Source organism: Tessaracoccus caeni, from assembly GCF_029211185.1.
GTDB lineage: Bacteria > Actinomycetota > Actinomycetes > Propionibacteriales > Propionibacteriaceae > Arachnia > Arachnia caeni.
In genome coordinates this window covers 97414-210752 of the sequence record NZ_JARGDO010000001.1, presented here as the reverse complement: position 1 = coordinate 210752, position 113339 = coordinate 97414, and the positions used below count along the sequence as shown (strand labels likewise).

Genomic DNA, 113339 nt, shown 5'->3' with positions numbered 1-113339 from the left:
CCGAGGCAGCCGCGCGGTTGGTGGACGCCGCCAGTGCGCCGGTCGTCGAGGGCACGGAACGGTTGGATCTGCTCTCGGAGCGCGAGGCCGAAGTGGCGGATCTGGTGGCCGAAGGCCTGACCAACGCGGAGATCGCGGGCAGGCTGTTCCTCTCCTTGCCGACGGTGAAGACCCATCTCGCCCGGATCTTCGAGAAGCTGGCCGTCACCAACAGGGTGCAAGTGGCCCTATTGGTGCACGCCGCCCGACGCTGAGCGGCGGGGGATCGTCAGGGGAGGGTGAGGATATCTGCCCCGGTGGCGGTGACGACGAGGGAGTGCTCGAACTGGGCGCAGCGCGACTTGTCCAGCGTGACGACCGTCCAGTCGTCGTCCCACAGCTCGTTGTCCTGCCGGCCCAAGGTGAGCATGGGCTCAATCGTGAAGGTCATGCCCTCCTCGATCACCGTGGTCAGCCGGGGTTCGTCGTAGTGCAGCACCACCAGGCCCGAATGGAACTGGGTGTGCACGCCGTGGCCGGTGTAGTCGCGCACCACGCCGTAGCCGAAGCGCTTGGCGTAGGACTCGATGACGCGCCCGATCACAGAGAACGGACGGCCGGGCCGGACGGCCTTGATGGCTCGATTCAGCGCCTCCAGGGTGCGCTCGGTGAGCAGCTTCGACTCCTCGTCGACGTCGCCGCAGTAGAACGTGGCGCAGTTGTCGCCGTGCACGCCGTCCTTGAAGGCGGTGCAGTCGATCTTGACCAGGTCGCCGTCCTCCAGCGGACGGAGATCGGGGATGCCGTGGCAGATCACCTCGTTGACGGAGGTGCAGATCGACTTGGGGAAGCCCCGGTAGCCGAGCGCCGACGGGTAGGCGCCGTGATCGAGCATGTATTCGTGGGCGATAGCGTCCAGCGCGTCGGTGGTGACACCGGGAGCGATCGCCTTCGCGGCCTCGTGCATGGCCTGGGACGCGATGCGTCCGGCGATCCGCATCCGCTCGATCACGTCCTGGCTCTGCACGTGCGAGCCGCGATACGGCGTGGGGCCGGGCTTGCCGACGTACTCCGGGCGCGCGATGGAGCGCGGCACCTGCCGCATGGGGGTGATCGGATACGGGGTCACAACACTCACGGGGAGCCAGTCTAGTGGCCTGGGGTGGGTTGTTCGCGGAGCACCTACTCGACGCGCAGGCTCTCCAACGCGGCGGCCACCTCGTCCTGGTTGTCCGTCAGGTCGATCGTCGCGCAGGACACGAACACCGACAGCTGGTCCTTCTCACCCAGTTCCAGCACCACGATGTCGACGGTGTCGCCCTGGATCTCCTTGGGCTGATTGTCGACATAGACGTTGGCCCGGAGTCGCCATCCCTCGTGCCCATCCACCACGTAGGCGCTCGACTCCAGCACGTCGCGGTACCGGTAGCCCTGGAACATCGTCGACGACGCCATGCAGCTCATGAACTGCTCGGCGGCGGTTCGCGGCTCGGTGAAGCCGTCCTCGGCATGGACGTAACCGACGTCGATGTTGCTGATCCAGCCATCGGTGATCGGGCGAATGACCGAGTTCTGGTCGGTCATCCAGGGGACCGTGGTGGGGGTGTGCTGCCAGGCGGCGCCGGTGGGGGCCAGGAAGGACAGTCCTCCGCCCCGCACTCGTCCGTCCTGATCGACCTGCGAGCGCGAGTCGTAGTGGATCAGGGGGCAGGCGATGTTCTGCCCGTGATCGCCGATGCTGGGCGTGTCGCTGGGCTGAGGGCTGGGTGACAGCTCATCCCACTGGCTGCCCGACGGCCGCGCGGAGGACTCCGGGGCGAGATCGATGACGCTCAGACCGCCTGTGCCGTACAGCAGGCCGACGACGAGCAGCGTCACGGCCGCCATCGCTGCGGCGAACCACACCCACTGCCGGCGCGGCTTCTGAGACTCGGGGGCCGTCGGCTGCGCCCATCGTTGCCCGTCCCAGTAGCGGGGGCGGGAGGGGTCTTGCGGGTCGGGGTACCAACCGGGCTGGGCCATCAGCTCACCTTCTCCACGGAGTCGAGGGCATCGGCCACCAGCTCCTTGCGTTTCTCGTCGTCGATGGGGGCCTGCGAGTGGAACAGGACCAGGTTGTCGCCGTGGCGGAAGACGGCGACGACCACCTCGTCGCCGATCACCGCCTCGCCGGGCACGTTCCAGAAGTTCACCCGCAGCAGCCATCCCTCCACGCCGTCGCGGGTGGTGATCCGGCGATCCTCCAGCGGTTCCTGATGGTCGAGGGTGGAGTAATAGTAGGAGGTCGACATGCACTCGACCAGCTGTGCGGCGGCGGCAGCGGGATCGTGCGAGAACACCTCGGTGTCCAGGGTGCCGATCGCGGTGATGGCGACCCAGCCCGCGGTCACCCGATCCGACTGGCCGGAACGGTCAGAGGTGAAGTCGATCGTCCATCCGCCGCCGTCGCTCCACCACGGCACGGCCTTGAAGCGCAGGCCGCCCGACTGGTACCACCCGTCGACGGGGCCTAGCTCGCCCTCCTCGATGAGCGGGCATTCCACCGGGCGTCCGCCGTCGTCCCGCTTCTCCGGGTCGGTAGGGGTTTCACTGGTTCGCAGCTCGTTCCATTGGGATCCGCTGGGCCTGGCGACGTTGGGATCCTCGATGAAGCCGAAGGGGGTGGAGCCTCGCCAGGGCTGCCACACGATCAGCACGATCACCAGGACGATCCCGATGAGCCCGACGATGAACCCCAGCGGACGTGTGGACGCGCGCGGCTTCTTCTGCACGGGGTCCAGCCAGCGCCGACCGTCCCAGTATCTGGGCTCGCCGGATCCCGCGGGGTCGGGATACCAGCCAGGTTGAGCCATGAGGTCCGATGATAGTCGCGCGCGATCCGCCCGAGGGATGAGATTTCGTCATGCAGCTGTAACAAATCCGGGGCAGAATGTCCGGCATGGATAGGCAACTGGAGTTCGTCCTGCGCTCAATGGAAGAGCGAGACGTCCGATTCGTCAGGCTCTGGTTCACCGACGTGCTGGGCGCGCTCAAGTCTGTGGCCATCACCCCCACCGAGGTCGAAGGGGCGCTCTCCGAGGGCGTCGGGTTCGACGGCTCGGCGATCGAGGGGTTCGCCCGGGCGTACGAGTCCGACATGGTGGCGCACCCCGATCCGTCGACCTTCCAGATCCTGCCGTGGCGCACCGGGCCGGGGTGGAGCACCGCGAGGATGCTCTGCGACATCAAGCTGCCCGACGGCAGCCCGAGCTTCGCCGATCCGCGCTTCGTGTTGAAGCGCGCGCTCGACAAGGCGGCTGCTGCGGGATTCACCTACTACATCCACCCCGAGATCGAGTTCTTCCTGCTGAGCCATCTCGATCCGCCCACCCCGCTCGACCAGGGCGGCTATTTCGACCACACCACGCTCGGCAACGGCACCGACTTCCGTCGCGACGCGATCACGATGCTGGAGCAGATGGGCATCTCCGTCGAGTTCAGCCATCACGAGGCTGCTCCGGGCCAGCACGAGATCGACCTGCGCTACGCCGACGCGCTCACGATGGCCGACAACGTGATGGCCTTCCGCGTGGTCATCCGCGAGGTGGCCATCTCCCAGGGCATCCACGCCACCTTCATGCCGAAGCCCTTCGGTGGGATGCCGGGCTCCGGCATGCACACCCACATGTCGCTGTTCGAGGGCGACGCCAATGCCTTCTACGACGCGTCCGACGAGTACAACCTCTCGCCGCTCGCGCGCCACTTCGTCGCCGGGCTGCTGCGGCACGCGCCCGAGATCACGGCCGTGACCAACCAGTGGGTGAACTCCTACAAGCGGCTCGCCGACGGTCACGAGGCGCCCAGCTACGCCTGCTGGGGTCGTGCCAACCGTTCCGCGCTGATCCGGGTGCCCCAGTTCACGCCGGGCAAGGGCTCCTCGGCCCGCATCGAGTACCGCGCCGTCGACTCGGGCGTGAACCCCTACCTGGCCTACGCCGTGATGCTGAACGCCGGCTTCAAGGGCATCGAGGGCGAGTACGAGCTGCCCCCGGAGACGGAGGACGAGGTGTTCCGGCTCAGCGAGCGCGAGCGTCGGGCGCTGGGCATCCAGGCCTTGCCGCGCAACCTGGAGGAGGCGCTGCAGCTCATGGAGGGCAGCGAGCTCGTCGCCGAGACCCTCGGCGAGCACGTCTACGAGTACTTCCTGCGCAACAAGCGCGAGGAGTTCGAGGACTACCGTCGCCAGGTCACGCCGTGGGAGCTGCAGCGTCACATCAACGTGATGTAAGAGGTTCCGCAGGTAGGTGGCACCTCTAGTCCCCTCCCGATCAGCTGATCAGGGGAAAGGCCGCCGCCGCTTCGTCCGCGTGCACGCCGGAGGCCCGACGCGGCCTGCTCGCCCAGTTTTCCTTGCCGACGACGAGATCCAGGAACTCCTGCGGCTCGAACTCGACCACATTGGGCGGCGTGCCCCGCGTGTGCTTCGGGCCCGTTCCGAAGCCGATCTGCACCGCCGCGAACGGTGGCACCCTCAGCTCGATCGTCGCGCCCGGGTGACGCTGCCTCAGCAGCGCGCAGGCGGCCCGGCACGCCGCGGCCAGGAGCGTGCGGTCCAGCGGAGACGAGGCTTGACGCGCCGCGCGAAGCAGGATATTGGTGAGATCGGGCTTCGCTTTGGCGAGCTCCCTGTCCAGTTCTGCGGTGGCCTCCGCGTCGAGGAGCGGACGCAGCGCGCCGAGCAGGGCGGGGGAGGGCTTGACCATGGCCAGATTCTCCCATGCCTCGCGCGCGCCGGGCCGCCTCCGGCACTACTGTGGAGCCGTGACCAGGATCTCCTCGCCCACGGGCGAATTCGCGCGCCGGGGCTTCCAATCGCCCTCGACCGCGGCTCGCACCTGGGAGCGCTGGGGGACGTGGCTCGGCCACACGCCCGACGTCGATCTGGCCCTGTTCGAGCACGCGGCGGATCGGGATCAGGCCCTGGACGCCTTGGAGCGGATCGCCCAGAACGCTCCGACGGAGTACGCGGAGCTGGCTGCCGACCGGGCCTGGCTGACCCGGGTGATTCGGGTTCTCGGCGCATCGTCGGGCCTCACTCAGACGCTCACGCGTCATCCCGAACTCGTGTGGCTGCTGCAGCAGCCTCCAGGCCCGAGGGACCGAGAGGGGTGGCAGCGGTTCTTCGCCGGCTTCGTCGAGGTGGACGACGACGGCGTCGCGCGCGGCGATTCCAACCAGTTGCGCATCGCCAACCGCGCCGCCCTGATCGAGATCGCGGCGCGCGATCTGGAGGCTGCGGACCCTTATGCGGTCGTCGACCAGCTGTCGCAGGAACTGGCGTTCGTCGCTGAGATGGTTCTGGAACTCTCGCTCGCCTTCGCCCGAGCCGAGGTGGCGGGCTGGGAAAAGGCGCGGCTCGCGGTGCTGTCGATGGGCAAGACTGGCGCCCGTGAGCTGAACTATCTCTCCGACGTCGACGTGATCTACGTCTGCGAGCCCGCCGAGGGGGTCGACCCGACGGCCGCCCAGGAGGTGGGCGCTCGGCTGGCCGCTGCGCAGGCTCGGATCTGCTCGGCCTTCACTCCGGAGGGATCGATCTTCGCCGTCGACGCGGCCCTGCGTCCAGAAGGCAAGGCGGGATCCCTGGTGCGCACGCTGTCGTCGTACCTGGCCTATTACAAGAAGTGGGCGAAGAACTGGGAGTTCCAGGCCCTGCTCAAGGCGCGCCCGGTGGCCGGCGACCTCGCTCTCGGCCACCAGTTCGTCGAAGCCGTCGCCCCGATGGTGTGGGCGGTGGGCGAGCACGCGGGCTTCCTGTCGGAGGTGCGCGCGATGCGCGAGCGCGTCGTCTCGCTGATCCCCGCCAAGGAGGCCAAACGCGAGATCAAGCTCGGCGCGGGCGGCCTGCGCGACACCGAGTTCTCCGTGCAACTGCTGCAGCTCACGCATGGACGCGCTGACGAGCGGCTGCGGCTGCGCGGCACCTTCGAGGCGCTGCGCGCTCTGGTGGACTGCGGCTACATCGGGCGCGCCGACGGTGCGGAGATGGAGCAGGCCTATCGCTTCCAGCGCGTCCTCGAACACCGCGTCCAACTACGGCGGCTGCGGCGCACGCACCTGCTGCCCGACGATGTCGTCGGCCTGCGCGACGTGGGCCGGACGATGGGGATCGCTCCGGAGGATCTGCAGAAGAAGTGGCGCTCGTCGGCCCTCTTGGTGGAACGCCTCCAACGCCGGATCTTTTTCTCCCCGTTGCTGGATGCGGTGTCGAGCGTCCCCACGGACTCGCTGCGACTGTCGCCCGAGGCGGCCAAGGACCGGATGCGCGCGCTCGGCTTCGAAGATCCGCGGGCGGCGCTCGGCCACATCGAGGCCCTCACCCGGGGCACCAGCCGCGCGGTGGAGATCCAGCGCCAGCTGATGCCCGCCATGCTGGGCTGGTTCGCGCAAGGCACCAACCCCGACTACGGACTGCTCAGCTTCCGGCAGCTGTCCGAGGCGCTGGGGTCCACGTCGTGGTATCTCCGAGCGCTGCGGGACGAGGGCTTCATGGCCCAGCGGCTCGCCCAGATCTGCTCGTCCAGCCGGTTCGTCGTCAACCTCTTGCGCCGGGCGCCGGAGAACGTGCGGCTGCTGTCAGGCAGCGACGGCTTGCGCGTGCGCACCGTCGAAGAGCTGACGACGTCGATGACCTCGGCGGCGCAGCGCAAGAGCGAGGTGGAGCAGGCGATCGAGTCGATTCGCGCCCTGCGCCGCTCTGAGCTGTGCCGGATCGCGCTGAGCGACGTGCTGGGCGACGTCGACATCGACACCGTCGGCGTTGCGTTGAGCGACCTCACGTCGGCATCGATCGACGCCGCCCTGGACGTCGCCCGTCGCGAGGTGGATGCGCCCGAGGTGGGTGTCATCGCCCTGGGCCGCTGGGGCGGATCGGAGCTCAGCTACTCCTCCGACGCCGACTGCATGTTCGTGGTGCCGGACGGCACCGACGCGGACGGGCGCACCGCCGCCACCGAGCTGGTCCGCCGGGCCAGCCAGCTGCTCGGGCGCCCGGGCCCGGATCTCGGCGTCGAGATCGACACCGATCTTCGTCCGGAGGGCAAGGGCGGGCCGCAGGTTCGCACGGTCTCGTCCTACGCCAACTATTACGAGAAGTGGGCGGCCACCTGGGAGTACCAGATGCTGCTCAGGGCACGGCCCGGCGCCGGAGCCCAGGATCTCGCTGCGCAGGTGCTGAGTCAGGCGGATCGCTACCGCTACCCCGCGGGGGGACTGGAGAAGGAACGGGTCATTGAGATCAGGCGACTGAAGTCGCGGATGGAGAAGGAGCGCATCCCGCGCAACGTCGATCCGAACCGCCACCTCAAGCTCGGTCCCGGCGGGCTGTCCGACATCGAGTGGAGCGTGCAGCTTCTCCAGCTGAAGCATGGGCATGAGTTTCCCGGCCTGCGGGCCACCTCGACCCTGGCGGCCCTGGCCGCCGCAGTGGAGGCGGGGCTGGTCACGTCGGAGGAGGCCGAGGTCTTCGCCGGAGCCTGGCGGCACGTGTCCCGTCTGCGCAACGCGATCATGCTGGTGCGCGGAAGGGCCAGCGACGTGCTCCCCAGCAACCACCAGGATCTCGCCTCCATCGGCCAGCTCATGGGCTACGACGCCTACCACGCGTCCAACCTGCTGGACGACACCATGCGCCACACCCGCCGCGCCGCCGCTGTGGTCGATCGGGTCTTCTGGGAAGACTGAGGTGGTTCCGGCGTCGTGTCAGTTGGCGGCGCTGCTAAGGTGATCACATACGTGTTCCGGGGTCGGTGAAAGTCCGAACCGGCGGTGATAGCCCGCGACCCTCGAGGCCAGAGCAAGCTCAGGCCGACAGGTTGACTCGGTGGAATTCCGAGGCCGACAGTCAGAGTCTGGATGGGAGGAACGTGTTCGCTCGGGTGTACCCGCGCGGATAGGCACGTGGGTGTCGTCCGTCGCTGAACGCTCGTTGTGGTCGCTCCCCGGAACCTGAGCAGGACGGGGTGAGATGGCCAACATCACACGATCGCTGGCCCGGGCAGGGCTGTGGTCGGCCTACCCTGCGCGCACCCGCCCGTTGTCGGTGGTGGGCAGGATCGCGCCGGCGGTGGTGGCGTTCGTGGCTCTGCTGGCGCTGTGGTGGTGGACGACGGCGACCGGCCGGATCGATCCCTTCCTCCTGCCCAACCCCCTCGACGTGATCCTGCGGATGGGCGACCAGCTGGCTGATGGCGTCGCGTGGCGGTATCTGTCCCCGACTCTGGTGGCGGCCCTGCTGGGGTCGGGCATCGCGGTGGTGATCGCCATTCCGCTGGCCTTCGTCGTGGCGCATTCGCGCGTGCTGGGGGCGGTGCTGGAACCCTTCATCGCGGTGTCTCAGACCGTCCCGCTGGTGGCGATCGCGCCGCTGCTGGTGCTCTGGATCGGATATGGCACGCTTCCCATCGCGGTGCTGTGCGCCATCGTCGCCTTCTTCCCGATGGTTACCACCGCCTTGGTGGGACTTCGTTCCCTCGACATGCGCGTCGTCGAGTCGGCTCTGCTCGACGGGGCCGGCGCGTGGCAGCGCGTCTGGTATCTGGAAGCTCCCATGGCGGCGCCCGCCCTGTTGGCCGGCATCCGCGGGGGAGTGGTGCTGTCCATGACCGGCGCGGTGGTCGGCGAGTTCGTGATGGGCGGCTCCGGGCTAGGCACCCTGCTCACCCTGTCACGCGACGCCACCGACACGACGGGCATGTTCGCCGTCGTCGCCTGGATCAGCGCCTCGGCGCTCGCGCTCTACGGACTCATCTACGCGGCCGAACGAGCCGCGGTCGCCTCACTGCAAGGAGAAGACACATGACCATCTCACGACGAGGCCTGCTCGGCGGTGCCCTGGCCGGGGTGGGTGCGGGAGTGCTCAGCGCATGCGCGCCCACCCCGTCGAGCACCCCGACGCCCGGTGCCAGCCTCAGCTCCAGTGCTGCTGCCCGGACCTCCTTGACCATCGGGATGACCTACATTCCCAATATCCAGTTCAGCCCGCTCTACGTGGCCCGGGATCAGGGCATCTTCGCCGACCACGGCCTCGACGTCACGTTGCGTCATCACGGCCAGCAGGAGGATGCCTTCGGAGCCGTCACGGCCGGGCAAGAGGACGTCGTCCTTGCGTCCTCCGACGAGGCCGTCGTCGCTGCCGCCAATGGCTCCTCGCTCGCCACCTTCGCCACCTGCTACCAGCGTTTTCCCGCCGAGGTGATGACGACGCTGCCGCTGCCCGAGCAGCCGCTGGACGTGTTGAAGGGCATCAAGCTGGGCATTCCCGGGCACTTCGGGTCGAACTACTACGCGGCGCTCTGTGCGCTGCATCTCTCCGGTCTCACGGAGCAGGAGGTGACCCTGACCGATGTCGGCTACACGCAGGTGACCGCGCTCACCACCGGCAACGTCGAGGCGATCGTCGGGTACCGCAACAACGAGTTGGTTCAGTTCCAGGCTCAGGGCATCGAGGTGTCGACGGTGCCCGTCTCCGATCCGGCGGCCCCCTCGCTGGTGGGCCCGGGCCTGGTCACCGTGCGCGACCGTCTCTCCGTTGACGTGCTGCGTGCCGTGCGTGACGCGGTGCTGGCCGCGGAGATCGCCATCGCGGAGAACCCGGCCCTGGCGATGGAGGCCACCGAGAAGGAGGTGCCGACGCTCAGCGAGCCCGAGCAGCGCGCTGCGGCTGAGGCGGTTCTCGCGGAGACCATCGAGCTGTGGAAGGGCGATCAGGACACGCCTCACGCCGAGATCGACGAGGCCGCCTTCGAGCGGATGGGCCAGCTGCTCACCGACGTCGGCATCATCGACGCGCCCCCGTCCAACACCCTGCTTTCCCTCTGACCTTTCCCTCTGAGCAAAACCCCTTTCCGCTCGCGGATCGTGGCATAGGGTGGAAGAGGTAAGCGACCGTGCTGTGGCGCGGTCCGAGACGTGAGGAGAAGACGATGGCGAAGAAGAGCACCTACACCGTTCCCGGTCTGAGCGAGGAGGCGGGCCAGAAGGCCGTCGAGATCCTCCAGGGGCGGCTCAACGAGTACAACGACCTCCAGCTGACCCTCAAGCACGTGCACTGGAACGTGGTCGGGCCCAACTTCATCAGCGTGCACGAGATGATCGACCCTCAGGTGGACCTGGTCCGGCTCTACGCGGACGCCGCGGCCGAGCGGATCGCGGCGCTGGGCGGCTCGCCGAGGGGCACCGTCGGTGGCATCGCGGAAGATCGGGCGCTGCCCGAGTACCCGCTGGGCCGCAACACCGCGCTGGAACACCTGAAGGCCTTGGACGGCATCTACGACGTGGTGATCACCGACAATCGCGAGGCGATCACCGCGCTCGAGGAACTCGACGTGGTGACCCAGGACATGGTGATCGGTCAGACCGCGGAGCTGGAGAAGTTCCAGTGGTTCGTGCGTGCGCATCTGGAGAACGCCGGCGGTCAGCTGCCGCAGTGATCCTGTAGATGTGATCGTGTAGACGAGACGACGACGGGGAGGCGCCAACCAGGTGCCTCCCCGTCGTCGTTCGGTGTCTACGCGCCAGCCTTGGCCTCGAAGAGCAAGGCGCCCTCGGCCGTGGCGAGGGTGAGTTTGGCGCCGTCGATCGTGTAGGACGATGCGGTCTCCAGAGCGCCCATGAACTCGCCCTCCTGGAGCATCTCCTCCTCCGACTCGCACGCCATCTCGGTGGCGACGAGCGGCCCGACCTCCACCTGGTCGCCGGTGATGCTGACCTCGCCCGCGATCGAGTTGCAGGCCCTGGCCGTGAGGGATCCGCTCTCGATCACGAGAGTGACCTCCTTCATCCCGACCACGGGCTTGATGGCGTCGCCCTGCGCGATTCCGGTCAGCACCCACGTGGTGGACTCGAGCGTCGCACCCGCCGGCGCGGGTTCGGAGGGCTGCGTGGGCTCCGTCGTCTGAGTGGCGCTCTGAGTCGGCGCCGGTGAGGACGGGGAATCCGTCGAGGTGGGGGCTGCGCCGGGGTTCGGCGCGCAGGTTCCCAACAACAGCAAGGAGGTCACCGCGAGGGTTCCGATCAAACGCATGTCGTGCTCTTTCCGTCGGCGATCGTCTGTTGCCAGTCTATGAGGCGCTTACGCGCCGTCCCCGCGCACCGCGACCAGGGTGCGTCCATGAGCGCGGCCGGCCAGCCGCGCGGCGGCCGCCGAGATCGCGTCTGCGAAGGCGACGGTGGTGGTGAGGGCCTCCAGCTTCGCCACATCGACGGTGTCCGCCAGCAGGCGCCAGGCCTTCTCTCGGCTCTCCAGCGGAGCCCAGACCGAGTCGACGCCCGCCAGGGTGACGCCGCGCAGGATGAAGGGCATGACGGTGGCGGGCAGGTCGGCCGAGCCGGCGAGGCCGCACGCCGCCACCACGCCGCCGGGCTTGGTCTGGGCGATGGCGTTGGCGAGCACCGTTCCGCCGACGCTGTCGACGACGCCCGCCCAGGTGGCCTTCTGGAGCGGTCGACCTGGTTCCGTCAACGCATCGTGAGCGACGAGCTGCGAGGCACCGAGGCCGGTGAGCAACGGACCGTGCTCCTCGATCCGCCCGGTGGAGGCGTGCACCTCGAAGCCGAGGGTGGCGAGAATCATGGTGGCGACGGTGCCCACGCCACCGCTGGCGCCGGTGACCAGCACCGGGCCGTCGGCGGGGGTGATGCCCGCGTCGGTGAGCTTCCGCACGCAGAGGGCTGCGGTGTACCCGGCGGTGCCGATGGCCGCAGCCTGAGCCAGCGAGAACGGGGTGGGGGAGACGGCGAGGGCGCCGTCGATCTTGGCGAGCGTGGTGAGCCCGCCGTGCCGGGTCTCCGACAGGCCCGCGCCGGTCAGCACGAGGGGATCTCCGGGCTGCCACCGAGGACTCGTCGACTCGCGGACGATGCCGGCCAGATCGATGCCGCCGATCAGCGGGGTGGTGCGAACCACCCCCGGACGCCCGGTGAGGGCGAGACCATCCTTGTAGTTGAGGCTGGAGTAGTGCACCTCGACGGTGACGTCGCCGTCGCCGAGAAAATCCTCGTCCACCTGCTCCACGGCGGCCGACCGGACGGGCCGCCCCTTCGCATCTTGTCCCGTCTCCCGAATCACGATCGCCTCAATCACCGTTCCATCCTATGACGGCGACGATCGGGCCCCTCGGCGACCCCGCCTAGCGACTACTGTCCGAGAAAGAGCGCTCGGTCGGTATCAGAGGGGGGTCCAGCGACTCTTAGTGGAGGAACGACCAGGGAGGATCCACCATGACCGAACACCCCGCACCCGTCAACCCCACGCCTTGGATTCCGCCGGAGATCGCCGCGGCATGGGATGTTGCCGTCACGCAGGGCGACAATCCTGTCGCCTACCTTGCGCGCTCGCTGCTGATCACCGGCACACGCGAGGAGGTGCAGGAGAGGGCCGCGCGCATCCAGGAGCTGGCGAAAACGCTCAATATCGAGATCGTGGTCAAGGAGATCGGCCTGTCGGCGTCGCGGGAGGTCGCCGACATAAGGAAGCAGTGGCCGGAACTGGAGCGGGCGCCCTGGCAGCTCGAACTGCACGGAGACGGCACCTCCGACGCGCACGACCTGCTCACGCTGCTGCGTAACGTGGGCGAGGACAAAGGGGTTTCGCTCGATCACCTCATGACCTGCGCGCCCTACTACGCCGGCATGCCCTACTACGCGGGGATGCCGTACTACGCCGGCATGCCCTACTACGCGGGAATGCCGCAGGCCACCCTCAGCTATGCGATGCCTGGCTCCGGGGGACGATCGCCGGTGGCGGTGGTGCTGCCGGATCCCCGGAAGGAGCCCGAGAAGGGGCTGCGGCGGCCGGTGGTCGTCGTGCCCGACACCGGTCTGGAGAAGCACGACTGGTTCCCGGAGCCACGGCCTGGAGCGACGGAGAGGACCGACACGGCAGAGGTCTACGTCGACGGGCATCTGCTCGGGATGAACGGCACCGTGCCGGGGTCGCAGGTCCCGCCGGTCTGGCGCAACCCCCTCGATGGCTCGGTTCGGCCCTTTGCCGGCCACGGCACGTTCATCGCGGGGATCATTCGGCAGATCTGCCCGGAGGCCATCGTGTGGGGAATCCCGGTGATGCAGGACAACGGGATGGTCCCGGAGACCTGCCTCCTGGCGACGCTCGATGCGCTGAGAGTGCGTCAGGCCAAGGCTTTGGCCGACGGCAGCCCGGACGACGTGTTCGACGTGCTCAGCCTGTCGCTCGGCTACTACCACGAGAAGCCGGAGGACCTTCAGGCCGACGCGGCGCTGTGGGAGGTGCTCGAACACCTCGGTCGCCTCGGCGTGCTGGTGGTGGTGTCGGCTGGCAACAACTCCACGACGGCCCGCACCTATCCGGCGGCCTTCGCCGAGATCCAGCGGGAGTCGTCGCGCCTCCCGCTGGCGTCGGTCGGGGCGCTCAACCCCAATGGCACCGTCGCGTACTTCAGCAACGGCGGCGACTGGGTCAGCTGCTATCGCAGCGGTGCCGCGCTGGTCAGCACGATGCCGATGGTGCCCCTCAATCATGGTCAGCCACAGGTGGCGTTGGAACATGAGGGCCGGCCCCGGGCGACGATCGACCCGGACGACTTCACCGGTGGGTTCGCGGTATGGAGCGGGACGTCTTTCGCGGGGCCGGTGCTGGCCGGGGAGTTGGCCTCCCAGCTGCTGAAGCCGGTCGGCACCGACCTCGACGCCCTGCTGGAGCGAGGCTGGGCAGCGGTGGGGGAGAAGCTGCGGTGGGCACGGCCATGAACGCCACGAGCTTGGTGGAGGAGGCGGCCCAGCGGTTCGTCGAGTATCGGCGGACGTCGCGCATCGACGCCCTCGTTCGGCTGCTCAATCCCACCCTGTGGCACCTCGCCCGGTCGTGCGGACTGAGTCGCTCCGATGCCGAGGACGCGGTGCAGACGGCCTGGCTCCGCCTCGTCGACAACGCTGACAGCGTTCGAGAACCCAGAACCGTGTTGGCCTGGCTGGGGACGACGGTGCGCCGAGAGGCGTGGCGTCTCTCCAAACAACAGGCGCGCTCGCTTCCCGTGGACGAGTTGCCGGAACCCCCGGAAGCCGCGCCCGATCCTGCCACGGTGGCGTCCTTGTCGGAGACCAAACAAGCGCTGCTGCGACACTTCTTGGAGTTGTCTCCGCGGTGCCAGTCCATCTTGCGGGTGGTCAGCCGCGGCGGGCGCCCCGACTACGCCGCCCTCTCGGAGGCGCTCGGCATTCCCGTCGGCTCGATCGGCCCCACCAGGGGCCGCTGTCTGGCGAAGCTGCGTTCCTCCCTCATCGACGATCCCACCTGGAGCCGAGCATGACGAACGATGAACCACTGGATGCCTTCGACCTGGAGCTGTTGGAGTCCATCGCAGAACTGCTCGACGAGATCGACCCGCTGCCCGCGGGGTTGGACGAGGACGTGCTGGTCAGGCTCGCCGTCGCGGGCTTGGACGCCGAGCTGGCGACGCTGCAGCAAGAGTCCGAGGTGTTGCTGCGGGGTTCCACTCCCGTCGAGTCGATCACGTTCAGCAGCTCCACCCTTCAGCTGATGATCCAGGTCTCGCCCCAGGAAGACGGCCTTCGCATCGACGGGTGGGTCACCGGCGGCGGCATCTCGGTGGAACTGCACGCCGGCGGTACGTCCTATCCCGTCGTGTCCGACGCGCATGGCCGGCTGGTGTGGCTCGGCGTGCCGAGCGGTCCCCTGCGGTTCGTGCTTCTTCCCGCCGATCCAGATGCCAAGCCCGTGGTCACGCCGGTGATCGAGTTGTGAACGACGTGCTCGGGCAGGCACGGCGCACCTATCAGGAGGCGCGCGTGGCCATCGCGCAGTACCGGCTGGCTGAGGCCCGCGGGCTGCTTGAGGCCGCGCGTGCTCTGCTCGACGAGGTGGCCGTGGAGGAGGCCTTCGAGCTGCGGATTCGCATCATGGTGAGTGAAGCCTGGCTGCTCTGCGACGCGGTCGGGCTGCCCGCCGCGCTCGTCCAGTTGGACGACGCGATCGCTCAAGCGTCGACGAGAGGCCGCGACGATCTCTGCGCGGTGGCGCACACGCAGGCCGGGGTGCTGCGCGCCCGAGCAGGGGAGAGCGTGCCAGCGCTACGCGAGCTGGCTGCCGCCGTCGAGCTGGGCACGGGGTTGCCTCTCGACGATCGGGTGCGCGTGTTGCTGAACAAAGGCACCATCGCGTCGCAGGCCGGTTTGCTCGACGAGGCCGCAGCCGATCTCAGGGCAGCCGCGGACCTCGCTTCGCAGTTGCCCGACTACGCGTTCATGGCGCTGCACAACCTCGGCTACGTCGAGTACCTCCGCGGTGATCTCCCCACCGCGCTGACGATCATGGGCGAAGCCGACCTGATGGACTCCGGGGTGGATCGGGCCGTTGCCGGGCTGGACCGAGCGAGGGTGGTGATGGAGGCCGGGCTGATCGACGATGCCGCCGAGCTCCTCGACGTTGTCGTGCAGCAATTGGAGGAAGGCGGACTCGCGGCCGAGGCCGCCGACGCCAGGCTCGACCTGGCGCGCTGCGCCCTGCTCCGAGGTGACCACGCCTTGGCCAGCGCGCTTGCCATCAGCGTCGCCGAGGCGGCCCGCGAGCGCGGAGAGGCCGACAAGGCGATGGCGGCGGATGTCGTGTGGCTGGAAGCGGCGGTGCTGGGTCCGCGCGTTCCTGCAGACGCGCCCGGCGTCGCCCGAGCCCTTGCCGCCCGCGCCACGGCGGCAGGGCGTCGATGGACGGCAGCTCGGGCCGCCGCGCTCGGTGGCATCGCGTCGGCGGTGCTGGGCGATGGCGGCTCGGTGGAGGCCGGATCCTGGCGCCTTCTCAAGACCTCGCCATACCTGGCCATCCGGATACTCGGGCTGCTCGCGGATCTCGCCACCACCGAGAGCCGTGCGACGCGAGCGCGCCTGGCGCGACAGGCGGCCGCGGACCTGGCCGGAGCCCAGAGCGGGGTGGCGAGCCTCGACCTGCGCACGGCGGCGGCGGTGCACGTCGTGCCGATCATCGAGGCCGACCTGAGAAGGGTAGTGGAACAGGGTCGTGCATGGCAGGCGCTGCTCGCGACCGAACGCTGGCGGTGGGCGGAGCACGCGCTGCCATCGGTCGGGCGACCTGCCGATCCGGGGGTGGCGGAGCTGTGGTCGCAGTTGCGGCAGCTGCACGACGAGTATCGCACCGCCCCGGCGGGACGCGAGAGCGAGCTCAGGCGCTCGGCCCGCCTGGTCGAGGAGCAGCTTCGCGCACAAGGATGGCGGCTGCCAGGCAGCGGTGTGCGGGTGCGCCCGCAACGGCTGCGTCGCGCGGAACTGGAGTCGTGCTCGGCCCTCAGCTACTTCTGGGTGGATGACCGCTTGCACGTGGTGACCCTCGCGCCCGGGCGCTCCGCCCGGTTGGTGCGCATGGCACATCGAGACGAAATGAAGGAGTTGCTGGCCCGCGGGATAGCCGATGCCCAGGCGCTATCTCGGCTGCCGCACGGGCCGCTCGCCGCCAGCGTCGTGTCCTCATGGACGGAGTCGTGGGCCCAGCTGGATGCGGTGCTGCTGCCAGAGGATCTGCCTCCCGGTGATCTGGTGATCGTTCCGAGCGGTGCGCTGGCGCGATTGCCGTGGGCGATGCTGCCCCGGCTGCGGGGGCGCGCCGTCAGGGTGGCCCGTTCATTGTCGGCCTCGGTACGGGGTGAGACGGTGCTTCGCGAGCCGCCGAGGATCGCGGTCGCGTCCGGTCCGGGGCTGCCGATGGCGGGCCCGGAGTGCGCCGCCGTCGTGGCGCGGTGGCGGGTCGCCGAGCTGATCAAGGGCGAGACCGAGCCGGTCAAACAGGCGCTGGCAAGCCACGACGTGGTTCATCTCGTCGCGCATGGGCGGCACCGGGCGGATAGCCCGTTGTTCTCGTCGTTGCGGCTTCACGACGGGGAGCTCTTCGCTCACGAGCTGGAGTCGGTGCCGGTCAGGGCATCGCTGGTGGTGCTGTCGGCGTGCGGTGTGGGCCGCGCTCGGGTGCGTCCCGGCGAGGAGGCGCTCGGGCTCACGGCCAGTCTGTTGGCGCTCGGCGTTCGGGCGGTGGTCGCGCCGCTGACCGACGTGCCGGACGAAGCGTCGTTCCGGGCGATGGCGGAGTTCCATGTTCGCTTGGCTGCTGGAGAAGACGGCCCGGCCGCGCTTGCTGCGGCCACCGCCGGCGACCCGGCGACCCACAGCTTCACCTGGTTCGGGTCGTCATGGCGGGCCAGTCCCGCGTGAGCAGGTGCTGTGGGGAATTGTTCTACGTGCGCAACAGCAGCAGGGCGCTGAGGTAGACGGCATATCCCAGCACGAAGGCGATCCCCTCGCCGCGGGAGACGCGTCGTCCCGAGAGGAACACCGGGATGCAGACCAGCGACACGCCCACCATCACCGGCAGGTCGATGCGGATCAGTTCACCGGTCACTTCGAGCGGTGCAACGAGAGAGGTCGCGCCCAGAATGAAGGCCAGGTTGTAGACGCTGGACCCCAGCAGGTTGCCGATCGCCACGTCGCGTTCGCCTCGGAGGGTGCTGATCAGGGTGGTGACGAGTTCCGGCATGGAGGTGCCGATGGCCACGATCGTCAGTCCGATGATCGCTTCCGAGACGCCCAGGGCGCGGGCCGCGTCGACGGCGCCGTCCACCAGCCAGTCGGCGCCGAGGATGACCACCACCATGCCGCCGATCAGCATGAGCGCGTCAACGAACGGGTTGCCCACGGGAGGCAGCTCGTCCTCGTCGGGAGGTGGTTCGCGTCGGCCGAGCCTGACCACCTGGATGGAGAACACCACGGCCAGCGTGAGCAGGACGGTGCCGTCGAGCCGCGACAGCTCGCCGTCGAGTGCAAGCACCGCCAGGAGGACGGCGGCCACCGTCATCATCGGCAGCTCGAACCGGATGGTGTTGCGCTTGATGGCGATCGGCGCGATGGCGGCGCTGAGGCCCAGGATCAGCAACAGGTTGACCACGTTGGTGCCCGCGATGTTTCCGACCGCCAGCGGTCCGGCGCCCATGCGCGCCGCGTCCACCCCGACGGCCAGCTCCGGAAGGCTGGTGCCGATCGACACGATGGTGAGGCCGACGACGATCGGAGGAATGCCGAGTCTGAGGGCGAGCGCTGCCGCGCCACGAACAAGGAGTTCGGCACCGACGACCAGCGCTACCAGGCCGCCTACGATCAGCGCAGCGGTCATGACAGCATTTTAGGGGCTGGCTCCGGAGGCCGTCCGGTTCCAGTGAGAACAGAGCGGTGGCCCCAACCCAGGAGGGTCGGGGCCACCGTTTCGGCCGCGTCAGCGATCAGATCGCGTAGTACAGCTCGAACTCGTAGGGGTGCGGGCGCATCGAGATGGCCTGGATCTCGGCGCGCTTGAGGTCGATCCACGTCTCGATCAGGTCGGGGGTGAACACGTCACCGGCGAGCAGGAACTCGTGGTCTTCCTCGAGGGCGTCGAGGACCGCGCCGAGCGAACCGGGAACGGTCGGCACGCTCGCGTGCTCCTCCGGGGGCAGCTCGTAGAGATCCTTGTCGACCGGGGCGAGCGGCTCGATGCGGTTCTGGATGCCGTCGATGCCGGCCAGCAGCATGGCGGCGAAGGCCAGGTACGGGTTGCCCGACGGGTCGGGGCAGCGGAACTCGATGCGCTTGGCCTTCGGGTTGGAACCGGTGATCGGGATGCGGATGCATGCCGAGCGGTTGCGCTGCGAGTAGACCAGGTTGACCGGGGCCTCGAAGCCGGGCACCAGGCGGTGGTACGAGTTCACCGACGGGTTGGTGAAGGCCAGCAGGGCGGGGGCGTGCTTGAGCAGGCCGCCGATGTAGTAGCGGGCCATGTCGGACAGGCCGGCGTAGCCGTTCTCGTCGTAGAACAGCGGCACGCCCTCGTTCCAGATCGACTGATGGCAGTGCATGCCGGAGCCGTTGTCGCCGAAGATCGGCTTGGGCATGAAGGTCGCCGTCTTGCCGGCCTCCCATGCGGTGTTCTTGACGAGGTACTTGAACTTCATCACGTCGTCGGCGGCCTTGAGCAGCGTGTCGAAGCGCCAGTTGATCTCGGCCTGGCCCGCGGTGCCCACCTCGTGGTGCGCGCGCTCGACTTCGAGGCCGGCGTTCTCCATGTGGCGCACGATGTCGTCGCGCAGATCGCCGAAGTGGTCGACAGGGGCGACGGGGAAGTAACCGCCCTTGTACTTCACCTTGTAGCCGCGGTTGCCGCCGTCCTCGACGCGGCCCGTGTTCCAGGCGCCGGCCTCGGAGTCGATGTGGTAATACGACGCGTTCGAGCTGGTGTCGAAGCGGATGTCGTCGAACACGTAGAACTCGGCCTCGGGGGCGAAGTAGGCGGTGTCGCCGATGCCGGTGGAGGCGAGGTAGGCCTGGGCCTTCTTGGCGATGTTGCGCGGATCGCGGGAGTAGGCCTCCTTGGTCAGCGGATCGTGCACGAAGAAGTTCACGTTCAGGGTCTTCGACTTGCGGAACGGATCCAGGTACGCGGTGGTCGGGTCGGGCAGCAGGCTCATGTCCGACTCGTGGATCTTCTGGAAGCCGGTGATCGACGAGCCGTCGAAGTTCAGGCCCTCCTCGAACACCTCGGGCCCGAAGGCCGATGCAGGAACGGTGAAGTGCTGCATCACACCGGGCAGATCGCAGAAGCGCACGTCGACGGTCTCGACGCCCTCCTCCTTGATGTAGGCCAGCAGATCGTCTGCGCCCTTGAACATAGTCGGTTTCCTCCCGTTAACGGACTTGATGAGTGTGACGCTACAGCCCCGTAGTTGCTGAGTCGTTGCATGATCATTTCAGCCACGTAACGCAGAGCATGCAAGTGGAAGACGGAATATGACGGAGGCCACCCCCTAGGGGGCGGCCTCCGTTGCCTATCGGGCTGGCGATCAGCGTGCGTCGTAGCTGAAGGTCGGCACCTCGTTGTAGGTGTCGACGTCGAGCACGCCCTCGCGCTTCGAGACGATGGCAGGCACCAGGGCCTGGCCGGTCACGTTGAGCGCGGTACGGCCCATGTCGACGATGGGCTCCACCGCGAGCAGCAGTCCGACGCCCTCCAGCGGGAGACCCAGGGTGGACAGCGTCAGGGTGAGCATCACGGTCGCGCCGGTGGTGCCGGCGGTGGCTGCGGAGCCGATGACGGCCACGAAGGCGATCAGCAGGTAGTGCGTGATGCCCAGCTCGATGCCGTAGAACTGCGCGATGAAGATCGAGGCGATGGCCGGGAAGATCGCGGCGCAGCCGTCCATCTTGGTGGTGGCGCCCAGCGGCACGGCGAAGGACGCGTACTCACGCGGCACGCCCAGGTTGCGCTCGGTGACCTGCTCGGTGACGGGCATCACGCCCATCGACGAGCGGGTCACGAAGCCCAGCGAGGTGACGGGCCACACGTTGCGGTAGAACTGCGCGACGCCCAGGCCGTGGAGCTTCAGGATCGCCGGATAGACGAAGACGAACACGATGGCCATGGCGATGTAGAGCGCGAGCACGAAGGCGCCGAGCGAGGCCAAGGAGCTCCAGCCGTAGGTCACCACGGCGCGCCCGATCAGCGCGGCGGTGCCGATGGGGGCCAGGCGGATGATCCACCACAGCACCTTCTGCACCACGACGAGCGCGGACTCGGTGAGGGAGACCAGCGGCTGGGCCTTCTCGCCCACCTTGAGCGCGGCGATGCCGAAGGCGATGGAGATCAGCAGGATCTGGAGGATCGAGAAGTTCGGGTACGCGGTGAAGCCGTCGTCGACGTTGCCGCTGAGGCGCACGCCGAGGCCGAAGATGTTCGACGGCACCAGGCCGAGCAAGAAGGCGCTCCACTCTCCGACGCGGCCCGGCTGCTCAGCGGCATCGCCGGTGACGCCGGCGGTCAGCCAGGGCTTGGTGACCAGGCCGACGACGATGCCGACGATCACCGACGCGAGGGCGGTGATGGCGAACCAGACCAGCGTCTGGATGGCCAGGCGTGCGGCGTTGGCCACCTTGCCCAGGCGGGCCACCGACGAGATCACGGCGGTCACCACCAACGGGATGACCAGGACGGTGAGCAGGGAGACGTAGGCGCTGCCCAGGTGGGTGAGGAGGCTGGTGAGCCAGTTGGGATCCTTGCCGTCGACGCCGTTGCCGAGCCACACGGCGACGAGGCCGAGGAGGAGGCCGGCGATCAGGCCGACGACGATCTGGAATCCGAGACGGGTGTAGAGGGGTTGCGGCTTCGCGGGAGCTTCCGCGCGCGCAGGCGTAGTGGTCTTAGCCATTTCAGGGCGCTTTCTGGTGGGGGGAGTTCGAGAGGGATGTGGAGGCAAGGGTGCGCTCAGCGCGGACACGCGCAGCTGGTGCGTCGACCCAAGTCGACGATGCGCCTCTCGAACAGCTGTGCCATGGGTTTACCGAACCACGTGAAACGAAGATGTAACAAACCCGTTCGCCGATGGCTGATCCGGGAATAGCCCGGTGCCTCGAGCCCCGTGAGGGCTGGTCAACGACGGTTGACGACGACGGTGCCGAGCAGCAGGTCGTTCAGGCCGCGTCGTTCCGCGCCGACGACCACCGCCGGTATCACCACGCACTTGAGCGCGGTGCGCACGACCGGACGCCACCAGCCCAGCGGCTGACCGTCCAGGCGGGCGACGCCGACGCGTGCGATCAGCTGTCCGAATGAGCTGCCGGTGAAGGCGGTGAGAAGGCTGGCCTCGACGAAGTAGACGCCGAGGATGGCGAAGGAGTACCAGCCAGAACCGGTCAGCGCCTGCGTGCCGAAGATCAATGTCGCGACGACCATGCTGGCGGCCCAGTCGCCGATCATGGCGCCGACCCGCGGCCACCACCCGGCCAACGAACCGCGCCCGTCTTTGGGCAGGCCGATGGACGATCCGGGGTAGGTGCGCGAAGCCACGCCCGGCAGCCTACCAGCGGCCTCGAAGGGTGCCGCCGATCGTCAGCACCACATGGTCTTGGGTTTGGCCGGCGCAGTGCCCTCGTAATTGCGGCACACCGTGATGCCCTTCTTGTTCAGGCCCTTCTTCATCTTCTTGATCGCGTCGCCACTGAACCCGTTCCACTGCATGTGCATGAGGACGGTGTCCTTCTTCTTCGCGTTCTTGACCACGTAGTTGACCACCTCGGACTTGGACTTACCCCGCCAGTCGTTGGTGTCGACGGTCCACGTCCAGATCTTCATGCCGACCGCCTTGTAGGCGGACTTCACGGTGTTGTTGTACGCACCGTAGGGCGGGCGACCGTAGGTGGTCTCCACGCCCGGGGATCTGAGCTGTTTCTTGACCTCGCTTTTGCTGAGCTTGGTGAGGTCGGGGTGTGAGACCGAGTGATTGAACACGTGATGGCCGTGCTTGCGCGCGTACTTTGCGTCGAAGAGTCCGGATTTGATGCAGTCTCCGGTGGGGAAGAGGGCCAGGCCGACGTTCGCCTTCTCGGCGGCCACGACCGTCTTCTTGAATGCCTTGAGCGATTTGGGGCAATCGTCGAAGGTGAGGATCACCCGGTTGGTCTCGTTGGGGCCGCGCGAGATGCTGTAGGTGGATTTCTTCTTCGCCATCGGTTGAGCTGCGACGACGCCGGCTTGTGGCGCGGTTGCCGGCGAAGCATCGGCGACGACCGGCTGGAGCGTGGCCAGCAGGCTGATGCAGGCCACCGCCGCGATATGACGTGCCAGCGTGGTGCGGCGAAAGTCGATCATGTGCGTTCCTTGCACTCGGGCCGGGCGCTGTTGCTCCGGCATCCTCAAAAACGAGCCTAACAAAGCCGTCTGACAGTTCGAGCCTGAGCTGCCTCCCGCGCGGAGCAGCGTCGGGGCCACTACCCTTTGCCACTATGGCGCATCTCCTTGGGGCCGAAGGCCTCCACCTCGAGTATCCGACCCGCGTGGTGTTCGAATCCCTCACGCTCGGCATCAATGAGGGCGACCGGATCGGCATCGTGGGTCGTAACGGCGACGGCAAGTCGAGCCTGATGGGCCTGCTCAGCGGCCGGGTCGAGCCGCAGGGGGGACGCGTGACCAGCCGCAGCGGGGTGCGTTTCGGGTATCTGTCGCAGACCGACGACCTTAAGGACGACGAGACGGTGGGTCATGCCATCGTCGGCGATCGACCCGAGCACGAGTGGGCCGGCGACCCAGCCGTTCGTGACGTCATCAACGGCCTGGTGTCCGACGTCGATTGGAACGCGCGGGTCGGCGAGCTGAGCGGTGGCCAGCGTCGCCGGGTCGCCTTAGCCGCGCTGTTGGTAGGGGAGTGGGACATCGTCGCGCTCGACGAACCCACCAACCACCTGGATATCGAGGCCATCGCCTGGCTGGCAAAACACGTGAACTCGCGCTGGGCGAAGAACGCCGGCGGGCTGCTGGTGATCACGCACGATCGGTGGTTCCTCGACGAGGTGTGCACCGCCACCTGGGAGGTGCATGACGGCATCGTCGAGCCCTTCGAGGGCGGCTATGCGGCCTACGTGCTGCAGCGTGTCGAGCGCGACCGGATCGCGGCCGCCACCGAAGCCAAGCGGCAGAACCTGATGCGCAAGGAGTTGGCCTGGCTGCGTCGAGGCGCCCCGGCTCGGACCAGCAAGCCCCGGTTTCGTATCGACGCGGCCAACGCGCTGATCGCCGACGTGCCGCCGGTGCGCGACGCCATCGAGTTGAAGCGGCTGGCCGTCGCGCGGCTGGGCAAGGATGTCGTCGACCTGGAGCGTGCGGGCCTCTCCTATGGCGACAAGGAGGTGCTGCGCGACGTCACCTGGCGGATCGCGCCGGCGGAGCGCACCGGCATCCTTGGCCCGAATGGCAGCGGGAAGTCGACGCTGCTCGGCCTCATCTCCGGCGCGCTGCAGCCCACGTTCGGGAGGGTGAAGCACGGCAAGACGGTGCGCTTCGGCATGCTCGATCAGCAGTTCTCGCAGCTGGCCGAGATCGGCGGCGACCGCGTCCGCGAGGTGCTGGCCCGCACCCAGACCACCTTCCACATCGACGGCAAGGACATGACGCCGGCTCAGCTGCTGGAGCGGCTCGGCTTCGCTCGCGAGCACCTGTCGGCTCGCGTCGACGACCTTTCCGGCGGTCAAAAAAGACGGCTGCAACTCCTGCTTCTGTTGCTCAGCGAACCTAACGTGATTGCTCTCGATGAGCCTACGAACGACGTGGACGCCGACATGTTGGCCGCGATGGAGGACGTGTTCGACTCGTGGCCGGGGACGCTGCTGGTGGTCTCGCACGACCGGTACTTGCTGGAGCGGGTGACCGATCAGCAATACGCGATTCTGGATGGTGGTCTGCGTCATCTGCCGGGCGGGATCGACGAGTACCTGGAACTGAGCGCCGGGCGTTCGGCTAGGTCGGCGTCGTCGCCGTTGGCTGCGGAGGGCAAGCAGGCGGCGAAGTCGTCGTCGGTGGGCGGCGCGGAGGAGCGGGCGCTGCGCAAGGAGTTGGCGGCTATCGAGCGTCGGATCGACAAGCAGGCGAAGCTGATCGAGAAGATCCAGGAAAAGATCGCGGCCCACGATCAGAGCGACTACGTCGGTCTGGGCACGCTCACTGCAGAACTCCAGAATGCCGAGTCGGAGAACGAGGCCTTGGAGGAGAGCTGGCTGGAGCTGTCCGAGCAACTCGACTGATGTGAGTTGTGCCTCCGTGTCGCGCGGTGCTCGCCGTCGCGTTGTGATGATTGCCGCTTAGCCGTTCGGGACGCCGCCGGCGAGAATCGCCTCTGCGTCGTCGAGGGCGAGGGTCGAGTTCCTCATCTGCCGACCGCAACGTGAATTATGGGAGAAATACGCAGTAATTCACGCTCGGTACCCTCTGGGTGAGGCGTGGGAGGATGGTCGGAGCACTTGGGCGCGAGGTACTGACCTCAAGGACAACCGCGTCGGAGAAGGTAGCTTGGTAACGCCTGGCAACTGACGTCTAGGCAAAGCGCGGGATCGGAGGTGAGAGAGCCATGACGTCTCGGGAGACCATGGTGCTGCATCGTTTCTCGGTCAAGCCGCGCCACCTCGACGCCTACCTCGAGATCCTGCCGCGAGTCGTCGCGCTGCGTCGCGAGCATGGATTCACGAGCCACCGGCTGTTCCTTGAGACTCATGCCGAACCCAAGCTGACCTGGCTGTACTCGCATCCCGATCCTGAAGCGGGGGAGTCGGCGCTGGCGGCAGACCCAAGAACGGCCGGCCTCACGGCCGAAGCAGCGCCCCATGTCTTCCGCAATGCGTTGGTTCGTCCGGTTGGCGTGGAGCGGCTGACCGAGGCCACAGCCGAGTCGGTTCGCGGGCGGATCGCGATCACGCGCCGCTACTCGATCGTCGGGAGGTGGGACGAGTTCCTGGAGATCTGGCGGCGGATCGTCGAGGTCCGCGAGGCCTATGGTTTTCACTGCCTGTTTGCGGTGCGCGACGAGCCCAAGGACATGTTCACCTGGGCGTTCGACTTTGCTGGAACCTTCGACGAGTTCCCGGCAGCCCAGCGTGACTATTACCGCGACCCTGCCCGCGTCGCCCTCCGAGGGGTCTTCGACTACATGGCCGACTACGCAGTCACCCCGGCCGAGCAGCTCCGCGCGGATGGCCAGCGATGGCACGTGCGAACGGGATCTCGATGATGGGATCACACATCGCAGGCGCAGATCCGGTTGTACTCGACCACTCGTTCCCCGTCCGTGGCCCAGGCCTCGGCCTCCTCGCGGGTGGCGAAGGAGCGCGGAGCAAGCCGGCCGTTGGCCATCAGCACACCGATCTCGATATCGTCGCGCGGGTCAGACCAAGCGATCAGGCCCGTCGCCTTGTCGTCGTCGCGTTCCAGCGTCGTCGTCATTCGGCACCTCCGTGGTGACTTGGCTCCTCTCCCAGTCAACCACGACGCCGGGGCGACTATTCCACCGCCGCGCTAGCCGGTTCTTGAGTCGATGTATCACGCGTGAGACGCGTTGAGGGTTAGCGAGGCTGAATCCGTTCAGTGACTCCGTCATCTCGCGTTAGCGGGGTTGTGGGCGTCAGCATGCTGACATTGACAACCCCGCTGATGCCTGAACCGCTCGGGCGCTGACGGATTCAGCCTCGATAACCGACGAGGCTGGCAGGCCATCTGCTCACAGGCTGTAGGCGTGGTGGAGCAGCCAGATGGGGTGGACGACGTTGGCTCCGGTGGCGGTTCGTAGCTGCCAGCGGCAGGTCTCGGTGTCGCAGGCGGCAATCTCGGGGTTGACCCGCTGGATGAAATCGAAGACGGGCTTGCCGACGGCCTGCGCGATCTCGTACTTCTCCTTCTTCAAGCCGTAGGTGCCGGCGATGCCGCAGCAAGGCTGCTCCGACTCGACGACGGTGACCCCCGGCACCAGCTCCATCAGGTTGATGGCCGGCATCCCCATGCCGGTGCTCTTCAGCTGACAAGGCGCGTGGTAGGGGATCGTGGCCTCATAAGCCTGGACTCGATCGGGCAGCTCGCCCCGGTCGTCGAGCTCCAGGATGAACTCGCAGATGTCCCACGTGCGATAGGTGACGTCCTGCAGGGCCTCGTCGTTCATGCCCAGGATCTCGTGCGCCTCGTGCTTCAGCTGGCCGCCGCACGAACCGGACGCCGTCACGATGGGGGCATCCCGGTTGACGCTGCGCAGGTCTGTGGTGAGCTTCGAAACGTACTTCCTCGCGTCGTCGTACAGGCCGTTCGACTGCAGCGCCAGGCCGCAGCAGCCGTGCCTCGGGTTCAGCACCTCGTAGCCCAGGAACTCGAGCAGCTGGACGGAGCGGATGGAGGTTTCCACCTCGAAGTACTCGCCGGCGCAGCCGTGGAAGAAGATCACCTGGCCGCGCGGCCCGGAGTTGGGGTGCGGGGTATGCCGCTTGAACCAGGCGTCGAAGGTCTGCGGCTGGGCGATGGGCATAGGGGCGTGGCGCGCGATGCCGATCACCTTCTCCACCAGCACCCGGATCCACGCTTGGCGCAGCGCCCAGTTGGCGATCGGAGCGAAGGGGGTCATCACCATGCCCATCAGCGTCGTGCGCGAGATCAGGCGATCGCGCAGCGGGATGCCCTTCTGCTGCTTCATCGCCGTGCGGGCGTGGTGGTTGATCTCGGCCACCTTCACGCCCTGCGGGCACACCGTCGTGCAGGTGCCGCACGAGGAGCAGTAGTCGATCGACTCGTCGACGGAGATCTCGGAGCCCCGGAAACGCTCAGCCTGCGGACCGACGAACTTAGGCCCAGGGAACAGCGGCGTCACGCGCGCCACCGGGCACTGCGTCTCGCAGATCGTGCACTTCACGCAGGCGTCGAGGGAGGCGCGCAGCGTCAGGTGCTCCAGGTCGATGATCTCGGCGCCGCCGCACGGCGGGGTGTCAACTCGAACGCTCATGTGCTGCTCCCAACGGTCGAAGCGGATGTGTGTGCGCCGACGATGCTGTCGGCGGCGCGCAGGGCGGTCAGCAGGGCGATGCCGTCGCCCGACTTCTCGCGCCACCGGATCGATCCGCCGATGACGCCGCCGGCGGCGCGCAGGTTGGAGTAGACGACGTCGCCGGTGTCATCCACCGGACGCATCTCGCCGTCCACCCTGACGCCCACCTTGAAAACGGGCTGCTCGCCCCAGTAGTCGCCGTGCACCAGCTCAGCGACGACGCCGTGCAGCGGAAGGCCGACCAGCGTCTCGGAGACGGCGCCATAGGAGTCCATGGCCAGGCCGCCCGACTCGAAGCCGCCGGTCGCCAGCACGAACTGCCGCGCCTCGATCGTCCGGGGACGACCCGCGCTGGCCACCGTCACCGACGCGATCCGGCCGCCCTCGGCCTCGAATCCGGTGACGTGTGCGCCGAGAATAAGCCGAGCCCGCGACGCGACGACGCCGGTCTCGCCCGGCACCGAACGGATCGCGTCGATGCCCCGCATGCCCGACTTCACCAGTCGCGTCAGGCGCTCGTTCAGCCGCATGCCCGGCACCGACGGCGGCTGGAGCGGCACCTCGAACACCTCGTGGCCAAGACGCGCGGCGACGTCCCTCCACGCGTCGTGATCGGCCAGGCCGAGCACCGCCGGGAAGCCGACCACCTCGTCCTCCCGGAGGAGCGGCGCCACCAGGCGGCACAGCTCGGCGCGCTTGGCGGGATCGTCGAGCGCGCGGGCGAACTGGAGCCCCGAGGAGTCCACCTCGCCGTCGCGCACCATCACGTCGACGTGCACCGCGCGCGCCCGGATGGGCGAGCCGTCGGGGTTGGCCTGCCGGCGGAGGTTCTCGGCCACCAGGTCGGGGTAGAAGTCCTTGAGCCGGTCGAGGCCAACCAGCACGATGCTCTTGCCGCGCGGTTGCCCAGCCACCATGGACGGCTGGGGGAGCGCGGTCGGACGAAGCGCCCCGACGGCGGTGGGCAGGCGGTAGTTCGACCTCCCGTCGCCGACCAACAGATCCTCGCCCACCACCCGGCGGATCCAGGCGGTGGCCTGGTCGACGTCGTCGGCCGAGAACGGCGCATACGGGTGCGACTCGTCGTCGATCCCGTCGATCGCCGCGCGCGGATCCTCCACATATTCGGGCGCATAGCCCAGATAGTCGACGGTTCCCTGACCCAGCTGCAGGCCGCCCAGGCCCTTGCTGACCAGCGTCACCGACATGCCTTGTTCCAGCAGGCGGGCCGCTGCGACGAGGCCCGCGAGTCCGGCTCCGATCACCACTGCGTCGCGCATCAGACGACCTGCCTTTCCGGCTCGGGAAGATGCTCGAGGTCGAGCGTGCCTTCGAAGATCCAGCTGTCCAGCGCGGTCTGGCGCACCTGCTCGCCGTGCAGGATCGGCCAGATCCCGATCCAGCGGTTCTTGAGGAAGCCCCGCAGCAGTTCCGACGCGTGTTCGGCGTCGATGTCGTCGCGCTGATGGGCGATGCCCGTGGCGCGCGACGCGCAGAACCCGCCCTGACAAGGCCCCATACCCAGGCGCACCTGGCGGCGCAGGTCGTCGAGGTTGAACTCGGTGAGGTCGTTCATCGCCTCGATCAGTTTCTTGCGCGTGACCAACTCGCATTCGCAGATGATCTGCTGACCCGACGGCGCCTTGGTGCCGGTCTCCACCTGCTCCAGGCGCCGGTTGAGGGCGTAGAGCTTGCGGTCTTCGGAGCCGGGCACCGGCTCGTCGGCGGTGCGGCATTCGCGCTTCTCGCCGAGCTGATCGCACATCACGTCGACGATGCGCTCGGCCATCAGGCGGTAGGTGGTGAGCTTGCCGCCCGCGATGGTCAGCAGGCCCTTGAGCCCGTCGCGGTGCTCGTGGTCGATGATCGACATGCCGCGCGCCATGTGCCGGGTGTCCTCGGCGGAGACGCGCGAGTCTTTCACCAGCGGCCGCGCGCCGGCCCACGCGTGGATCGCGCGAGCCTTGCGGAAGCCGGGGATCATCTCCTCGCCCGCGTCGAGCATCTGCTGCACCTGATCGCGCGGGATGGGCAGGTCGTCGGCGTGCCCGGCCTTGTGGTCGGTGGTTCCGATGATGCAGACGGGGTGCGCCGGCACCAGGATGTCGCCGTCGGCCGGGTAGATGCAGCGGTTGAGCACCGACTGGGTGAGGCGGTGGTTCATCGCGATCATGATGCCCGCGCCGGGCACCACCTCGACGTCGTGACAGCCGGCCATGGCGGCGATCTGTCCGCCCCAGGGTCCGGCACAGTTCAGCACGAAGTGGCAGCCGATCCGGACGGTCTCGCCGCTGCGACGATCGAGGCAGGTGACGGCGGTGGCCTGGCCGGCCTGGTGTTCGATCTTGGTCACCGAGTGGTAGGTGAGGATGGTGCCGCCGTACTGCTCGGCGCTTCGCACCGCGCCCCACACCAGCTTCCAGCCGTCGATCGTGCCGTCCTCGACGGCGAAGGCGCGCTTGCTGCCGCGATTCAGCAACGGCTCGCGACGGAATGCCTCCTTGAGGCTGATCTCCTCGATGGGCACCTTCGCCTTCACGCACGCTGCGGCGTACCCGTCGGCGAAGTCCTCCGCGTCCACCGCGGTGGTGACGAAGAGACCTCCGGTGTCCTCGATGGCGTCGGCCTGGATGCGCTTGAGGATCACGTTCTCCTCGGCGCACTCGGTCGCCGACTCCGGGTCTGAGACGACGTAGCGTCCGCCGGAGTGCAGCAGGCCGTGGAAGCGTCCCGTCGTGCCCTGTCCCAAGTCGGCGCGCTCGACGAGCACCGCCTTGAATCCGCGCATAGCAGCGTCGCGGACGACGCCCACGCCGGTGGACCCTCCGCCGATCACAACCACGTCTGCGTCAATGGTCTTCACAGTGCCCTCCATTGGGGTGTTGACCCGTTTCGTTAATACTGGTTTACCAGTTCACGCACGTTCGGGCAGGCTCCTGAGAAAAGGTGCAAGGCCCGCTTGTGGAGGCTGGAATACGCCCGATTCTCCGGTTTCCCTCCCCTCTTTCTCGATGCGTTCTTCGTTGTTGCGGACGCGGCCGGAATAAATTCCGCACGTGGTGGTATTCGTATTTCTAACCGTTGGTTTTGGTGATAGATATATGAGTTAAATGGTCACCTGTGTCATCGTCGGTCAGGGTGAGTCATGCGAGTAGCTCAGGGGTGGGTTCGTCGTCTGCCTGTGCTCGTGATCTGCTTGTCACGAAACGTCCGCTCCGTGGCGTAGAGGAGGCGACGGAAGGTTTGCATGGCGCACCGTGACGAGTTCGAAAGCTGGGCGCTCAGCGCCACCGGCCCTCTCTTTCGGCATGCCGTCGTGCTGATCGCCGATCGCCAACTGGCGGAAGACCTCGTGCAGGAGACACTGACGAAGATGTATGTCCACTGGTCGCATATCGACGAGACCGCCCAACCGACGGCCTACGCCAAACAGACGCTGTATCGGCTGTTCGTGTCGAAGCGCCGGCTCAAGAGCTCTGGTGAGCTGGTCACCGATGCCTTTCCCCAGCTTGTCGCGCCCGATCTCGATGTGGAGAGCTCGATCGATCTCGTGCGAGCCATGCGTCGGCTCAAGCCGGCCGAACGCGCTGTCGTCGTCGCCCGCTACAGCGAGGGGCTTCCGGCGTCCGAGGTCGCCCAGCTCCTCGACCGCTCCGAGGTCTGGGTCCGCAAGACCGCCTCGCGCGCGTTGGCAAAGCTGCGCAACAGCTCGCACCTGGCCCGACCGGTCTGAGGAGTCACCATGAAACACCCGTCCATCCCCGACCTGAATCCACAGGAGACCTCCGATGTCGTGCGCCGCGCGATGCGTGCGGGTCGGCGAAGGCTGGCCGTCCGGTATGTCGTTTCCGGCGTGGCCGCGGTCGTTCTCATCGCCGGCGTCGGTGCGGGCGTGCTGTCGCTCGCCGACCTGGATCGACGCGCGAGCCAGCCCGCCGGGACACCGTCGATCAGCCGTGTCGCGACCCCACCCGCTAGTCCGGCTGCATCGGAGTTTCGCGGGCCGGACGACGTAGACCCCGCGGTCGCGGAAGCAATCCAAGGGGTCACGCAGCGGTATTTTCCCGAGGCCACTCTCGTGCCTCCGATCCTGGATGACGAGAGTGTCCTGGAGAAGAAGCTGCCTTACGAGGGCGGCGGTCATTTCTACCGCCTCCCGTTCTACGTCGAAGATGGCGATGAGATGTCCAACGGCTTCCTCGAGGTGCGGTTCGATCCTGATGGACTCCCGCCGCGGGACGACGGGTACCGACGGATCGCCGCCGATCCCGACATCTGGTTCAAGACCGTCATCGATCGGCAGACGATTGGCGACGAGGAACTGCGCGAAGTCATATGGGTACGCCATGAGTCCGGTGACGTCAGGCTCATCCTCACCAACGTCCATTGGGTCCCCAAGGACGATCATGCGCCGGACGAATGGGGGCTGCCTCGAACAGAGGAGGAGATCGTCCGGATTCTGTCATCGGACGACTGGGATCCGCTGCTTGAAGCCATCGCCCGTCAGTAGGTGGCGTGTCACGCCGGGGCGCGTCGACGCGTATAAGCGGGTGACCGAGTCTCGATAAGGAAGCACCATATGCCTCACCTCGCCCATCGCCGTTTCGTCCGAAATCTTGCCCTCGTCGCGCTGCTCGGGAGTCTCTTCGTGGGCTGCTCTGGTGAGGGCGACCGCGACGAGGATGCTCGCCCCCTCGCGGACTACATCCGGGTGATGTGGGGTGCGGATGAGTCGCGGCTCGAGGTGGAGAAGGCGGATCACGTCGAGCGGGAGCAGCTGATCGCCGAGTGCATGGCCGGTCTTGGGTTCGAGTACGCCCCTCGGCCGTGGCACGAGGACGACTACGCGGCGCCTCCCCTGACCTTCGAGGAGTTGGGCGGGGGAGCGACGCGGGACACGATGGATTACGCGCAGCAATACGGCTACGGCATCGTCGAATCACCGACGATGGTTGACGAGTCCACAACCAGCGGAACCGAGTGGGTGGATCCGAACGCTGAGTACGTCGGCTCGCTGGGCGAGTTGGAGCTAGCGGCCTACTACAAGGCGCTGCTCGGCCATGGTGACGACGCCTCCGACGACCAAGATACGCACTGGAGCGAGACGCGTGGCTGCGATGGCAAGGCGTCTTTTGAGGTGTCGAAAGACGAGCCGTACGCCGACCCGGACTTCGTCGAGCTGATCGATCAGGCCGACGCGATCTACGCGAGGCCTGAGCGCACCGATGAGGTTGTCGCGTTGGGCGGCGAGTGGGCGGCCTGCATGCGAGAGAAGGGCTTTACCTTCGCCGGCCGAGAAGAAGCCCGTGAGTACATTCAAGAGCTCGCGGCTGAGGAACTTCACGGTCATGCCCCGGGGCAGGCGGATGGCGGAAACGCGGTAGAAGTCGTTCCTGGCGAACCCCAGGAGCCCGGAGAGGCGGTGAGGGATGCCTTCCGGGAGAAGGAAGTCACTCAGGCGGTGGCGGATGTGTCTTGCGCGGAACAGGTCGACTATCGCACCAAGCTGCAAGCGATTCACCTGGCGCAACAAAGCGCTTTCGTCGTCGAGCATGTCGACCAGCTCGAAGCCTTGGTTGCCGCCTACGACCGCTAGCGACGCCCGTCCGCGTCAGAGGTGAGCGTCGTGGATCCAGGGTTTGCCGAGTGAGAGCAGGGTTCGGTCGGCGGTGAGGAAGTCCAGACGTTCCGTCTCTGCTTGCGCTATCAAGAAACGGTCGAAGGGGTCGTGTCGCGCGAGGTCTGGCTCGTGGAGCAAAGCTCGTGCGTGCGCAGCGGTGAACGGCAGTTCTTTGAGGCCCGCGTCGTCGAAGATGCGAGGGAAGGCCTTTTCGCCGGGGAGGGGGAGGCGCCTGAGCAGGTGTTTGATCGCGATCTCTGAGACCGATATCGCTGAGTAGAAGACCCGGCTGGAGGAGGCGATTTGACGACGTGACTCCGGGCCGAGCTGGGGGTCGTCCAGATAGAGCCAGAGCAGGGCGTTGGTGTCGAGCAGGATCACGCGTCGGCCCCGTAGAACATCTCCTGGATCTCGGCGTCGACGCCGTCGAAGATCTCGGTGTCGAGAACGAACTCTCCCTTGCCGGCGCCGAACACGATGTCCGCCCCGGCGACATGGGGCACCAGGTCGACGGCGGGCTTGCCGGCACGCGCGATGGTGATGCGTTCGCCTGCCAGCGCCCGCTCCACCAAAGCGGAGAGAGTGCTCTTGGCCTCGTGCATGTTCACCGTCGTCATAGACTTAGTCTAAGTTAGCTAATCTGCTCGGCCAAGAGGGCGTGGTCACTGAGGCAGGCCATCTCACCTCGGGGTCTTGATCTCCTGGGTGGTGCCGTCGGTGAGGGTCACCGTGTAGCTCCACCCGCCACCGACGGCGGGGTTGCTTCCGCGTGCCGGCCCGGCGGGCCACCAGGCCGAATACTGTCCGTTGTTGACGGAGGCTTCGACGTCCGTGCCGGCCGGCGAGTGCACTGTCACCGCGCTGACCTCGTCGCCCACATACCCGGCGACCCATCCGTACCAGTCGTCGATCGTGCCGATACCGATCCTATTAGGCACATCGAAGGAACCGCTCATGGCGTGTGTCTCGACGAGCCCATCCTGCTCGGGTGCGGGGGGCTCCGCTGCGTCAGGGTTGTAGCCACCCATCATCTGGTGCTCGTCGGGCTCGATGTCGGTCTGCATCAGGCAGGAGGCCTCCGCGCCGCCACCGGCCAGGAAGACGGTGACCCAGTCGCCCCGCTGCTCGGCAAGGACGGGCTTCATCTCCGGGACGGCAGATGTGTCCCAGTCAGCCTCAAGGTTGGCGGGTATCTCGTGATCTGTGTGCCTCCGAAGGCAGTCGGCCCCAGCCTCCTCCGCAGCAGCGCCGGTGAGCAGGGTCGGGATCGGCGTCCACGACGCGAACGCGGGGGTTCCGCCGAGGCCGTACGGCACGAGCGCGGCGACCGCCACCAAGATCCCGGCCGCGAGCGCGAGCCGTCGATACGGCCAAGCGGTTCGTGCGGGGGTCGTGTCGGGGACGGGCGTCGCCATGATCCGGGCGCGCTCGGTGGCCGCGTGGTGCATCTCGGCGTCGGTCAGCGGGGCTGGCGGGGCGGAATCGAGGGAGCGCAGGGCATTGGCGGTGCGGGCGAAGCGGGAGCGTCTGGTCATCGGGGGCTCCTTTGGGTCGTGAGGTCGTCGGTGCTGGTGGAGATGATGTGCTGCCGCAGGGCCTTCCTGGCCCGTGACAGTCTGAGGCGGAAGGCGACGGGGGTGATGCCCAGCACGCGCGCGGCCTCGGGGGCAGTGAGCCCGTCGAGCACGGAGAGCGCGATCGCCTCCTGGTGTGCCGCGCTCAGCAGAGGCCACGCCGCCGCGACATCGAGCCTGTCGGCCACGGCGTCTGGTGACTCAACGCCGGCTGCGGTGACATGGGCCACTTCGGCGAGGCGCACCGCGATGGCATCCTGCTTCTCCTCCCGCCGGCGCGTGTTCTGGAGGGTCTTGTAGGCCACGCCGAAGAGCCAGGCGCGTGCTGCCGACGGGTCCATGGGTACGTCGTCCAGTCGACGCCACGCGACGAGCATCGCGTCGCTGACGATGTCCTCGGCGCGGGCTGGGTGGACTCGTCGTCGCACGAAGTGCAGCAGGTCCGGGTAGGTGGCGTCGTAGAGCGCCGTGAAGCGCTCCTCCCGTGACATCGCCGCGTTGATGAGGTGCATATCTCCTACTTGTCGAGAATCGCGCGAGTGTGTCGCACCGCTCACTCAGAAGCATGTCAGGGGTCTTCTCGTTCGCGGCAATCGGGCGGCCCACGGGCCAAGCGGGCGACACCATTGACGATGACTGAACGATCGTTTAGTGTAATGAACATGCGTTTAGACCTCACCGCAGCAGCCCGCATCAGGGATGCGGCCATCGACGTATTCGGCCGGCGCGGCTTCGACGCCGCGTCGGTGCGCGAGATCGCCCAGGAAGCCGGTGTCTCGCCGGCCCTGGTGATCCACCACTACGGCTCGAAAGACAAGCTGCGCGAGCACTGCGACGACTACCTGATGAGCGAGGGACTGCGGATCAAGACCGACGTCGACCTCGACGACCAGTCCCAGCTCTCCGATATGATCCGAAGCTTCCCGCCGGATCATCCTTGGCTGGTCTATGTGTCTCGGATCATCCTCGACGGTGGTCCGGCCGGCGTGGTGCTCTGGGATCGGTTCGTGAGCGAGGCCGCTCGCGCGATGGAGCGGCCCGCTGCTCAGATCCGGATGAAGGACGGTGTGGATCCCGCAGCAGCCAATGCCGTGGCCACCGCCGTCGGCCTGATTCCGCTGGTGTTCCAGTCGCACCTGGCGCGCTCGCTCGGAGCGGAGCGACTCGACGGTGACGCCTACCAACGCCTGATGACAACCCTCATTGAGCTCCTCATGTCCGGGCTCTACGAGGCCAATCCGAAGGGAGAAGCGCCATGACCGCAGCCATCGCGACCCACCGGCTCCGGAAGGAGTTCGGCAAGATCCGCGCCCTCGACGACCTCGACGTGGAGATCCCGCGAGGATCGATCTTCGGTCTCATCGGGCACAACGGAGCCGGCAAAACGACATTGATGCGGATCCTGCTCGACATCGCGCGCCCCACCTCCGGCAGCGCCACCGTGCTCGGCGAGGATCCCAGAGACGGCGGAGCGGCCCTGCGCAGCCGGATCGGGTTCCTCCCCGGCGAACTTCGGCTCGACCCTAAGGTGAACGGCCGCGACCACCTGGCCTTCTGGGCCTCGCTCGGCGCGCACCCCAGCGCGGCACGCGCGGAGGCCAAGCGTCTGGCTGAGGAACTCGACGTGCGCCTCGGCGACGCCAGCCGCAAGCTCTCGAAGGGCAACAAGCAGAAGCTCGGCATCATCCAGGCATTCATGCACCGTCCTGAACTGGTGATCCTCGACGAGCCCACGTCGGGCCTCGACCCGCTGGTGCAGCAGCAGGTGCTACGTCTCGTCAGCGCCGCCCGCGACGGGGGTGCCACGGTGTTCCTGTCGTCGCACGTGATGAGTGAGATTGAACAGGTCGCCGATACCGCCGCGGTGCTCAACAAAGGGCGCCTCGTGACGGTGGCGCCGATGAGCGAGTTGCGGGCCTCGGCCACGCGGCATGTGCGGGCGCTCGTCCGGGGGACGATCGACGAGGTCGCGGCCGTCGTCGCTCAGCATGGGCTGGGTCTCGACGTCGTGCAAGGCGACGGCGAAGTGGCGATCACCGGTCTCCTCGACGGCAAGCCGAAGGAACTCGTCACCGCGCTCTCGAAGCTCGACGTGGTGAGCCTGGTGGTGGCCGAACCCGACCTGGAAGAGCGGGTTCTCGACATGTATGAGGTGAACTGATGCCCATCTTCGTCTCCGAACTGCGCCACGGCTGGAAGGCCCTGCTCGGCTGGATCGTCGGGATTGTTGCCGTCTGTATCGTCTACCTGCCGTTTTTCGAGTCCATCGGGGCCTCGCCCGAGATGGAGGCGATGCTCGAGTCGCTGCCGAAGGCGCTGGTCGTCGGCATGGGATTCGACACCATGTTCACCGGCGCCGGCTACGTGCATTCGTCGGTGCTGGAGCTGACGGCCCTGATCCTCGTGGTGATCGCCGGCGTCGGATGGGGCGCCCGGGCGATCGCCGGCGACGAGGAGGGGGGCATGCTGGAGCTCACTCTCGCTCACGGCATCAGCCGGACCCGCGTCTATGTGGAGCGGGCGCTCGCCATCGTCGCGCGATTCCTCGTCCTCGGGCTCGCGCTGTGGGCCATTCTGATGGGCTCGTCGGAGCCCTTCTCGCTCGACCTGAACCCCGTCGACACCGCGGCCGGCGTGGTCTCGTTCACCGTGCTCGCGATCGCGCTCGCCGTCATCGCGCTCGCGGTAGGCGCCGCGACGGGGCGCAAGAGCGCCGCGATCGGAGCCGGGGCCGGCATCGCCGTCGCCGCCTATGTGATGAACGTGATCGGCCGCCAGTCCGAGGACTGGGCGTGGCTATCGGAGGTCTCGCCCTTCGGCTGGGCCTTTGCCGAGATCCCCATCATGAACGGATGGGACTGGCCCGGTGTGGCGCTCCTGCTGGGTCTGGCGGTCGTCGCCTTCGTGGCGGGCCTGCTCACCATCCAGCGCAGGGACATCCTGGGTTAGTCCCACCCGCCCAGACGACGGCGGGACGGATGGTTCGGCGAGGAGTTCGACGCGGATCTGCTGAACCCATGGCATACGGCCCGCGCGGTCCGGCCCCGCGTCGGGACCGGACGAGTAAGCGACGAGCGCAGCGACGACCAGCACTGGCGCGGCCAGTATCGCGAAACAGCGGATGCGCGATGTGTCGGTCATGGGAACTCCTTTGCCTCTTATACGCCGCTGACGCCAGGCCGGTTGCACTCGTGCCGAAACTCGTCGCTGGACTCAGTCGGCGGAGGGATCCGCGATCGTCGCGAGGAACAGCGGCCAGCCGGTGCGGGTGTCGATGACGCGGAACACGAAGGGCCGGTCGACGATGAACTCCGTCGGACTCTCCATGGGTGCCGAGCCCGCTTCCACGGCCATCTCGGTGAGAGCCGCGCCGACCGTGCCCTCCGCCGTCACCTGGAGCCGAACCTGCTGGATCCACTGCGCGGCGTACCCCAGATCAATGATGCCGTCGAGGTGCTCGAGATCGATGCCGGGCAGCCCCGCCAATAGATCGACCTTGGAGGTGAGGTCGAAGCTGGGCAGCTGCACGATGGTCTCCGGGTGGTCCGCGGGGGTGCGCGCCAGCTCTCGGGTGGCCGCATCGAGATCCTCGACGGTGAGCGACTCCGGGGCCACGCCCTCCTTGGGGAGGATCACGTCGGCCGCGAGGACATCGTCGTAGGGGAGTCGAATGGCCGACCAGTTCTCGCCCGAGACCACGGGGATCCAGAACGTGTCGGCGAGGCCCTCGACGTCCTTCGTGCCGTCGGTGCCATGGAAGGGCATGGTGATCTCGCCGTCGAACGGATCAGCCCAGGCTGCGGCGAACAGCAGAGCATCCTGCAGCACCAGAACGGTGTCGCCGGTGATATCGATGCCGGACTTCTCGATCAACCCGGCAGTGTGCGTGCGCGCCCAGGCGTCGAGATCGGCCTTGGCTCCGGCGCGTTCCGCCTGTGTGGCGGATGCGTCGTAGTAGGTCTTGATCCGATCCAGGAAGTCCTGCTTGATCTCCTCATCCAGGACGAGCGCGCGACTTGCCTGATGCACGACGGGTGTCTCCGGTGGCTTCTTGGCATCCACCTTCTTCGGCAGTGAGTCGTAGTCAAGCAGCGATTGACGCAGGGCGCCGAACGCGCGGGACCGGTCGTCCCCGCTCAGGCCCAGCGCCTCGGCAATGCTCTGTTCGGACGAGCCCACCGCACCTTCGCCGGCCATGACCAGGCTCATCGCCAGCGAACTGGGGGAGACCACGCGGTTGGGTTCGTCGAGATTGCCGATCAGCTCCCAAGCGAGCCTTTGACTGGCCGCGGCTGCCTCTGCGGTGTTCGGAGTGGTCGAGAAGGGGAGGTCGAGGACGGCGCCGGCACCGCTGACCTCCTGTCCCGGAGTGGCTGAGCAGGCAGCGAGGGCCAAGGTGGCCAAGAGGCCGGCTGTCAGCAGTGAGCGACGGTTGGGGCACGGGGGATTGTTCATGGTCAAACTCCTTCGCCCCAACGACGCTGCCGGTGCCGTGAAAGGTTGCTCGCCGGTCTCTTCTTTCAGCGCGCCCGGGCGAACTCCGTCACGTCGACCCCTGACTTGAATGAGCGGCTCCAGAGGCGGCGGAACGACTCCGGCGCGTAGGGGGCGTCCGAGAACAGCGGCTTGCCGCTGCCCAAGAGGATGGGGTTGCGCTTGAGGATGAGTCTGTCGATCTCATCGACGAGCACTCCGGCGAGCTGGGCGCCCCCGCACAGCCAGATGTCGGCGCCGTCCTCCTGCTTGAGCGATCGCACCGTCGCCACCGGGTCGGCGTCCGTGAACTCGATGTTCGGTGACGCGGCGCGGCCCGCATGTGCGCGAGTGAAGACGATCTCTCGGAGGTGGGCATAGGGGCGTTCGATGCCGGCGTCGAGGGCGGGAAGGTAGGTGTTCCAGCCCATCACGACGGTGTCGAAGCGCTCGCGGGTCGGTGTCGCTCCGACGAGGCCCGCGAGGTGGGTCGGAATGGTGTCCGCGAACTCCTCGAAGAGGAAGCTCATGTGGTCGCCTTCGACGGGGAAGGCGGAGGCGTCGCCGTCGGGAGCGCAGATGTAGCCGTCCAAGCTCACCGCGACGAAGTAGACGAGTGCGCGCATGATCGCTCCTCTTCGATGATCTTAATCACTACTGCTGTCGTGATTAGCTCAATCTACTACTTTTGTTGTGGTTGAGCTAGGGTTTGGTGGTGGCAAAGAACGACGAACGACGCCGAGCGCTGGCCGATGCGGGGATCCGGGTGCTGGCGCGGGAGGGCGCTCGCGGTCTCACCCATCGCGCGATCGACCGGGAGGCCGGGGTCCCTCTCGGGACGGCGTCGAACTACTTCCGGTCGCGTTCGGCGCTGGTCGAAGGGCTCATCTCCCGCGTCTGGGAGGTGATCTCCCCAACCGAGCGCGACCTCGCGGAGCGCGCCGGACGGGTGCCGGACCGCGCGCTCTTCGCCGACTACGTTCGAGACATCGTGAGCAGGCTCACACAGCACCGAGACGCGACCATCGCGCTCTTCGAGCTGCGGCTCGAGTCCGGCCGGCGTCCCGAGCTCGAGGCGATCATGGGGGCCTGGCTGAGGGCGGGCTTCGACGCCGACATCGCGTTCAATCAGTCAGTCGGGCTGCCAGGGGGTCGTCGCGAGATCGCGCTCTTCCACTACGCGATCGACGGACTCCTGCTCGACAGGCTCACCGCATCCATCGATCCGGAGACGTCGACCGACGACATCGTCGACGACCTCGTCCTGGCGATCATGCCCGAGAAGTAGTGGCGCCGCGGCGGCTCGTGAACCGGGCTGCTCCCCGTCTTGCACCGGATTTATATATGGCTAGAGGCCCCGCAGTGTACGTATTGCACACTGCGGGGCCTCTAGCCAGCTATCTTTTCGATCCTTTAAGAGATCAGCGGCCGCGCATCGCGTTGCGGGCGCCCTTCGATGAGATGGGGCCCTTCGGGATGGGTGCCTTGGGGCGCATCGCGTCGAGGGCACGCAGGCGGTTGGCCGTCTCGCTGATCTTCGCGGAGTCGATCTGCTGGGGCAGCTTCTCGATGTGCTTGGTCAGCTGATCGAGCGGCACCTGGCCGGCTCCCTTGCCCATCTGAATGATGGTGACGGAGACGCCGTAGGCGACCTGCTCATGCTTGCGCTTCTCGCTGGCCAGCAGCGGCTTGAGCCGCCCGGGCTCGCCTTCGCCGATCAGCACGATGCCGGCCGGGCCGAGGGCGCGGTGCACGACGTCGAGGCTCTTCGTCACGGTGATCACCGGCGTGGACGTCCACTTCTTGCTGTTCAGCATGTTCAGGGCCACCTCGGCCGAGCCGGCCTGACCGTCGTAGCGGGTGAAGGTGGCCTTGCGCACGCGGCGGGTGAGAACCAGGAGGGCGACCAACATGCCCGCCGAGATGCCCAGCACGACCCACAGCACAAGGCTGATCCAGTTGATGCCCTGATCGGTGCGCGCCAGGAAGACGCCCAACACGGTGAGCACGACGATCGGCCCGAAGAAGCTGAGCGCCATGAGCCACGGCACCTGCTTGTCGACCTCTGCGGTGACCCGATAGGCCTCCCGGATCTGCTTGATCCGTCCCCAGTCTGCGGGGTCGGTGGAGTTCTTCTTGCGAAGCTTCTCCGCCTTCATCTCGGCCTTCTGCTTCGCCGCTAGGGCCTTGGCCTTCTCGCTTGCCATTGGTTGCTTCTCCGTGTGGTGGTGGTTTTCTCAGGCCGTCTTGCGCCGGGCATCCATTGCCGTGCGGTACAACCGTCCGGCGCGGTAGGACGACCTGACGAGCGGGCCTGAGAGTACGCCCGAGTATCCAATCTCGCGCGCCTCCTCCGCAAGCTCGTCGAACTCTTGGGGGGTGACCCAGCGCTCGATGGGGTGCAGCGTCGCGTTGGGTCGCAGGTACTGGGTGATGGTGATCAGCTCGGTGCCCGCGTCGTAGAGATCCTGCAGGGCCTCGGAGATCTCCTCGCGGGTCTCGCCCATGCCGAGGATCAGGTTGGACTTGGTGACCAGCCCCCGCTCGCGCGACATGGTCAGCACCTCCAGCGAGCGCTGGTAGCGGAAGCCGGGACGGATCCGCTTGAAGATCCGGGGCACCGTCTCGACGTTGTGCGCGAACACCTCGGGCTTGGCGTCGAACAGCTGGCCGAGCAGTTCTTCCTTGCCGCTGAAGTCGGGGGCGAGCATCTCGACGCCGACGCCCGGGTTCACCGAGTGGATCTGACGGATGGTCTCGGCGTAGAGCCAGGCGCCTTCGTCGGGCAGATCGTCGCGGCAGACGCCGGTGATGGTGGCGTAGCGCAGGCCCATCTTCTTGACGGACGCGGCGACGCGCAGCGGCTCGGCGGGATCGTAGCCTTCGGGCTTGGCCGACTCGATCTGGCAGAAGTCGCAGCGCCGGGTGCACTTGTCGCCGCCGATCAGGAAGGTGGACTCGCGGTCTTCCCAGCATTCGAAGATGTTGGGGCAGCCGGCCTCCTGGCACACGGTGTGCAGATCCTGCTGTTTCACGATCTTCTGCAGATCCGTGTAGTTGGGGCCCATGTGGGCGGTCGTTTTGATCCAGCCGGGCTTACGTTCGATCGGCGTCTCAGCGTTTTTTGCTTCGATGCGCAGGAGCCTGCGTCCATCTGGTTTCACGGCGGTCACCGGACCAGCCTACCTCCCTGACGGGGCCCTCTCACTCCCATGCCAAGTGGCGGCGCAAGATCGGTTCCAGATCGTGTGCCACGCCCTCCACCGTCCAGGTGCCGGGCAGCTCTTCGACGATCGACGTGACGTCCGCGTCGGAGATGCCGCACGGCACGATGTTGCCGAACCGTTCGGCGCTGGAGAGCACATTCAGCGCGAAGCCGTGCATCGTGGTGCGCTGGGAGACCCGAACCCCGATGGCGCAGATCTTGCGTTCGAGCCGAGAACTGGTGGCGGGCAGCCAGACCCCGGTGCGTCCCTCCACGCGACCGCCGGCGATGCCGTAGCCGGCGAGCAGCTCGATGATCGCGGCCTCGAGCTTGCGCACATAGTCGACGACGCCCACCCCATCGGGGAGCCTGACGATCGGATAGCCGACGAGCTGACCCGGGCCGTGATAGGTGATCTCGCCACCGCGGTCGACGGCGATGGTCGGGGTGCCGTCCTTGGGATAGTCGGTGGGCTTGGTGCGACGGCCGGCCGTGTAGACGGGGCTGTGCTCGACGTAGATCACGTGTCCATGACGCGCGCCCGACGACACCTCGGCGTGCACCTCGCGCTGGTAGTCCCAGGTCTCCTGGTAGTCGGAGAACTGGCCCGGGATGCCGCGGTACTCGAAGCTCAACACGTGACCAGAATAGGGCGAAGGCCCCGGGAAAGTCCCGGGGCCCTCGTCGTCGTGTTGATGCGATCGCGGATCAGAGTCCGAGCTCGCCGGCGAAGTCGGCAGCCTCAAGGCGAGCCTTGATGGCGGCAAGGAAACGACCGGCGACGGCACCGTCGATGAGACGGTGATCGTAGGTGAGCGACAGGTACATCATGTGACGAACCGCGATCACCTCGTCGCCATCCGCATCGGTCAGCACCACGGGCCGCTTCACCAGCGCGCCGGTGCCGAGGATGGCCACCTGAGGCTGGTTGATGATCGGGGTGTCGAACAGCGTGCCCGCCGACCCGTAGTTGGTGATGGTGAAGGTGCCGCCGGTGAGCTCGTCGGGCCCGACCTGTCCCGCGCGGGTGCGGGCGGCCAGATCGCCGATCTTCTTGGCGATACCGGCGATGTTGAGGTCGCCGGCGTTCTTGATCACGGGCACCATGAGGCCCTTCGGCGTGTCGACCGCCAGGCTGATGTGCTCGCCGTCGTGGTAGGTGACCGTGCCCGCTTCGATGTCCATCGTCGCGTTGATGACCGGGTGAGCCTTGAGCGCCTCGACCACGGCGACGGTGATGAACGGCAGGTAGCTGAGCGAGGCACCCTCGCGCTTCTTGAAGTCGTCCTTCGCCTTGGCGCGCAGGCGGCTGATGCCGGTGATGTCCACCTCGGTGGTGGCGGTGAGCTGGGCGGCGGTCTGCAGCGACTCGTTCATGCGCAGGGCGATGGTCTTGCGCATGCGGCTGAGCTTCTCGGTCTTGCCACGCACATCTGCGGCCGGGGCGGCAGCAGGAGCGGCCTTGGCGGCGGGAGCAGCAGGTGCAGCAGCGGGGGCGGCCGGCGCGGGGGCCGGAGCCTTCTTCGCCTCGGCGGCGTCCAGCACGTCCTGCTTGCGGATGCGACCGCCGACGCCGGTGCCCGTGATCTCGCCCAGCGCGACGCCATGCTCGCGGGCGAGCTTGCGCACGAGCGGCGTCACGTAGGCGCCATCCGGGGAGGCCTCGGCCACGCGACGCGCAACCTCAGCCTGCACCTGCGGCGAATGCGCGGGAGCCGGGGGAGTGGGAGCGGAGGCGGGAGACGGCGCAGAAGGTGCCGAGGGGGCAGACGGAGCCGAAGGCGCCGAAGGCGCTGACGCAGCCGGTGCGGGTGCAGGGGCAGCGGACGGTTCGCCCACGATGGCGAGCACGGCGCCGACCGCGGCGACGTCGTCCTCCTGGAAGCGGATCTCCAGCAGCACGCCGGCGGCGGGGCTGGGGATCTCGGTGTCGACCTTGTCGGTGGACACCTCGAGCAGCGGCTCGTCGAGCTCGACGGCCTCGCCCACTTCCTTCAGCCAACGAGAGACGGTGCCCTCGGTGACCGACTCGCCCAGAGCGGGCAGGATCACCTCGGTGCCTGCGGCCGGCGCAGCGGCGGGAGCCGACGCTGCGGGGGCCGGAGCGGGCTCAGGGGCCGCAGCCGGGGTGGGGGTAGGTGCAGGGGCGGCTTGCGGGGCCGGCGCTGCAGGAGCGGCGGCGGGTGCCTCGGCGGCATCACCCACGACGGCGAGCACAGCACCGACGGCGGCGACGTCATCCTCCTGGAAACGGATCTCCAGAAGAACGCCCGCGACGGGGCTGGGGATCTCGGTATCGACCTTGTCGGTGGATACCTCCAGAAGCGGCTCGTCGACCTCGACGGTGTCGCCGACCTCCTTCAACCAACGAGAGATGGTGCCTTCGGTGACGGATTCGCCGAGTGCCGGCAGAACGACTTCGGTTGACATGGTGAAACTGGCTCCTTCGTTTGACCTGTTGCGGACAGCCTATAACCCGATCAGGCGTGTATGTGTAGACCGCGCCCACCCAATGCCATGGCGGCTTCGCCGAGGGCTTCGCTGAGCGTCGGATGGGGATGAATGATCTCGGTGAGATCGTCGGGGGTCGCCTGCCACCCCACTAGCAAAGCACCTTCGGCGATCAGTTCGGCCACATGATCGCCAACGACATGCACGCCGATGATTTCTCCGCCGGGTCGGCGCAGCATCGTGACCATGCCTGTCTCGCGGTCGCCGGGGGCGTGACCGATGAGGGCTTTGCCGTTGCCGGCGAGGGGGAATGAGACCGCCTCGACGGCACCGCTCGCTTCCGCTTGGGCCCGAGTGAGGCCGACGGAGGCAAGCTGGGGACTGGAGTAGACCACGCGGGCGATGTTGTGGTCCTTGGGGAGGCTCGGGCGTCCCGGCCAGACGCCGGTGGATGCCGCGATGTGTTCTGCGAGGAAGACGCCGTGCGCGTAGCCGCGATGCGCGAGCTGGGGGCCCGCCACCACGTCGCCCGCGGCGAAGACGCCGGGCACGCTGGTGCGGAGGTGCTCGTCGACGACGATGTGGCCGCCATTGATCTCGACGCTCGCCTCGGCGAGACCCAGATCGTCCAGCCTCGGGCGGCGCCCCACGGCCACCAGCAGCACGTCGGCCTGGAGTTCGTCGTCGCCGAGCCGGACCCGCACGCCCGTATCGTCGGCGGTCGCTCCGGCGATGGGAGTGCCCAGCTTGATGTCGACGCCGCGCTTGGCGAGCGCCCTGGTCAAGACGGCGCTGTGCGCGGGCTCCTCTGCGGGAAGCAGGCGTTCCTCGGCCTCGACCAGGGTCACCCGGACACCGAGATCCGTCCATGCCGAGGCGAACTCGACGCCGATCACGCCACCACCCAGCACGATTGCGCTCTCGGGCAGCTGATCCAAGCGGAGGGCGTGCTCGGAGGTGATGATCCGCGAGCCGTCGACGGACAGCCCCAAGGTGCTCGGCGCGGCCCCGGTGGCCAGCACGACGGCCTTCGCACGCAGCACCTTGGCGCCCAGCTCGATGCCCGGGCCTCGTTCGTCGACCACGAGGTGACCGCGTTCCGCGATGGTGTGCACTCCACGGGACGCGAGCAGGCCCTTGAGTCCCCGATGCAGCGACGAGACCACGCCGTCGGCATAGGTGCGCAGCCGGGTGGCGTCGACCTCGCCGACCTCGGCGCCGATGCCGAACCCGGACGCCGACGCGACGGTGCGGCGCACCTCGGCCGCCTGCAGCCATGCCTTCGTCGGGATGCATCCCCGATGCAGGCAGGTGCCGCCGACCTCCGCCTCGTCCACGAGCGCTACCGATAGTCCGAGCTGTGCGGCGCGCAGGGCACACGCATAGCCGGCGGAGCCGGCTCCGAGAACCGCCACGTCGTAGGTCTCACTCATAACGCGCAGTCTTGCACGATTCGCGGCCCGCATTGACCGGCTGCGATCCCGTGGACGGCGCACCGAGGGCATAATTGCCACCGTGGGTTGGTTCGGTCGACGTAAAGCAGAGGCGCAGGAGACGCGCGCCGCGAACGAGGCCGCCCAGCGCCACCTGGGAGAATTCGTCCGCACCCGACGAGGCGTCGAGGCCTGGATCGAGCAGCCCACCAGCTTCAATCCGCCCTCGATCCTGCTGGTCGCGGCCGACGGCGAGACCACCCGTCGCGGCCTCAGCTCTGCGCAGGAAGGCTACGGTTTTGCGCGGAAGCACAACATCCCCTGCTACGACGCCGGCGTGGTGCCCTACCCCCAGCGCATGCGCGACTACGGCGCGAAAAAGAAGAGGCTGGGGTAGGGCGCTCGACGGGCTGCGACGTCAGCGCGCCAGCTGGTTCGCCAGCGAGATCAGCGTGCGCACCGCGACGCCCGTGCCGCCCTTCGGGGTGTAACCATGCGGCTCGCCTTCGTTCTCGGCGGGGCCGGCGATGTCGAGGTGAGCCCAGTCGATGCCCTTCTGTACAAAGCGCTGCAGGAACGCGCCTGCGACGAGCGCGCCGCCCCAGCGGGCCTTGCCGCCTGAGCGCATGTCCGCGATCGGCGACTTCAGCTGGCTGCGGATCTCGTCGGTGATCGGAAGCTGCCAGAACTCCTCGCCGGCGGCCTCGGCGGCGTCCAGCAAGCGGTCCGCGGTGGCGTCGTCGGAGGCCATCAGGCCGGACACTCGGGTTCCCAGCGCCACCATGCAGGCGCCGGTGAGGGTCGCCACGTCGACGATCAGGTCAGGGTGATCCTGGCTGGCGCGAGCGATGGCGTCGGCCATCACCAGGCGGCCCTCGGCGTCGGTGTTGTAGTTCTCGACGGTCTGGCCGTCGAACATCGTCATCACGTCGCTGGAGCGGTAGGAGCTGCCGGAGGGCAGATTCTCCGCCATCGCGGCGTACGCGGTGACCTTGATCCGCAGCCCCAGCTCGGCAATCGCCTTTGTTGCGGCGATCACCACGGCCGCGCCCGACATGTCGTACTTCATGCCCGCCATCTGACCGGCCGGTTTGATGTCAAGGCCGCCCGAGTCGAAGGTGATGCCCTTGCCCACCAGGGCGAGGTGGAAGTTCGCGCCGCGCGGGGCATAGCTCAGGCGAACGAGACGGGGCTTTCGGGTCGAGCCGCCGCCGACAGCCAGGATGCCGCCGTAGCCGCCCTTCTCCAGCGCCTTCTCGTCGAGGATCTCGACGGCGATCTTCTCACCCTTGACGTGCGCGCGTGCTTTCTCCGCGAAGGTCTCGGGGTAGAGCAGGTTGGGCGGCGTGTTGCCCCAGTCGCGGGCCTGGCAGACGGCCAGCGACGTCACCTGCGCGGTCTCGGCCGCGGCTCGCAGCTCCGAGGTCTCCTTCGCGACGACCAACGTCACGGCGCTTACCGGAACAGGGACGTCGGTGCCGGTGAGCTTGGGCTGACGGTACGCGCCGAGCAGCGCGCCCTCGCCCGCCGCCTGAACCAACTCGGGATCCGCCAGCTCCAGCGACACCGCGACGGTCCGCGCCGTCGCGCCTTCCTGGCTCGCCACCCAGCGCACAGCGACGCCCGTCGCGCGGCGCAGACGCTCGGGGGTGACGTCCGCATCGCCCAGGCCGACGAGCACCGCCCGCAGCGCCCCGGCGGCGGGAAGCGCGCACACCGACTCCTCGTCGGGCTTCGCCCCAGCAGCCTTCGCCAGCCCGGCGACATCCTGGGAGAAATGCTGCCGATAGGCCTCGTCGAGCTCGGGCAGCGTCCCCACGAGCACGGGGATCTCGTTGGCGGTGGCCATGCCCAGCACGACGACGTCGGTGCGCTTGGGGAGGCCTTTACTGATGGTCAAGGAAGCGGTCACCGGGCCAGCGTACTAGCGGACAGACGCGCCGTGGGGCCCGGCGTCGGGTAGCTTGGGCGCGTGCTGAAGAAGGTCGGCCTCTGGGGCTTCGTCGTGATTTCGCTCGCCATCACCGTGTGGGGAGTGGTGTCGTTCGTGTCGCCTGGCGCGACATGCCGGGGGGTCGTGATGGGCCCCGGCGACGAGTGTGGCTACATGAGCCGAACCAGCACGGTCACCGACAAGGTCCAGACCTACGAGGAGCGGATCGCCGCGGCGCGCAACTCCGCTCCGGTCATCGTCGTGACGGGCCTCGTCGCCGCGGGCTTCGGTGCGGTGCTGATCCGCAAGGACGTGAAGCAGACGCAGGCGGCCTGAGGGCTCAGGCGTCGAGCGACATCGGCCCGTAGACCAGGCGCGTCTCCTCGTGCAGGCTCACCTCGGCGACGCCGCCGTCGAGCAGGTCGGAGTAGAACAAGCCCAGCCATTCCTCGGCAGCCCGCTGAGAGTCGAAGGACGGAAGCAGCCCGGCCGACTCGAGTTCGCCGCGCGAGTACGCGCCGGACTCGGGTTCCCACCGGTAGCTCATCAGAACGCGTCTCCTCGCTTGATCCGCGCCGCGGGACGACGGAAGCGACGGATCATCAGCGCCCGGTTGAACATGTACATCAGCAGGCCCTTGGTGGGCGTGCCGGGATGGCGCTCTTGCAGCACCTTCTTGAAGCTGCGCCACATGAAGCCGATGTTGACGAAGGTGAGCAGCAGGAGCAGCCACAGGCCGAGCGCGATGTAGTTCGACAGCGCCGGCGACCACATCATGGTGGCCATCGAGATCGACATCATCAGGATCATCGCGGGCATCATGAACTCGGCGATCGTCCAGCGAGCATCGACGAAGTCGCGCAGCAGCGCCCGGTGGGGCGCGCGCTCGGCCCGGTCCATGGCCTGCATGCGGGCGTCGTACCTGGCCTCGCGATCGGCCTTGCGCTGCTGCTTCGGCGTCAGGGTGGGGTGCAGTCGCTCCATCCGAGCGGCCTCGGCCTCCCGACGGGTGGGCGTGGCGCCCTCCTTCTTGCGAGGCCCGCGGCTGACGACGATCTTGTCCGAACCGGCGGACGTGGGCGCAGCCTGGGCCTTGGAGGGCTCCTGCGAGGCCTTGTCCTTGGGCGTCGGGTTGGCGCTCTTGTCACCCGACTGCTTGGTGGTGCGCTCGTAGGGGCGGAACAATCCCACGGTCTCTCGTCCTTCATCGATTGCGGCGTAGGGGCCTATCTTAACCGCAACCCTGAGGAATCCCTGAGCAGGAGGGGCCTGGAGGCATAGCCGACGGTTGGTGGAGGGCGGTACGGTTGGGGATGCAAAACCACGTCGTGGAAGGACAAGCCTGTGGCTGGCATTTTTGAACGCATCGCACTCGTCTTCAAGTCGAAGGCCAACAAGGCCCTGGACAAGGTCGAGGATCCCCGCGAAACGCTGGACTACTCCTACGAGCGTCAGCTGCAGCTGCTGCAGAACGTGCGCCGTGGTGTGGCCGACGTCGCCACCAGCCGGAAGCGGATCGAGTTGCAGGCCAACAAGCTGAACTCCGAGGTGGAGCGCCTGACGCTCGCCGCTCAGCGCGCGCTGGAGTCGGGTCGCGAGGATCTGGCCCGCGAGGCGCTGACGCGCAAGTCCGGCATCCAGACCCAGCTCGCCGATCTTCAGGCGCAGCATGCCCAGCTGCAGGCTGAGGAGGAGAAGCTGGTGCGTGCCAGCGCTCGTCTGCAGGCCAAGGTCGACGCGTTCCGCACCCGCAAGGAGACCATCAAGGCCACCTACTCGGCCGCCGAGGCGCAGACCCGGATCAACGAGGCTTTCACCGGCATGTCCGAGGAGATGAGCGACATCGGCCTGGCCATCCAGCGCGCCGAGGACAAGACGATGCAGCTGCAGGCCCGCGCCTCTGCCGTGGACGAGCTGATCGCCAGCGGCGCCCTGGAGGATGCCACGGGCATCGGCGGCGACGACATCACCCGCCAGCTCGACGCGCTTGCCGCCGACTCCAGCGTCGAGAACGAGCTGGCCGCCATGAAGGCCCAGCTCACCGGCGGACCTGCCGCGCGTCCCGAGATCGAGGCCGCGCCCGAAGCGGCCGCCGCCGAGCAGGGTGAGGGGCGGCCCGCATGATCGTGCGCATCATGGGCTACGGCCAGTGGGTGATCGAACCCGAGGATCTCCGCGCTCTCAACGATCTCGACGAGCAGCTGGAGGGCGCCGCGGCGCGCAACGACCAGCAAGGCGTCACTGCCGCGCTCCAGGGCTTGTTCGACGCCATCCAGGAACTCGGCACGCAGGTGCCCGACGACGTGATCGTCGAATCGGATCTCGTGCTGCCCGACCTCGACTCCACCGTCGATGAGGTGCGCCTGGTGCTGGAGTCGGTCTCCGAGTACTTCGGGATCATTCCCGACGTGCATCCGCGCCAGTCTTGAAGGTTGTCGTCTCCTGCGACGCTATCGCGGGCTTGAGCGCCCGCGAGGCGTCCGAGGTGGTCGCGTCGGCGTTCCACCAGGCCGGCGCCCAGGTAGCGGTCGCGGTGCTGGGCGTCGGGGGAGAGTCCTTGGTCGACGCGCTGGCTCCGGTTCGCGACGTGGAGGTGATCGTCCCGGAGTCGGTGTCCACGCTCGGATCGAGGTTGTCCGGTCTTCCCGCCGGGCGCTACGTCGTCGATCTGACGGGCCTGGACGTCGAGGATCTCGGCCGCGAGTTGTTGGCGGCCTTCGACCCAGACCCGAGCGTCGCACTGAAGAAGGCGCGGAGCGCCACCGCGTCTCTCGAGCTGATGGCGGTGGTCGCGGACGACGAGGCCGCCCGTCCCCTCACCGGCTTGTCCGGGTTGGCCTCCACCGCGGGACGCGCCGCAGGCATGGACATCCGCCAGGTGCTGGAGGCCGACGCGCGCGCCGAGGCCTGGCTGACGCAACTCGGCCTCGAGGACGGCCCTGGCTGCGGTGCGGCTGGCGGCCTGGGGCTGCTGCTGATCGCGCTCGGTGCCAAGGTCGTCGACGGAATCACCGTGACCGCAGGCCTGTTGGGTCTCACCGCCACCATGCGCCAAGCCGATCTCGTGGTGACCGGTGCCCACCTCCTCGACTTCCATGCCGTCGGCGGACCGATCGTGAAACGCGTGGCGGCGATGGGGGAGGAAGCGCTGCGGCCGGTGGTCGCCGTCGTGGGCCGGAACTTCGTCTCCGCACGCGAGCTGAGGCTGGCCGGCATCGAGTCTGCCTCGGGTCTCGTGCCGGCGGGCGCCGCCGACGAACCCACGAAGGCCGATCTCGTGCGCGTGGCCGCACAGCTCGCCGCCACCTGGACGTGGTGAGCTTCTGGAGAACAGGAACGGCCTTCGGTTGGCGTTCCGGACACAAGGCGTAGAATGGGCGGCGCCTGTCACACATACAAGTTCTTTGGGAGTAAAGCGTGACCGATACCCAGATCGACGCCGCTGGCGTCACCCTGACCGATTTCGCCGTGCAGAAGGTCCGCAGCCTGCTGGATGCCGAGGGTCGCGACGACCTGCTGCTCCGCATCGCCGTGCAGCCGGGTGGCTGCTCCGGTCTGCGCTACCAGCTGTACTTCGACGACCGCCAGCTCGACGGCGACATCGCGAGCGACTACGACGGCGTCGTCGTCGTCACCGACAGGATGAGCGCGCCCTACCTGGGCGGGGCCTCCATCGACTTCGTCGACACCATCGAGAAGCAGGGCTTCACGATCGACAACCCCAACGCCGGCGGCTCTTGTGCGTGTGGAGATTCCTTCCACTGAGCCTTCTGAAGGGCTGAAAGCCTCTCCTGGGCCAAGCGGCCCGTGATTTTACGCCACCCTCGCTGATTCACGTCAGCCGGGGTGGCGTAAATGCGTTAGGGTACCTGGAGAACAGGTATGGCGTTCCGGGGCCTGCCCCACGCCAGGACGATGACGACAGAAGGGCAACTGTGGTGAGTGATCATCGAGTGCCGGCCACACGGCGCCGATCCCTTGCGATCGCGGGTGCATCCGCGCTGACCCTGCTGGGCCTCGCCGGGTGCTCCGGTCAAGGGGCCCGCTTCGGTCTTCCGGAGGCTGCTTCTGAGCAGGCCCCTCATGTGGGCAATCTCTGGGTTGGGGCCTGGATCGCCTCGCTGGTGATCGGCCTCCTGGTGTGGGGTCTCATCGGCTGGTCGGTGTTCCGCTACCGCAGCAAGGACGGCGACAACACGGCCCCCCGGCAGACCAAGTACCACCTGCCGCTGGAGCTGCTCTACACCCTGGTGCCCTTCCTGATCATCGGCGTGATGTTCTTCTACACGATGAAGGCCGCCGACGGGATGCTCGACCAGAGCGAAGAGCCCGACCTGCAGGTGAACGTGATCGGTCAGAAGTGGTCGTGGACGTTCAACTACATGGAGCAGGACAACCCCGCGGTCGGCGCGGTGGTGCACGAACGCGGCACCATGGAGCAGTTGCCCGATCTGTACCTCCCCATCAACAAGAGGGTCCGGTTCAACCTCGAGTCGGTGGACGTGATCCACTCCTTCTGGATCCCCGAGTTCTACACCAAGCTCGACGTCATTCCCGGCGTCACCAACTCCTTCGACGTCACCCCCAACAAGCTGGGTGACTACACCGGTAAGTGCGCGGAACTCTGCGGCACCTACCACTCGGCCATGCTCTTCCACCTGCACGTGGTGACGGAGGAGGAGTACGAGGCCAAGCTCAAGGAAATGGTCGCGGAGGGCGCAACCGGTGAGTATGTGCCACCCAAGGACTACTCCCAGGTCATCCCCGCGGCAATCAACGAGGAGCACGAATGATGCTGAACCCCGGCTCCACTGAGACCCCCGTCGTGCCCCACACCTTCGGGGCCCGCGCCATGAAGTACCTGACGACAACCGACCACAAGACGCTCGGCAACATGTACTTCTTCACGGCGCTGATCTTCTTCGGTATCGGCGGCGTGCTCGCACTGGGCATCCGCGCCGAGCTCGCCAGCCCCGGCATGCAGCTGATGAACTACGAGACGTTCAACCAGTTCTTCACCATGCACGGCACGATCATGCTGCTGATGTTCGCGACGCCGATGTTCGCCGGCTTCGCCAACGCGCTGGTACCGCTGCAGATCGGTGCTCCTGACGTCGCGTTCCCGCGCGTCAACGCGTTCTCCTACTGGGTCTACCTGTTCGGCTCGGTCATGGCCTGCAGCGGCTTCCTCAGCCCCGACGGCGCCGCCAGCTTCGGCTGGTTCGCCTACGCCCCGCTGTCGACGTCGCTGCACTCCCCGGGCTTCGGTCACGATCTGTGGATCATGGGCCTGTACCTGCTCGGCCTCTCGTCGATCCTCGGTGCGGTGAACTTCGTCGCCACCATCATCTGCATGCGCGCTCCTGGTATGACGATGTTCCGGATGCCGATCTTCACCTGGAACATCCTGGTCACCTCGATGATGATCCTCATCGTGTTCCCGGTGCTGGCTGCCGGTCTGCTGGTGCTGGAGTCCGACCGCATCCTCGGCTCGCACATCCTCGACGCCGCCAGCGGTGGTCCCATCCTGTGGCAGCACCTGTTCTGGTTCTTCGGCCACCCCGAGGTGTACGTGATCGCGCTGCCGTTCTTCGGCATCATCACCGAGGTGCTGTCGGCATTCTCGAAGAAGCCGGTGTTCGGCTACTACGGCCTGGTGTTCGCGACGCTGTCCATCGGCGCACTGTCGGTGTCGGTGTGGGCGCACCACATGTTCGTCACCGGCCAGGTGAACCTTCCGTTCTTCTCCTTCATGACCTTCATGATCGCCGTCCCGACGGGCGTGAAGTTCTTCAACTGGATCGGCACCATCTGGCGCGGCTCGCTCACCATGAACACGTCGATGACGTTCGCCATCGGCTTCCTGGTGACCTTCCTCTTCGGCGGTCTCACCGGCGTCATCCTGGCCAGCCCGCCGCTCGACTTCCAGGTGTCCGACACCTACTTCGTCGTCGCCCACTTCCACTACGTGCTGTTCGGCACAGTGGTGTTCGCGATGTTCGCCGGCTTCTACTACTGGTGGCCCAAGTTCACCGGCAAGATGCTGAACGAGCGCTGGGGCAAGGTGCACTTCTGGACGCTGTTCCTCGGCTTCCACCTCACCTTCCTCGTGCAGCACTGGCTGGGCGTCGAGGGCATGCAGCGACGGATCGCCGACTACGGCGCCTGGGAGGGCTTCACCTTCCTCAACCAGGTGTCCACCTTCGGCGCGTTCATGCTGGGCATCTCGATGCTGCCCTTCGCCTGGAACGTGTGGATCACCCGCAAGTCGCCCAAGGTCGAGGTCAACGATCCGTGGGGCTGGGGCCGCTCGCTCGAGTGGGCCACCTCTTGCCCGCCGCCTCGGCACAACTTCGACTCGCTGCCGCGCATCCGTTCGATCAGCCCGGCGCTAGACGCCGTCCGGCCCGAGCTGGCCGGTGAGCCCGAGGATCACGACAACGATCCCGGTGAGCTGCTCGATCGCACCCCGAAGGCCTCTGTGGAAGGAGCCGCCAAGTGAACACCGAGAAGTGGATCTTCTGGTTCATCGCGATCTTCTTCGCGATCGTCACCCCCGCCTACTGGTTCATCTCCGGCGAGATCGTCGGCACCGTCGTGCTGGCCTTCACCTTCGTCCTCGGTGCCATGATCGCGGGCTACCTGACGATCACCGCTCGCACCTTCGATCCTCGTCCCGAGGATCGTGAGGACGGCGAGATCGTCGAAGGAGCCGGCGACTACGGCTTCTTCGCCCCGTCGTCGATCTGGCCCTTCTGGTGCGCTGTCACCGTGGCCGTGATCGCCCTCGGCCCGGCCCTCCACCAGGCCTGGATCTCCTTGCTCGGCATGGGTATCGGCGTCTGGGCGCTCAGCGGGTGGCTGTTCCAGTTCTACCGCGGCGACTACAAGCACTGAGTCTCTGAACCGACGAGAGGGCCGCTCCTTGTTGGAGCGGCCCTTTCGCATTCCCCGCTCTTCGAGGTGCGGAGCGCAGCGGAGCCTCGAGGGTAGCTGGCTGTCACCCGAAGAGCAGGATGGGGGGAGGAACGCTCTTCGAGGAGAGCTGGCTGGTACCCGAAGGGCAGGATTGGGGGAGGAACGCTCTTCGAGGTGCGGAGCGCAGCGGAGCCTCGAGGAGAGCGAGCGCAGGGTCGGGCAGGAGCCCTGCCTCACGCGAGGATTGTTATCGAACTGTTATCCGAATAAGACTCTATCGGGGCTTGTCAGGGGCCAGAACTGTCAGACCCGGCCCGTAGTGTTTGGGGTATGAACAGCACCAAGTCTCGTTCCGCGAGTACAGCCGCCCGGCGGCTGGAGGTCGCGGACGAGGCGCGTCGTCGGGCGGAAGCCGATGTGGTGGTGGCGTTGTGTGATCTGGCGGAGTCCTATTGTCTGGATGAAGCAGAACTCCACGAGATCCTGGTCGATGACGATGTACGGGTCGCCGGCGAGGGTACCCCGTTGGTGTCGCAGTACGTGTCGCTGGAGATCGGTGCTCTGCTGGGCTGCACGCCGCGGGCGGCGGCGATGAAACTCGCTGATGCGTTGAATGTGAAGTATCGGCATCCGCAGCTCTTCGACGCCACCCTCACCCTTCAACTCGACGCGGCCCGGGCACTCTTTGCGGCGCGGCGGTGCGCGGATCTGCATCCAATGACTGCTGAACATGTGACGACGTTGTGGCTCGCCTCTCAGGGGAAGCTGGGCTGGAAGGCTGCGTTCAATCTGCTGGATAAGTTGATCATCCAGGCCGACAGGCAGCTCGCGGAGGAGCAGGAACGGCGGGCTCGTGGGGAGCGTGGAGTGTGGTTGTGGGGCCTCCATGAGGGTGTGATGAATCTGACCGGGAAACTCGACGTGCTGGATGCTCGTTATCTGGATACCCGGCTGGGCGAGATCGCCGCTCTGATCGAAGGCCAGTATCCAGAGCTGACGGTGGCGCAGCGTCGGGCGAAAGCGGTGGGGATCCTGGCGAACCCCGCCTACGCCACCATGTTGTTGCAGCATGCACAACCGATGCTGCCCGAGGTCGAACAGGTCGACCACGGCACAGCGCAGAGCATCTGCCACCGGCAGGACACCATCTCGGGGGTCCAGCTGCCGCAGGTTGTGGCCCTAGCCGGGACCGCAGCGGAGGACCTCTGCCCGTCCGAGCAGCTCGTCAAGGATCCGCACCGGGCTGTGACGCAAGGCTTGTGCCGTTCTGCGGGGACGATGCGCGATCCGGACGCGGTTGTGGTGCCGGTAAGCAGGTTGTATCCGTCGGAGCAGATCGTTGAGGATCCGCGCCGGGTCACCGGGTGGACGGCGGATGCCGGCTGGTTCCCGGACCCGGCCGATGCGTCGCGGTTCGACCCGCACCACTACGCGTCGCATCACTGCGGAACCATCACCACCCCGCCCACGAACCTACGACCCGCACTCGGGATCGCGGTGCATATCCACTCCGACGCGCTCGGGAACCTGGATGGTGTGGCGCGGATCGAGAAAGCCGGCCACATCACCACCGCGCTGCTGGCCGAGTTGCTGGGTGAAGGGCTCGGTACCAAGATCACGATCCAGCCGGTGATCGATCTGCCCAGGCTGGAGCCGGAAGACCAGTACGTGCCGAGCGTGCGGATGCGGCGGGCGGTGACGTTGGCGTTCCCCACCGACATGTTCCCCTACTCGGGTTGGCCGTCCGGGAAGCTGGATCTGGATCACACCATCCCTTATCGGGCCGGTGTCAGGGGGCAGACGGGGATCGGGAACCTTGCCCCGCTGAATCGTCGTGCGCATCGCGCGAAAACCGCCGGCTACTGGGTTCTCGATCAGGTCGGCCCTGGGGAGTTGGAGTGGCGAAGCCCGCTCGGCTACCGGTACCGCGTCACGACCCAAGGCACCACCAGGCGCCGACCACGAACGGAGCGAGCACACACCAACGACCCGCCAAGGGATGCTCGGGCAGGTTGAGCGGCTGTCACACTTTTGTCGCGCCGTCCGACGTCTCTGATGAAAACCCGCCATGCGAGCTACCTCGAAGAGGTGCAGCGGTTATGCTCTTTTGAGGTGCTAGCGCCAGTGAGCCTGTACAGAACGCTCCGCTTTCTGCCCCGCGCTGAGGCTTTGGGGCGTGTTCCTCGACCGGTGCCTCCGCACCTCAGAGAGCGTAGCTGTCACGCTCTCGGTCTTGACTCTTCGCAACCGAATCTCGGCCTGGCTCGCTTCAGTAGGTATGGGCGCCGTGAAAGTTCACGAAGGGGTGAAGGACATGGGTAGGGGACTACGACGTGCGGTGATGGTGCTGGCGACGATGCTGGCTGGGCTGCTGGTCATGGGGGCCGGGGTTCTTCCTGCCCAGGCAGCTCGGCTGCCGAAGACCATTGGCGTCAAAGAAGTGGTGGCCAGCAGCGTCGAGGTGTATCCGTCGGCGACGGCGAAGAAGTCGTCGGGCAAGGTCAGTAAGGGAGCGGCGCTGCGGTACACGGGCGTGGTGTCCAAGGGACGTCTCGAAGTGGTGCGCTCCGACAAGGTGATCTGGGTAGAGAACACCAGCAGCAAGATCGCTAGCCTGCCGCTGGCCAAGACGACGGTGGAGGTTGCCGAGAAGATCACGTTGTTCCGCTCGTCCACCTCCAGCACGGTCTTCGACACTGTGAAGAAGGGGGCCAAGCTGAAGCACACCGGCACCGTCAGCGCCGGGCGATTGCAGATCGTGTACGGCGGACGAGTGGTCTGGGGCGACGTCGACCACACGTCTTTCGCCGGGGCGAAGCCGTCGAAGAAGTCGTACGTGTCGAGGGTCAAGGTGGGCACGTCGGTGGAGGGGCTCGACTTTTATGCCTATCAGGTCGGTGACCCGCGTGCGTCGACGTCGGCGGTGGTGATCGGGCAGATCCATGGCGATGAGAAGGCCGGCGTGAAGACCGCTCGGGCGCTGATCGACGACCCGCGCACCGTCAAGGGCATCTCGCTCTGGGTGATCCTCACCGTCAACCCCGACGGCAACGGGGCGAACACGCGAGTGAACGCACGCGGCGTCGATCTCAACCGGAACTGGCCTACCGCGTGGGAGAAGAGCAAGAAGGGGCGCAAGTGGAGCGGGCCCAAGGCGGCGTCGGAGCCCGAGACGCGGGCGCTGAGGGCCTTCCTGACCAAGACCAAGCCCGACAAGGTGGTGGGGCTGCATCAACCGCTGAATGGAGTCGACACCGGTGAGCGGAAGGTCGGGAGGCTGCAGAAGGCGCTGGTGACGCACCTCGGGCTGCCCGCCAAGGAGTTCTCCTGCTACGGCGGCTGCCACGGCACCATGACGCAGTGGTACAACAAAAACTACAAGGGAGCGGCGATCACCGTCGAGTACCCCGCGAAGGTGTCCACGAAGTACGCGACGAAGACGGCCAGGGACGGTTTGGTCCGCGCGCTGGGTGGGCGGTATTGAGCGAACTCACGCTCTTTGAGGTGCGACGAAGGAGCCTCGAAAAGAGCCCGCGTTAGGCAAAGAAGCGGCCCAGCCACGGGTGCTGTGGCTGGGCCGCCCTGTCGTGTCGCGCTGGCTCTTTTCGAGGCTTCGGCCCCAGGGCTCGTCCGGGTGCTGAGGAGCGAGGTACGAGCGTCTCGAAGTGCGCCCCTGGGGCCTTCGCACCTCAAAGAGCGTCATTCTGCTTTCGCGAAGGCCTCCTTGTAGCGCATCACGCTGTTGGTCTGGAGGAGGCCGCGACGGTAGATCTTGGAGCCGGCCCAGATGGCCACCGCCATGAATGCGACGGAGACGGCCAGCGATGCCAGGGCATGCACCCAAGTGGCCTCGCCCTGGAGCAGGCGGCCGGGCATCACGACGGCGGAGGCGATCGGTACGTAGCTCATCACCTGGGCGGTGGTGCCGCTGGCGAACATGCCGACCATGTAGACCATCATCAGGACCATCGTGAGTGGAGTCGTGGTCTGGCTGAGATCCTGCACTCGGGTGGCCATCGAGCCGGCGGCCGCCCATAGGCAGGCCAGTGACGCGAAGCCGATCAGGAAGAACACCACGAACCAGCTGACGACGGGGGCCATGATGGCGATCATCGAGCTGTACTCGCTGAAGGACATGCCCACCAGCGCGGTCGCCACGATCAGCACCACCTGCCCGAGCGCCATGATCGAGTTGCCGACCACCTTTCCAGTGAGCAGATGCCGGATCGGCACGGCGGCGGCGAGGATCTCGACGATGCGCGACTCCTTCTCCGTCACCACCGACTGCGCGATCTGCATGCCGTAGGTGATCGCCACCATCATGAACAAGATGGCGAAGGCGAAGGTGGCGATCATGACCGCGCCGGCCTCGTTCTCGTCGCCGCCCACTGGCACGAAAGCCAGCACGGTGTCGGTCAGGATCGCGGAGGCATCGACTCCTTGGGCCTCGGCATTGCGCTCGATCTGGAAGCTGCGCACGGCGTCGTTGAGCATGGGAGCCCTGGTGGGATTCTTGACCGCGAGCTGCCAGCCCTCTCCTGCCACGAACCTGAGGCCGGCGTCGGCGTCGCCGCTGACCACCGTGGCGGTCAGCTCCTCCGACGACACCCGCAGCGCCTCGGCCGGAACCCCGCTCTGGTTGGCGAGGGCGACGACAGCGGCACCGTCGTCGCTGTCCACGGCGACGATGCTGCTGCTGTCGCCGCTGTTCAGCCAGGCGCTGGCCAGGAAGGCGACGATCACGATGCCGATCGTGCTGAGGGTGCCGATCCAGAACGCCTTGTCGGTGATCTGGGCCATGATCTCGCGCTTGGCGACGATCAGCCACGGGCGGCGTGCGGGATGCGGGGCGGTCTGGGTGGTACTCATCGGGTCACCTCTCGATAGAAGTCGCTGAGGGGCCGCACGATCGGCCCGAAGGAGTGGACGGGGCCGCGTGCCATGGCCTCGGCCAGGATGCGCTGAGTTGCCTCGTCGTCGGCGAACTCCACCTGCGCGCGCGGACCATCGACGTCGATCACGGTGACGCCGGCCTCGCCGCGCAGCCAGCCGAGGTCGCCGGCGGTGACCAGGCTGTGCCGGATCGGCCCGGAACTGCGCAGTTCTTCGACGCTGCCCGCCGCCAGCACCTGACCCTTGCGCAGGATCACGATCTGGTGGCAGAGCCGCTCCACCAGCTCCAGCTGATGGGACGAGAACAGCACTGGCACGCCGCGGCGGGTGAACTCGGTGAGCAGGGCGAACATCTCCTCGACGGCGTCGGGATCCAGGCCGCTGAAGGGCTCGTCCAGGATCAGCGCCTTCGGGCTCGCGATGACCGCACCGGCGATCTGCACGCGCTGCTGGTTGCCCAGCGAGAGTTTCTCCAGCTTGTCGCGGGTGCGGTCGCCAAGGTTGAAGCGCTCGAGCAGGGCCTGGGCGGCCTCACGCGCCTCCTTGGGTGCCATGCCGTGCAGCTCGCCCAGGTAGGCGAGCTGGGGGAGGATGGGCTGCTTCGGGTAGAGGCCCCGTTCCTCGGGCATGTAGCCGAACTCGGCGCGGTCGCGGGCGGTGACGGGAGACCCGTTCCAGTGCACCTCGCCCGCTGTGGGCGCGAGAACCCCCATCACGATGCGCATGGTGGTGGTCTTGCCGGCGCCGTTGCCTCCGACGAATCCCGTGAACTGTCCGTCGGGGACGGTGAAGCTCACATCATCGAGTGCCGTCAGCTGCCCGAATCTGCGGGTGACATGGGATATCTCTAGCATGCCTCCAGAGTGCCGGGTGGAGGCTGGTCGGCGCATCGGCCGACCGAGCGAAGTTGTCCGACGGGTTTCTCCGTCGAAAGGATGAGGCTCTGTGTGGAAAATAGTCTCTGCCGAAGGTGGCGGTCGCTCTTTTCGAGGCTCGTTCCTCGCACCTCAAAGAGCGTGATGCTCGTAGGCGAAGATCACGGCCTGGACGCGGTCGCGGACGCCGAGTTTGGTGAGGCACGACGAGACGTGGGTTTTCACGGTCGCCTCGCTCACGACCAGCTCCTCGGCGATCTCGGCATTGCTCAAGCCCTTGGCCATGGCGGTCAACACGTCGCGCTCGCGGGCCGTCAGGTGGTCCAGCGCGGGGTGGGGAGTGGTCTCGCGACGGCCATGCACGGCCTGGGCGATCACCCGGCGGGTGACCTCGGGAGCCAGCAGGGCACCGCCGTCGGCGACGGTGCGGATGGCCTCCAGCAGCCGCTCGGGCTCGCAGTTCTTGAGCAGGAAGCCGGCCGCGCCGGCCTCGAGCGCCTCGAAGAGGTAGTCGTCGCGATCGAAGGTGGTGAGCACGATCACCTGCGATCTGCCCCCGGCGCGGATCTCGCGCGTCGCGGTGAGCCCATCGACGCGAGGCATCTGGATGTCCATCAGGATGACGTCCGGCGCGGTGCGAGCCGCGAGCGCGATGGCCTCGTGCCCGTCGGACGCCTCGCCGACCAGCTCGATGTCGTCCTCGACGCTGAGCATGAGCGCGAACGCCTTGCGGATCAGGGCCTGGTCATCGACCAGGGCGACGCGGATCATGCTGATGCCTTTCGAAGGAAGGAGGCGCGGACCCGGTAGCCCCGGGTGGCTCGCGGGCCGACGTCCAGCTGGCCGCCGAGCGCGGAGATGCGCTCCCGCATGCCCACGTGGCCCAGCCCGGAGCCGGTGGTGCCGGGCACCGGCATGCCGTTGTCGGTCACCTCGAGCTCGACGGTGTCCTCACTGATGCGAAGCACCACGCGGGCCTCGTCGGCGGTGGAATGGCGACGCACGTTGGTGAGCGCCTCCTGGGCGATGCGCAGCAGGCTGCTGGCCTGCGTCGGCGTCAAGGAGCCGAGCGAGGCAGGATCCCCGACGAGGTCGTAGCGCACCTGCAGGCCGGAACCGTCAGCCTCGGCGCACAGCTGTTCGAGACTGCCCAGCGAGGCGTTCTCGCCGTCGGGTCCGACATCGCGTAGCGACCCCAGCAGGCCGCGCAGCTCCTGCACGGCGCCCCGGGACAGCTCCTCCACCTCCTGCATCGCCTCGGAGGCCAGTTCCGGACGGCTGGCCATCGCGCGTCGTGCCGCAGCGGTCTGCACACCGATCAGGGAAATGTGATGGGCGACGGAGTCGTGCAGGTCGCGCGCGATGCGCAGCCGCTCGGCCAGCACCGCCTGGTGCGCGAGTTGCTCGCCCTGCAGGCGCACCATCTCGCGCGAGCGGCGCAACTCGTCCTCGGATTTCGCCTGCTGCCAGGACTGACGTCCCAGGAACAAGGCCGCGCCGAAGTAGGCCGTGTTGAGCGTCACGGTGGCGAAGTAGTACCAACCGCCGGGAATCTCACCCAGCACCGTGCGCGTGTAGGCGTCGGAGACGAGCAGCCAGACCGCCATCGAGGCCAGCACGGCGACCGTCGCCAGCATCAGGGTGTCGCGGCGGCGGGCATAGGCCATGGCTGTGTAGATGCCGAAGAAGTACAGCACCTGCATGCCGGCGATGCTCGCCACCAGCGGAACCAGTACACCGATCAGAATGAAGTGGGCGCCGCTCCCGAGCAGGAGCACCGTGATGGGGAAGCGTCGCCGCAGCGCGATGAGGGCGCCTCCGGTGAAGATGGCGAGAAGGCCGGGGCCTAGCGGGGCGTACTCGATGGCCTCGGGGATCTGCTGGAGCTGGAGAAGGGTGGCCACCGAGACCACCATCAGCACGACGGCGATCAGGATGTCGGCCGGCCACGGGTTCTTCGGTGCGGGCCGCACGTAGTCGTCGTCCAGCCCGAAGAACCCACGGAAGGCCGCGCCGATATTCATGCAGGTTCACCAGCTCCGGTCGAGCGGGCGTCCTTCCTCATAGCCGGAACCCGACTGCACGCCGACGACGGCGCGCTGCGAGAACTCGGGCAGGCTGCGGGCGCCGGCATAGGTGCACGACGACCGCACGCCAGAGGTGATCCAGTCGAGCAGATCTTCGACGCCGGGGCGACGCGGATCTAGATACATCCGCGACTGGGAGATGCCTTCCTCGAACAGCGCGGCGCGCGCCCGCGAGTAAGCGGACTGCTCGCGGGTGCGCTGCTGCACCGCGCGGGCCGACGCCATGCCGAAGGACTCCTTGTAGGTCCGGCCCTGGTGGTCGACGAGCTGGTCGCCGGTGGATTCGTGGGTGCCCGCGAACCAGGAGCCGATCATCACGGAGCCGGCCCCGGCGGCGAGCGCGAGGGCGACGTCGCGGGGATGGCGGACGCCGCCGTCGGCCCACACGGCCTTGCCGTGCTCGCGCGCTGCGGCCGAGCATTCGAGCACCGCGGAGAACTGCGGGCGGCCGACGCCCGTCTGCATCCGGGTGGTGCACATGGCGCCGGGCCCGACGCCCACCTTGAGGATGTCGGCTCCGGCCTCGATCAGGTCGTGGCAGCCCTCGGCGGTGACGACGTTGCCGGCGACGATCAGGATCCGACGGCCGGTCTCGGTCTCAAAGGCATCCCGAACCTGCCGAGCCGTGGCCAGAGCACCGATCATCTTCTCCTGATGGCCGTGCGCGGTGTCCATCACCAGCACGTCGGCCTCGGCATCGAGCGCGGCGCGCACCTTGCTGGCCACGTCGCCGTTGATGCCCACCGCGACGCCGGTGCGCAGGCGGCCAAGGTGGTCGAGCGCGGGCGCGTAGATGGTGGAGCGCAGCGCGCCCTTCAGCGTCATCAGGCCGACGAGCCGGCCCTCGTCGTCGGTGGCGATGGCCACCTTCTGGTGCTGGGCGCTCAGCGTGTCGAAGACGTCGTTGGGGGTGGCGGTGGGGGAGACGGTGCTCACGTCGGTGGACATCACGTCCTTCGCCTGAGCGAAGCGGTCGCTGTCTGCGGCGTCGGCCGGAGTGACGAGGCCCACCACCTTGAACTGATCGTCGACCACCACGGCCACTCCGTGCGAACGCTTGGCGATCAGGCTCAGGGTCTCGCCCACCGTGGTGGTGGGGGAGACGGTGACGGCGGTGTCGAAGACGGTGGGAGCGGCCTTCACCTTGGCGATCGACTTGGCCACCACGTCGGCGGGGATATCCTGCGGGAAGATCGCGAGGCCGCCGCGGCGGGCCATCGTCTCCGCCATCCGGCGACCGGAGACGGCCGTCATGTTGGCCGCCACCAGCGGGGTGGGGGTGGCCAGGCCATCGGTCGACGTGAGGTCGACGTCGAGTCGCGACGTGATCGCGGAGCGACTGGGCGCCATGAAGACGTCGCTATAGGTCAGGTCGTAGGCAGGTTCGCCATTGAGAAAACGCACGGGCCATAGCTTAACGGCTCAGACCTGGAAACCCACACGTCTGCTGCTCGGCGCCTTTCGAGGCTCGCTTCGCTCGCGCCTCAAGGAGCGTGGGGTCGAAAAAGGGCCCAGCCATGATGACTGGGCCCTTTGTCAGGTGTGAATCAGTGCAGTTCGGCTCGGTGCTTGCCGTCCTCGACCGCGTGATCGTCGTGGCCGTGGCTGAGCGCGTCCTCGATCTCGGTGGTCGACGGCTTCGGAATGTCCTTGCCGAGGTACCACTGAGACAGCCGTGCGCGCAGCTTCGAGACCTTCTTGCCGGAGGCGAAACCGTCCTCGTCGAGGCCCGAACTGGCTTCCAGCGGCGTGTACTGCGGATGCTGGGTGAGGGTGAAAGCCTCGTCCTCGCTGATGGGAGCGTGGTTCTCGTAGTACCCGCCCTCGGGCGTGCGCATCATGGAGCCGGTGCCCGAGCCATGCAGCACGCGCTCGCGGTCGGCCCGCTGCAGCGACAGGCAGATCCGCTTGGTGAGGATGAAGGCGATCACCGGGGCCACGAAGATGGCGACCCGCATGAAGATGGTGATCGCGTTCAGGCTGAGGTGGAACCACACCGCGATGATGTCGTTGGCGCCCGCCAGCCAGAACATCGCGTAGCAGGTCATGCCCGCGACGCCGAAAGCGGTTCGGGTGGGCACGTTGCGCGGGCGGTCGAGGATGTGATGCTCACGATCATCGCCGGTCAGCCAGCTCTCGATGAACGGATAAAGCGCGAGTCCGACGAACAGCAGACCCATCAGTCCCACGCCGGGCAGGAAGATGTTCCAGGACCAGGTGGTTCCGCCCAAATGGGACTCCCAGCCGGGCATGATGCGCACCGCGCCCTCGACCCAGCCCATGTACCAGTCGGGCTGTGAACCGGCGGTGACCTTGGCCGGATCGTAGGGGCCATACAGCCAGATCGGGTTGATCTGGAACAGGCCGCCGAACAGCACCAGAACGCCGAAGACGATGAAGAAGAAGCCGCCGGCCTTGGCCGCGTAGACCGGGAAGACGGGGTAGCCGACCACGTTGTTGTCGGTGCGACCCGGGCCCGGGTACTGCGAGTGCTTGTGGTAGACCACCAGCGCCAAGTGCGCGGAGACCAGACCGAGCAGGAGACCGGGGATCAGCAGGATGTGCACCATGTAGAGGCGCGGGATCACGAGGGTGCCGGGGAACTCGCCGCCGAAGACGAAGAACTCCGCCCAGGTGCCGATGATCGGGATCGACCGGATGAGGCCGTCGACGAAGCGCAGGCCGGTGCCGGAGAGAAGATCGTCGGGCAGCGAGTAGCCCGCGAAGCCGGCGATCAGCGACATCGACATGAGGCCGATGCCGATCAGCCAGTTGACCTCGCGCGGCTTGCGGAAGGCGCCGGTGAAGAACACGCGCAGCGCGTGCACGAAGGCGGCCGCCACGAACAGCAGGGCCGCCCAGTGGTGGATCTGGCGCACCAGCAGGCCGCCGCGGATGTCGAAGGAGATGGCCAGCGTCGACGCGAACGCCTCAGACACGGGCAGGCCCTTCATCAGCTGGTACGAGCCGGCGTACTCGACCTCGGCCATCGACGGCTTGAACCAGATGGTGAGGAACACACCCGTGATCAGCAGCACGATGAAGGAGTAGAGGGCGATCTCACCCAGCAGGAACGACCAGTGGTCGGGGAAGACCTTGCGCAGGCCGGCCTTGCCGAGCTTGCCCAAACCGATGCGCTCATCGGCCCAGGTGGCGAGGCCGCCGACGGGAGAACTCTTCTTGGGCTCGGCAGGACGGTTCTCGTGAAGGACCGGCGCGTCAGGAGCCGTCGTGGTGGGCTTGGCCATCACTCGTCACCTTCCTGGAAGTCGTTGCGCGAGTCGCGCTCGGGATAGCTGGGGCCCACCGGCACCGTGAAGTCGGACTGGGCCACAAGGTAGCCCTCGTCGTCGACGGTGATCGGCAGCTGAGGCAGCGCGCGGGCGGCAGGCCCGAAGACCACGTTGCCGGAGTTGCCCAGATCGAAGGTCGATTGGTGGCACGGGCACAGCAGGTGGTGGGTTTGACGCTCCCACAGCGAGATGGGGCAGCCGACGTGGGTGCAGATCTTGGAGTAGGCCAGGATGCCGCTCACGTGCCAGTCCTTGCGCGACTCGGGAATCCGGATGGACTCTGGGTCCATCCGCACCACGATGATGGCCGACTTCGCGCTCTCGCGATGATGATCGGCGCCGTGCAGGTCGTGCAGGTTCTCCGGCTGGGCGTTGACCAGCTGGCCGATCTCAATGTGGGAGGCCTTGATCGGGTTCCAGGTGCCGTCCTGCACGAGGCGGATGTTCTCGGCCCAGATGGTGCGCTCGATGGTGCGGCGACGGGTCTCCTTGGTGGGCCAGGGGCCCATGTCGGCCAGCATCACCACGGCCGGAACCAGCGAGATCCCGACCGCGCCGCCCAGTGCTCCGAGGATCAGGGGGCGACGACGCACGCCGGACTGCTCGATGCCGTCCTCCAGCTTCTGGAGAGCGATGGCGCGGGTCTCGTCGTCGGAGCCTGCGCTGTGTCGCTCCTCGACGCTCTCGTCGTCGCCCATGATCACTCGGGCCCACTGCACGCAGGCCAGGCCGATCAGCAGTACGGCGAGGCCGCCGGTGAGGCCGAGCGTCACGGTGTGCGCGTTGGCGTAGATCAGCTGGGCGCCGCTGATGGTGATGTTGATGTTCGCGTCGCGCGGGATGGCGAAGTAGCACACCACGAAGGTGATCGCGAGCAGCGGAACCACGCCGAACATGGCGAGGATCGTGCGATAGGCGCGGTTTCCGGCGCCTTCGTCGACATCGGTGAAGCGCTCGACGTGCTCCTCCAGTCCGGGGTTGGCCAGCGGCTGCCCCAGCTCCGGATCCTTCACGGGGAGGTTGTGATTGCTCATCGGGCGCGTGCCCCCTTCTTCGCGATCCAGGTTGCGATCAAGGAAAGACCGCCGATGCCGAGAACGAACACCCAGAAACCTTCCGAGACCGGGCCGGCGTCACCCATGCCCAGGCCGCCGTGACGCGGCTGCTCATGGGCCTCCTGCAGGTAGCCGATGATCTCGCGCACGGACTGATCGGTCATCACGTCCTTGGAGAAGGTGGGCATCTGCTGAGGGCCGGAGCGCATCGCCTCGTAGATGTGGATGGGCTCGGTATCCGCCAGCGACGGGGCGTACTTGCCGTTGGGCATGGCGCCGCTGCCGCCGATGATGCCGTGGCAGGCCGAGCAGTTCGCGCGGAACAGCGCACCGCCACGGGCGATCTCTTCTTCGGTCAGGCCCTCCGGGGAGTACTGGCTCTCCTCAGGAATGGCCGGGCCGGGGCCGAAACCGGCGACGTAGGCGGCCACCGCCTCGATCTGCTCAGCGTTGTACTTGACGGGGCCGGCGGGGATCTGCGCCTCGGGACGGTTGGCCGGCATGCGGCCGGTGCCCATCTGGAAGTGAACGGAGGCCGCGCCGACGCCGATCAGCGACACGCCCTTCGAGGTGCCCTCGCCGCCAAGGCCATGGCAGCTGGAGCAGGTGGTGTCGAAGATGGCCTTGCCCTCCTCGACCTGCTGGGTCATGTCGGTCTCCGCGGAACTGGTCTGCGGGCTGAGGCCTGCGTAGGCCAATCCCATGACCAGCAGGGCGAGCACGAGCAGCAGTGGTCGTGCTGCGGCGTGCCTGCGACGCTTGGTGAGATTCTTCACGATTGATCTCCAGGTCTCGGGGCTATCGAAGGAAGTACAGGACGCCGAACAACACGATCCACACGAAGTCGACGAAGTGCCAGTAGTACGACACGACGTGCGCGCTGACCGTCTGCTCGTGGGTGTGGGTGCGGGTCATGTAGGAGCGGGCGATCACGAACCAGAAGGCGATCACGCCACCGAGCACGTGGAGGCCGTGGAAGCCGGTGGCGAGGAAGAACGCCGACCAGTACACGTTGGTGCTGATGGTGAAGCCCTCGTGGAACAGGTTGAAGTACTCCCACACCTGGCCGGCGAGGAAGATCGAACCCAGGAAGGCGGTGATGATGAACGACTGGCGCACGCCCCACTTCAAGGGGTTCAGCCACGGGCCGTTCGGACGGTCGGCCTCCGCGGCGTTGGCGCCGATCTGGCAGGTGACCGACGAGAACACCAGAATCGCGGTGTTGATCGCGGCGAACTTCACGTCGAGGTGCGCGGTGCTGGCATCCCAGAGCGTGGGTTGCCCGGGCGCCGCCGCCTGGGACGTGATGTCTCGGATCATGAAATAGGCCGAGAAGAGGGCGGCGAAGAACATCAGCTCGCTCGCCAGCCAGACGATGACGCCCACAGACAGGGTGTCGGGTCGTCCCTTCGGCTTGTTCAGTCGGGGCCGGGCTACGGGGTGCAGGGCTCCGGAGGGGAGCTGCTGCGCGCCGTCCTTTGTCTCTTCGCTGGTGACCACGCAGTCATTATTGCGGCAAAACGCTGCGAGGTCACGCCAACTCACAGGATTAAGTGGCACCCCCCTCCGATCTCTTGGAAGGCAGTGGGATAATGCAGCACATGCTCGCGGCCCCGTTGCCCCAGTTTCTTCCCCTTCACGCCAAGCCCGACGACGCCCTCGCGCCGTTGGAGGGATGGCGTTATCTGACTGCCTGGGACTTCCAATGGTTCCCGGTTCTGATGCTGCTCCTCGTCGCTGGACTCTACCTCTACGGCGTGCATCGATTGCACCGTCGCGGAGACAGCTGGCCGATGCACCGGACCGTTTTGTTCCTGCTGGGGCTCGGTGTGCTCGCGGTGGCGATGTTCAGTTCGATCGGTGCCTACGACACGGTGCTGTTCTGGATCCACATGGTCCAGCACATGTTGTTCTCCATGATCGCGCCGCCGTTCCTGGTCTATGGAGCTCCCATGACCCTGGCGCTGCGCACCCTCGCGCCCAAACCCCGACAGCTGCTGCTGGGACTGCTGCACTCGCGATTCGCCAAAGTGCTGCTGTTCCCGCCGTTGACGACGGCCTTCATGGTCGGCACGCCGTTCGCGCTCTACTTCACCGGCTGGTACGAGCTCACGCTGCGCAGCGACGTCCACCACGATCTGCTGCACTTCTGGATGATCACCATGGGGTGCCTGTTCTTCTTCCCGCTGCTCGGCGTCGACCCCGTCCCGATCAAGATGCCCTACCCGATCCGCATCCTGCTGTTCCTCCTCACCATGCCCTTCCATGCGTTCCTCGGGGTGATCATCATGGGATCGAAGAACCTGATCGCCGAGGACTGGTACCTCTCGTTCGATCGCGCCTGGGGGCCGAGCCCGCTGCGCGACCAGAACCTCGCCGGCGGTCTCATGTGGGCCACCGGCGACCTCACGATGCTCGCGGCGATGGTGCTGATCTTCATCCAATGGATCAAGGACTCGAACCGCGAGGCGAAACGGATCGACCGCGCACTGGACAGGGAGGAGGCCGAAGAAGCCAAGCGCGCCGCCGCTCGCTACGATGGCCCAGGACAGGACTCCCATCCGGAGGAAGGAATCCAAGATGAGTGAAGCCGGTGCGCCGCTGAAGGTGCTGCTCTACTCCGACGATCGCACGGTGCGCGAGCAGGTGCGGCTGACGCTGGGGAGGAAGGTCGCCGCCGATCTGGCCGAGATCGAGATCTTCGAGGTGGCGACCGTGCCGGCGCTGCTGAAGGCGCTCGACTCGGACGAGAACTACAGCCTCCTGATCCTCGACGGCGAGGCCCGCCCCGCCGGCGGCTTCGGCGTGGCCTACCAGGTCAAGGACGAGGTGGCGAACTGCCCGCCCGTGCTGCTGCTCGTGGTGCGTCAGGTCGACTCCTGGCTGGCCACGTGGTCGCGCGCCGACGCCGTCGCCCCCTACCCGCTCGATCCCTTCCAGCTGCCGGAGCAGGCCGCCAACCTGCTGCGCGACCGTTTGGCGCAGGTGGGCTGATGTCGCCGCATTCGTGGCCGGAGATCCTGACGGGTCTGGTGCGCAGCGAGGGCCTGGAGGTCGAAGCAGCCACCTGGGCGCTCAACGAGATCTTCAACGGACGGGCATCCGACGTGCAGGTGGCCGCCCTCCTGACGGCGCTGCGCGCCAAGGGGGAGACCGAGGACGAGATCGTCGGCCTCGCGGACGCGATGCTGAGCAACGCCCTGCCGATCAGCCTGGACCGTGAGGCGGTCGATATCGTCGGCACCGGTGGCGATCGGGCGAACACCGTCAACGTCTCGACGATGGCCGCGATCGTGGCCGCCGCCGCCGGAGCGAAGGTGGTCAAGCACGGCTCGCGGGCCGCGTCGTCGATGTCGGGCACCGCCGACACTCTCGAGGCCCTCGGCGTCAACGTGATGGCCCAGCCTGCGTCGCAGCAGAGAATCCTCGACGAGGTGGGCATCGTCTTCCTCTTCGCGCAGATGTACCACCCGGCCATGAAGAACGTGGGCGGGGTGCGCAAGGCGCTGGGCATCCAGACCACCTTCAACTTCCTCGGCCCGCTCGCCAACCCCGCCCGGCCGCTGGCCATGGCGCTGGGCGTGGCCAACGACGACGTCGCGCCCGTGATCGCGCGGGTGCTCGCTGGGCGCGGCTCGCGCGGCCTGGTGTTCCGCGGGTTCGACGGTTTGGACGAGCTGACCACCACGTCGTCGTCGGACGTGTGGCTGGTCTCGGACGGTCGCGTGCACCGCACGTCGGTCGATCCGCAGCGGCTCGGCATGAAGCCCGCAGCGCCAGCCGACCTGCAGGGTGGCGATCCCGCGCACAACGCTCAGGTCGTGCTCGACCTGGTGGCCGGCAAGCGCGACGCCGTGCGCGACATCACCGTGCTGAACGCGTCGGCGGCCCTGCTGGCCTACCGCGGTGTGAGCCATGTGGTTCCGCTGGAGGACCAGCTGGCCGACCTGCTCGACGAAGTGGGCGAGGCGATCGACTCCGGAGCCGCGGCTGCGACTCTGGACCGCTGGGTGGAGCTCACCAACCGCTGAGCGGCAGCGCGATGATCGGTCCCAACCACAGCCAGGGTCCGTACGGGAAGTAGGAGGGGCCGCCCCGGCGTCGCCGGATGGCGCTCCACACCACGCCTGCGACCGCTCCGAGCAGGGTGCCGACGAACAACGCCAGCACCCACCCCTGCACGACCAGGAGCGGGTTCGCATCGCTGGCGGCCGCCACAGCGCCCACCGGAGCGGCGAGCCGCACGTCGCCGAACCCGAACGATCGGCTGAACCGCCAGATCAGCCAGAACAGGCCGGCGAAGGCCGCGCCGCCCAGCACCGCGGCCACGGCTCCGCTTGGGGAGAGCAGTGCGGTCAGGATCAACCCGACGAGCATCGCGCCCTGCATGACCCCACTCAGCCTTTTCGGCAGGTAGGTGGTGCGCAGGTCGACGTAGACCAGCGGCGCGCCGAACGCGAGATAGGGCACCCACAGCGGCCAGAAGGCGACGGGCACCACCCACAGCGTCAAGGCGACGGCGAAGGTGAACGCGCCGATCCCCACGACCGCACCGCGGGTGGCGAGCGACGCGTAGTTAGGCGCCGGCTCATCCTGCTCGTCAGAGGCCTCCGGCGGCGCGATGCGAGGGACGAAGAATCCGAGCGTGGCGGACGCCACCACCGCGACCAGCATCGCCGCCACCGGCACCACGATCGATGCGGAGGGGAGGACGGTCGGCCACATGCGGCGAGGCTAGCCGTCGACCGGGGCATGAGGCCAGCCTCGGAGCCCGAGCCTGGGGAAAACCAGGTAAAACAGGCCGTGCCGCCCCGACGTCATCGGGGCGGCACGGTGTGTGTAAGGGGAAACTCAGCGCTGGGCCTTGGTGAAGCCCGCGGCCTCGGCTGCTTCCTCTGAGTTGAACCAGACCTCTGCGTTGGTGCGCTCATAGCCACCGGAGCCGGGCAGGTGATATTTCTTGGAACGCTCGTTGCCCTTGATCGTGAAGCCCTCGGGCGGCTCGGTGCCAAGGTAGGCGCCTTCTCCGTAGGTCTGCCCCTGCTCGGGCGCGCCCTCGGCCAGCATCTCGCTGATCGCCTCCTCCTCGTCGGGGGACGCGGCATGAGCCGGCTGCGGCTCCTGCTCGGGCTCCTCCGACGCGCTTTCGGTGGCGACCTTCGCAGCGGTGGCGAAGGTGTCATTGTTGTTGACGTACGCGCGGGACGGCTCGTGGGCGGTCCACCCGTCGTCCTTGGGGGCGAGGAAGTGCCGCACAGCCGCCAATGCACCGGCGACCAGGGCGCCGACGGCTAGAACCTTGCCGAAGGCCTTGAGCTTGGACTTCTTCTTGGGCTTGGCAACCTCGATGCCCGCGGCGGCAAGGGGGGCAGCCACGACGGGATGCTCCGCTGCAGCGTGCAGGGCGTCCTGCAGCTTGGGCAGGATCTCGTCGGAGACCTTTTCCCTCGCGGCCTCGACGACAGGGGTCACCTTGTCGAGAGCGCTCTTGATATGCGGCTCGGCAGCGTCGAGCTGGCGTGAGGCGAAGTCCGCGCTGCGGACCTTTGCCTCCTTGAGCAGAGGCGCGGCCTGCTCGGTTGCCTGCTGCAGTAGTTCTTGGGCGTGGTCCAAGCCGTCCTTGGCCAGTTCCAGGCCCTCCTTGAGGGCGTGCTGCCCGTACTCGGCGGCGGCAGACGCGGAGTCGGCGGCGGCCTTCCGTAGCTCTTGTGACGTCTTCACAAGTTCCTCCCAGTGTTTTTGTAGGGCTCGTGCTCGAGCAAGCTCAACGCTACCTAATAAAGACGTTCAGACAAGCGCATATCGATGAACCCGCGGATTGGCACTAGAGTGCTCCGAGTACCTCAACCCTCGGGGCCGTGCCCCGGATGAGAAAGGATGCTTGTGAGCACCGCCACGCTGCACACCACCTCCGGTGACATCGTCATCGAGCTGTTCGAGAACCACGCCCCCAAGACGGTGGCGAACTTCGTGGGCCTCGCCCAGGGCACGAAGGAATACCTGGACGCGGAGACCGGCGAGAAGAGCACCGAGCCGTTCTACGACGGACTGGGCTTCCACCGCGTGATCGACGGCTTCATGATCCAGGGCGGTTGCCCGCGCGGCGACGGCCGTGGCGGCCCCGGCTACACCTTCGCCGACGAGTTCCACCCCGAGCTGCAGTTCAACCGTCCCTACCTGCTGGCGATGGCCAACGCCGGGCCCGGCACCAATGGCTCGCAGTTCTTCATCACCGTCACCCAGACGCCGCACCTCAACCGTCGTCACACCATCTTCGGCGAGGTCACCGACGAGGCCTCGAAGGCCGTGGTGGACGCCATCGCGACCACCCGCACCGACCGCTACGACCGCCCGCTGGAGCCGGTGGTCATCACCTCGGTCACCGTCGCCTGATCGCCCAGTAGCTCCCGGGCAAGGTCTTCGGGTCGGAGTCCTGCTCCGACCGGCCAACTCCAATCGCCGTCTGTCTCCAGCAACCGGATTCCCGGAAGCTCGAGCCAGGCGGCGATTTTTCCGCATTCCTCGACGCTGCCCGCGGGGAGCCCGGCCGGCGGCTGGGGCACGGTCTCTGCCGTCGCGATGGCGTCGGCGGCCGCGTCGAGCACCCGTGACGACGGCGCGGTGGTGGCGGCGGCGAGCTTCCCGAAGCGGATCACATGGATGTCCCAGCCGGCCGCGCCCGGGGCCGCGGCCACCAGCTGCGGGCAGCGGGCGATCGAACGGAACCGGTGATAGCGCAGACTGGTGCGGTAATACGACTGAATGCGCGCGGCGATCTCACCGGCCTCCTCGTAGCGCTGCTGGGCGACCAGCTTGGCCAGCCGTTCCGCGGAGCCCCGCAGCACGGGACGCACGTCCTGGTCCCACGCGTCGCGCAGTCGCGCCACCACCTGCGGATAGTCCCGGGCGGCGTCGCCGAGCTGACACGGTGCGGAGCAGCGCCCCAACTCCGCGAGCGCGCAGGCCGGAGAGGCGGTGCGGGCGGAGAGACGCCCCGTGCATTGTCGTAGCGCGAACGCGTCGTACAGGGTGGCGGCGGCTTCACGGGCGGCTCCGGCGCCGCGGAACGGGCCGAACACCGTCGCATCCCCCTTGACCTGCCGGACGATGGACAGCCGCGGGAACGGCTCGTCGGTGAGCTTGAGCCAGGAGAGTCCCCGCTGGTTCTTGGACTTGCGGTTGTACCTCGGAGCCCAAGCCGCGATCATCCGGAGTTCTCGCACGTCGGCCTCCAATTCGGTGGCGCATTCGACGTAGCGCACGCCGGTGGCCACCCGGACCATCTCGTGGATGCGAGGGCGGGTCTCGGCGGCCGTGAAGTAGGAGCGCACCCTGCGTCGGAGGCACTTCGACTTGCCGACGTAGAGCACCTCCGTCTTGGGTTTGTGGGGGTCGGCCGACTCGTGGACGAAGTAGTAGACGCCGGCCTTCTCGGGCAGCCCGGTGGCCCAGGTGCGTTTTGCTCTTCGGTCGGGCGACACCTTGGCCGTGAACTCCGTCAGATCCTCCAGCGTGGATACGCCGAGGTTGCCCACCCGTTCCAGCAGACCGTGCAGCACGTCGACGGTGGCCCGGGCGTCGCTGAGCGCGCGGTGATTGGGCACGGTGGTGGCCTGGAAGTGGGCAGCGAGAGTGGCGAGCTTGCAGTTGCGCACCTCGTCGCGCAGCAGAGCGCAACGAGCCAGCGCCACCGTGTCGACCACCTGGGGCCGTGGCCAGGCAAGCCCGACCTCTGCGAAGGCTCGCGTGAGGAAGCCGACGTCGAAGCGCGCGTTGTGCGCCACCAGCACGCAGCCGGCGGCGAAGGTCGCGAACGAGGGGAGCACCTGCTCGATGCGCGGGGCGCCCGCCACCATCTGATTGGTGATGCCCGTCATCACCTGGATCATCGCGGGGATGGGGGAATCGGGCCGCACCAGTGTTTGGAACTCGCCGAGAATCTCCCCGCCCTGCACCTTGACCGCGCCGATCTCGGTGATGGACGATTCGGTGCTGGAACCGGTGGTCTCCAGGTCGACCACGACGAAGCGGACCTCATGCAGGGGAGTGCCGAGGTCGTCGAAGCTGGGTTGAAGTCCCGCCGAATGAGCAGTCATAGCAGGCACCCTAGGCAGATCCACCGACAGTTCTTCGGCGCACCCCTTTCGCCGGGCCCGTCGGGCCTCATAGCTTGCCTTCCAGACACCCGGGTACGCGAGAGCCTATAGGAGCTTCCGTCGCGACCCCTCCACTCAGAGACGAGGAGACACCATGAACGTCAGCGCCGTAGCGAGGACCAAAGATACCCAGGACGTGTTCTGGGTGGGAGCCGACGGGTCAATGTATACCTCGAACTGGACGAGGGGGTGGCCCTGGAGCGGGAGGAAGTTGCTCGGTGGCAAGTTCGTGCCCGGCACCGTCGTCTGTGCGATGAGCCGCCGACCGGACCATCTGGTTCTGTTCGCGATCGACAAGGACGGTATCGTCCGCAACGGCTGGTGGACCCAAGCCGGCGGCTGGGAAGGCACCGGTGTCAGCTTCGGGATGGTCGGAAAGGGCTTCGCGCCGGGGACACCCATGGCGGGAGTCTGCCGGACATCCGATCACATGGACCTTTTCGCCACCGGTGCGGACGGCCGCGTCTACACCGCGACCTGGGGTGGCGGCAAGGGGTGGTCCAGTCATGAAGCGGACTTCGCCTTGCGACCGATCAGTCAGGCCTTCGTTCCGAACAGCCCGGTGACGACGGTCTCCCGCGGGCCCCAGAATCTCGATCTGTTCATCGTCGGGCCCGATGGGCGGGTCTACACCTCGTGGTGGTCGGAGGGTAAGGACTGGGCGGGGATCAACGCGAGCTGGCCGTCCCTCGGCGGCAAGTTCGCGCCCGGAACCCCCATCACCGCGATCAGCCGGGATCTGGGCAGCGTCGACCTGTTCGCCACCGGCGAGGACGGCAAGGTCTACACCAACCAGTGGACCGTCACCCAGGACTGGTACAGCCGGAGGAACGGCAACCAGTGGCTGGAGATCGGCGGCTCATTCGCGCCGAAGGCGAAGGTCGCCGTCGTCGCGCGCACCCCCGACAAGCTCGACATCCTCGTGGCCGATTCCGCGGGATGCGTCTACCAGAACTGGTGGGCCAAGGACGTGGGCTGGTACAGCATCAACGAGGGCGCGGGAAGCTGGATTCCCGTCGGAGGCGTGTTCGCTCCGAACGCGCCGCTCGCGGCGACCGCTCGAGGCTACGAGCACAAGGACGTGTTCTATCCCGACAAGGACGGCCGGATCTACACCGCGTGGTGGATGCCCGATCATGGGTGGAGCAGCAGGGGCCACGGCACCTGGACCGACATCACCAGCGGCCCGGGCGCGCCGCCCCTCGAAGTGACTCCGCCGCCGCCGGCGCCTCCGGCTCCGCCGGCCCCGCCGAAGGTTCCGGCCCCGCCGAAGAAGAAGGCGAGGATCGTCGCCACCACCCTCACCGTCGACCAGGCTCAGGAGCGCAGTCTCTTCAGCAACGGCGACGAGCCCTACGTGATCATGCTGGGGTTCCGGTCGCGGTGGGGGACGCCGGGCAGCACGCGGGTGTTCTGGCCGGGAGTCCTGCAGGATCTTGGCCACCTCAAGTCCGGCAGGAGCGCGAATATCCCGGCATCGATCGGCGCCTTGACCTTCGACGGTGTCGAGACGATGAGCGCCGCCCATATCGCGGCCGGCATGAATCCCGAGGTGTTCGGCGCCTTCGCCATGGTGATGGAGAGCGACAACTCGTCCTGGGGCAATGTCCGTTCCCGGATCGACCAGGCGGCGAAGGACCTCTCCAAGCGGCTGGTCGAGGTGGTGGAGAAGAAGCAGGTGGTCGCAGACCGCGCGGCACCGGCCGCCAAGCTCACGGCCAACGTCTACTCCACGCTCGGCAAGGCGATCGACGACATCCAGGCGGGCTTCAACGGTTCGGTCTGGAACAAGATGACCAGCTGGCTCTCGGGCTTCGGCGACCCGGATGACTGCATCGGCTCCTACACCGTGATCCTGGTGGGCGTGGACCAGCAGCTGGGCAAGTCGATGGGCAATGACTACACCAAGAGGTGGACCAGCTACTACTCGCCGCGCAGGCAAACCGTCGACGTGGTCGGCGACGGGGCGCGCTACCGGCTGGGGCTCACCGTCGAGTAACTCATCGGCTCGACGCGACGATGCGCCCGGTGCTGCGGTCCCCAACCGCCGTGCCGGGCGCATCGCCGTCCACGGAAGGAAGGCGGGAGTTTTGCACAGCTTTGCGATCCGTGTTGAGTCGACGCTGAACTTTGTTTAGGATCGTCTCAGATTTTCTATCAGCACAGGAGTGCCTTCGTGAGTCGAATCCGCACAGTGATCGCCAGCCTTACCGCCGGCGTCATGGTCGCAACCCTTTCCGTATCGGCGGCACAAGCTGATCCCGACAAGGTGCGCGAGGCGAAGGCCAAGCTGGACGAGATCTCGCAGCAGGTGTCCGCGATCGATCAGGAGATCATCGAGGCGTCCGCGCGGGTCGACGAGGCCGAGGCCAAGCTGAAGGTGCTCACCAAGGATCTGCTGGAGCAGGAGGAGCTGGTCTCCGAGCTGTCCACCCAGTTGGGTGAGGTGGCGATCGTGCAGCTTCAGACCGGCGGGTTCGATCTCACGGCGCAGTTGTTCTCCAGCTCCGACGAGTCGGATTTCCTGAGCTCGCTGGCCACCATTCACAGCGAGACCGAGCGCTCCAACGCCGGGCTTCAGGAGTTGCAGGTCGGCCAGGCCAAGCTCACCTCGTTGCGCAACGAGGCCGAGGCCACCGAAGAGCAGCTGGTCAAGGACCGCGACGCCAAGGTCGCCCTCGCCGACGACTACCGCGACAAGGAAGCCGAGGCGAAGGAGGTCTACGACCGGCTCAACGCCGAGGAGCAGGAGCGCCTCGCTCGTCTTGAGGAAGAGCGTCTCGCCCGCCTCGAGGAGGAGCGCCTGGCCGCAGCCTCCCGCGAAGGCGACCGCTCCAACGACGGCACCGAGTCGGCCGCCGACTCCACTCCTGCCGCGCGCAGCGGCAGCACCAGCGACCGCGCCGCCGAGGCCGTCGAGATCGCGCTCGCCCAGGTGGGCAAGAGCTACGTGTGGGGCACCGCAGGCCCCAGCACCTTCGACTGCTCCGGCCTGATGGCCTACGCCTACGGCGAGGTGGGCGTCAGCCTCACTCGCTCGTCGCGGGCCCAGTCCACCACCGGCACCGCGGTCTCCAAGAGCGAACTGCGCCCCGGCGACCTGGTGTTCTACTACAGCCCGGTGAGCCACGTCGGCATGTACATCGGCGACGGCAAGATCGTGCACGCCGCCAACCCGCGTCGCGGCATCGTCACCGCCGAGCTCGACTCGATGCCCTACAGCGGAGCGCGTCGCGTCGCGTAGTAACCCCAAAGCTGAAACGGCCCGGTTCTCCCCCCAAGAGCCGGGCCGTTTCCTTATCCACTGCACGACTCGCCGCGGATAGAATGCGGTGACCTCAGAACAGGAGTGTGTCCACGGTGTCGACCGCTTATCAGATCTTCAAGTACACGATCTTCCGTCCCTTGGTGAAGTTCGGCTTCAAGGCCCGGGTTGAGGGTCTGGAGAACGTGCCGCGGGACGGCGGCGTGATCCTCGCCAGCAACCACATCGCGGCGATGGACTCCATCGTGGTGCCCGCGATGGTGTCGAGGCCCATGACGTTCCCCGCCAAAGCCGAGCTCTTCAGCGGCAACAACGTGGGCACCAAGATCGTCGCCTGGTTCTTGAAGGTGATCAAGATGGTGCCGATGGATCGCAGTGGCGGACGCGCCAGCGCGGATGCGCTGCAGTCGATCTCCGACGTGCTCGCGGAGGGTCGCGTCGTCGGGATCTACCCCGAGGGCACCCGTTCGCCCGATGGTCGGCTGTACAAGGGAAAGACGGGGATCGCCCGGATCGCGCTCATCAACGGCGTGCCGATCCTCCCGGTGGGGATCGTCGGCACCGAGCGGGTCAACGGCCCGTTCGGCATTCCGTGGGTGCGGCGCCCTGTCGTCGCGATCGGTCAGCCCCTGAGCTTCCCGCAGTACCACGGGCAGACCAACACAAAGGTGCTGCGCTACGTCACCGAGGAGGTGATGGCGAGCATTCAACGGCTCACCGGGCAGACCTATGTGGACGTCTATGCCACCCGGGTCAAGCACGGCGACCTGAAGGACGGCGGCTCCGACGCCTTCATCCGCCCCCGGCCCGGAGATGGTCAGGCGCCAGAGCCCAAGTGAGCAGGGGCGGCGGGCATGATGGGCCCTATGTCTGAGACAAAGAGCGACGGGGGTCGCACACGGGTGATGATCGTCGACGATCATCCCTTGTGGCTCGAGGCCCTCAGCGCCGAACTCACGTCGGGAGGTTTCGAGGTGGTCGCCGTCGCGAAGACGGGCACCGAGTGTCTGCAGCGTGCCAGGGCGAGCCGCCCCGACATGCTGGTGACCAATCTCACGATGCCGGAGCCGAGCGGCCAGGCGTGTATCGAGACGCTGCACGCCGAGTTCCCGGAGATGGGCATCCTCGTCGTGTCCGGCTCGTCCGACCGTGAACACGTGCTCAGTGCCCTGCGAGCGGGCGCCCTGGGCTACGTGCTCAAGACCGCTACCGGGCCCGAACTCATCCAGGCCGCTCGTCTGGTGGCCAACGGCAGCGCGATGCTGTCCCAAGAGCTCTCAGGCTGGGTGATGGGCGAGTTCCGGCGGCTCGTCAACGAGACGGACGAAGAAGAGGCGGCGCCCACGCTGACCGGTCGTGAGGTCGAGGTGCTGCAGCAGGTGGCCAGGGGCAAGGCCTACCGCGACATCGCCGCCGACCTGTTCATCTCGCATCGCACGGTGCAGAACCACGTCCACAACGTGCTGCGCAAGCTGGGGCTCACCAATCGGGTCGAGCTGACCCTGTACGCCATCGAGCAGGGCCTGCTCCGCCCCGACGAGGTCTTCTAGTCACCAGCCCCTCCGAGGGTGCGGTACCCTTTCGCTCATGTCCTCCATCATCTCCAGGGAAGATCTGCGCGCATTTCCCCAGGTACAGCAGCCCAGCTACCCCAACCCCGAGGTGCTCGACAGGGTCGTGGCGGAGCTGGAGAAGCGACCGCCGCTGGTGTTCGCCGGCGAGTGCGACGACCTGCGGGCCAAGATGGCCGAGGTCGCCGAAGGACGAGCCTTCCTGCTGCAGGGCGGCGACTGCGCCGAGTCCTTCGAGACGGGAACGGCTCAAGACATCAAGGGCAAGCTGATGGTGCAGCTGTCGATGGCCGTCGTGCTGACCTACGCCGCTCAGGTGCCGGTGGTGAAGGTCGGCCGGATCGCCGGCCAGTACGCCAAGCCGCGCTCTGCGGACACCGAGACGCGCGACGGCGTGACGCTGCCCAGCTACCGCGGCGACGCCGTCAACGGCTTCGAGTTCACCGAAGAGGCGCGGGTGCATGATCCGCGGCACCTGCTGCGCGTCTACAACTACTCCGCCGCCACGCTGAACCTGGTGCGGGCGTTCACCCAGGGCGGCTTTGCCGATCTGCGGGGCGTGCACAGCTGGAACGCCGACTTCGTGCGCGACTCGAAGGTCGAGGCCGAGTACGAGGAGCTCGCGGCCGAGATCGACCGCGCGCTGGCCTTCATGGTGGCCTGCGGCGTGCAGGACGACGCGCTCAGCACCGTCGACTTCTACGCCAGCCACGAGGCGCTGCTGCTGGAGTACGAGCGCGCCCTCACCCGCATCGACTCGCGCTCGAAGCTTCCCTACGACTGCTCCGGCCACATGCTGTGGATCGGCGAGCGCACCCGCCAGCTCGACGGGGCCCACCTGGAGCTGCTGAGCCGCGTCCAGAACCCCGTCGGCCTCAAGCTCGGCCCCACCACCACTCCTGAGGAAGCGCTGGCCTACGCCGACAAGCTCGACCCCGACCGCATTCCCGGCAAGCTGACCTTCATCACGCGGATGGGCGCGGGCCGGATTCGCGAGGCGCTGCCCCCGCTGATCGAAGGCTTCGAGGCGTCGGGCCGCAAGGTGGCCTGGGTGTGCGATCCCATGCACGGCAACACCTTCGAGACCGCGCACGGCTACAAGACCCGCTCCTTCGAGGACGTGGTGGACGAGGTCAACGGCTTCTTCGACGTGCACGCCCAGCTCGGCACCTGGCCGGGTGGCCTGCACGTCGAGCTGACCGGCGACGACGTCACCGAGTGCGTCGGCGGCGCCCACCAGCTGAGCGAGAACGACCTGGCCAGCCGCTACGAGACGGTCTGCGACCCGCGCCTCAACCGCGACCAGTCGCTGGAGATGGCCTTCACCGTCGCCACGCGGCTCAAGGAGAACCGTGGCCGCCGGATCAATCCGGTGCAGAACTTCGAACCCCGAGAGCTGTGATGATCGACCTGCGTAGCGACACCGTCACCCGTCCGTCGGCCGGGATGCTGGCCGCGATGACCGCGGCTCCCGTGGGAGACGACGTGTACGCCGAGGATCCTTCGGTGATTGCGCTGGAGGAGCAGGTCGCCGACCTCTTCGGACGGGAGGCGGCCCTGTTCTGTGTGACCGGATCGATGGCCAACCTGCTGGGCGTCTGGCTGCACACGCGACCGGGCACCGAGGTGCTCTGCGACGTCCGCGCCCACATTGCCCGGGCGGAGATGGGGGCGCACGGGGCGCTGCACGGCGTCACCATGCGCACCTGGACCACGGAACGCGGCAAGCTGGTCGCCGACGAGGCGCTGGCGCTGGCGGCCGTCGGCTGCGGCCCGTTCCTGGTGGAGACCTCGTGCATCGAGGTGGAGGACACCCACAACTTCGGCGGCGGCACGGTGCAGGACTTCGAGCAGGTTCGCCGGCTCACCGCCGGTGCCCGCGAGCTGGGTATCAAGACCCATCTCGACGGCGCCCGCCTGGCCAACGCGATCGCGGTGACCGGCCGCTCGTTCGCCGATCACGGCGCGCTGTTCGACTCCGTCAGCCTGTGCCTCTCGAAGGGCCTCGGCGCCCCCATGGGCAGCGTTCTGATCGGAGATGCGGACGACATCGCCCGAGCCCGGATCCAGCGCAAGCGCCTGGGCGGAGGATGGCGGCAAGCCGGCCTGATGGCGGCCGCCGCCGGCTACGCCTTGGAGCACAACCTCGCGCGCGTCGGCGAAGATCACGTGGCGGCTCGAGCCTTCGCGGCCGCGCTGGCCGAGCGTCGGCCGGACGCGGTGGATCTGGGCAGCGTCGAGACCAACGTGGTGCTGATCGACTGCCAGAACGCTCCCGCAGCGGCGGCAGCGGCACGAGAGAACGGCGTCGCACTGAGCGTCATCGGACCCAAGCAACTGCGCGTGGTCACCCACCTGGACGTGACCGAGGAGCAGTGCCGCCAGGCGGGGACGATCCTCGGCGGGCTGCTGGGTTAGCGCCGGGGTCGTTGTGTCGCTCTAGGTGGTGACCAGGACGACCACGGCGTTGGCGGGGATCTTCCCGTCGGCGTTCGGCTCGACCTCGGTGTCGCCCACCTTGTACTTGGCGTCGACGACGTAGGTGGGGCCGGGAAGCTGAAGCGTGCCGCGGGTGGTTTCGGTTTCGAATCCGAGCGCCTTGACCTCCTTCTCGACGTCCGCCACGGGCAGCGGCAGCGAGCCCAGCACGGTGGGCACGTCGACCATCTCGGGGCCGAGCGAGCGCACCAGAGCGATCTGGTCGCCCTTCTTGCCCGTGCCCGAGGACGGCGTCTGGGAGATCACCATGCCCTTCTCCACGCTGCCGGAGTGCTCCTCCTTCATCGTGGTGGTGAAGCCGGCCTTCTCCAGATCCTTGACGGCCTGATCGGCGCTGCGTCCGACGAAGCTCTCGATCTCGATGGGCTTGGGGCCCTTGGAGACGGTGAGGCCCACCGGGGTGTCCCGCTTGAGCTTGGTGCCGGGTTGCTCCGCGGCGGCGAGCACCTCGCCGATGGGCTTGGTCTCGGACCATTTCTCCGTCACCTCGCCGAGGGCGAGGGTGTTGTCGCGCAGCTTCGTGGTGGCCTCGTCGAGGGTCAGCCCGACCACTTCCGGCATGTCGAAGCGCTCGGGGCCGAGAGAGATGATGACCGTCACCTGCTCGCCGCGCAGCACGCGTTCGCCCGCGGCGGGGTCGGTGCTGATCACGAGACCTTTCTCCACCGTCTCCGAATACTCGGAGGCGGTGGTGATGCCGAGGGCGTTGGCCTCCGCGGCGGTGCTGGCTTCGGCCTCGCTCACCTTGGCCAGATCGGGGACGGTGGTGAACCGTCCTGCCGTCCACCACCAGGAACCGACCGACACCAGCGCCGTCAGCAGCAGCACCAGCACGAGCAGCACGATGCCGCGGCGTCGACGGTGGGTGGGGTCGGCGGACAGCTTCACGTTGCCGAAGACCGGGGTGCTGTGACTGCGCGGGTAGCCCTGTCGCGGCGACGGCGGCGTGGCGGGTGCTGGCGGTTCGTCGTCGTAGGAGGAGTCGTCGGGTGCCGCGTCGGGCTCCAGGGAGCGGAAGGACAGCGGGGAGGGCATCGGCGACGAGGCGGAGTGGCTGGATACCGGCGACGGGTAGACCGGGGAGGCCGACGGCGCACCGGAGGGCCGGGGCCGTCCAGCGGGCTTGGGCATGATCGGCATGGTGTGGTTGGAGTCGGCGGGGTCGGGACGGAGTTCGGCCGCGAGCTCGGGGTTGTCGACGTCACCGCTCTTCGCCAGTTCGGCCCGGCAGCGTCGCACCAGCTGGAGCAGCTCGCGCCCGTCGGCGACCCGGTTCTCGGGATCGCGGCTGGTGGCGGCCTGCACCAGGGCGTCGAGATAGTCGGGGATGCGCCACGCGGTGGTCTTCAGCCGCTGCGACGGGCGCTCGATGTCGACGGTGACGTGCTGGAACGCGATCTGATAGTTGGTCTCGCCCTGATGCGGCTTCTCGCCGGTGAGGAGCTCGAACAGCACGACGCCGGCGGAGTAGACGTCGCTGCGTGCGTCTGGCCGGGCGTGGGTGACGAGTTCCGGCGGCAGGTAGCTGGCGGTGCCCACCAGCACGCCGGTAGACGTCACCTGGGGGGAGTCGACCCGGCGCGCGAGCCCGAAGTCGGCCACCTTCACCTGGCCGCGGGTGGAGACCAGCACGTTCTCGGGCTTGATGTCGCGGTGGATCACGCCTTCCTCGTGCGCAGAGGCCAGGGCGGAGGCGATCGCCTCCATGATCCCCAGCGCGGCGTCGGGCGCGAACGGGGCGTCGCGGCTGATCATGCGACGCAGCGTCTCTCCGTCGACGTACTCCATCACGATGTAGGGCTGGCCGAAGGAGGCGCCCTGATCGAAGACCGCCACCACGTTGGGGTGGGAGAGCACGGCCGCGGCCCGGGCCTCGCGGTCGAATTTCGCCGTGAACTCGTCGTCCTCGCCCAGGTCGCTGCGCATCACCTTCAAGGCGACGATGCGCGAGAGCCGGCGGTCTCGGGCGCGATAGACGGTGGCCATGCCACCCCGGTCCAGTTTCGCGATGATCTCGTAGCGGTCGTCCAGCACTTGGCCGACCAAGGGGTCGTATGTGCTGGTCACAGATCACTCTCCGTCAGGATCGGCGGGATGGGGAAGGATGTTCGCTCGATTTTGCCACGCGTGGCTATGCCTGGGCGTCGCGGCGCACCGGTGAGTCTACCCTCCACAGTACGGGGCGCTCGCGGCGAATCCGCGCGCCCACCCACCAGACGAGCTCTGCGCAGCAGGCCCCGACGACGCCCGCGACGAGCCCGATGAAGGCCACCTCGGGGTGATCGGTGTCGATCTGAAGGATGCGCTGGGTGGCGGGCAGCAGGAACATCAGGGCGTAGAAGCCGTAGGCGAAGGCGACCAGCCCGACGCGCCACCACTGGTAGGGCCGTGCCACCAGCGACAGCACCCAGGTGGCGGTGGTGATCAGCGCGATCATGGCCGCGGTGGAGGCGCCCACCTGGGTGGCGTCGGCGGCGGCACCGAAGCCGCGCACGCTCAGGTAGGCGGTCAAGGTGGCCGTCGCGACGATGAGGCCCCAGGGGATGGCCATGGCGAGGGTGCGCTTGACGAAGCCGGGTCGCGCGCGCTCGTGGTTGGGGGCCAGGGAGAGCAGGAAGGCCGGGATGCCGATGGTGAACCACCCGATGACGGTCATCTGAAGGGGTAGGAACGGGCTCTGCAGGCCCAGCAGGCCGATCACCAGGGCCAGCGTCACCGAGTAGATGGTCTTGGTGAGGAAGAGCTTGGCGACGCGCTCGATGTTGCCGATCACGCGCCGGCCTTCGGCGAAGACGTGGGGCAGCGTCGCGAACCGGTCGTCGAGCAGCACGATCTGGGCCACGGAGCGGGTGGCGGGGGAGCCGGAGCCCATGGCGACTCCCAGGTCAGCGTCTTTGAGTGCCAGCACGTCGTTGACGCCGTCGCCGGTCATCGCGACGGAGTGGCCGTGCTCCTTCAGCGCGTCGACCATCAGGCGCTTCTGCTCCGGGGTGACGCGCCCGAACACGTCGTGCTTCTCCACGAGCGCGCTGAACCCCTCGCCGGGATCGGGCATGGTGCGGGCGTCCATCGCGTACTCGCTGTGCATGCCGAGGGTGCGGGTCACGGCGCGCACCGAGGCCGCGTTGTCGCCCGAGATGACCTTGACGCCGACGCCTTGGGCGCGGAAGAAGTCGAGGGTGTCGGCGGCGTCGGGGCGCACGTGCTGGTCGAGCACCAGCAGCGCCGCCGGGGTGATCCTTCCTGGCGCCGACGCCGAGTCGACGGGGGCGTTGGACTTGGCCAGCAGCAGCACGCGGCGTCCGGTGGAGCCGATCTGCTCCGCACGCTCCGCGACGGCCTTGCCCACCAGCACGTCGGGCGCGCCGAGCACCCACGAACCGTGTTCCCGGAACGTCGCTCCGGACCACTTCTTGGCGGAGGTGAACGGCGCGCGTGCCTGAAGCTCCCAGCGGTTTCCGGCGGCGGGAACCAGCTCGGCGATCGCCTGCATCGAGGCGTTCGGGGCCGGCTCGGCGGCTACCAACTGGGACAGCACGCGCAGGCACTGCTCCGGCGGCAGGCCCAGCGGGATCACCTCGCCGAGCTGCATCGAGTTCTCCGTGAGGGTGCCCGTCTTGTCGGCGCACACCACGTCGACACGGGCCAGGCCCTCGATCGCGGGGAGCTCCTGCACCAGACAGTTGCGGCGCCCCAGACGGATGACGCCGACGGCGAAGGCCATCGACGTGAGCAGCACCAGGCCCTCGGGCAGCATCGGCACCAGCGCCGCGACCATGCGCAGCACCATCTCCTGCCAGCTGGAGCCTTCCTGGGTGAACTGCACGGCGATGGTCAGCAGGCCCACCGGGACGAGCAGGTAGGTGACGAAGCGCAGGATCTGGTCGATGCCCTTGCGCAGCTCGGAGCTGACCAGCGTGAACTTGCTGGCCTGAGCGGTGATCTGGGCCGCGTAGGCCTCAGCGCCGACCCGTTCGGCCCGATAGATACCGGTGCCTGAGACGATGAAGGTGCCCGAGAGCACCTCGTCGCCCTCCTTCTTGGCGATCGGATCGGCCTCGCCGGTCAGCATCGACTCGTCCACCTCGAGGTAGTCGGCCTGCACGATGGAGCCGTCTACCACCACCTGGTCGCCGGGGTGCACGACGATCAGGTCGTCGAGCACCACCCCGTCGCGTTCGATGCTCTGGGTGCGTCCATCGCGCAGCACCGTCGGGTGGGCGTCGCCCACGACCGCCAGGTTGTCGAGGGTGCGCTTGGCTCGCAGCTCCTGGATGATGCCGATGGCGGAGTTGAAGACGATCAGCAGCCCGAAGGCGCCCTGCAGGAGCTGGCCGGTGGTGAGCACCATGCAGAACAGGATGAACAGGATCAGGTTGATCCGGGTGAAGACGTTGTCGCGGACGATCTGACCGGTGGTGCGTCCGGTGCGGCTGGGCAGCGCGTTGACGTGTCCTGCGGCGATCCGCTGCGCGACCTCGTCGGAGGTGAGGCCGCGGGGCGGATCAGCTGGCACGCCGGACACTCAGTTCGGCCAATCGCGAAAGCGCCGTGCGTCCCTCGGGGGTGATCTCCGCACCGTCGAGGATCTCGAGCGCGCGGCTCAGGCCGTCGTCGATCATGGTTTCGACGTCGTGCCGCGCGCCGGTGTCCTCGATGACGGTGACCGCGTCGGCGAGCAGTTCGTCGGCCGCGTCCTGGCTGCCCAGCACGGCGGAGAGCACCCCTGCCTGGGCCTGGGTCGCGCGGCTGAGCGCGGTGAGGGCGAGCACGGTGCGCTTGCCCTCGCGGAGGTCGCCCGCCCAGGGCTTGCCGGTGCGGGCCGGGTCTCCGAAGACGCCGAGCAGATCGTCGCGCAACTGGAACGCGCGTCCGGTGAGCGAGCCGAATTCGCCCAGCGTCTCGACCAGATCCTCGGGCGCGGCGCCCAGTGCGGCGCCGATCTGGATGGGGCGACGCACGCTGTAGCGGGCCGACTTGTATTCCAGGACGCGTCGCGCCACGTCGAGTTCGGCGTCGATGCCGGTGGCGCCGGCGAGTCCGTACTGGGTGGCGACGTCGAGGTACTGTCCCGCCGTGACCTCCGTCCGGGTTGCGGCCAGCAGCGGCAGGGCCCGATCGAGGTGGGGCGCGCCGCAGGAGTCGGCCATCTCGATGCTCCACATCAGCAGCAGGTCGCCGAGCAGGATCGCGGAGGAGACGCCGAACTCCTGCCCGGAGCCCCGTCCGCCGTTGTCGCGGTGCAGATTCTCGAACTGGCGATGCGCTGCGGGCAGGCCGCGTCGCGTGTCGGCGGCGTCGATCAGATCGTCGTGCACCAAGGCCGAGACGTGCAGCAGGTCGAGGGAGGAGGCCAGCTGGACCAACGACAACTCATCGGAAGGCGTACCGGCGACGGCCACATAGGCCCAATAGCAGAACGCCGGCCTGAGTCGTTTGCCACCGCTCGTGAAGCCGCGTGCGACGTCGAGCATCGCCTCCGAGCCGATCTGTTCCAGCGCGGGACGCTGGGCGTCGAGGAAGGCGTCGATGGATTCCCCGACGGCGCCGAGGAAGGCGTCGTTCAGCGGTGTCGAAGGGGCGAAGTCTCGCGGCATGGACCAAGGTTAGCCACTTATCCAGGTCCTAGGCGTCGTGACGGACGTTGAAACCCACCTCGCCGGTCGGAACGAGATTGGTGAGGGTGACGTTGGTCACTCGTGCGCTCGGTGGGCCCTTGAACGTCCACTCGATGACCTCGTCGACGGCCTCGGGTGGTCCCTCCAGTTCGGCCTCGACCGAGCCGTCATAGCGGTTGCGCACCCAGCCGCTGAGGCCTGCGCGATCGGCGACGATCCACAGGGAGTACCGGTACCCCACGCCTTGCACCCAGCCCGTGATGACGGCTCGCACTCTCTTCATCCCACCATCTTGTCAGGCGAGGGGATCGGGTGGGAGGGCCGCGCGGAGTAGACTCTCTTCGTTCCGTTTCGTTTAGGAGTACTTGTCTCATGCCAGCTTTGAGGTCTCGCACATCGACCCACGGTCGCAACATGGCCGGAGCTCGCGCGCTGTGGCGCGCCACCGGAATGGGCTCGGAGGATTTCGGCAAGCCGATCGTGGCCGTGGCGAACTCCTTCACCCAGTTCGTGCCGGGCCACGTGCATCTGCGCAACATGGGTGCGCTGGTGAGCGAGTCGATCGCCGAGGCCGGCGGTGTGGGGCGCGAGTTCAACACGATCGCCGTCGACGATGGCATCGCCATGGGTCATGGCGGCATGCTGTACTCGCTGCCCAGCCGCGAGCTGATCGCCGACTCCGTCGAGTACATGGTCAACGCGCACTGCGCCGACGCGCTGGTGTGCATCTCCAACTGTGACAAGATCACCCCCGGCATGTTCCTGGCCGCACTGCGCCTGAATATCCCGACGGTGTTCGTCTCCGGCGGCCCGATGGAGGCCGGTAAGGCCGTCGTCAAGGAGGGCGGCACCGTCGTCACCTCCCTCGACCTCGTCGACGCCATGACCTCCGCCGTGGATCCCAACGTCACCGACGATGAGCTGCAGCGCATCGAGGAGAGCGCCTGCCCCACGTGTGGCTCCTGCTCTGGCATGTTCACCGCCAACTCGATGAACTGCCTGCTGGAGGCCATCGGCCTTGCGCTGCCCGGCAACGGCTCGACGCTGGCCACCGCCTCGGCGCGCAAGGAGTTGTTCCAGCGGGCCGGCAAGCTCGTCGTCGAGCTGGCGCGCCGCTACTACGACCAGGACGATGAGACGGTGCTGCCGCTGTCGATCGCTACCAAGGAGGCGTTCACCAACGCCATGACCCTGGACGTGGCGATGGGCGGCTCCACCAACACCGTGCTGCACCTGCTGGCCGCTGCTCAGGAGGCCGGCGTCGACTTCGACCAGGACGACATCGACGCGATCAGCCGCGTCACCCCGTGCCTGGCCAAGGTGGCGCCCAACTCCAACCGCTACTACATGGAGGACGTGCACCGTGCCGGCGGCATCCCCGCGATCCTCGGCGAACTGCATCGCGGAGGCAAGCTGCAGACCGCCGTGCACGCCGTGCATTCGCCCGACCTCGACGCCTGGCTGGGGGACTGGGACATCCGAGGCGGTAGCGCATCCGAGTACGCCGTCGAGCTGTTCCACGCCGCCCCGGGCGGCGTGCGCACCACGGAGGCGTTCTCGTCGACCAACCGCTGGGACACCCTGGACACCGACTCCGACGGCGGCTGCATCCGCTCCACCGATCACCCCTACACGGCCGACGGCGGCCTGGCCGTGCTGAAGGGCAACCTCGCTCCTGATGGCGCCATCGTCAAGACCGCCGGTGTGCCCGAGCACCAGTGGGAGTTCACCGGCACGGCCGTGGTCACGGAGTCGCAGGAGGACGCCGTGACGGCCATCCTCAGCAAGCGGGTGAAGGAAGGCGACATCGTCATCGTCCGCTACGAGGGCCCCAAGGGTGGTCCGGGTATGCAGGAGATGCTGTACCCCACGTCGTACTTGAAGGGCCTGGGCCTCGGCCCTAAGTGCGCCCTGATCACCGACGGCCGGTTCTCCGGCGGCTCGTCCGGCCTGTCGATCGGCCACGTCTCCCCGGAGGCGGCATCGGGTGGCACGATCGGGTTGGTGGAAGACGGCGACTCGATCACCATCTCCATCCCGAACCGCTCGATCACCCTGAACGTCGACGACGCCACCCTGGCCGAGCGCCGTCGGGCAGCAGATGCTCGGGGCTGGAAGCCGGTGAACCGCGACCGCAAGGTGTCCACCGCGCTGCGCATCTACGGCTCGATGGCCCAGTCCGCCGACAAGGGCGCCGCCCGCAAGTTCGACTGAGCCGCCGCAACCGGTTCTAGTCGGCGAGACCCATGCGAACCGCGGTGACGGCAAGTGCCACCCGGTTGCGAGCACCGAGTTTCTCGGAGAGCTTGGAGAGGTGGTACTTCACCGTGGAGGCACTCAAACACACCTTGGGTGCGATCTGCTCATTGGTCAGTCCTTGACTCACGAGTCGTAGCAACTCAGACTCCGTGGCCGATAGCTGCTCCTTCGGTTCCTGAACGGGCAGCGTCTTACTGAAGCATGGGGATAACACGGCTAGGCCGGAGTGCGTCGTCACGATGGCATCTGCAAGCGCTCCGACGGACGCCTCCTTGTACACGACACCGGACGCGCCGGCGCGCAGCATCGCGGACACCGATTGCTGATCTGCCAGGGAGGTATATGCCAAGACCCTTGTCTCGGGGAGCCGCTTGCGTGCCTGTGTAGTGAGCTCGATTCCGCTCATGTGTGGCATTGAGATGTCCACAACCATCACGTCGGGAGGGTTGTCGGTGGCGGCGGCGAGCGCTTCGGGGCCACTCGAGAACGTTCCGCGAATGTGGAGATCGTTGCGTGGTTCGAGCAGCATCGCCGCCATAGTCCGAACCAGGAGGTCATCGTCAACGATCATGACGGTGATGGGAGGCCTTACGCCGGGATGCTGATCCTGGTGGTCCACTGCGATCCTTTCACTCCGACGCTGAGTTCTCCGCCGACCAAGCTGAGTCGCTCCTGCAACCCATCCAGTCCCATGCCCCGCGCAGAGGCAGGAGCAGCAGACTTCTTGAGTCCGTTGATGAACACGCCATCGATGCCGTCCTGGTCAACGCTGAACACTATGGCACATGGCCGAGCGGGATCGGCATGACGCTCGATGTTTGCGCAGGCTTCGCCGACGGCTGAGCGGAGAACCGGTAGGAGGGCGGTGGGTATCCGTGACAGGTCTCCGTCGAAGCTGCTGGCGACGGTGAACCCTTGTTCGGTCAAGGCTCGCTCCGCTTCGTCGATGATCCCCTTCGCATCGGTGGTAGTAGGAAGGCCAGGAGCGGTGGTACCCGGTTCCCGGAGAAGCGACATCATCCATCGCAGTTGGCCCGATGCGCGCTGGATGCCAGCCAGGATGGGCTCAAGATTTGCTGTTGGGTGGCCCTGCTGAATGGCTTGCGCTCGAAGAGAGGCCCTGCTGAGTTCGCGCGCGACGGTGTCGTGCAGTTCCCTGGCGAGCTCGACGCGTTGCTGCTGGAGAGCCGCAGCACGGGCTTTCTCCTGTGCTTGTCGGTAGGCCGTGAAGAAGTCGCCGATGACCCACATAAAGGCAAACATGCCGCCCCAAAGCATCAAGCCCACGAGGATACGCCCCGGGGAGCTCCCCTGGAGTTCCCGTACGACCACCGCGCTGAGAATCGCGCCGTAGAGGACGGTCATCCAGAGTCGCTTTCGTCGTTCGCCACGCAGGCCGGCTCCAAGCACGGGAATTAAGGCCGCATACTCCGCGACCGTGAGCCAGCCCGGCGGAAGTAACACAAGGAGAAGGAGAGTGCTCGCCAGGACGATGCCCCCTCCGGTAGGCCATCGCACTATGCAGGCGGCTGCGGTGTAGGCAACCAGGTCGAGCGCAACTGAGGCAATCTCGCCGTGCGAGAGGTTCAGCAGGGTTGCAAGTGCGGCGCCGGTGACTGCTAATAGCACATCGAGTCGCCCTGAGAGCTGACGCCGTATCTGGCTGTCCGCTGTATCCACTCCTCGGGCCTCCTCCTCGTACCTGACTGCCCGTATGGACAGTTCTTCATCTGCAGCGCTGCCCGGTCGGGTAGACGACGGGGCACCTCCTCGCGCAGCCTCTGACTCTCCTGAAAGATTACGCCTCATGAAAGTGATCGCAACGCTGTGGATGGTGCTGGGGCTGCTGGGTGGTCAAGGTGTCGTTAGCGCGTCTATGTCGGATCCTGCGCCACCACCACCTAGCATATGCCGCTATTTCCCCACCTGGCCAGGATGTCAATAAGGACTCATGTTGTGCTAGTAACGTGACAGGGCCGCTGGTAACTCGGAGGTCGACCAACTAACCCACGAATAACTCCCTAGTGAGCGGTCCTCGAAGCTGTTTGTTGCGAAGTGGTTCCTTGGGTTGGGATGTGGGATCTCCAGGAGTATCGCCCTTGTGGGTGATGCTGTCGCCCTTGGGGCATTCTCAGCTGCCACGAACCGTGTGTTGTCCCTGGCCGGTAGGTTGTTGTCAATTTTAGAAGCAGGTCGAAGAGGTTTCGGTCGAAACTCAGGAAAGGGGAAAGATGTACATCAACAAGATGCTCCGAAGGTTGTGTGCGACTGTAGCAGCCGGTGCTGTTGTTTTCGCAACTGCGCTGCCTGCAAATGCCGACTCTTGGAGTCGAACTGTGGACTGCGGGGTCGGAAAGACGGCGAATATGAGCACGACGACGACGTCAGGAAAGACTGTCGAGCACTACTACAACGGTGTTTTCCGTGGGGCGAAGTCGTCTGGTGGTACTTATGCGACGAGCAAGTCCAATCAGTCCGGAGATGTGAATGCGTTGGCCTGGACTGCGGGTTCGTTCTCTGCGCATACTGCGGGCTGCTACTGCCCGCCTGGAAAGGTCTGTGGATCCTGACTTCGGGCGGTTCTTCTGCTTGCCGCAGGGCTTCGCCTCTGTGTAGTGATGTCGGCTCTGTCCTTGTGAGTGGTCTATGGACGACTGTTTGCCCCGCGACGCCTGGTGGGCGTCGCGGGGCAAACGTCGTGTTCGTATTGAAGGTCTCTGATGCTTGCGGGTGGTCCTGTGAAAGTGCGTGCTGAAATGGGTTGTGGTGATGAGGTTCGCTCGGGCTCGCTGCAGTTCGTCATTCCTGGGACAGGGAATCTGCGTTCTTGGGATGATCGTCTTGTGATTCGTGGTGGCAGGTTTCTCGTTGGCGTGTTGGCGTGCGCGTTGGTCGGCTGTGCGCCTGCCGGGGATACGCCGAGTGTCGCGCCGACGGAGTCGGGTTCGGCCGGTGCCTCGCAGCGTTCAGGATTGCCGAAGAGCTGGGATGAGGCGATGGCGGGTGCGTCGTTCGACGATCTCGTCGAGCGGGCGCGCCGTGATGAGCGTGAGCAGGCCGAGAAGAAGGTGGAGGCGGGGCTGCTGGCGTCGGATCGTGAACTCGATGTGCCGATGGTGCGGGTGGTCTCGTCTAGCGAGTGGGCTCAGGCGATCGTCGGCTGTCTGGCGGAGGCGGGTTTCTCGGCCGAGGGATTTGCCGACGGCTCGCTGAATGTGGACGATGTGCCGCCGGAGCAGGGAGAGGCGTTGAATTACGCGGCCTACCGGTGCAACATGCAGTACCCGATCAACCCGTACCAGCAGATGGCGCTGCCGGAGGAGTCGGCGCAGCTGTTGTATCAGCATTGGGTCGAGGTGAGCATGCCGTGCCTGGAGCAGCAGGGGGTGCAGGTGACGGGGCCGCCGAGCGAGCAGACCTGGCTCGACGCGTGGGCGTTGGGGTCGGAGTCGGCGTGGAGTCCGTATACCTCCGTGGACGCGAGTCCCGACGCCGCGTACCGGGACGGCGTGTATCAGGCGTGCCCGCGCGAGCCTGAGGGCCTCTACCCGAGCGTTCCGCAGTGATGGCCGCCGTGGAGAAGCCGATGGGGAGCGAACGACGTCGCGGGATCGGCATCGTGGTGACGGTGCTGTTGGTGGTGATCGCCGGCGGACTCGGGTGGTGGGCCGGCGGGGTGGCGTTGGCGCCGTCGTCGACGGATGCACCGACGGCTGCGGGGCCGGTGTGGGCCACGTCGAGCGAGGGTTCGGTGGGGCGTTCGTTGCAGTACTCGGTGACCCTGCGTCAGCCGGTGGTGCCGGTGGCGTTCAATGGCTTGTCCGGGGTGGTGACGCAGACTGGGGCCGGTGAGGTCGACCTGGGCGATGTGCTGTACCGGGTAGGAGAGGTGCCGGTGCGGGCGGTGGAGGCGAAGACGCCGTTGTGGCGCGACCTGAAGCGTGATGTGCGCGGCGACGACGTGAAAGCGCTGCAGGAACTGCTCGTGGAGCTGGGACACCTCTCTGGTAAGAGTGACGGAATATTCGACGCTCGCACGGAGGCGGCCGTGAAGGCGTGGCAGAAGGCTGAGCGGCGCGCGCAGTCCGGCGTGGTGGTGCTGGGGGAGCTGGTGGGGCTGCCGAAGCTGCCGGTGACGGTCAGCTTGGGTGAAGAGATCGCGTCGGGCCGGGTGCTGACCGGTGGCGAAGAGGCGGTGCGCGCCCCCACTGGTGCCCGCGAGTTCGTGCTGGCGCTCACCCAGGACCAGGCCCGTCAGGTGCCGTCGGAGGCGACGGTCAAGGTCTCCTTCGAGGAGCATGCGTGGGAGGCAGTGATCCTCGGGTCGCGCTCGGATGAGTCGGGACAGATGGTCTTCGATCTCGCCAGTGCCGAGGGCGGCGAGGTATGCGGCGACGACTGTGGTGCGTTGCCTTTGGACGAGCAGGTGACGCTGCGCTCCGAGGTGATCGTCATACCCGAGGTGACGGGCGTCGTGGTGCCGGTGGCGGCGGTGCGGACCACGCCGTCGGGCCAGGCGATGGTGACGACCGAGATGGGGGAGGTGCCTGTGACTGTGCTCGGGTCCGGGCAGGGGATCGCGGTGATCGAGGGCCTGGAGGCCGGTGTTCGGGTGCAGGTCGGCGTGCAAGACGCGTCGTCGGCTGAGAGCCCGGGCGCGGAGGCCTCGCCCGGTGCGTCCGAGGAAGGGGGGTGATCGTCGATGCTGGCGGTCCAGGATCTGTCGTTTGCTTATCGCAAGGGCGCGGAGGAGTTGTTCGGCGGGCTGGAGTACGCGTTTCGTCCGGGGGCGATGACCGCGATCACTGGGCCGTCGGGGCGGGGAAAGTCGACGCTGTTGTACGTGCTGGGGTTGATGCTCACCCCGACGGCGGGGCAGGTGCTGCTCGGCGGTGAGCCGGTGAGCGCGCTGCCCGATTGGCAGCGGAGCCGGTTGCGGGCCACCCGGATCGGGTTCGTATTTCAGGACGCGGCGCTGGATCCGTCGAGGACGATCCTCGATTCGGTGCGTGAGCCCGCGCTGTACGCCGGCGGTACCCCGGCGCAGATTGAGGGCCGCGCCCGTGAGTTGATGGATCAGATGGGGGTGGCGGCGCGCGCCGATCATCGGCCGGGCGAGATCTCCGGTGGGCAGGCGCAGCGCGTGGCGGTGTGTCGTGCGTTGATCACCGATCCGGCGGTGGTGCTGGCCGACGAGCCCACCGGCAACCTCGACCGTGCGAACGCGGAGGAGGTGCTTGGCGCGCTGTCGGAGGCGACGGGCGGATCGCGGACGGTGGTGATCGCCACGCATGATCCGTTCGTGATCGAGCACGCCGATGAGGTGCTGGCGCTGTGAGACCGCTCGTCCTGCTGCGCGAGGCGGCCGCTACCGCGTGGGCCAGTAAAGTTCCGTCGGCTCTGGTGAGCCTGCTGGTTGCGGTGATGGTGGCCACCACGCTCGCGACGGTGGGGCGCAGCGCGGCAGCGGAAGAACAGCTCAACGCCCGCATGGACCAGGCCGGCTCGCGGCTGCTGGTGGTGCGCGACGCGCAAGGCAAGGCGTTGATCGGTCCCAGCATCGTGGAACAGGCCTCCGGCCTGTCGGTGGCTGAACGCGTGATCGGCACGCTGGCCGCGATCGATCTGGTCAATGGCGTGGTCGGCAGCGGTGGCGCTCGGGTGCCGGCGTGGGGAATCGTCGGCGACTTCGCCGATGCGGTCACGCTCACCGCCGGTCGCTGGCCGAACCCGGGAGAGGCCCTCGTATCGACGACGGCGCAGCAGCAACTCGGGATGATCGAACCCTACGGGTGGGTCACCGAGCCCACATCCAACGGCGGCGAGTACGCCGTCGTTGGCGCTTTCCAGGCCAGGGAACCCTTCGGTGACTACGACGCCGGCGTGCTCTACCACCCCGGTGCGGTTGATACCGACACGTTGTCGGTGATCACGCGGAGTCCGCATCAGGCGGCGGCCGCCCAGGCTCTGGTGCTCGCGCTGATCGCGCCCAGCCGGATCGAGGACGTCCAGCTCACCTCGCCCATCGGCGTCGCGGAGCTGCGCAACCAAGTGGTCGGTGACCTTGCCGGCTACAACCGCACCCTGCTGATCGGCGTGCTCAGCGCGGGCGGGCTGCTCACCGCGATCGTAGTGCTCGCTGATGTCCTGGTGCGCCGCAAGGATCTCGGCCGACGCCGTGCCCTGGGCGCGAACCGGGCGACGATCGTCGCGCTGGTCACCGCACGGACAACCGGCCCAGCACTGCTCGGCGCCGCACTCGGGGTGGCGGCCGGCCTGGTGCTCACCACACGTCTTAACGCGGTCCCGCCGGCCGGTTTCGTCGTCGCTATCGCGGTGCTCGCGCTGCTTGCCGCGATCGCCAGCACCATCCCACCCGCGCTCTACGCCGCCACCCGAGACCCTGTCACTGTGCTCCGCACCCCGTAGTGATAGGTGGGCCGGACCGCAGCTGTAACACCGGCCTGATACGTTCGACTCGTGGAGGACTGGCACGACTTCGATTTCGACGAGACCAACCGACTGGCCTGGCGGGAGTTCAGCGCGCGCCTCGACGAGGTGCTCTCCGTCATGGACGACACCTCCGACCTGACGATCTCCGTCACCGGAAAGCCGGATCTCGGGGTGCGGTTCTCCTACCGCGACGGCAAGGTGCTCGCGACGCTGCTGGAAGGCGGTCTCACCGCGGCCTGGAACGTGCTGGGCTGGCGGTCGCCAGACGACGACTGCGCGTTGTTCCACGCCACGGTCGATCAGGACAACACCACCGAGCTGGCCTCAATGGCCACGCGCACCCTCGCCGGGCCGATGGGCGTGCTGCATCCCGTGTTCCTGGAGCCTGATCAGTTGGCCGAGGTGCTGCGCGGCAACGCCGACTGGGCGACCCCCGAGGAGGAGCGCACCGTCATCGGCGTGATGCCCGAGACCCAGGCGGAGTTGGACCGCTTGGTCGACGCCGAGCTCGCCGACATCATGGGCTATCCGGCGCTGAGGGACGCGCAGGGCGACGTGGCGATCCGAGTCGGCTCAACCGTCGTCTTCCTGCGCTCCACGCCCGATTGCCAGGAGCTCGTTGTCTTCTCGCCCTTGGTGCATGATGTCTCCGGCCGCTCGAGGGCCTGTGAAGTGCTGAACGACCTCAACGTCGAGTCGCGTTATGGCCGGTTCGCGCTGCACCGCGACCGGGTCTTCGTGCAGTTGTCCGTGCCGGCCAACCCCTTCGTCCCGGCCCATCTGCGGCACGCACTCCGCGTGATCGCCCACATCGCCGACGGCATCGACGACGAACTGGCCGGTCGCCTCGGCGGCCGCACGACCTTCACCGCCGAGTAACACCACACGCTCTTCTAGCCCGGTCGAGCCACCCCATGAAAGATCGAGGTTAGGGCGACGCTCCGGTTTCCTCCCGACGCCGGTGCCCGTGGATCTCTTGGCGTTCATCTGGATGCCGATAAGTCCACGCCTGTGGCACCTTGTCTTAGTGGGCAGGATTGCGGCGATCCGGTTGCCCGAACAGACAGGTTTGCGTTGTTGGCATTGACGCGCATGACGCTATTGGTCTTCAGTTTGGTTTTGAGGCGCCGAGTCGCGCCTGTGAAGTACGGTAGAAAGGATCGTTTATGCATGCATCGAAGCGGATCGCGGTATCGTTCATTGGTGGGGCGATTCTCGTCGGAACCGGCATCGCTTATGCCGCGTCTGGTGACTTTGTTCGGGGCCCCGGGAGTGTGGTGTTCTACTACAGTCATTCATCGGGGAATGCCGACGGAAACAAGGTGACGGGAAAGTCCAAAATACGGCAGTGCCTTGATGCGCCTGGATCCAAGGCGAAGGTTCAGTTTGTCTCGGAAATCCGGCGTCACCGGGCAATTCTTGCTGATCCGGTGCTGCAGACAACGTCTGCCTACTATTCGGATGCCAAGAAGACCACGTCATACGTGACGACTGACTCCAGCTTGAAATACTACCCCAACGTGACGTGGAACTACACCTCCGCGAGTGGGCCTGATGCGAACGGTTACGGCGAGTTCTGCTAGCGTGACGCAATGATCCTTTCATCCGGGGTGAGACATAGCTACAAGCAGGTTCTTGCCCTTGGGGACATATCGTTGTCGTTGGAGTCGGATCGGGTTGCGCTGTTGGGGCCCAATGGTGCGGGCAAATCGACGTTCCTGAAGCTGATCACCACGATCCTGCCGTTGCAAAGCGGTCATCTGGAGGTCGACGGGATCAGCCTGAATGACGCCCGGGGGCGCAGTGCGGCGCGGGGCCGGTTCGGGTATGTGCCGCAACGGATGGATCTCCCTGGGGCGTACACCGTCGAGGAGTTCCTGGCCTACGCGGGGTGGATGCATCGATGCTCGGACTTGGAGCCGGCGGTGACGCGGGCGTTGGAGATGGTGGACCTTGCGGATCGCCGGTCCTCCCGAATCAAGACGCTCTCGGGTGGCATGCGTCAGCGCGTGTGCATCGCCCAGGCTCTGGTGCATGCCCCGAGTGTGGTGGTGGTCGATGAGCCCACCGTGGGTCTGGATCCGCAGCAGCGTTCGCGGCTCAGAACCTATCTGGCAGAGCTGGATTGCCAGTTGTTGTTGGCGACGCACATGGTCGACGATGTTGCAGGCCTGGCGGAGGAGGTCGTAGTGCTCGATCACGGCCGCGTCGCGTTCCATGGTCCGATCGCCGAACTGTGCGACGGCGGGCCGGTGACGGCGGAGAGCGTCGAGCGCGGCTATTTGCGTTACGTGGATCCGAGCGAGGATGCATGAGTAGCCCATCCGTCCGCGAGCGAGGCCGGTTGTTGCTGCTGGAGGCTGCGACCGGCCCGCTGCTCGCCGGCGGTGCTATCGGTCTCGTGATTGCGATAGCAGTGTCGGGGATGACGAAGCTCGATGGCACCTCGTGGCCCGACCGGACGACGCTGGCACCCCTGGTATGCCTCTTCACCGCCCCGCTTCTCGCCGGAGCGGTGTGCCTGCAGGTGAGCGGCCGCTCGTCGGGCCTCGGCGACGTGGCTCGCTCCAGTGCCTCGGGCCGCTACTTTCCGGCGCGGACGGGGTGGGCCGCCGGCTCGCTCTGGGCGGTGGTAATCGCTGTGGCCCAGATCCTGTCGTCCACCCTGGTGAGGCTTCCGCTGGGGGAGCCGTTCACGCTTCGAATGCTGCTTCCCTGGGTCTTGTGCGCGCTTCTTCTGTTGGCGGCTGCCGCAATCGGAGCGGTGATCGGCGCACATGTGGAGGGCTTTGGCTGGTCCGCCGTCATCGCGCTGGGCATCTTCTCCTGGCTGTACGGGACGGTGATGCTGGACGGGACGTGGTGGTGGTCACTGCTGGCTCCGCTCGATGCCAGCACCTACTTCGCGCCGTACAAGCATCCGGGCTTAGGGCCGTTGCTGCTCCATAGTTGGGCGTGTGTCGCGGTGCTCGCCGGCGTTGGTGCCACTCTGGCGAGGCGAACACGGTGGAAGGCACCTTTGGTCGCGTCTAGCGCCCTCGCCCTCGCCGTCGCCATCGGAGCTGGGGCCTATTTCGGGCCGTCGCGGATCGAGAACCTACCCCTGACGGAGCCACCGGTCTGTGAACAACGGGATCAGACGACGCTCTGCGTGTGGCCGATGATGGGCGACGCGCTGGAGCCGCAACTTCGGGTGCTCGCGCGGGCCCGCTCGTTGGCGGCCGAGTACTGGGCGGCTCCAGCGGTCTTCGCCCAGGATGGCTTGCCCGAGTCTGTCGAAGGGCGACGGATCTATGTCTTGGACGTGGCGGACCCGGAGATCCTCGCCGACGAGGCGATGTTCGCGGTGCTTCCTCAGTGTGACGCCACGCGTGAGGGCGAGCAGGCCTCGGCGGACATCGCCGCCTGGTTCAGCGCTCGGGTGACGGGCCAGTGGTGGCCGGACAGCGTCGAAGCGATGGTGATGGATCTGCCCGAGTCGGAGCAGGCCGAGTGGGTCGAAGAGACGTTGCGTGCAGGCGGATGCCGATGAGCGCTGACTTGCCGGCTGACTCCCCACAGAGAAGCCTTCGGCGACGGCTGGCTCACCTCCCGTGGACCCGAGCGGGCGCCGTGCGAGTACTCGTTCCCGTGGTGGCTGTGCTCGCACTCGTTCAGGCGAGGCTGCCCGCGACGATGATCGCCCCGCAGCTGCGGGCGTTGGAAGCCACCGATGGCCCGGTGGCGCTACTGTTTGGCACCGTTGTCGGGATCGCGGCGGCGTTCTGCGTTGTCGAACCGTCCGACGCGGTCTGGCGGATGGCCGTGCCCACTCGCCGTTTAGCCGGCCAACTGAGGGTCGTGATGCTGGTGGGTCTGTATCTCGGAATCATCGCCGTCGAAGCCCCTGGACAGGTCGCCGCCAGCACGGTGGTTGTTCTCACCGCGACCAGCGAGGCACTGCTCTCCACCGTTGTCGTCGGCTATCGGATGGCGTGGGTGGTTCCCGGGCTCCACGCGGCGCTGTCCGGACTGCTCGGTGCCCGGCTCTTCGGCGATCTTGCCTGGTGGGCATGGCCGGCACGGCCGGACCCGTCAGTCGGCAGCGTGGTGCTCGGCGTTGTGGCCTTGCTTGCGGGCCTCGTGGTGGTTCGGCTCCGCGGAACGGCCGGCTCACTGCCTCGACTCGGCTAGAGCACAAGGGGCTGGCTGTTCCGTTCTCGGGCTCGAGCCCCCTGGTCTCGCGGAACTAGTCATGTCTCAACGAGGGGCGGTGGGAACCAGACGGAAAGGCAAAGTAACAATCTGGCTGCGGCGCGGCGCGCTATCCGCACACGTGACGGCCGGGGGCGACTACGCTGGAGGCATGACCAACCACGACGCGGTGACCTACTTCGAGGTGCTGGACTCGGACGAGTGCCTGAACCTTCTGATGTCGGCAGAACTCGGCCGGATCGCCTGGCAAGGCGAGTTCGGATTGTCCGTCGTGCCGGTGAACTTCCGGTACGTCGACGGGCAGATCGTCTTCCACACCAAACCGGGCACGACCCTGTCGAGACTGACCGATCCTGCCGAGGTCGCCTTCCTCGTCGACGACATCGACGCGGAGGAAGCCTTGGGATGGTCGGTTCTGGTTCGCGGGCTCACCGGACCCGCACCAGAAGGCAGCCAACCCGCATCCTGGCTCGTGGATGGCCGCACCGCAGGCATCGCCATCGATCCCCGTACCATCGATGGGCGAGTCGTCTCTGGCGTACGTCGCTGAAGGGAGAACGCAGATGAACGAGTCCAACAGGCCACTGATCGTCACCGGTGTCGACGGCAGCGAGGACGGCCTTCGCGCCGTCCGCTTCGCCGCTCGTGCCGCGAAGATGGTCGACGGCGAATGTCTCTTCGTCAACGCGGTCGATGACACCTTGATGGCCGGCGCCTGGGGCGTCGTCTACGACCCCGAGGTGCTGCAGGAGGCCGGAGTCACGGCCAACGAACAGGCCAAGATGGAGGCCATCAACGAGGGGCTTCCGGAAGACCGGATCCGCACAGAGGTGGTCATGGGCACGCCTGGCGGCGTGATGTCGAGGCTCAGCGAGATGGCCGACCTGGTGGTGGTCGGCCGACGCGCCGTCTCCGGGCTGGAGCGGATGTTCGTCGGCTCCACCAGCGTCTCGGTGGCGGCCAACGCATCGTGTCCCGTCGTCGTGATCTCGGCGGCAGCTCACCCGCCCCGCGTGGGCGGGCGTGGCCTCGTCGGCGTCGGCGTGAACACCAACCCGGGCTCGAAGTCGACGCTTGAGGCCGGCTTCCGCCAGGCTCAGCTGCTCGGCGCCAAGCTGGAGATCGTGCATGTGCTGCAGCCGCCCGTCGGCCTGTTCTCCAGCAAGCTCACGCCGGCCCAGCTCGAGGATCAACTGTCCTTCACCCGGGGAGGCATCGAGGCGATCACGGCGCCGCTGCGGGAGAAGTATCCGGACGTCGAGAGCGTGATCGACGTGGTGGCCGACAGCCCCATCAACGAGCTGGTCTCGCGCAGCGCCAACTACGATCTGCTGGTGCTGGGCGTCGGGGAGTCGAGCATCCCGGGCTTCGCGCTGGGCGGCTTGATGCGAGGCCTCATGGCCCACGCGCTCTGCCCGCTCTACATCGCCAAGTGAGCCGTCCGGACACCCCGGCGATAGAGGTCGATCCGAACCTCCCCATCGCGGCGGAGGCCGATCGGATCGCGCAGTTGATCCGCGACCACCAAGTGGTGGTGGTCGCGGGCGAGACAGGATCGGGCAAGACCACCCAGCTGCCCAAGATCTGCCTGCTCGCGGGCCGAGAACGCATCGCTCACACCCAGCCGCGACGCATCGCCGCCCGGACGGTGGCGCAGCGCATCGCGGAAGAATGCGGCACCGAGCTCGGCAGTTTCGTCGGCTTTCAGGTGCGGTTCAGTCGGCAGACGTCGGCCGATACCCGGATCAAGGTGATGACCGACGGCATCTTGCTGGCCGAACTCACCCACGACCGCGAACTGCGGCGCTACGACACGATCATCATCGACGAGGCCCACGAGCGCAGCCTCAACATCGACTTCTTGCTCGGCTACCTCAAGCAGCTTCTCCCGCGCAGGCCTGAGCTGCGGGTGATCGTCACCTCCGCCACCATCGACACCGCGCGTTTCTCCGAGCACTTCGACGACGCGCCTGTCGTCGAGGTCAGCGGCCGAACCTACCCGGTGGAGGTGCGCTACCGCCCTCCCGCCGAGGACCAGGACGAGTTCGACGCCATCGCCGAGGCCGTCGTGGAGCTGCTGACGGAGCCCGGCGGAGGCGACATCCTGGTGTTTCTGAGCGGCGAGCGGGAGATCCGCGACGCCGCCGACGCCATCGCCGGTCTCGACCTGCGCGACGTCGACGTGCTGCCTCTGTTCGCGCGCCTGTCCGCCGCCGATCAGAACAAGATCTTCCAGCGCCACTCGCGGCGACGCATCGTGCTGGCCACCAACGTCGCCGAGACCTCGATCACGGTGCCCGGAATCCGCTACGTGATCGACGCGGGCACCGCCCGCATCTCGCGCTACTCCGCCCGCACCAAGGTGCAGCGGCTGCCCATCGAACCCATCTCCCAGGCGTCCGCTAACCAGCGTGCCGGGCGCTGTGGCCGCCTGGGACCGGGCGTTGCGATCCGGCTGTACGACGAGGACGACTTCCTGGCGCGCCCCGAGTTCTCCGACCCCGAGATCCTGCGCACCAACCTGGCCACCGTCGTGTTGCTGATGGCCGAGTCTGGGCTGGGTGACATCGAGTCCTTCCCGTTCGTCGAAGCCCCCGTCGTGTCGCAGATCAACGACGGCATCCGGGTGCTTCAGGAGCTGGGGGCCATCCAGCGACGCGATCGCCGCGGCGTGCGGCTCACCCGGATCGGCCACACGCTCGCGCGGATGCCCGTCGACCCGCGGCTGGGCCGGATGCTGATCGAGGCCAACACACGCGGCTGCCTGCGCACCGTCATGGTGCTGGTGGCCGGGCTCACCGTGCCCGATGTGCGCGAACGCCCGGCCGAGTTCCAGGCCCAAGCCGACCAGAGCCACCGGCGTTTCTGGGCGGCGTCCTCCTCCGCACCAACGGAGCCGGAGTCCAAGGAGCCCAAACGCCATACCGCGCACACGGGAACCCGCAGGGAGACCGAGGCGACCGCGCCCTCCCTGGAGGGCGGCGACTTCGAGGTGCTGTTCAACATCTGGAACTACCTGCGGCAGCAGCGCAAGGATCTTTCCGGCAGCGCGTTCCGTCGGATGTGCCGCGACGAGTACCTGCACTTCCTGCGCTTCCGGGAATGGGAGGATCTGGTCTCCCAGCTGCGCGAAGCCTGCAAGGAACTGGACCTCAAGCCTCAAGGCGACGGCGCCATGCCGGAGGTGCTGACGTCGCTGCTGTCCGGTCTGCTGTCCAACGTCGGCCTGGCCGAGCAGGAGCGCGCCCAACGTCAGCCCGGGCAGCGTCAGAAGGGGCGGGGTCGCCCGCTCACCGAGTACAACGGCGCTCGCGGCGCTAAATTCGCCATCCAGCCGGGCTCCGCGCTGGCGAAGTCGACGCCACCGCTGGTGATGGCCTTCGAGTTGGTCGAGACATCCCGGCTCTGGGCGCGCACGGTGGCGCCGGTGAAGCCGGAGTGGATCGAGCAGGTGGGCGGCCACGTGATCACCCGCACTGTCTCGGAGCCGCGCTGGTCGAGCCGTACCGCCACTGTGATCGCCAGCGAGCGGCTCACGCTGTTCGGCGTGCCGATCGTCGCTGGTCGTCGCACCAGCTACGCCGCCGAGCATCCGGTGGAGGCGCGCGAGATCTTCATCCGCTCCGCCCTGGTGGAGGGGGACTGGCGCACCAACAGCAAGCTTCTGGCCGCCAACCGGGCAGCGCTGGAGGACGCGGCCAAGCAGACCGACCGGATGCGCCGGCCCGACCTGCTGATCTCCGACGACACCCTCTACGCCTTCTATGACGCCCGCATCCCCAGCCATGTCGTGTCCGGGGCGAGCTTCGACAAGTGGCTGCGCGGCCTGAAGCCCGACGAGTGGCCGAGGCTCACCGTCGACGATTGCGTCACCGACCCCACCCAGCTGCGCGCCTCCGACTTCCCCGATCGCTGGGTGATCGGCGGCCACAAGCTGCCGGTGCGCTACGTCTTCGATCCCGGAGCCGGTGCCGACGGTGCGACGGTCACGGTGCGCGTCGAGCTGCTCAACCAGCTGAGCGGTGCGCCCTTCAGCTGGCAGGTGCCGGGGCTTCGTCGAGAACTGGCCACCGAGCTGATCCGCTCGCTGCCCAAGGCGGTGCGCACCAGCTTCGTGCCCGCGCCCGACTTCGCCGCCAAGGCGCTGACCTGGCTGCAGGAACGAGGGGAGATCGGAAAGGGCAGCTTCACCGAGGCTGTGGGACGGGCGCTGTTGGCGCTCACCGGCACCCGCGTCGAGCCCGGCCAGTGGCATCCCGAGACGGTGCCCGCGCATCTCCGGCTCGCCTTCCAGGTGATCGACAACGGCCGCGAGATCGCCCGTGGCGACAACCTCGACGAGCTGCGTGAGCGCCTCGTCGCGAAGATCTCGGCCAAGCTCACCGCCTCAGCCGGCGGTCTCACCGCCACGGGGCAGACGTCGTGGACCTTCGGCACGGTGCCCACCGAGACCACCGTCGCCAAGGGGGTGCGCGGCTACCCGGCGCTGACCGACGAGGGGGCCTCCGTCGGTCTGGTGGTGCTGGACACCGAGTCCCGGGCGCGTCGCTCGCATATCCATGGCGTGCGCCGGCTGCTCACGCTCACCAACCCCGATCCCATCCGCTGGGTCGTGTCGCACATGACCATGCAGGAGAAGCTGGCGCTGGCTGAGTCGCCCTACCCGACGGTGCCGGATCTGCTGGCTGACGCCTGGCTCAAGGCGTCGGAGCAGCTTGCCGAGGCGCATGGGCCTGCCGTCAAGGTGCGCGACGCCAAGGCCTACGACGCGTTGGCCCTGGCCGTGCGTCAGGAATGCGCCGACCAGACCCGTCGGGTGATGTCGATCGCGGCCTCGGCGCTTACCCACGTCTCCGCAGCCCGGCGTTTACTGGAGCGCTGCCCGCGCGGGGACGAGACGGCCGCCGACGTCACCGCACAGCTCGACGATCTGTTCTTCAACCGGTTCATCTCCGCTACGCCCGACCCCTGGTACCAGCACCTCCCACGCTACGCGGAGGCGGCGACGCTGCGGTTGGAGGCCGCTCTGGTCAACCCCACCAGGGACCGGCGCGCCCAAGCGGAACTGGACGACGTCGAGCAGGCCTACGCGGACCTCACCGACGCCCAGCCCGCGGGCCCGCTGAGCCCCGAGGTGGAGGAGATCGCCTTCTTGATCGAGGAGCTTCGCGTCAGCCTGTTCGCGCAGCGCCTGCGCACTGCGGTGCCCATCTCGCCCAAACGCGTCCGCCAGGCCATCCGCGCCGCCGGCTGAGAGGTGCGGGCTAGGCTTCCCTGGGCAGTTCGGAACTGAAGTCGAACTCGATGGGGATGTCTCCGACGACCGCGGCGGCCGTAGCCCGAAGCTCGTCGAGCTTCTTCTCGGATGGCTTCCCATCCGCCTCCAACACCGCTAGCACGATCCTCTCCGGATCGTTGTGGTAAGCCGCCCCGAATACCAAGGGTTCGTCCTCGAACGCCTTGAGGACTGCGAGTTCCATCTCCGTCCGCCCCTCGAAGCTCTGCTGTGTTGCCGACGGCGGGGAAGTGGGGTTGCCAGGCACCGCCGGAGACCCACAGGCGCCGACCATGATGCTCGTAGCAAGCAGCGCGATGGTCATAAGACTGCGTCGAAGCGGCGGGTTGGGCGTCATCTGTCTGAGTTCTCCGCGTCGTTGGGGTGATCGTTCGGACGAACCTAGAGCGACCCCACAGCGATGTCAAGAGTCAGACGAATCTTGCCCACCGCTCGGGCCATCCCCACAGGGGTTGACTGACGCTAGCTTGGCCTTAGGCCGGCGTCGCGAGCCAGGACGATGGCAAGTGGCTTCTTCGATCGTTCCGCTCCGGGGTGTCCCGTCGAAAGGGACACTCGCACCGAAACCGGGAGAAGGAAGCGAGTGAGATCTCCGTCGATCCATACCGCTATTCCTGGGGCCGGATCACGGGATCCGATGCGCGCTGATAGCGTTCGTTCTAGGGGTCCAGCACGGTTGCTGATCCCTGCGATTCAGGGGGATCTCATGACACATGGTTTGTCGGCTTGGCGTGCATGTTCGGGTGCGAGGCGCATCGTCGTTGCGATGCTGGTGATGGCATTGGCCTTCGTGGGGCTTGGCCCCGTGCAGGCGGACGCGGCCTCGAGGTTCAGGACGACGCCGACGCCCGCCATTTCGGGCACGGCCAAGGTCGGCTCGACGCTGAAGGTCAAGGCCGGCACCTGGAAGCCGCGGGCCAGCGTTGAGGTCCAGTGGTTGCGCAACGGGAAGAAGATCAAGGGCGCGACGCACAAGTCGTATACGTTGACGCCGTCGGATGAGGGCAAGAAGATCTCCGTCACGGTGACCGGTATGCGGCGGGGATACAAGGCGGTGTCGAAGACCTCGAGGCAGACCAAGTCGGTCGCGCAGGGCGCGCTCACGACCGCGACGCCGAATATTGTGGGCACGTTCAGGACCGGCGAAGAACTGAACATGAACATCGGATTCTGGGGCCCCAAGGGCGTCAAGACCACCATTCAATGGCTGAGGAATGGCAAGGCGATCCAGGGGGCAACCAAGCAGTCCTATACGCTCACCGCCGACGACGCCGGCAAGAAGGTCTCCGTCAAGGTCACGGGAACGAAGAAGGGATACAAGACGGCTTCCAAGACCTCGAAGGAGGCCAAGGTCGGACCCGGTACGTTGGTCGCCGACGAGGTGACCTTCGACAAGGCCGATGACCACCTGTTGACCGGCGACAAGCTGACGGCGTTGCCACGAGAATGGATGCCCAGCGGAGTCTCGTTCAGCTATCAATGGCTGCGGAACGGCAAGGCGATCTCCGGAGCAACCGGCAAGAGCTATGTGTTGACCACCGCAGACGAGCGCGCGATGGTGTCGGTGAAGGTCATCGGCTCGAAGAAGGGCTTTGAAACCAAGCAGTCCACCAGCAGGGCCGTTCGGGTGAATGAACCGGGAGACGTGTCGCTACGCACGATCGAAGACCCTTATCTGCGTTACTGCATCGAGCGGGAGCTCGACGTTCAAGATGGCGTGCTCCCCTTGGCGGAGCTCAACGCAGCCACTGAGCTGAACTGTAAGGCCGGCCATATCTCGAGTCTGAAGGGCTTTCCGAAGTTCCCTCACCTCGTCGAGTTCGACGCGACGCACAACTTCCTGACGTCGGTCGACGGGCTGCCTGCTCTGCCGCGTCTGGAGATCCTGAACCTGCAGGGCAACCGAATCGTCGATCTGGACGCCTTGCCTGCTCTTCCTGAGCTGCGAGGACTGTACCTCTTCAAGAGCGAGATCAAGAGTCTCCGCGGGCTTCCCGAGCGGACCCCCAAACTCGACAACCTGATGGTGCAACTGGGCGGCGAGGACGTGGACCTCTCCGTCTTTCCCGAGTTCGGACAGTGGCAGCAACTGACGATCTTGTCGATCATCCATAGCGACGTCGCGCGACTCGATGGGCTGGCGTCGATGCCGCAGTTGAAGCAGCTTGGCGTGGTGACGTCCACATTGGCCGATGTGACGGGGATGCCTGACCTGCCACACCTCTCCACTCTCGCGATCACGGACAGCAAGCTGACGTCGCTCGACGGTTTGCCGGAACTCGCTCGGCTTGAACACCTGATCGTGTTCGACAACGAGATCTCGTCTGTGTCTGGCCTCGCCAGTCGCACAGGACTCAAGGATCTGCGGGTGTACGGCAATCCGCTTACGGACATCGACGCCGACAAGGCCGCTTTGCAGCCGTTGGCCGACGCCGGATGCGAGATTCAGTGGAGCAAGCCTGCTGCGTAGACATCGGAGATCGACCAGCGTGGCCCGCGGTGCCATGATGGGCGGGTGCCACGAGACGTCGACGACCTGCTCTCCCTTTTCGAGCTGAAGCAGCTGGGCGAGAACACCTGGATGGGTCCGCAGCCGGACACCCTGCTGCAACGGCTGTTCGGGGGTCAGGTATTGGCTCAGACGCTGGTCGCTGCGTCAAAGACGGTGTCCGACGATCGGCTGCCGCACTCCCTGAACGCCTATTTCCTGCGCCCGGGTTCGCCGGACGAGCCGTTGGTCTTCGAGGTGGAGCGCACTCGCGACGGCAACACCTTCTCCAACCGCCGGGTGACCACCACGCAGGGGAGCAGGGTGATCTTCGCGATGACCGCCTCCTTCCAGGCCGCCGAACCCGGCCTGGACCACTCCGCGCTGGAGCCCGGCGACTACGTGCATCGCCCACCGGAGGACTGCCCGTCGCTGGGCGAGATCTTCGTGGAGCGGTTCGGGGCGGCGTCGCCGATTCTTGCGGAATGGGATGCGCTCGACGTGCGCCTGGCCGGGCCACCGCGCCGCGTTGAGCGTGGGGGATCGATGAAGGCGTGGGTGCGCACGCGCGACGTCATGCCCGACGATCCGATGCTGCACCTGGCGACGCTGGCCTACCTGAGTGACATCACGCTGCTGAGCGTCTCGACGGTGCCCCATGAAGTGGCGTTCCTGTCGCCGAAGATGCAGATGGCCTCCGTCGACCATGCCATGTGGTTCCACCGCCCGGTGCGCGTCGACGAGTGGCTGCTCTACGACATGGATTCCCCGTCGGCCTCCAACGCACGAGGCTTCTCGACGGGCCGCCTCTTCCAAAAGGGCCACATCGTCGCCTCGTGCGCCCAAGAAGGCCTCATCCGTCTTCTGGGCTAACCCGCCAGACATAAAGACGCCCGGCCCCACGTGAGTGGGACCGGGCGTCGTCGGTCTGGGATCAGGCGGCCAGGCCCTGGGACTGGCGCATCTTGGCCAAGGCGAGGCGCTCGATCTGACGCACGCGCTCGGCGGTGATGCCCCAGTGGCTGCCGATGTCGGCCAGCTTGGCCTGGCGGCCGTCGAGCAGGCCGTAGCGACGACGAACAACATCCTGGGAGCGCTCGTCCAGCGAGCCCAGCATGCCCTCGAGACGGGCACGATCCTCGGCGTCCAGCACCAGCTCGTCGGGGCCCGGGGCGGGCTCCCGGGCGATCAGGTCGCCGAGGGCGGTGTCGCCGTCGGCCTCGACGGGGGCGTCGAGCGAGACGTGGTCGCGGGAGTAACGGATCAGGTCGACGACCTTGCCCTCCTCGATGCCCAGCTCGTCGGCGATCTCGGCGAGCTCGGGGTCGCGTCCCAGCTGGCGCTCCAGGTTGCGGCGCACCGCGGAGACCTGGTTGACCTGCTCGGCGACATGCACGGGGAGCCGGACGATCCGACCCTGCTGCGCGATGCCGCGAGAGATGGCCTGACGGACCCACCAGGTGGCATAGGTGGAGAACTTGAAGCCCTTGGCGTAGTCGAACTTCTCGACCGCGCGGATCAGGCCGGTGTTGCCCTCCTGAACCAGATCCAGCAGGGGCATCTGAGCCCTGCCGTATTTGCGGGCGACGGAGACGACCAGTCGCAGGTTCGCCTGGATGAAGCGCTGCATGGCGCGCTCGCCCTCGGCGACGATCTCGCGCAGTTCCTCTTCAGTGGCCTCGACCGAGGTCTCGACCTCGCCGCTCAGGATGTTCTCGGCGAAGACGCCGGCCTCGATGGTCCGAGCCAGTTCGACTTCTTCAACCGCGCTGAGGAGGGGGGTCTTGGCGATGGCGTCCAGGTAGAGACCCACCGCGTCCTTGCCGTCGATGCCGTCGGTGTTACGGGTTCGCACAGATATACTCATTGATGACCCTTTCAAACTCTCATCCATCACAACGCGCGACGAGGCGCTGTGGTTCCCGGTCTGGGCCAGTTCTTGGCGAATCAGGGTGGGATGAGACCTAGGTATGACCCCTAGTCCGCCTTAGGTGCGGGAAATTCATGGATCTGGGTGGGTAGACAGTTTGAGTAAGGGGTAGCTGCGTGACAAGATGGGGGACGCGGCTCTTGACCAACACGGGACGAGTCGCGCCCAAATTCCCGTCGGCTGTTGGAAGGAACGTTGTGACGGAAGGTCAGAACGAGAAGAAGCCCGCCACCCGGACTACTCGGAAAGCGCCCGCCAAGGCTCAGGCGGCAACCGCTGCTGCAAAGGCACCGGCGGCAAAGCGGGCGACAACCCGTTCCACCGCGACCAAGGCCGCTCCGCGCAAGCGAGCCGCCAAGGCGAAGGGCGACGAGCCCACCATCGCGCAGGCCTCCACCGGGGAGGTCGAAGTGAAGTTCCAGCGTGAGGGCGACGACGTCGTGCTCACCGTTGGCGGCAAGAAGCGTTCGCTGGACGAGGTCGACGAGGGCCAGTTCAACGAGGCCAAGGAAGCCGTCCTCGAGAAGGAACTCGTCGAAGAAGAGGGCTTCGCCCTCAGCGACTCCGACGACGCCGACGAGCCCGAGCAGCAGGTCGTCTCGGCCGGCGCCACAGCCGACCCCGTCAAGGACTACCTGAAGCAGATCGGCAAGGTTGCGCTGCTCAACGCCGTCGAAGAGGTCGAGCTCGCCAAGCGCATCGAAGCCGGCCTGTTCGCAGAGGAGCGGCTCAACTCCGTCGAGGTGGTCGTCGACGCCAACGATCTCGACGATCTGGAATGGATCGCCGAGGACGGCCGCCGTGCCAAGAACCACCTGCTCGAAGCTAACCTTCGCCTGGTGGTGTCGCTGGCCAAGCGGTACACCGGACGCGGCATGCTCTTCCTCGACCTCATCCAGGAGGGCAACCTCGGCCTGATCCGTGCGGTCGAGAAATTCGACTACACCAAGGGCTACAAGTTCTCCACCTACGCCACCTGGTGGATCAAGCAGGCCATCACCCGAGCCATGGCGGATCAGGCGCGTACCATCCGCATCCCGGTGCACATGGTGGAAGTCATCAACAAGCTGGCCCGCGTCCAGCGCCAGATGCTGCAGGATCTCGGTCGCGAACCCACCCCGGAGGAGCTGGCGCTCGAGCTGGACATGACGCCCGAGAAGGTCGTCGAGGTGCAGAAGTATGGCCGCGAGCCGATCTCGCTGCACACCCCGCTCGGCGAGGACGGCGACTCCGAGTTCGGCGACCTGATCGAGGACTCCGAGGCCGTGGTGCCCGCGGACGCCGTCAACTTCACCCTGCTCCAGGAGCAGCTGAACGAGGTGCTCGACACCCTGTCCGAGCGGGAGGCCGGCGTGGTCTCCATGCGCTTCGGCCTCACCGACGGCCAGCCCAAGACCCTGGACGAGATCGGCAAGGTGTACGGCGTCACGCGTGAGCGGATCCGTCAGATCGAGTCGAAGACCATGTCGAAGCTGCGCCACCCGTCGCGGTCGCAGGTTCTTCGCGACTACTTGGACTGATCCCGCACGAAACAACACCGCGGCCCCCGAACCTTCAAGGTTCGGGGGCCGCGGTTCATTTCCGTCGGCTTACCAGCGGAAGCACCGCCACTTGCCCGTGAGGATGTCCCAGTAGGGCAGGTTCGGCCACGTGCACGTCGGCGGCTTGGGCGTGGGTTCCGGGTCGGTCGTCGGTTCCGGGTTGGTCGTCGGTTCCGGGTTGGTCGTCGGTTCCGGGTTGGTCGTCGGTTCCGGGTTGGTCGTCGGTTCCGGGTTGGTCGTCGGTTCCGGGTTGGTCGTCGGTTCCGGGTTGGTCGTCGGTTCGGGGTCGGTCGTCGGCTGCGGTTCCGTTGTTGGTTCCGGGTTGGTCGTCGGTTCCGGTTCCGTGGTGGGCTCGGGCTCCGGTTCCGTTGTGGGTTCCGGGTCGGTGGTCGGTTCCGTTGTGGGTTCTGGTTCCGTTGTGGGTTCCGGGGCGGTCGTCGGTTCCGGTTCCGTGGTGGGCTCGGGCTCCGGTTCCGTTGTGGGTTCCGGGTCGGTGGTCGGTTCCGTTGTGGGTTCCGGGTCGGTTGTCGGTTCTGGATCCGTAGTGGGTTCCGGATCGGTTGATGAGCCGTCGCATGGCTCGCCCGAGTTGCCTCCCCACCAGTCAGGCATGGGGCCGAGCCAACTCGGCCAGTGCTCCGGAAGCGCGTTGGGCCACAGACTACGGACGAGGATCCACAGCGGATCATCGGGATCCACCGGGATGCAGGGCTCCGTGGTGGGTTCCGGATCTGTGGTCGGCGTCGGTGTGGGATCTGTGGTCGGCGTCGGTGTGGGATCTGTGGTCGGCGTCGGTGTGGGATCTGTGGTCGGCGTCGGTGTGGGATCTGTGGTCGGCGTCGGTGTGGGATCTGTGGTCGGCGTCGGTGTGGGATCTGT

General features: G+C 67.2%; 106 protein-coding genes, 1 pseudogene and 1 riboswitch (1 of these 108 running past the window's edge). Of the genes and pseudogenes, 56 read left to right on the top strand and 51 right to left on the bottom strand.

Going from position 1 to position 113339, the window contains the following annotated elements; genetic code table 11:
• Positions 1-254, top strand: partial view of a response regulator gene (locus P0D62_RS00930; RefSeq protein WP_275700735.1) — the 3' portion only. Its footprint begins 385 nt before the window's first position; only the last 254 of its 639 coding nucleotides appear in the window; its start codon lies off the left edge, out of view; its stop codon occupies positions 252-254.
• A 14-nt stretch (positions 255-268) separates the two neighbouring features.
• On the opposite strand, the gene map is transcribed toward P0D62_RS00930, so the two are convergent.
• The 3 genes from map to P0D62_RS00915 are packed head-to-tail and all read right to left on the bottom strand — an operon-like array spanning position 269 to position 2831.
• Positions 269-1117, bottom strand: coding sequence for a type I methionyl aminopeptidase (gene map / locus P0D62_RS00925; RefSeq protein ID WP_275700734.1), 849 nt, complete (start codon positions 1115-1117; stop codon positions 269-271).
• A gap of 44 nt (positions 1118-1161) precedes the next feature.
• Positions 1162-2001, bottom strand: coding sequence for a DUF2510 domain-containing protein (locus P0D62_RS00920; protein ID WP_275700733.1), 840 nt, complete (start codon positions 1999-2001; stop codon positions 1162-1164).
• On the bottom strand, positions 2001-2831 hold the full coding sequence (locus P0D62_RS00915; protein ID WP_275700732.1) for a DUF2510 domain-containing protein: 831 nt from the start codon (positions 2829-2831) through the stop codon (positions 2001-2003). Before P0D62_RS00915 ends, P0D62_RS00920 begins: the two co-directional genes overlap by 1 nt.
• Before the next feature lie 119 nt (positions 2832-2950).
• On the opposite strand from P0D62_RS00915, the gene P0D62_RS00910 reads away from it, so the two are divergent.
• Entirely contained in the window at positions 2951-4246 is a 1296-nt protein-coding gene (locus P0D62_RS00910) for a glutamine synthetase family protein (RefSeq protein ID WP_275700984.1), read from the top strand.
• A gap of 40 nt (positions 4247-4286) precedes the next feature.
• Here P0D62_RS00910 and P0D62_RS00905 read toward each other — a convergent pair whose 3' ends face one another.
• Positions 4287-4721, bottom strand: a complete 435-nt coding sequence (locus P0D62_RS00905; protein ID WP_275700731.1) for a sterol carrier family protein — start codon at positions 4719-4721, stop codon at positions 4287-4289.
• Positions 4722-4779: 58 nt separating this feature from the next.
• On the opposite strand from P0D62_RS00905, the gene P0D62_RS00900 reads away from it, so the two are divergent.
• The 4 genes from P0D62_RS00900 to dps all read left to right on the top strand — a co-directional run bounded on the left by P0D62_RS00900 (position 4780) and on the right by dps (position 10448).
• Positions 4780-7701 carry a bifunctional [glutamine synthetase] adenylyltransferase/[glutamine synthetase]-adenylyl-L-tyrosine phosphorylase gene (locus P0D62_RS00900; protein ID WP_275700730.1) on the top strand — a complete coding sequence of 974 codons (2922 nt, stop codon included), beginning with the start codon at positions 4780-4782 and terminating at the stop codon, positions 7699-7701.
• Positions 7702-7749: 48 nt separating this feature from the next.
• A riboswitch (FMN riboswitch) is annotated at positions 7750-7888 on the top strand.
• A 96-nt stretch (positions 7889-7984) separates the two neighbouring features.
• Positions 7985-8818, top strand: coding sequence for an ABC transporter permease (locus P0D62_RS00895; RefSeq protein WP_275700729.1), 834 nt, complete (start codon positions 7985-7987; stop codon positions 8816-8818).
• A complete protein-coding gene (locus P0D62_RS00890; RefSeq protein WP_275700728.1) occupies positions 8815-9837 on the top strand; it encodes an ABC transporter substrate-binding protein in 1023 nt (340 codons plus the stop codon). The genes P0D62_RS00895 and P0D62_RS00890 overlap by 4 nt, the downstream gene beginning before the upstream one ends.
• Before the next feature lie 104 nt (positions 9838-9941).
• Complete coding sequence (dps, locus tag P0D62_RS00885) at positions 9942-10448, top strand: DNA starvation/stationary phase protection protein Dps (RefSeq protein WP_275700727.1); 507 nt, start codon at positions 9942-9944, stop codon at positions 10446-10448.
• A gap of 77 nt (positions 10449-10525) precedes the next feature.
• Here dps and P0D62_RS00880 read toward each other — a convergent pair whose 3' ends face one another.
• Both P0D62_RS00880 and P0D62_RS00875 read right to left on the bottom strand, forming a co-directional pair.
• Complete coding sequence (locus tag P0D62_RS00880; RefSeq protein WP_275700726.1) at positions 10526-11041, bottom strand: META domain-containing protein; 516 nt, start codon at positions 11039-11041, stop codon at positions 10526-10528.
• Positions 11042-11089: 48 nt separating this feature from the next.
• The gene (locus tag P0D62_RS00875) at positions 11090-12100 is read right to left on the bottom strand and encodes an MDR family oxidoreductase (protein ID WP_275700725.1); all 1011 of its coding nucleotides are present in this window, start codon (positions 12098-12100) and stop codon (positions 11090-11092) included.
• Positions 12101-12237: 137 nt separating this feature from the next.
• On the opposite strand from P0D62_RS00875, the gene P0D62_RS00870 reads away from it, so the two are divergent.
• From P0D62_RS00870 to P0D62_RS00855, 4 genes are read left to right on the top strand one after another with little or no spacing between them, the layout of a single operon-like run.
• Positions 12238-13743, top strand: a complete 1506-nt coding sequence (locus tag P0D62_RS00870; RefSeq protein ID WP_275700724.1) for a S8 family peptidase — start codon at positions 12238-12240, stop codon at positions 13741-13743.
• Complete coding sequence (locus P0D62_RS00865; RefSeq protein WP_275700723.1) at positions 13740-14303, top strand: RNA polymerase sigma factor; 564 nt, start codon at positions 13740-13742, stop codon at positions 14301-14303. The genes P0D62_RS00870 and P0D62_RS00865 overlap by 4 nt, the downstream gene beginning before the upstream one ends.
• Complete coding sequence (locus tag P0D62_RS00860; RefSeq protein WP_275700722.1) at positions 14300-14758, top strand: hypothetical protein; 459 nt, start codon at positions 14300-14302, stop codon at positions 14756-14758. Before P0D62_RS00865 ends, P0D62_RS00860 begins: the two co-directional genes overlap by 4 nt.
• Positions 14755-17229 carry a CHAT domain-containing protein gene (locus tag P0D62_RS00855; RefSeq protein ID WP_275700721.1) on the top strand — a complete coding sequence of 825 codons (2475 nt, stop codon included), beginning with the start codon at positions 14755-14757 and terminating at the stop codon, positions 17227-17229. Before P0D62_RS00860 ends, P0D62_RS00855 begins: the two co-directional genes overlap by 4 nt.
• A 22-nt stretch (positions 17230-17251) precedes the next feature.
• On the opposite strand, the gene P0D62_RS00850 is transcribed toward P0D62_RS00855, so the two are convergent.
• The 5 genes from P0D62_RS00850 to P0D62_RS00830 all read right to left on the bottom strand — a co-directional run bounded on the left by P0D62_RS00850 (position 17252) and on the right by P0D62_RS00830 (position 22684).
• The gene (locus P0D62_RS00850) at positions 17252-18184 is read right to left on the bottom strand and encodes a calcium/sodium antiporter (protein WP_275700720.1); all 933 of its coding nucleotides are present in this window, start codon (positions 18182-18184) and stop codon (positions 17252-17254) included.
• Between the two features lie 106 nt (positions 18185-18290).
• Complete coding sequence (gene glnA, locus P0D62_RS00845) at positions 18291-19712, bottom strand: type I glutamate--ammonia ligase (protein ID WP_275700719.1); 1422 nt, start codon at positions 19710-19712, stop codon at positions 18291-18293.
• Between the two features lie 171 nt (positions 19713-19883).
• Positions 19884-21245, bottom strand: coding sequence for a dicarboxylate/amino acid:cation symporter (locus P0D62_RS00840; protein WP_275700718.1), 1362 nt, complete (start codon positions 21243-21245; stop codon positions 19884-19886).
• 221 nt (positions 21246-21466) lie between these two features.
• The gene (locus tag P0D62_RS00835; protein ID WP_275700717.1) at positions 21467-21883 is read right to left on the bottom strand and encodes an RDD family protein; all 417 of its coding nucleotides are present in this window, start codon (positions 21881-21883) and stop codon (positions 21467-21469) included.
• Positions 21884-21925: 42 nt separating this feature from the next.
• Positions 21926-22684 carry a polysaccharide deacetylase family protein gene (locus tag P0D62_RS00830; protein WP_275700716.1) on the bottom strand — a complete coding sequence of 253 codons (759 nt, stop codon included), beginning with the start codon at positions 22682-22684 and terminating at the stop codon, positions 21926-21928.
• 134 nt (positions 22685-22818) lie between these two features.
• Between P0D62_RS00830 and P0D62_RS00825 the strand changes: the two genes are divergently transcribed.
• Together P0D62_RS00825 and P0D62_RS00820 are read left to right on the top strand one after the other, a co-directional pair.
• A complete protein-coding gene (locus P0D62_RS00825) occupies positions 22819-24609 on the top strand; it encodes an ABC-F family ATP-binding cassette domain-containing protein (protein WP_275700715.1) in 1791 nt (596 codons plus the stop codon).
• Positions 24610-24932: 323 nt separating this feature from the next.
• Positions 24933-25589 (top strand): hypothetical protein, encoded by a 657-nt coding sequence (locus P0D62_RS00820; RefSeq protein WP_275700714.1) that lies wholly within the window; start codon positions 24933-24935, stop codon positions 25587-25589.
• A gap of 5 nt (positions 25590-25594) precedes the next feature.
• Here the strand turns inward: P0D62_RS00820 and P0D62_RS00815 are convergent, their stop codons facing one another.
• From P0D62_RS00815 to glpA, 4 genes are all read right to left on the bottom strand, one after another.
• Positions 25595-25801, bottom strand: a complete 207-nt coding sequence (locus tag P0D62_RS00815; RefSeq protein ID WP_275700713.1) for a hypothetical protein — start codon at positions 25799-25801, stop codon at positions 25595-25597.
• A 274-nt stretch (positions 25802-26075) separates the two neighbouring features.
• Positions 26076-27338, bottom strand: coding sequence for an anaerobic glycerol-3-phosphate dehydrogenase subunit C (locus P0D62_RS00810; RefSeq protein WP_275700712.1), 1263 nt, complete (start codon positions 27336-27338; stop codon positions 26076-26078).
• The gene (gene glpB / locus P0D62_RS00805) at positions 27335-28660 is read right to left on the bottom strand and encodes a glycerol-3-phosphate dehydrogenase subunit GlpB (RefSeq protein WP_275700711.1); all 1326 of its coding nucleotides are present in this window, start codon (positions 28658-28660) and stop codon (positions 27335-27337) included. Before glpB ends, P0D62_RS00810 begins: the two co-directional genes overlap by 4 nt.
• Positions 28660-30243 (bottom strand): anaerobic glycerol-3-phosphate dehydrogenase subunit GlpA, encoded by a 1584-nt coding sequence (glpA, locus tag P0D62_RS00800; RefSeq protein WP_275700710.1) that lies wholly within the window; start codon positions 30241-30243, stop codon positions 28660-28662. The genes glpB and glpA overlap by 1 nt, the downstream gene beginning before the upstream one ends.
• Before the next feature lie 384 nt (positions 30244-30627).
• Between glpA and P0D62_RS00795 the strand changes: the two genes are divergently transcribed.
• The 3 genes from P0D62_RS00795 to P0D62_RS00785 all read left to right on the top strand — a co-directional run bounded on the left by P0D62_RS00795 (position 30628) and on the right by P0D62_RS00785 (position 32976).
• The gene (locus tag P0D62_RS00795) at positions 30628-31113 is read left to right on the top strand and encodes a sigma-70 family RNA polymerase sigma factor (RefSeq protein WP_275700709.1); all 486 of its coding nucleotides are present in this window, start codon (positions 30628-30630) and stop codon (positions 31111-31113) included.
• Positions 31114-31122: 9 nt separating this feature from the next.
• Entirely contained in the window at positions 31123-31890 is a 768-nt protein-coding gene (locus P0D62_RS00790) for a hypothetical protein (RefSeq protein ID WP_275700708.1), read from the top strand.
• A 69-nt stretch (positions 31891-31959) separates the two neighbouring features.
• Entirely contained in the window at positions 31960-32976 is a 1017-nt protein-coding gene (locus P0D62_RS00785) for a hypothetical protein (protein WP_275700707.1), read from the top strand.
• Positions 32977-32991: 15 nt separating this feature from the next.
• Here P0D62_RS00785 and P0D62_RS00780 read toward each other — a convergent pair whose 3' ends face one another.
• The 4 genes from P0D62_RS00780 to P0D62_RS00765 all read right to left on the bottom strand — a co-directional run bounded on the left by P0D62_RS00780 (position 32992) and on the right by P0D62_RS00765 (position 35086).
• Positions 32992-33381, bottom strand: coding sequence for a type II toxin-antitoxin system VapC family toxin (locus tag P0D62_RS00780; RefSeq protein ID WP_275700706.1), 390 nt, complete (start codon positions 33379-33381; stop codon positions 32992-32994).
• Positions 33378-33617: a type II toxin-antitoxin system Phd/YefM family antitoxin gene (locus P0D62_RS00775; protein ID WP_275700705.1), complete on the bottom strand. Its 240-nt coding sequence runs from the start codon at positions 33615-33617 to the stop codon at positions 33378-33380. The genes P0D62_RS00780 and P0D62_RS00775 overlap by 4 nt, the downstream gene beginning before the upstream one ends.
• Positions 33618-33680: 63 nt before the next feature.
• Positions 33681-34535 (bottom strand): hypothetical protein, encoded by an 855-nt coding sequence (locus P0D62_RS00770; protein WP_275700704.1) that lies wholly within the window; start codon positions 34533-34535, stop codon positions 33681-33683.
• Entirely contained in the window at positions 34532-35086 is a 555-nt protein-coding gene (locus P0D62_RS00765; RefSeq protein WP_275700703.1) for an RNA polymerase sigma factor, read from the bottom strand. Before P0D62_RS00765 ends, P0D62_RS00770 begins: the two co-directional genes overlap by 4 nt.
• Before the next feature lie 150 nt (positions 35087-35236).
• On the opposite strand from P0D62_RS00765, the gene P0D62_RS00760 reads away from it, so the two are divergent.
• Genes P0D62_RS00760 through P0D62_RS00750 form a run of 3 tightly spaced genes read left to right on the top strand, consistent with a single transcriptional unit; the run spans position 35237 to position 37523 of the window.
• Positions 35237-35833, top strand: coding sequence for a TetR/AcrR family transcriptional regulator (locus P0D62_RS00760; protein WP_275700702.1), 597 nt, complete (start codon positions 35237-35239; stop codon positions 35831-35833).
• Positions 35830-36735, top strand: a complete 906-nt coding sequence (locus P0D62_RS00755; RefSeq protein ID WP_275700701.1) for an ABC transporter ATP-binding protein — start codon at positions 35830-35832, stop codon at positions 36733-36735. The genes P0D62_RS00760 and P0D62_RS00755 overlap by 4 nt, the downstream gene beginning before the upstream one ends.
• Entirely contained in the window at positions 36735-37523 is a 789-nt protein-coding gene (locus P0D62_RS00750) for an ABC transporter permease subunit (protein ID WP_275700700.1), read from the top strand. The genes P0D62_RS00755 and P0D62_RS00750 overlap by 1 nt, the downstream gene beginning before the upstream one ends.
• A 264-nt stretch (positions 37524-37787) precedes the next feature.
• Here P0D62_RS00750 and P0D62_RS00745 read toward each other — a convergent pair whose 3' ends face one another.
• Together P0D62_RS00745 and P0D62_RS00740 are read right to left on the bottom strand one after the other, a co-directional pair.
• Positions 37788-39029 carry a serpin family protein gene (locus tag P0D62_RS00745; protein ID WP_275700699.1) on the bottom strand — a complete coding sequence of 414 codons (1242 nt, stop codon included), beginning with the start codon at positions 39027-39029 and terminating at the stop codon, positions 37788-37790.
• A gap of 65 nt (positions 39030-39094) precedes the next feature.
• Entirely contained in the window at positions 39095-39673 is a 579-nt protein-coding gene (locus tag P0D62_RS00740; protein WP_275700698.1) for a dihydrofolate reductase family protein, read from the bottom strand.
• Positions 39674-39762: 89 nt separating this feature from the next.
• Here P0D62_RS00740 and P0D62_RS00735 point away from each other — a divergent pair, with 89 nt between their 5' ends.
• Positions 39763-40335: a TetR/AcrR family transcriptional regulator gene (locus tag P0D62_RS00735; protein WP_275700697.1), complete on the top strand. Its 573-nt coding sequence runs from the start codon at positions 39763-39765 to the stop codon at positions 40333-40335.
• 133 nt (positions 40336-40468) lie between these two features.
• Here P0D62_RS00735 and P0D62_RS00730 read toward each other — a convergent pair whose 3' ends face one another.
• From P0D62_RS00730 to lpdA, 5 genes are all read right to left on the bottom strand, one after another.
• Entirely contained in the window at positions 40469-41254 is a 786-nt protein-coding gene (locus P0D62_RS00730) for a DUF4191 domain-containing protein (RefSeq protein ID WP_275700696.1), read from the bottom strand.
• Positions 41255-41284: 30 nt separating this feature from the next.
• The gene (gene lipA / locus P0D62_RS00725) at positions 41285-42220 is read right to left on the bottom strand and encodes a lipoyl synthase (RefSeq protein WP_275700695.1); all 936 of its coding nucleotides are present in this window, start codon (positions 42218-42220) and stop codon (positions 41285-41287) included.
• Positions 42221-42251: 31 nt separating this feature from the next.
• Complete coding sequence (gene lipB / locus P0D62_RS00720; protein ID WP_275700694.1) at positions 42252-42890, bottom strand: lipoyl(octanoyl) transferase LipB; 639 nt, start codon at positions 42888-42890, stop codon at positions 42252-42254.
• Positions 42891-42960: 70 nt separating this feature from the next.
• Positions 42961-44682 carry a 2-oxoglutarate dehydrogenase, E2 component, dihydrolipoamide succinyltransferase gene (sucB, locus tag P0D62_RS00715; protein ID WP_275700693.1) on the bottom strand — a complete coding sequence of 574 codons (1722 nt, stop codon included), beginning with the start codon at positions 44680-44682 and terminating at the stop codon, positions 42961-42963.
• 50 nt (positions 44683-44732) lie between these two features.
• On the bottom strand, positions 44733-46136 hold the full coding sequence (gene lpdA / locus P0D62_RS00710; RefSeq protein ID WP_275700692.1) for a dihydrolipoyl dehydrogenase: 1404 nt from the start codon (positions 46134-46136) through the stop codon (positions 44733-44735).
• Positions 46137-46218: 82 nt separating this feature from the next.
• Here lpdA and P0D62_RS00705 point away from each other — a divergent pair, with 82 nt between their 5' ends.
• A complete protein-coding gene (locus tag P0D62_RS00705; protein ID WP_275700691.1) occupies positions 46219-46533 on the top strand; it encodes a hypothetical protein in 315 nt (104 codons plus the stop codon).
• Positions 46534-46554: 21 nt separating this feature from the next.
• Here the strand turns inward: P0D62_RS00705 and P0D62_RS00700 are convergent, their stop codons facing one another.
• On the bottom strand, positions 46555-48048 hold the full coding sequence (locus tag P0D62_RS00700; RefSeq protein ID WP_275700690.1) for a leucyl aminopeptidase: 1494 nt from the start codon (positions 48046-48048) through the stop codon (positions 46555-46557).
• Between the two features lie 60 nt (positions 48049-48108).
• Here P0D62_RS00700 and P0D62_RS00695 point away from each other — a divergent pair, with 60 nt between their 5' ends.
• On the top strand, positions 48109-48405 hold the full coding sequence (locus P0D62_RS00695) for a hypothetical protein (protein WP_275700689.1): 297 nt from the start codon (positions 48109-48111) through the stop codon (positions 48403-48405).
• A 4-nt stretch (positions 48406-48409) separates the two neighbouring features.
• On the opposite strand, the gene P0D62_RS00690 is transcribed toward P0D62_RS00695, so the two are convergent.
• Positions 48410-48616 carry a hypothetical protein gene (locus tag P0D62_RS00690; RefSeq protein ID WP_275700688.1) on the bottom strand — a complete coding sequence of 69 codons (207 nt, stop codon included), beginning with the start codon at positions 48614-48616 and terminating at the stop codon, positions 48410-48412.
• Positions 48616-49260 carry a DUF3043 domain-containing protein gene (locus tag P0D62_RS00685; RefSeq protein WP_275700687.1) on the bottom strand — a complete coding sequence of 215 codons (645 nt, stop codon included), beginning with the start codon at positions 49258-49260 and terminating at the stop codon, positions 48616-48618. The genes P0D62_RS00690 and P0D62_RS00685 overlap by 1 nt, the downstream gene beginning before the upstream one ends.
• A 153-nt stretch (positions 49261-49413) precedes the next feature.
• Between P0D62_RS00685 and P0D62_RS00680 the strand changes: the two genes are divergently transcribed.
• From P0D62_RS00680 to P0D62_RS00640, 9 genes are all read left to right on the top strand, one after another.
• A complete protein-coding gene (locus P0D62_RS00680; RefSeq protein ID WP_275700686.1) occupies positions 49414-50193 on the top strand; it encodes a PspA/IM30 family protein in 780 nt (259 codons plus the stop codon).
• A complete protein-coding gene (pspAA, locus tag P0D62_RS00675) occupies positions 50190-50498 on the top strand; it encodes a PspA-associated protein PspAA (RefSeq protein ID WP_275700685.1) in 309 nt (102 codons plus the stop codon). The genes P0D62_RS00680 and pspAA overlap by 4 nt, the downstream gene beginning before the upstream one ends.
• Entirely contained in the window at positions 50495-51388 is an 894-nt protein-coding gene (locus tag P0D62_RS00670; RefSeq protein WP_275700684.1) for a glycerate kinase, read from the top strand. Before pspAA ends, P0D62_RS00670 begins: the two co-directional genes overlap by 4 nt.
• Positions 51389-51486: 98 nt before the next feature.
• The gene (locus P0D62_RS00665; RefSeq protein WP_275700683.1) at positions 51487-51834 is read left to right on the top strand and encodes a HesB/IscA family protein; all 348 of its coding nucleotides are present in this window, start codon (positions 51487-51489) and stop codon (positions 51832-51834) included.
• Positions 51835-52007: 173 nt separating this feature from the next.
• Complete coding sequence (gene ctaC / locus P0D62_RS00660) at positions 52008-52862, top strand: aa3-type cytochrome oxidase subunit II (protein ID WP_455153213.1); 855 nt, start codon at positions 52008-52010, stop codon at positions 52860-52862.
• Positions 52859-54571, top strand: a complete 1713-nt coding sequence (gene ctaD, locus P0D62_RS00655) for an aa3-type cytochrome oxidase subunit I (RefSeq protein ID WP_406708201.1) — start codon at positions 52859-52861, stop codon at positions 54569-54571. Before ctaC ends, ctaD begins: the two co-directional genes overlap by 4 nt.
• Positions 54568-54966, top strand: coding sequence for a cytochrome c oxidase subunit 4 (locus P0D62_RS00650; RefSeq protein ID WP_275700682.1), 399 nt, complete (start codon positions 54568-54570; stop codon positions 54964-54966). The genes ctaD and P0D62_RS00650 overlap by 4 nt, the downstream gene beginning before the upstream one ends.
• A 351-nt stretch (positions 54967-55317) precedes the next feature.
• Positions 55318-57003: a 13E12 repeat family protein gene (locus P0D62_RS00645; protein WP_275700681.1), complete on the top strand. Its 1686-nt coding sequence runs from the start codon at positions 55318-55320 to the stop codon at positions 57001-57003.
• 271 nt (positions 57004-57274) lie between these two features.
• Entirely contained in the window at positions 57275-58471 is a 1197-nt protein-coding gene (locus P0D62_RS00640) for a M14 family zinc carboxypeptidase (RefSeq protein ID WP_275700680.1), read from the top strand.
• 215 nt (positions 58472-58686) lie between these two features.
• On the opposite strand, the gene P0D62_RS00635 is transcribed toward P0D62_RS00640, so the two are convergent.
• The 9 genes from P0D62_RS00635 to ctaE all read right to left on the bottom strand — a co-directional run bounded on the left by P0D62_RS00635 (position 58687) and on the right by ctaE (position 68690).
• A complete protein-coding gene (locus P0D62_RS00635) occupies positions 58687-59856 on the bottom strand; it encodes an ABC transporter permease (RefSeq protein ID WP_275700679.1) in 1170 nt (389 codons plus the stop codon).
• Complete coding sequence (locus P0D62_RS00630; protein WP_275700678.1) at positions 59853-60734, bottom strand: ABC transporter ATP-binding protein; 882 nt, start codon at positions 60732-60734, stop codon at positions 59853-59855. The genes P0D62_RS00635 and P0D62_RS00630 overlap by 4 nt, the downstream gene beginning before the upstream one ends.
• 153 nt (positions 60735-60887) lie before the next feature.
• The gene (locus P0D62_RS00625) at positions 60888-61523 is read right to left on the bottom strand and encodes a response regulator (protein WP_275700981.1); all 636 of its coding nucleotides are present in this window, start codon (positions 61521-61523) and stop codon (positions 60888-60890) included.
• Positions 61523-62779 (bottom strand): sensor histidine kinase, encoded by a 1257-nt coding sequence (locus P0D62_RS00620; RefSeq protein WP_275700677.1) that lies wholly within the window; start codon positions 62777-62779, stop codon positions 61523-61525. The genes P0D62_RS00625 and P0D62_RS00620 overlap by 1 nt, the downstream gene beginning before the upstream one ends.
• A gap of 6 nt (positions 62780-62785) precedes the next feature.
• Positions 62786-64246, bottom strand: a complete 1461-nt coding sequence (locus P0D62_RS00615; RefSeq protein WP_275700676.1) for a GuaB1 family IMP dehydrogenase-related protein — start codon at positions 64244-64246, stop codon at positions 62786-62788.
• 143 nt (positions 64247-64389) lie between these two features.
• Positions 64390-66090, bottom strand: a complete 1701-nt coding sequence (gene qcrB / locus P0D62_RS00610) for a cytochrome bc1 complex cytochrome b subunit (protein WP_275700675.1) — start codon at positions 66088-66090, stop codon at positions 64390-64392.
• Positions 66090-67169 (bottom strand): cytochrome bc1 complex Rieske iron-sulfur subunit, encoded by a 1080-nt coding sequence (qcrA, locus tag P0D62_RS00605; RefSeq protein WP_275700674.1) that lies wholly within the window; start codon positions 67167-67169, stop codon positions 66090-66092. Before qcrA ends, qcrB begins: the two co-directional genes overlap by 1 nt.
• Positions 67166-67966, bottom strand: coding sequence for a cytochrome bc1 complex diheme cytochrome c subunit (qcrC, locus tag P0D62_RS00600; protein ID WP_275700673.1), 801 nt, complete (start codon positions 67964-67966; stop codon positions 67166-67168). Before qcrC ends, qcrA begins: the two co-directional genes overlap by 4 nt.
• A 22-nt stretch (positions 67967-67988) precedes the next feature.
• Entirely contained in the window at positions 67989-68690 is a 702-nt protein-coding gene (ctaE, locus tag P0D62_RS00595) for an aa3-type cytochrome oxidase subunit III (RefSeq protein WP_455153212.1), read from the bottom strand.
• A 92-nt stretch (positions 68691-68782) separates the two neighbouring features.
• Between ctaE and P0D62_RS00590 the strand changes: the two genes are divergently transcribed.
• The 3 genes from P0D62_RS00590 to trpD are packed head-to-tail and all read left to right on the top strand — an operon-like array spanning position 68783 to position 71221.
• Entirely contained in the window at positions 68783-69778 is a 996-nt protein-coding gene (locus P0D62_RS00590) for a cytochrome c oxidase assembly protein (protein ID WP_275700672.1), read from the top strand.
• Positions 69771-70184, top strand: coding sequence for a response regulator (locus P0D62_RS00585; protein WP_275700671.1), 414 nt, complete (start codon positions 69771-69773; stop codon positions 70182-70184). The genes P0D62_RS00590 and P0D62_RS00585 overlap by 8 nt, the downstream gene beginning before the upstream one ends.
• Entirely contained in the window at positions 70184-71221 is a 1038-nt protein-coding gene (gene trpD, locus P0D62_RS00580) for an anthranilate phosphoribosyltransferase (protein ID WP_275700670.1), read from the top strand. Before P0D62_RS00585 ends, trpD begins: the two co-directional genes overlap by 1 nt.
• Here trpD and P0D62_RS00575 read toward each other — a convergent pair.
• On the bottom strand, positions 71208-71915 hold the full coding sequence (locus tag P0D62_RS00575; protein WP_275700669.1) for a prepilin peptidase: 708 nt from the start codon (positions 71913-71915) through the stop codon (positions 71208-71210). The two genes, trpD and P0D62_RS00575, sit on opposite strands and share 14 nt — an antisense overlap.
• 126 nt (positions 71916-72041) lie before the next feature.
• Entirely contained in the window at positions 72042-72911 is an 870-nt protein-coding gene (locus tag P0D62_RS19085; protein WP_319946971.1) for a sunset domain-containing protein, read from the bottom strand.
• Positions 72912-73067: 156 nt separating this feature from the next.
• On the opposite strand from P0D62_RS19085, the gene P0D62_RS00565 reads away from it, so the two are divergent.
• Entirely contained in the window at positions 73068-73583 is a 516-nt protein-coding gene (locus P0D62_RS00565) for a peptidylprolyl isomerase (RefSeq protein ID WP_275700668.1), read from the top strand.
• Here the strand turns inward: P0D62_RS00565 and P0D62_RS00560 are convergent.
• Positions 73532-75286 carry a DEDD exonuclease domain-containing protein gene (locus P0D62_RS00560; RefSeq protein WP_275700667.1) on the bottom strand — a complete coding sequence of 585 codons (1755 nt, stop codon included), beginning with the start codon at positions 75284-75286 and terminating at the stop codon, positions 73532-73534. The two genes, P0D62_RS00565 and P0D62_RS00560, sit on opposite strands and share 52 nt — an antisense overlap.
• A 154-nt stretch (positions 75287-75440) precedes the next feature.
• Between P0D62_RS00560 and P0D62_RS00555 the strand changes: the two genes are divergently transcribed.
• The 6 genes from P0D62_RS00555 to P0D62_RS00530 all read left to right on the top strand — a co-directional run bounded on the left by P0D62_RS00555 (position 75441) and on the right by P0D62_RS00530 (position 82600).
• Positions 75441-77345 (top strand): hypothetical protein, encoded by a 1905-nt coding sequence (locus tag P0D62_RS00555; protein ID WP_275700666.1) that lies wholly within the window; start codon positions 75441-75443, stop codon positions 77343-77345.
• A gap of 177 nt (positions 77346-77522) precedes the next feature.
• Positions 77523-78590: a C40 family peptidase gene (locus P0D62_RS00550; RefSeq protein ID WP_275700665.1), complete on the top strand. Its 1068-nt coding sequence runs from the start codon at positions 77523-77525 to the stop codon at positions 78588-78590.
• Between the two features lie 116 nt (positions 78591-78706).
• The gene (locus tag P0D62_RS00545) at positions 78707-79450 is read left to right on the top strand and encodes a lysophospholipid acyltransferase family protein (protein ID WP_275700664.1); all 744 of its coding nucleotides are present in this window, start codon (positions 78707-78709) and stop codon (positions 79448-79450) included.
• A gap of 27 nt (positions 79451-79477) precedes the next feature.
• A complete protein-coding gene (locus P0D62_RS00540; protein WP_275700663.1) occupies positions 79478-80161 on the top strand; it encodes a response regulator in 684 nt (227 codons plus the stop codon).
• A gap of 37 nt (positions 80162-80198) precedes the next feature.
• Positions 80199-81584 (top strand): class II 3-deoxy-7-phosphoheptulonate synthase, encoded by a 1386-nt coding sequence (locus P0D62_RS00535; RefSeq protein WP_275700662.1) that lies wholly within the window; start codon positions 80199-80201, stop codon positions 81582-81584.
• Positions 81584-82600 (top strand): threonine aldolase family protein, encoded by a 1017-nt coding sequence (locus P0D62_RS00530; protein ID WP_275700661.1) that lies wholly within the window; start codon positions 81584-81586, stop codon positions 82598-82600. The genes P0D62_RS00535 and P0D62_RS00530 overlap by 1 nt, the downstream gene beginning before the upstream one ends.
• Positions 82601-82621: 21 nt before the next feature.
• On the opposite strand, the gene pknB is transcribed toward P0D62_RS00530, so the two are convergent.
• The 4 genes from pknB to P0D62_RS00510 all read right to left on the bottom strand — a co-directional run bounded on the left by pknB (position 82622) and on the right by P0D62_RS00510 (position 88582).
• Positions 82622-84748, bottom strand: coding sequence for a Stk1 family PASTA domain-containing Ser/Thr kinase (gene pknB, locus P0D62_RS00525; protein ID WP_275700660.1), 2127 nt, complete (start codon positions 84746-84748; stop codon positions 82622-82624).
• A gap of 64 nt (positions 84749-84812) precedes the next feature.
• The gene (locus P0D62_RS00520) at positions 84813-87197 is read right to left on the bottom strand and encodes an HAD-IC family P-type ATPase (protein WP_275700659.1); all 2385 of its coding nucleotides are present in this window, start codon (positions 87195-87197) and stop codon (positions 84813-84815) included.
• A complete protein-coding gene (locus P0D62_RS00515) occupies positions 87187-88278 on the bottom strand; it encodes a polyprenyl synthetase family protein (RefSeq protein ID WP_275700658.1) in 1092 nt (363 codons plus the stop codon). The genes P0D62_RS00520 and P0D62_RS00515 overlap by 11 nt, the downstream gene beginning before the upstream one ends.
• 28 nt (positions 88279-88306) lie before the next feature.
• On the bottom strand, positions 88307-88582 hold the full coding sequence (locus P0D62_RS00510) for an acylphosphatase (protein ID WP_275700657.1): 276 nt from the start codon (positions 88580-88582) through the stop codon (positions 88307-88309).
• Between the two features lie 89 nt (positions 88583-88671).
• On the opposite strand from P0D62_RS00510, the gene ilvD reads away from it, so the two are divergent.
• Positions 88672-90513, top strand: coding sequence for a dihydroxy-acid dehydratase (gene ilvD / locus P0D62_RS00505; protein ID WP_275700656.1), 1842 nt, complete (start codon positions 88672-88674; stop codon positions 90511-90513).
• A 16-nt stretch (positions 90514-90529) separates the two neighbouring features.
• Here ilvD and P0D62_RS00500 read toward each other — a convergent pair whose 3' ends face one another.
• Together P0D62_RS00500 and P0D62_RS00495 are read right to left on the bottom strand one after the other, a co-directional pair.
• Positions 90530-91129 carry a response regulator transcription factor gene (locus P0D62_RS00500; protein ID WP_275700655.1) on the bottom strand — a complete coding sequence of 200 codons (600 nt, stop codon included), beginning with the start codon at positions 91127-91129 and terminating at the stop codon, positions 90530-90532.
• Between the two features lie 17 nt (positions 91130-91146).
• Positions 91147-92238 (bottom strand): sensor histidine kinase, encoded by a 1092-nt coding sequence (locus tag P0D62_RS00495; RefSeq protein ID WP_275700654.1) that lies wholly within the window; start codon positions 92236-92238, stop codon positions 91147-91149.
• 1292 nt (positions 92239-93530) lie between these two features.
• On the opposite strand from P0D62_RS00495, the gene P0D62_RS00490 reads away from it, so the two are divergent.
• From P0D62_RS00490 to hrpA, 12 genes are all read left to right on the top strand, one after another.
• A complete protein-coding gene (locus P0D62_RS00490; protein ID WP_275700653.1) occupies positions 93531-94124 on the top strand; it encodes a hypothetical protein in 594 nt (197 codons plus the stop codon).
• Complete coding sequence (locus P0D62_RS00485; RefSeq protein WP_275700979.1) at positions 94124-95254, top strand: peptidoglycan-binding domain-containing protein; 1131 nt, start codon at positions 94124-94126, stop codon at positions 95252-95254. The genes P0D62_RS00490 and P0D62_RS00485 overlap by 1 nt, the downstream gene beginning before the upstream one ends.
• Before the next feature lie 6 nt (positions 95255-95260).
• Positions 95261-95896, top strand: coding sequence for an ABC transporter ATP-binding protein (locus P0D62_RS00480; RefSeq protein WP_275700652.1), 636 nt, complete (start codon positions 95261-95263; stop codon positions 95894-95896).
• Positions 95893-96987 (top strand): ABC transporter permease, encoded by a 1095-nt coding sequence (locus tag P0D62_RS00475; protein ID WP_275700651.1) that lies wholly within the window; start codon positions 95893-95895, stop codon positions 96985-96987. Before P0D62_RS00480 ends, P0D62_RS00475 begins: the two co-directional genes overlap by 4 nt.
• Positions 96988-97038: 51 nt before the next feature.
• Positions 97039-97890: a T3SS (YopN, CesT) and YbjN peptide-binding chaperone 1 gene (locus P0D62_RS00470; RefSeq protein WP_275700650.1), complete on the top strand. Its 852-nt coding sequence runs from the start codon at positions 97039-97041 to the stop codon at positions 97888-97890.
• Positions 97891-98177: 287 nt separating this feature from the next.
• Positions 98178-98594 carry a hypothetical protein gene (locus P0D62_RS00465; protein ID WP_275700649.1) on the top strand — a complete coding sequence of 139 codons (417 nt, stop codon included), beginning with the start codon at positions 98178-98180 and terminating at the stop codon, positions 98592-98594.
• A 9-nt stretch (positions 98595-98603) separates the two neighbouring features.
• Positions 98604-99326, top strand: a complete 723-nt coding sequence (locus P0D62_RS00460) for an ATP-binding cassette domain-containing protein (RefSeq protein ID WP_275700648.1) — start codon at positions 98604-98606, stop codon at positions 99324-99326.
• Complete coding sequence (locus tag P0D62_RS00455; RefSeq protein ID WP_275700647.1) at positions 99323-100543, top strand: hypothetical protein; 1221 nt, start codon at positions 99323-99325, stop codon at positions 100541-100543. The genes P0D62_RS00460 and P0D62_RS00455 overlap by 4 nt, the downstream gene beginning before the upstream one ends.
• On the top strand, positions 100540-101184 hold the full coding sequence (locus tag P0D62_RS00450; protein WP_275700646.1) for a hypothetical protein: 645 nt from the start codon (positions 100540-100542) through the stop codon (positions 101182-101184). The genes P0D62_RS00455 and P0D62_RS00450 overlap by 4 nt, the downstream gene beginning before the upstream one ends.
• A 172-nt stretch (positions 101185-101356) precedes the next feature.
• The gene (locus P0D62_RS00445) at positions 101357-101755 is read left to right on the top strand and encodes a pyridoxamine 5'-phosphate oxidase family protein (RefSeq protein WP_275700645.1); all 399 of its coding nucleotides are present in this window, start codon (positions 101357-101359) and stop codon (positions 101753-101755) included.
• 13 nt (positions 101756-101768) lie between these two features.
• Positions 101769-102641 carry a universal stress protein gene (locus P0D62_RS00440; protein WP_275700644.1) on the top strand — a complete coding sequence of 291 codons (873 nt, stop codon included), beginning with the start codon at positions 101769-101771 and terminating at the stop codon, positions 102639-102641.
• The gene (gene hrpA, locus P0D62_RS00435) at positions 102617-106459 is read left to right on the top strand and encodes an ATP-dependent RNA helicase HrpA (protein WP_406708206.1); all 3843 of its coding nucleotides are present in this window, start codon (positions 102617-102619) and stop codon (positions 106457-106459) included. The genes P0D62_RS00440 and hrpA overlap by 25 nt, the downstream gene beginning before the upstream one ends.
• Before the next feature lie 10 nt (positions 106460-106469).
• Here hrpA and P0D62_RS00430 read toward each other — a convergent pair whose 3' ends face one another.
• On the bottom strand, positions 106470-106805 hold the full coding sequence (locus P0D62_RS00430; protein ID WP_275700642.1) for a hypothetical protein: 336 nt from the start codon (positions 106803-106805) through the stop codon (positions 106470-106472).
• A gap of 462 nt (positions 106806-107267) precedes the next feature.
• On the opposite strand from P0D62_RS00430, the gene P0D62_RS00425 reads away from it, so the two are divergent.
• Complete coding sequence (locus P0D62_RS00425) at positions 107268-108971, top strand: hypothetical protein (RefSeq protein ID WP_275700641.1); 1704 nt, start codon at positions 107268-107270, stop codon at positions 108969-108971.
• A gap of 45 nt (positions 108972-109016) precedes the next feature.
• Positions 109017-109862, top strand: coding sequence for an acyl-CoA thioesterase (locus tag P0D62_RS00420; protein ID WP_275700640.1), 846 nt, complete (start codon positions 109017-109019; stop codon positions 109860-109862).
• Positions 109863-109923: 61 nt separating this feature from the next.
• Here the strand turns inward: P0D62_RS00420 and P0D62_RS00415 are convergent, their stop codons facing one another.
• On the bottom strand, positions 109924-110856 hold the full coding sequence (locus P0D62_RS00415; protein WP_275700639.1) for a sigma-70 family RNA polymerase sigma factor: 933 nt from the start codon (positions 110854-110856) through the stop codon (positions 109924-109926).
• Positions 110857-111116: 260 nt separating this feature from the next.
• Here P0D62_RS00415 and P0D62_RS00410 point away from each other — a divergent pair, with 260 nt between their 5' ends.
• Positions 111117-112439, top strand: coding sequence for an RNA polymerase sigma factor (locus P0D62_RS00410; protein ID WP_455153211.1), 1323 nt, complete (start codon positions 111117-111119; stop codon positions 112437-112439).
• A gap of 69 nt (positions 112440-112508) precedes the next feature.
• Here P0D62_RS00410 and P0D62_RS00405 read toward each other — a convergent pair whose 3' ends face one another.
• Together P0D62_RS00405 and P0D62_RS00400 are read right to left on the bottom strand one after the other, a co-directional pair.
• The gene (locus P0D62_RS00405) at positions 112509-113072 is read right to left on the bottom strand and encodes a procyclic acidic repetitive family protein (RefSeq protein WP_275700638.1); all 564 of its coding nucleotides are present in this window, start codon (positions 113070-113072) and stop codon (positions 112509-112511) included.
• A 73-nt stretch (positions 113073-113145) separates the two neighbouring features.
• Positions 113146-113339: pseudogene (locus tag P0D62_RS00400) on the bottom strand (hypothetical protein); the annotation flags it as partial.

Bases quoted from the DNA above. Each gene is read 5' to 3' on its own strand.
- P0D62_RS00745 (WP_275700699.1), bottom strand. From the start codon at position 39,029: ATGAACAATCCCCCGTGCCCCAACCGTCGCTCACTGCTGACAGCCGGC.
- P0D62_RS00515 (WP_275700658.1), bottom strand. From the start codon at position 88,278: ATGCCGCGAGACTTCGCCCCTTCGACACCGCTGAACGACGCCTTCCTC.
- P0D62_RS00810 (WP_275700712.1), bottom strand. From the start codon at position 27,338: ATGAGCGTTCGAGTTGACACCCCGCCGTGCGGCGGCGCCGAGATCATC.
- P0D62_RS00865 (WP_275700723.1), top strand. From the start codon at position 13,740: ATGAACGCCACGAGCTTGGTGGAGGAGGCGGCCCAGCGGTTCGTCGAG.
- P0D62_RS00850 (WP_275700720.1), bottom strand. From the start codon at position 18,184: ATGACCGCTGCGCTGATCGTAGGCGGCCTGGTAGCGCTGGTCGTCGGT.
- P0D62_RS00480 (WP_275700652.1), top strand. From the start codon at position 95,261: ATGCTGGCGGTCCAGGATCTGTCGTTTGCTTATCGCAAGGGCGCGGAG.
- sucB (WP_275700693.1), bottom strand. From the start codon at position 44,682: ATGTCAACCGAAGTCGTTCTGCCGGCACTCGGCGAATCCGTCACCGAA.
- P0D62_RS00870 (WP_275700724.1), top strand. From the start codon at position 12,238: ATGACCGAACACCCCGCACCCGTCAACCCCACGCCTTGGATTCCGCCG.
- P0D62_RS00430 (WP_275700642.1), bottom strand. From the start codon at position 106,805: ATGACCATCGCGCTGCTTGCTACGAGCATCATGGTCGGCGCCTGTGGG.
- P0D62_RS00895 (WP_275700729.1), top strand. From the start codon at position 7,985: ATGGCCAACATCACACGATCGCTGGCCCGGGCAGGGCTGTGGTCGGCC.
- P0D62_RS00760 (WP_275700702.1), top strand. From the start codon at position 35,237: ATGCGTTTAGACCTCACCGCAGCAGCCCGCATCAGGGATGCGGCCATC.
- P0D62_RS00455 (WP_275700647.1), top strand. From the start codon at position 99,323: ATGAGTAGCCCATCCGTCCGCGAGCGAGGCCGGTTGTTGCTGCTGGAG.
- P0D62_RS00795 (WP_275700709.1), top strand. From the start codon at position 30,628: ATGGCGCACCGTGACGAGTTCGAAAGCTGGGCGCTCAGCGCCACCGGC.
- P0D62_RS00500 (WP_275700655.1), bottom strand. From the start codon at position 91,129: ATGATCGTTGACGATGACCTCCTGGTTCGGACTATGGCGGCGATGCTG.
- P0D62_RS00510 (WP_275700657.1), bottom strand. From the start codon at position 88,582: ATGAAGAGAGTGCGAGCCGTCATCACGGGCTGGGTGCAAGGCGTGGGG.
- P0D62_RS00575 (WP_275700669.1), bottom strand. From the start codon at position 71,915: ATGTGGCCGACCGTCCTCCCCTCCGCATCGATCGTGGTGCCGGTGGCG.
- P0D62_RS00440 (WP_275700644.1), top strand. From the start codon at position 101,769: ATGAACGAGTCCAACAGGCCACTGATCGTCACCGGTGTCGACGGCAGC.
- P0D62_RS00620 (WP_275700677.1), bottom strand. From the start codon at position 62,779: ATGAATATCGGCGCGGCCTTCCGTGGGTTCTTCGGGCTGGACGACGAC.
- ilvD (WP_275700656.1), top strand. From the start codon at position 88,672: ATGCCAGCTTTGAGGTCTCGCACATCGACCCACGGTCGCAACATGGCC.
- P0D62_RS00750 (WP_275700700.1), top strand. From the start codon at position 36,735: ATGCCCATCTTCGTCTCCGAACTGCGCCACGGCTGGAAGGCCCTGCTC.
- P0D62_RS00460 (WP_275700648.1), top strand. From the start codon at position 98,604: ATGATCCTTTCATCCGGGGTGAGACATAGCTACAAGCAGGTTCTTGCC.
- P0D62_RS00880 (WP_275700726.1), bottom strand. From the start codon at position 11,041: ATGCGTTTGATCGGAACCCTCGCGGTGACCTCCTTGCTGTTGTTGGGA.
- P0D62_RS00635 (WP_275700679.1), bottom strand. From the start codon at position 59,856: ATGAGTACCACCCAGACCGCCCCGCATCCCGCACGCCGCCCGTGGCTG.
- P0D62_RS00820 (WP_275700714.1), top strand. From the start codon at position 24,933: ATGACGTCTCGGGAGACCATGGTGCTGCATCGTTTCTCGGTCAAGCCG.
- trpD (WP_275700670.1), top strand. From the start codon at position 70,184: ATGTCGCCGCATTCGTGGCCGGAGATCCTGACGGGTCTGGTGCGCAGC.
- P0D62_RS00860 (WP_275700722.1), top strand. From the start codon at position 14,300: ATGACGAACGATGAACCACTGGATGCCTTCGACCTGGAGCTGTTGGAG.
- P0D62_RS00905 (WP_275700731.1), bottom strand. From the start codon at position 4,721: ATGGTCAAGCCCTCCCCCGCCCTGCTCGGCGCGCTGCGTCCGCTCCTC.
- P0D62_RS00840 (WP_275700718.1), bottom strand. From the start codon at position 21,245: ATGGCTAAGACCACTACGCCTGCGCGCGCGGAAGCTCCCGCGAAGCCG.
- dps (WP_275700727.1), top strand. From the start codon at position 9,942: ATGGCGAAGAAGAGCACCTACACCGTTCCCGGTCTGAGCGAGGAGGCG.
- qcrA (WP_275700674.1), bottom strand. From the start codon at position 67,169: ATGAGCAATCACAACCTCCCCGTGAAGGATCCGGAGCTGGGGCAGCCG.
- ctaD (WP_406708201.1), top strand. From the start codon at position 52,859: ATGATGCTGAACCCCGGCTCCACTGAGACCCCCGTCGTGCCCCACACC.
- glnA (WP_275700719.1), bottom strand. From the start codon at position 19,712: ATGTTCAAGGGCGCAGACGATCTGCTGGCCTACATCAAGGAGGAGGGC.
- P0D62_RS00585 (WP_275700671.1), top strand. From the start codon at position 69,771: ATGAGTGAAGCCGGTGCGCCGCTGAAGGTGCTGCTCTACTCCGACGAT.
- P0D62_RS00770 (WP_275700704.1), bottom strand. From the start codon at position 34,535: ATGACCAGACGCTCCCGCTTCGCCCGCACCGCCAATGCCCTGCGCTCC.
- P0D62_RS00740 (WP_275700698.1), bottom strand. From the start codon at position 39,673: ATGCGCGCACTCGTCTACTTCGTCGCGGTGAGCTTGGACGGCTACATC.
- P0D62_RS00920 (WP_275700733.1), bottom strand. From the start codon at position 2,001: ATGGCCCAGCCCGGTTGGTACCCCGACCCGCAAGACCCCTCCCGCCCC.
- lpdA (WP_275700692.1), bottom strand. From the start codon at position 46,136: ATGAGTGAGACCTACGACGTGGCGGTTCTCGGAGCCGGCTCCGCCGGC.
- P0D62_RS00630 (WP_275700678.1), bottom strand. From the start codon at position 60,734: ATGCTAGAGATATCCCATGTCACCCGCAGATTCGGGCAGCTGACGGCA.
- pspAA (WP_275700685.1), top strand. From the start codon at position 50,190: ATGATCGTGCGCATCATGGGCTACGGCCAGTGGGTGATCGAACCCGAG.
- P0D62_RS00890 (WP_275700728.1), top strand. From the start codon at position 8,815: ATGACCATCTCACGACGAGGCCTGCTCGGCGGTGCCCTGGCCGGGGTG.
- P0D62_RS00910 (WP_275700984.1), top strand. From the start codon at position 2,951: ATGGAAGAGCGAGACGTCCGATTCGTCAGGCTCTGGTTCACCGACGTG.
- P0D62_RS00815 (WP_275700713.1), bottom strand. From the start codon at position 25,801: ATGACGACGACGCTGGAACGCGACGACGACAAGGCGACGGGCCTGATC.
- P0D62_RS00425 (WP_275700641.1), top strand. From the start codon at position 107,268: ATGCTGGTGATGGCATTGGCCTTCGTGGGGCTTGGCCCCGTGCAGGCG.
- P0D62_RS00915 (WP_275700732.1), bottom strand. From the start codon at position 2,831: ATGGCTCAACCTGGCTGGTATCCCGACCCCGCGGGATCCGGCGAGCCC.
- P0D62_RS00465 (WP_275700649.1), top strand. From the start codon at position 98,178: ATGCATGCATCGAAGCGGATCGCGGTATCGTTCATTGGTGGGGCGATT.
- P0D62_RS00415 (WP_275700639.1), bottom strand. From the start codon at position 110,856: ATGAGTATATCTGTGCGAACCCGTAACACCGACGGCATCGACGGCAAG.
- P0D62_RS00540 (WP_275700663.1), top strand. From the start codon at position 79,478: ATGTCTGAGACAAAGAGCGACGGGGGTCGCACACGGGTGATGATCGTC.
- P0D62_RS00765 (WP_275700703.1), bottom strand. From the start codon at position 35,086: ATGCACCTCATCAACGCGGCGATGTCACGGGAGGAGCGCTTCACGGCG.
- P0D62_RS00565 (WP_275700668.1), top strand. From the start codon at position 73,068: ATGCTTGTGAGCACCGCCACGCTGCACACCACCTCCGGTGACATCGTC.
- qcrB (WP_275700675.1), bottom strand. From the start codon at position 66,090: ATGGCCAAGCCCACCACGACGGCTCCTGACGCGCCGGTCCTTCACGAG.
- P0D62_RS00445 (WP_275700645.1), top strand. From the start codon at position 101,357: ATGACCAACCACGACGCGGTGACCTACTTCGAGGTGCTGGACTCGGAC.
- P0D62_RS00485 (WP_275700979.1), top strand. From the start codon at position 94,124: ATGGCCGCCGTGGAGAAGCCGATGGGGAGCGAACGACGTCGCGGGATC.
- P0D62_RS00405 (WP_275700638.1), bottom strand. From the start codon at position 113,072: ATGCCTGACTGGTGGGGAGGCAACTCGGGCGAGCCATGCGACGGCTCA.
- glpB (WP_275700711.1), bottom strand. From the start codon at position 28,660: ATGCGCGACGCAGTGGTGATCGGAGCCGGACTCGCGGGCCTCGTCGCA.
- P0D62_RS00555 (WP_275700666.1), top strand. From the start codon at position 75,441: ATGAACGTCAGCGCCGTAGCGAGGACCAAAGATACCCAGGACGTGTTC.
- P0D62_RS00560 (WP_275700667.1), bottom strand. From the start codon at position 75,286: ATGACTGCTCATTCGGCGGGACTTCAACCCAGCTTCGACGACCTCGGC.
- P0D62_RS00830 (WP_275700716.1), bottom strand. From the start codon at position 22,684: ATGATCGACTTTCGCCGCACCACGCTGGCACGTCATATCGCGGCGGTG.
- P0D62_RS00730 (WP_275700696.1), bottom strand. From the start codon at position 41,254: ATGGCAAGCGAGAAGGCCAAGGCCCTAGCGGCGAAGCAGAAGGCCGAG.
- P0D62_RS00825 (WP_275700715.1), top strand. From the start codon at position 22,819: ATGGCGCATCTCCTTGGGGCCGAAGGCCTCCACCTCGAGTATCCGACC.
- P0D62_RS00790 (WP_275700708.1), top strand. From the start codon at position 31,123: ATGAAACACCCGTCCATCCCCGACCTGAATCCACAGGAGACCTCCGAT.
- P0D62_RS00785 (WP_275700707.1), top strand. From the start codon at position 31,960: ATGCCTCACCTCGCCCATCGCCGTTTCGTCCGAAATCTTGCCCTCGTC.
- P0D62_RS00690 (WP_275700688.1), bottom strand. From the start codon at position 48,616: ATGAGCTACCGGTGGGAACCCGAGTCCGGCGCGTACTCGCGCGGCGAA.
- P0D62_RS00450 (WP_275700646.1), top strand. From the start codon at position 100,540: ATGAGCGCTGACTTGCCGGCTGACTCCCCACAGAGAAGCCTTCGGCGA.
- P0D62_RS00645 (WP_275700681.1), top strand. From the start codon at position 55,318: ATGAACAGCACCAAGTCTCGTTCCGCGAGTACAGCCGCCCGGCGGCTG.
- P0D62_RS00530 (WP_275700661.1), top strand. From the start codon at position 81,584: ATGATCGACCTGCGTAGCGACACCGTCACCCGTCCGTCGGCCGGGATG.
- P0D62_RS00590 (WP_275700672.1), top strand. From the start codon at position 68,783: ATGCAGCACATGCTCGCGGCCCCGTTGCCCCAGTTTCTTCCCCTTCAC.
- P0D62_RS00755 (WP_275700701.1), top strand. From the start codon at position 35,830: ATGACCGCAGCCATCGCGACCCACCGGCTCCGGAAGGAGTTCGGCAAG.
- P0D62_RS00775 (WP_275700705.1), bottom strand. From the start codon at position 33,617: ATGACGACGGTGAACATGCACGAGGCCAAGAGCACTCTCTCCGCTTTG.
- P0D62_RS00535 (WP_275700662.1), top strand. From the start codon at position 80,199: ATGTCCTCCATCATCTCCAGGGAAGATCTGCGCGCATTTCCCCAGGTA.